This is a genomic window from Enterovibrio paralichthyis (assembly GCF_019209835.1).
GTDB lineage: Bacteria > Pseudomonadota > Gammaproteobacteria > Enterobacterales > Vibrionaceae > Enterovibrio > Enterovibrio paralichthyis.
In genome coordinates this window covers 115,344-230,686 of record NZ_JAHUTS010000004.1, presented here as the reverse complement: position 1 = coordinate 230,686, position 115,343 = coordinate 115,344, and the positions used below count along the sequence as shown (strand labels likewise).

The 115,343-nt window shown below is 50.4% G+C and carries 97 protein-coding genes, 5 tRNA genes and 1 riboswitch (2 of these 103 cut by a window edge); of the genes, 59 read left to right on the top strand and 43 right to left on the bottom strand.

Features of this window, described 5'->3' with window-relative positions:
* Nucleotides 1-894: the 3' portion of a glutaminase A gene (gene glsA, locus KU854_RS07040; RefSeq protein ID WP_218357708.1), read on the top strand. Its footprint begins 45 nt before the window's first position; 894 of the gene's 939 nt are visible here — the last part of the coding sequence; its start codon lies off the left edge, out of view; it ends in the stop codon at nt 892-894.
* Between the two features lie 59 nt (nt 895-953).
* Here glsA and KU854_RS07035 read toward each other — a convergent pair whose 3' ends face one another.
* Nucleotides 954-2,204 carry a CinA family nicotinamide mononucleotide deamidase-related protein gene (locus KU854_RS07035; RefSeq protein WP_336245232.1) on the bottom strand — a complete coding sequence of 417 codons (1,251 nt, stop codon included), beginning with the start codon at nt 2,202-2,204 and terminating at the stop codon, nt 954-956.
* A 286-nt stretch (nt 2,205-2,490) separates the two neighbouring features.
* On the opposite strand from KU854_RS07035, the gene KU854_RS07030 reads away from it, so the two are divergent.
* Complete coding sequence (locus KU854_RS07030) at nt 2,491-3,675, top strand: aromatic amino acid transport family protein (protein WP_218357707.1); 1,185 nt, start codon at nt 2,491-2,493, stop codon at nt 3,673-3,675.
* 161 nt (nt 3,676-3,836) lie between these two features.
* Complete coding sequence (locus KU854_RS07025; RefSeq protein WP_255555463.1) at nt 3,837-4,706, top strand: DUF3943 domain-containing protein; 870 nt, start codon at nt 3,837-3,839, stop codon at nt 4,704-4,706.
* Nucleotides 4,707-4,778: 72 nt separating this feature from the next.
* On the opposite strand, the gene KU854_RS07020 is transcribed toward KU854_RS07025, so the two are convergent.
* The 3 genes from KU854_RS07020 to cysB all read right to left on the bottom strand — a co-directional run bounded on the left by KU854_RS07020 (nt 4,779) and on the right by cysB (nt 7,814).
* Nucleotides 4,779-5,501, bottom strand: a complete 723-nt coding sequence (locus tag KU854_RS07020) for a sulfite exporter TauE/SafE family protein (protein ID WP_218357705.1) — start codon at nt 5,499-5,501, stop codon at nt 4,779-4,781.
* Nucleotides 5,502-6,704: a methyltransferase gene (locus KU854_RS07015; RefSeq protein ID WP_255555452.1), complete on the bottom strand. Its 1,203-nt coding sequence runs from the start codon at nt 6,702-6,704 to the stop codon at nt 5,502-5,504.
* A 135-nt stretch (nt 6,705-6,839) separates the two neighbouring features.
* Nucleotides 6,840-7,814, bottom strand: a complete 975-nt coding sequence (gene cysB / locus KU854_RS07010) for an HTH-type transcriptional regulator CysB (RefSeq protein ID WP_218357703.1) — start codon at nt 7,812-7,814, stop codon at nt 6,840-6,842.
* A gap of 320 nt (nt 7,815-8,134) precedes the next feature.
* Here cysB and KU854_RS07005 point away from each other — a divergent pair, with 320 nt between their 5' ends.
* The 6 genes from KU854_RS07005 to KU854_RS06980 all read left to right on the top strand — a co-directional run bounded on the left by KU854_RS07005 (nt 8,135) and on the right by KU854_RS06980 (nt 15,363).
* Nucleotides 8,135-8,887: a DNA repair protein gene (locus tag KU854_RS07005; RefSeq protein ID WP_218357702.1), complete on the top strand. Its 753-nt coding sequence runs from the start codon at nt 8,135-8,137 to the stop codon at nt 8,885-8,887.
* Nucleotides 8,888-9,281: 394 nt separating this feature from the next.
* Nucleotides 9,282-11,255, top strand: coding sequence for a HAMP domain-containing methyl-accepting chemotaxis protein (locus tag KU854_RS07000; protein WP_218357701.1), 1,974 nt, complete (start codon nt 9,282-9,284; stop codon nt 11,253-11,255).
* 10 nt (nt 11,256-11,265) lie between these two features.
* A complete protein-coding gene (locus KU854_RS06995; RefSeq protein ID WP_218357700.1) occupies nt 11,266-12,567 on the top strand; it encodes an ABC transporter substrate-binding protein in 1,302 nt (433 codons plus the stop codon).
* Nucleotides 12,568-12,897: 330 nt separating this feature from the next.
* Nucleotides 12,898-13,722: a DUF3100 domain-containing protein gene (locus KU854_RS06990; RefSeq protein WP_218357699.1), complete on the top strand. Its 825-nt coding sequence runs from the start codon at nt 12,898-12,900 to the stop codon at nt 13,720-13,722.
* Nucleotides 13,723-13,725: 3 nt separating this feature from the next.
* Nucleotides 13,726-14,175 carry a hypothetical protein gene (locus KU854_RS06985; RefSeq protein WP_054779842.1) on the top strand — a complete coding sequence of 150 codons (450 nt, stop codon included), beginning with the start codon at nt 13,726-13,728 and terminating at the stop codon, nt 14,173-14,175.
* Nucleotides 14,176-15,363, top strand: coding sequence for a M20 metallopeptidase family protein (locus KU854_RS06980; protein WP_218357698.1), 1,188 nt, complete (start codon nt 14,176-14,178; stop codon nt 15,361-15,363).
* 89 nt (nt 15,364-15,452) lie between these two features.
* Here KU854_RS06980 and adiA read toward each other — a convergent pair whose 3' ends face one another.
* Nucleotides 15,453-17,747: an arginine decarboxylase gene (adiA, locus tag KU854_RS06975; RefSeq protein WP_218357697.1), complete on the bottom strand. Its 2,295-nt coding sequence runs from the start codon at nt 17,745-17,747 to the stop codon at nt 15,453-15,455.
* 415 nt (nt 17,748-18,162) lie between these two features.
* On the opposite strand from adiA, the gene potE reads away from it, so the two are divergent.
* Nucleotides 18,163-19,482: a putrescine-ornithine antiporter gene (gene potE, locus KU854_RS06970; protein ID WP_218357696.1), complete on the top strand. Its 1,320-nt coding sequence runs from the start codon at nt 18,163-18,165 to the stop codon at nt 19,480-19,482.
* 10 nt (nt 19,483-19,492) lie between these two features.
* Nucleotides 19,493-19,879, top strand: coding sequence for a hypothetical protein (locus KU854_RS06965; RefSeq protein WP_218357695.1), 387 nt, complete (start codon nt 19,493-19,495; stop codon nt 19,877-19,879).
* A gap of 75 nt (nt 19,880-19,954) precedes the next feature.
* Here the strand turns inward: KU854_RS06965 and KU854_RS06960 are convergent, their stop codons facing one another.
* The 3 genes from KU854_RS06960 to KU854_RS06950 form a co-directional block, all read right to left on the bottom strand.
* Complete coding sequence (locus tag KU854_RS06960; RefSeq protein ID WP_218357694.1) at nt 19,955-20,929, bottom strand: LysR substrate-binding domain-containing protein; 975 nt, start codon at nt 20,927-20,929, stop codon at nt 19,955-19,957.
* A gap of 165 nt (nt 20,930-21,094) precedes the next feature.
* A complete protein-coding gene (locus tag KU854_RS06955) occupies nt 21,095-21,568 on the bottom strand; it encodes a low molecular weight protein-tyrosine-phosphatase (protein WP_218357693.1) in 474 nt (157 codons plus the stop codon).
* Nucleotides 21,569-21,717: 149 nt separating this feature from the next.
* Nucleotides 21,718-22,446, bottom strand: coding sequence for a dienelactone hydrolase family protein (locus KU854_RS06950; RefSeq protein ID WP_218357692.1), 729 nt, complete (start codon nt 22,444-22,446; stop codon nt 21,718-21,720).
* A gap of 211 nt (nt 22,447-22,657) precedes the next feature.
* Between KU854_RS06950 and cobO the strand changes: the two genes are divergently transcribed.
* Nucleotides 22,658-23,248, top strand: coding sequence for a cob(I)yrinic acid a,c-diamide adenosyltransferase (cobO, locus tag KU854_RS06945; RefSeq protein ID WP_054779846.1), 591 nt, complete (start codon nt 22,658-22,660; stop codon nt 23,246-23,248).
* A gap of 61 nt (nt 23,249-23,309) precedes the next feature.
* Here the strand turns inward: cobO and KU854_RS06940 are convergent, their stop codons facing one another.
* On the bottom strand, nt 23,310-24,338 hold the full coding sequence (locus KU854_RS06940) for a metal-dependent hydrolase (RefSeq protein WP_218357691.1): 1,029 nt from the start codon (nt 24,336-24,338) through the stop codon (nt 23,310-23,312).
* Nucleotides 24,339-24,707: 369 nt separating this feature from the next.
* On the opposite strand from KU854_RS06940, the gene KU854_RS06935 reads away from it, so the two are divergent.
* Nucleotides 24,708-25,151 carry a CBS domain-containing protein gene (locus KU854_RS06935; protein ID WP_218357690.1) on the top strand — a complete coding sequence of 148 codons (444 nt, stop codon included), beginning with the start codon at nt 24,708-24,710 and terminating at the stop codon, nt 25,149-25,151.
* A 90-nt stretch (nt 25,152-25,241) separates the two neighbouring features.
* Here KU854_RS06935 and KU854_RS06930 read toward each other — a convergent pair whose 3' ends face one another.
* The 4 genes from KU854_RS06930 to apbC all read right to left on the bottom strand — a co-directional run bounded on the left by KU854_RS06930 (nt 25,242) and on the right by apbC (nt 30,097).
* On the bottom strand, nt 25,242-27,383 hold the full coding sequence (locus tag KU854_RS06930) for an AsmA family protein (protein WP_218357689.1): 2,142 nt from the start codon (nt 27,381-27,383) through the stop codon (nt 25,242-25,244).
* A gap of 81 nt (nt 27,384-27,464) precedes the next feature.
* Nucleotides 27,465-28,061: a dCTP deaminase gene (gene dcd, locus KU854_RS06925; RefSeq protein ID WP_054779847.1), complete on the bottom strand. Its 597-nt coding sequence runs from the start codon at nt 28,059-28,061 to the stop codon at nt 27,465-27,467.
* 93 nt (nt 28,062-28,154) lie between these two features.
* The gene (gene udk, locus KU854_RS06920) at nt 28,155-28,796 is read right to left on the bottom strand and encodes a uridine kinase (protein ID WP_054779848.1); all 642 of its coding nucleotides are present in this window, start codon (nt 28,794-28,796) and stop codon (nt 28,155-28,157) included.
* 203 nt (nt 28,797-28,999) lie between these two features.
* Entirely contained in the window at nt 29,000-30,097 is a 1,098-nt protein-coding gene (apbC, locus tag KU854_RS06915) for an iron-sulfur cluster carrier protein ApbC (RefSeq protein ID WP_218357688.1), read from the bottom strand.
* A gap of 236 nt (nt 30,098-30,333) precedes the next feature.
* Between apbC and metG the strand changes: the two genes are divergently transcribed.
* Both metG and KU854_RS06905 read left to right on the top strand, forming a co-directional pair.
* The gene (metG, locus tag KU854_RS06910) at nt 30,334-32,370 is read left to right on the top strand and encodes a methionine--tRNA ligase (protein WP_218357687.1); all 2,037 of its coding nucleotides are present in this window, start codon (nt 30,334-30,336) and stop codon (nt 32,368-32,370) included.
* A 228-nt stretch (nt 32,371-32,598) separates the two neighbouring features.
* Nucleotides 32,599-33,411 carry a hypothetical protein gene (locus KU854_RS06905; protein ID WP_218357686.1) on the top strand — a complete coding sequence of 271 codons (813 nt, stop codon included), beginning with the start codon at nt 32,599-32,601 and terminating at the stop codon, nt 33,409-33,411.
* A 74-nt stretch (nt 33,412-33,485) separates the two neighbouring features.
* Here the strand turns inward: KU854_RS06905 and KU854_RS06900 are convergent, their stop codons facing one another.
* The 6 genes from KU854_RS06900 to lrp all read right to left on the bottom strand — a co-directional run bounded on the left by KU854_RS06900 (nt 33,486) and on the right by lrp (nt 42,319).
* Complete coding sequence (locus KU854_RS06900; protein ID WP_218357685.1) at nt 33,486-35,048, bottom strand: methyl-accepting chemotaxis protein; 1,563 nt, start codon at nt 35,046-35,048, stop codon at nt 33,486-33,488.
* Between the two features lie 336 nt (nt 35,049-35,384).
* On the bottom strand, nt 35,385-36,674 hold the full coding sequence (serS, locus tag KU854_RS06895) for a serine--tRNA ligase (RefSeq protein ID WP_218357684.1): 1,290 nt from the start codon (nt 36,672-36,674) through the stop codon (nt 35,385-35,387).
* A gap of 155 nt (nt 36,675-36,829) precedes the next feature.
* Entirely contained in the window at nt 36,830-38,164 is a 1,335-nt protein-coding gene (locus KU854_RS06890; protein WP_218357683.1) for a replication-associated recombination protein A, read from the bottom strand.
* Nucleotides 38,165-38,178: 14 nt separating this feature from the next.
* A complete protein-coding gene (lolA, locus tag KU854_RS06885; RefSeq protein WP_218357682.1) occupies nt 38,179-38,775 on the bottom strand; it encodes an outer membrane lipoprotein periplasmic chaperone LolA in 597 nt (198 codons plus the stop codon).
* Between the two features lie 11 nt (nt 38,776-38,786).
* Nucleotides 38,787-41,561, bottom strand: a complete 2,775-nt coding sequence (locus KU854_RS06880) for a DNA translocase FtsK (protein WP_218357681.1) — start codon at nt 41,559-41,561, stop codon at nt 38,787-38,789.
* Between the two features lie 263 nt (nt 41,562-41,824).
* On the bottom strand, nt 41,825-42,319 hold the full coding sequence (lrp, locus tag KU854_RS06875) for a leucine-responsive transcriptional regulator Lrp (RefSeq protein WP_054779854.1): 495 nt from the start codon (nt 42,317-42,319) through the stop codon (nt 41,825-41,827).
* A 165-nt stretch (nt 42,320-42,484) separates the two neighbouring features.
* Between lrp and ald the strand changes: the two genes are divergently transcribed.
* The 7 genes from ald (at nt 42,485) to infA (ending at nt 50,212) form a co-directional block, all read left to right on the top strand.
* On the top strand, nt 42,485-43,600 hold the full coding sequence (gene ald / locus KU854_RS06870) for an alanine dehydrogenase (protein WP_218357680.1): 1,116 nt from the start codon (nt 42,485-42,487) through the stop codon (nt 43,598-43,600).
* A gap of 121 nt (nt 43,601-43,721) precedes the next feature.
* A complete protein-coding gene (gene trxB, locus KU854_RS06865; protein ID WP_218357679.1) occupies nt 43,722-44,684 on the top strand; it encodes a thioredoxin-disulfide reductase in 963 nt (320 codons plus the stop codon).
* A 135-nt stretch (nt 44,685-44,819) separates the two neighbouring features.
* Nucleotides 44,820-46,589: a heme ABC transporter permease/ATP-binding protein CydD gene (gene cydD / locus KU854_RS06860; RefSeq protein ID WP_218357678.1), complete on the top strand. Its 1,770-nt coding sequence runs from the start codon at nt 44,820-44,822 to the stop codon at nt 46,587-46,589.
* A complete protein-coding gene (gene cydC / locus KU854_RS06855) occupies nt 46,582-48,303 on the top strand; it encodes a heme ABC transporter ATP-binding protein/permease CydC (protein ID WP_218357677.1) in 1,722 nt (573 codons plus the stop codon). The genes cydD and cydC overlap by 8 nt, the downstream gene beginning before the upstream one ends.
* Nucleotides 48,304-48,361: 58 nt before the next feature.
* Nucleotides 48,362-49,078 (top strand): leucyl/phenylalanyl-tRNA--protein transferase, encoded by a 717-nt coding sequence (aat, locus tag KU854_RS06850; RefSeq protein ID WP_218357676.1) that lies wholly within the window; start codon nt 48,362-48,364, stop codon nt 49,076-49,078.
* A complete protein-coding gene (locus tag KU854_RS06845) occupies nt 49,071-49,769 on the top strand; it encodes an arginyltransferase (RefSeq protein ID WP_218357675.1) in 699 nt (232 codons plus the stop codon). Before aat ends, KU854_RS06845 begins: the two co-directional genes overlap by 8 nt.
* Before the next feature lie 224 nt (nt 49,770-49,993).
* A complete protein-coding gene (infA, locus tag KU854_RS06840; protein WP_002539157.1) occupies nt 49,994-50,212 on the top strand; it encodes a translation initiation factor IF-1 in 219 nt (72 codons plus the stop codon).
* Between the two features lie 64 nt (nt 50,213-50,276).
* Here infA and clpA read toward each other — a convergent pair whose 3' ends face one another.
* Both clpA and clpS read right to left on the bottom strand, forming a co-directional pair.
* The gene (gene clpA / locus KU854_RS06835) at nt 50,277-52,538 is read right to left on the bottom strand and encodes an ATP-dependent Clp protease ATP-binding subunit ClpA (protein ID WP_218357674.1); all 2,262 of its coding nucleotides are present in this window, start codon (nt 52,536-52,538) and stop codon (nt 50,277-50,279) included.
* A gap of 60 nt (nt 52,539-52,598) precedes the next feature.
* Entirely contained in the window at nt 52,599-52,919 is a 321-nt protein-coding gene (gene clpS / locus KU854_RS06830) for an ATP-dependent Clp protease adapter ClpS (protein WP_054779856.1), read from the bottom strand.
* 801 nt (nt 52,920-53,720) lie between these two features.
* Here clpS and cspD point away from each other — a divergent pair.
* Together cspD and KU854_RS06820 are read left to right on the top strand one after the other, a co-directional pair.
* On the top strand, nt 53,721-53,942 hold the full coding sequence (cspD, locus tag KU854_RS06825; RefSeq protein ID WP_054779873.1) for a cold shock domain-containing protein CspD: 222 nt from the start codon (nt 53,721-53,723) through the stop codon (nt 53,940-53,942).
* A gap of 508 nt (nt 53,943-54,450) precedes the next feature.
* Entirely contained in the window at nt 54,451-55,944 is a 1,494-nt protein-coding gene (locus KU854_RS06820) for a cytochrome-c peroxidase (RefSeq protein WP_218357673.1), read from the top strand.
* Nucleotides 55,945-55,991: 47 nt separating this feature from the next.
* Here the strand turns inward: KU854_RS06820 and icd are convergent, their stop codons facing one another.
* Nucleotides 55,992-57,242 carry an NADP-dependent isocitrate dehydrogenase gene (icd, locus tag KU854_RS06815; protein ID WP_218357672.1) on the bottom strand — a complete coding sequence of 417 codons (1,251 nt, stop codon included), beginning with the start codon at nt 57,240-57,242 and terminating at the stop codon, nt 55,992-55,994.
* A gap of 270 nt (nt 57,243-57,512) precedes the next feature.
* Between icd and KU854_RS06810 the strand changes: the two genes are divergently transcribed.
* The 5 genes from KU854_RS06810 to KU854_RS06790 all read left to right on the top strand — a co-directional run bounded on the left by KU854_RS06810 (nt 57,513) and on the right by KU854_RS06790 (nt 62,638).
* Nucleotides 57,513-58,172, top strand: coding sequence for a pseudouridine synthase (locus KU854_RS06810; RefSeq protein WP_218357671.1), 660 nt, complete (start codon nt 57,513-57,515; stop codon nt 58,170-58,172).
* 93 nt (nt 58,173-58,265) lie between these two features.
* A complete protein-coding gene (gene mnmA, locus KU854_RS06805) occupies nt 58,266-59,378 on the top strand; it encodes a tRNA 2-thiouridine(34) synthase MnmA (RefSeq protein ID WP_218357670.1) in 1,113 nt (370 codons plus the stop codon).
* Between the two features lie 13 nt (nt 59,379-59,391).
* Complete coding sequence (hflD, locus tag KU854_RS06800; RefSeq protein WP_218357669.1) at nt 59,392-60,012, top strand: high frequency lysogenization protein HflD; 621 nt, start codon at nt 59,392-59,394, stop codon at nt 60,010-60,012.
* A gap of 22 nt (nt 60,013-60,034) precedes the next feature.
* Complete coding sequence (purB, locus tag KU854_RS06795) at nt 60,035-61,405, top strand: adenylosuccinate lyase (protein WP_218357668.1); 1,371 nt, start codon at nt 60,035-60,037, stop codon at nt 61,403-61,405.
* A gap of 99 nt (nt 61,406-61,504) precedes the next feature.
* Complete coding sequence (locus KU854_RS06790; RefSeq protein WP_218357667.1) at nt 61,505-62,638, top strand: ribosomal protein uL16 3-hydroxylase; 1,134 nt, start codon at nt 61,505-61,507, stop codon at nt 62,636-62,638.
* Between the two features lie 78 nt (nt 62,639-62,716).
* On the opposite strand, the gene oppF is transcribed toward KU854_RS06790, so the two are convergent.
* The 6 genes from oppF to KU854_RS06760 all read right to left on the bottom strand — a co-directional run bounded on the left by oppF (nt 62,717) and on the right by KU854_RS06760 (nt 69,011).
* Entirely contained in the window at nt 62,717-63,703 is a 987-nt protein-coding gene (oppF, locus tag KU854_RS06785; RefSeq protein ID WP_218357821.1) for a murein tripeptide/oligopeptide ABC transporter ATP binding protein OppF, read from the bottom strand.
* A gap of 8 nt (nt 63,704-63,711) precedes the next feature.
* Nucleotides 63,712-64,677 (bottom strand): ABC transporter ATP-binding protein, encoded by a 966-nt coding sequence (gene oppD / locus KU854_RS06780; protein ID WP_218357666.1) that lies wholly within the window; start codon nt 64,675-64,677, stop codon nt 63,712-63,714.
* 9 nt (nt 64,678-64,686) lie between these two features.
* Nucleotides 64,687-65,598, bottom strand: a complete 912-nt coding sequence (gene oppC / locus KU854_RS06775; protein ID WP_218357819.1) for an oligopeptide ABC transporter permease OppC — start codon at nt 65,596-65,598, stop codon at nt 64,687-64,689.
* A 13-nt stretch (nt 65,599-65,611) separates the two neighbouring features.
* On the bottom strand, nt 65,612-66,535 hold the full coding sequence (oppB, locus tag KU854_RS06770; RefSeq protein ID WP_054779860.1) for an oligopeptide ABC transporter permease OppB: 924 nt from the start codon (nt 66,533-66,535) through the stop codon (nt 65,612-65,614).
* A 72-nt stretch (nt 66,536-66,607) separates the two neighbouring features.
* A complete protein-coding gene (locus tag KU854_RS06765) occupies nt 66,608-68,248 on the bottom strand; it encodes an ABC transporter substrate-binding protein (RefSeq protein WP_218357665.1) in 1,641 nt (546 codons plus the stop codon).
* 607 nt (nt 68,249-68,855) lie between these two features.
* On the bottom strand, nt 68,856-69,011 hold the full coding sequence (locus KU854_RS06760; protein ID WP_218357664.1) for a hypothetical protein: 156 nt from the start codon (nt 69,009-69,011) through the stop codon (nt 68,856-68,858).
* An 832-nt stretch (nt 69,012-69,843) separates the two neighbouring features.
* On the opposite strand from KU854_RS06760, the gene KU854_RS06755 reads away from it, so the two are divergent.
* Entirely contained in the window at nt 69,844-72,372 is a 2,529-nt protein-coding gene (locus KU854_RS06755) for a glycosyl hydrolase family 18 protein (protein WP_218357663.1), read from the top strand.
* A gap of 64 nt (nt 72,373-72,436) precedes the next feature.
* Here the strand turns inward: KU854_RS06755 and moaE are convergent, their stop codons facing one another.
* The 5 genes from moaE to moaA all read right to left on the bottom strand — a co-directional run bounded on the left by moaE (nt 72,437) and on the right by moaA (nt 75,140).
* The gene (moaE, locus tag KU854_RS06750) at nt 72,437-72,877 is read right to left on the bottom strand and encodes a molybdopterin synthase catalytic subunit MoaE (protein ID WP_218357662.1); all 441 of its coding nucleotides are present in this window, start codon (nt 72,875-72,877) and stop codon (nt 72,437-72,439) included.
* A 2-nt stretch (nt 72,878-72,879) separates the two neighbouring features.
* On the bottom strand, nt 72,880-73,125 hold the full coding sequence (gene moaD / locus KU854_RS06745) for a molybdopterin synthase sulfur carrier subunit (protein WP_218357661.1): 246 nt from the start codon (nt 73,123-73,125) through the stop codon (nt 72,880-72,882).
* Nucleotides 73,122-73,601: a cyclic pyranopterin monophosphate synthase MoaC gene (gene moaC / locus KU854_RS06740; protein WP_218357660.1), complete on the bottom strand. Its 480-nt coding sequence runs from the start codon at nt 73,599-73,601 to the stop codon at nt 73,122-73,124. The genes moaD and moaC overlap by 4 nt, the downstream gene beginning before the upstream one ends.
* A 3-nt stretch (nt 73,602-73,604) precedes the next feature.
* Nucleotides 73,605-74,117 carry a molybdenum cofactor biosynthesis protein B gene (gene moaB, locus KU854_RS06735; protein ID WP_054779866.1) on the bottom strand — a complete coding sequence of 171 codons (513 nt, stop codon included), beginning with the start codon at nt 74,115-74,117 and terminating at the stop codon, nt 73,605-73,607.
* A 36-nt stretch (nt 74,118-74,153) separates the two neighbouring features.
* Nucleotides 74,154-75,140 carry a GTP 3',8-cyclase MoaA gene (moaA, locus tag KU854_RS06730; protein WP_218357659.1) on the bottom strand — a complete coding sequence of 329 codons (987 nt, stop codon included), beginning with the start codon at nt 75,138-75,140 and terminating at the stop codon, nt 74,154-74,156.
* Nucleotides 75,129-75,264, bottom strand: a riboswitch (molybdenum cofactor riboswitch). It overlaps the preceding gene by 12 nt.
* A 487-nt stretch (nt 75,265-75,751) precedes the next feature.
* On the opposite strand from moaA, the gene KU854_RS06725 reads away from it, so the two are divergent.
* Together KU854_RS06725 and yvcK are read left to right on the top strand one after the other, a co-directional pair.
* Nucleotides 75,752-76,318 carry an LON peptidase substrate-binding domain-containing protein gene (locus tag KU854_RS06725; protein ID WP_255555449.1) on the top strand — a complete coding sequence of 189 codons (567 nt, stop codon included), beginning with the start codon at nt 75,752-75,754 and terminating at the stop codon, nt 76,316-76,318.
* Between the two features lie 155 nt (nt 76,319-76,473).
* Nucleotides 76,474-77,367: a uridine diphosphate-N-acetylglucosamine-binding protein YvcK gene (gene yvcK, locus KU854_RS06720; RefSeq protein WP_218357658.1), complete on the top strand. Its 894-nt coding sequence runs from the start codon at nt 76,474-76,476 to the stop codon at nt 77,365-77,367.
* Here yvcK and KU854_RS06715 read toward each other — a convergent pair.
* From KU854_RS06715 to uvrB, 3 genes are all read right to left on the bottom strand, one after another.
* Complete coding sequence (locus tag KU854_RS06715) at nt 77,329-77,688, bottom strand: Hpt domain-containing protein (RefSeq protein ID WP_054779869.1); 360 nt, start codon at nt 77,686-77,688, stop codon at nt 77,329-77,331. The two genes, yvcK and KU854_RS06715, sit on opposite strands and share 39 nt — an antisense overlap.
* A gap of 3 nt (nt 77,689-77,691) precedes the next feature.
* Nucleotides 77,692-79,146 carry a quorum-sensing sigma-54 dependent transcriptional regulator LuxO gene (gene luxO / locus KU854_RS06710; RefSeq protein WP_218357657.1) on the bottom strand — a complete coding sequence of 485 codons (1,455 nt, stop codon included), beginning with the start codon at nt 79,144-79,146 and terminating at the stop codon, nt 77,692-77,694.
* Between the two features lie 300 nt (nt 79,147-79,446).
* Complete coding sequence (gene uvrB, locus KU854_RS06705) at nt 79,447-81,471, bottom strand: excinuclease ABC subunit UvrB (RefSeq protein WP_218357656.1); 2,025 nt, start codon at nt 81,469-81,471, stop codon at nt 79,447-79,449.
* A gap of 177 nt (nt 81,472-81,648) precedes the next feature.
* Between uvrB and KU854_RS06700 the strand changes: the two genes are divergently transcribed.
* The gene (locus KU854_RS06700) at nt 81,649-82,377 is read left to right on the top strand and encodes an SDR family NAD(P)-dependent oxidoreductase (RefSeq protein WP_218357655.1); all 729 of its coding nucleotides are present in this window, start codon (nt 81,649-81,651) and stop codon (nt 82,375-82,377) included.
* Nucleotides 82,377-83,225 carry an amidohydrolase family protein gene (locus KU854_RS06695; RefSeq protein WP_255555448.1) on the top strand — a complete coding sequence of 283 codons (849 nt, stop codon included), beginning with the start codon at nt 82,377-82,379 and terminating at the stop codon, nt 83,223-83,225. Before KU854_RS06700 ends, KU854_RS06695 begins: the two co-directional genes overlap by 1 nt.
* 48 nt (nt 83,226-83,273) lie before the next feature.
* Here the strand turns inward: KU854_RS06695 and KU854_RS06690 are convergent, their stop codons facing one another.
* Together KU854_RS06690 and KU854_RS06685 are read right to left on the bottom strand one after the other, a co-directional pair.
* Nucleotides 83,274-84,449 (bottom strand): mandelate racemase/muconate lactonizing enzyme family protein, encoded by a 1,176-nt coding sequence (locus KU854_RS06690; RefSeq protein ID WP_218357654.1) that lies wholly within the window; start codon nt 84,447-84,449, stop codon nt 83,274-83,276.
* Nucleotides 84,450-84,477: 28 nt separating this feature from the next.
* Nucleotides 84,478-85,245, bottom strand: coding sequence for a class II aldolase/adducin family protein (locus KU854_RS06685; protein WP_218357653.1), 768 nt, complete (start codon nt 85,243-85,245; stop codon nt 84,478-84,480).
* A 728-nt stretch (nt 85,246-85,973) separates the two neighbouring features.
* On the opposite strand from KU854_RS06685, the gene KU854_RS06680 reads away from it, so the two are divergent.
* The 14 genes from KU854_RS06680 to KU854_RS06615 all read left to right on the top strand — a co-directional run bounded on the left by KU854_RS06680 (nt 85,974) and on the right by KU854_RS06615 (nt 97,269).
* Nucleotides 85,974-86,049, top strand: a tRNA-Asn gene (locus KU854_RS06680).
* Between the two features lie 43 nt (nt 86,050-86,092).
* Nucleotides 86,093-86,168, top strand: a tRNA-Asn gene (locus KU854_RS06675).
* 41 nt (nt 86,169-86,209) lie between these two features.
* A tRNA-Asn gene (locus KU854_RS06670) sits at nt 86,210-86,297 on the top strand.
* A gap of 41 nt (nt 86,298-86,338) precedes the next feature.
* Nucleotides 86,339-86,414, top strand: a tRNA-Asn gene (locus tag KU854_RS06665).
* Nucleotides 86,415-86,455: 41 nt separating this feature from the next.
* Nucleotides 86,456-86,531: transfer RNA gene (locus KU854_RS06660), tRNA-Asn, on the top strand.
* A 559-nt stretch (nt 86,532-87,090) separates the two neighbouring features.
* Nucleotides 87,091-87,672, top strand: coding sequence for an electron transport complex subunit RsxA (gene rsxA, locus KU854_RS06655; protein ID WP_218357652.1), 582 nt, complete (start codon nt 87,091-87,093; stop codon nt 87,670-87,672).
* Entirely contained in the window at nt 87,672-88,256 is a 585-nt protein-coding gene (gene rsxB / locus KU854_RS06650; RefSeq protein WP_218357651.1) for an electron transport complex subunit RsxB, read from the top strand. Before rsxA ends, rsxB begins: the two co-directional genes overlap by 1 nt.
* Nucleotides 88,253-90,631, top strand: a complete 2,379-nt coding sequence (gene rsxC / locus KU854_RS06645; protein ID WP_218357650.1) for an electron transport complex subunit RsxC — start codon at nt 88,253-88,255, stop codon at nt 90,629-90,631. The genes rsxB and rsxC overlap by 4 nt, the downstream gene beginning before the upstream one ends.
* A 2-nt stretch (nt 90,632-90,633) precedes the next feature.
* Nucleotides 90,634-91,695 (top strand): electron transport complex subunit RsxD, encoded by a 1,062-nt coding sequence (rsxD, locus tag KU854_RS06640; RefSeq protein WP_218357649.1) that lies wholly within the window; start codon nt 90,634-90,636, stop codon nt 91,693-91,695.
* On the top strand, nt 91,692-92,324 hold the full coding sequence (gene rsxG, locus KU854_RS06635) for an electron transport complex subunit RsxG (protein WP_218357648.1): 633 nt from the start codon (nt 91,692-91,694) through the stop codon (nt 92,322-92,324). Before rsxD ends, rsxG begins: the two co-directional genes overlap by 4 nt.
* A complete protein-coding gene (locus tag KU854_RS06630; RefSeq protein WP_218357647.1) occupies nt 92,321-93,013 on the top strand; it encodes an electron transport complex subunit E in 693 nt (230 codons plus the stop codon). The genes rsxG and KU854_RS06630 overlap by 4 nt, the downstream gene beginning before the upstream one ends.
* A gap of 17 nt (nt 93,014-93,030) precedes the next feature.
* Nucleotides 93,031-93,672 (top strand): endonuclease III, encoded by a 642-nt coding sequence (gene nth / locus KU854_RS06625; RefSeq protein ID WP_218357646.1) that lies wholly within the window; start codon nt 93,031-93,033, stop codon nt 93,670-93,672.
* 120 nt (nt 93,673-93,792) lie between these two features.
* Entirely contained in the window at nt 93,793-94,209 is a 417-nt protein-coding gene (gene gloA, locus KU854_RS06620) for a lactoylglutathione lyase (RefSeq protein WP_054780689.1), read from the top strand.
* A gap of 162 nt (nt 94,210-94,371) precedes the next feature.
* Nucleotides 94,372-97,269, top strand: coding sequence for an HD domain-containing phosphohydrolase (locus tag KU854_RS06615; RefSeq protein ID WP_218357815.1), 2,898 nt, complete (start codon nt 94,372-94,374; stop codon nt 97,267-97,269).
* 41 nt (nt 97,270-97,310) lie between these two features.
* On the opposite strand, the gene motY is transcribed toward KU854_RS06615, so the two are convergent.
* Entirely contained in the window at nt 97,311-98,195 is an 885-nt protein-coding gene (motY, locus tag KU854_RS06610) for a flagellar protein MotY (protein WP_218357645.1), read from the bottom strand.
* 165 nt (nt 98,196-98,360) lie between these two features.
* Between motY and rnt the strand changes: the two genes are divergently transcribed.
* From rnt to KU854_RS06585, 6 genes are all read left to right on the top strand, one after another.
* Entirely contained in the window at nt 98,361-99,032 is a 672-nt protein-coding gene (gene rnt / locus KU854_RS06605; protein ID WP_218357644.1) for a ribonuclease T, read from the top strand.
* A 290-nt stretch (nt 99,033-99,322) separates the two neighbouring features.
* Nucleotides 99,323-100,657: an outer membrane protein transport protein gene (locus KU854_RS06600; protein ID WP_218357643.1), complete on the top strand. Its 1,335-nt coding sequence runs from the start codon at nt 99,323-99,325 to the stop codon at nt 100,655-100,657.
* A gap of 443 nt (nt 100,658-101,100) precedes the next feature.
* Nucleotides 101,101-102,348: an outer membrane protein transport protein gene (locus KU854_RS06595; protein ID WP_218357642.1), complete on the top strand. Its 1,248-nt coding sequence runs from the start codon at nt 101,101-101,103 to the stop codon at nt 102,346-102,348.
* A gap of 36 nt (nt 102,349-102,384) precedes the next feature.
* The gene (locus tag KU854_RS24810; protein WP_255555446.1) at nt 102,385-103,398 is read left to right on the top strand and encodes a hypothetical protein; all 1,014 of its coding nucleotides are present in this window, start codon (nt 102,385-102,387) and stop codon (nt 103,396-103,398) included.
* 53 nt (nt 103,399-103,451) lie between these two features.
* Nucleotides 103,452-104,828, top strand: a complete 1,377-nt coding sequence (locus tag KU854_RS24805; protein WP_255555445.1) for a hypothetical protein — start codon at nt 103,452-103,454, stop codon at nt 104,826-104,828.
* A 162-nt stretch (nt 104,829-104,990) separates the two neighbouring features.
* Nucleotides 104,991-106,313, top strand: a complete 1,323-nt coding sequence (locus tag KU854_RS06585; protein ID WP_218357641.1) for a Na+/H+ antiporter family protein — start codon at nt 104,991-104,993, stop codon at nt 106,311-106,313.
* A 58-nt stretch (nt 106,314-106,371) separates the two neighbouring features.
* On the opposite strand, the gene KU854_RS06580 is transcribed toward KU854_RS06585, so the two are convergent.
* Nucleotides 106,372-106,710, bottom strand: coding sequence for a Grx4 family monothiol glutaredoxin (locus KU854_RS06580; RefSeq protein ID WP_054778552.1), 339 nt, complete (start codon nt 106,708-106,710; stop codon nt 106,372-106,374).
* 261 nt (nt 106,711-106,971) lie between these two features.
* Between KU854_RS06580 and sodB the strand changes: the two genes are divergently transcribed.
* Nucleotides 106,972-107,556, top strand: a complete 585-nt coding sequence (sodB, locus tag KU854_RS06575) for a superoxide dismutase [Fe] (RefSeq protein ID WP_218357640.1) — start codon at nt 106,972-106,974, stop codon at nt 107,554-107,556.
* A gap of 132 nt (nt 107,557-107,688) precedes the next feature.
* On the opposite strand, the gene asd is transcribed toward sodB, so the two are convergent.
* Nucleotides 107,689-108,807, bottom strand: coding sequence for an aspartate-semialdehyde dehydrogenase (gene asd / locus KU854_RS06570; RefSeq protein ID WP_218357639.1), 1,119 nt, complete (start codon nt 108,805-108,807; stop codon nt 107,689-107,691).
* Between the two features lie 562 nt (nt 108,808-109,369).
* Here asd and nhaC point away from each other — a divergent pair.
* The 4 genes from nhaC (at nt 109,370) to KU854_RS06550 (ending at nt 113,502) form a co-directional block, all read left to right on the top strand.
* Nucleotides 109,370-110,812: a Na+/H+ antiporter NhaC gene (gene nhaC, locus KU854_RS06565; protein WP_218357638.1), complete on the top strand. Its 1,443-nt coding sequence runs from the start codon at nt 109,370-109,372 to the stop codon at nt 110,810-110,812.
* A 313-nt stretch (nt 110,813-111,125) separates the two neighbouring features.
* Nucleotides 111,126-111,854: a nucleoside recognition domain-containing protein gene (locus tag KU854_RS06560; protein ID WP_218357637.1), complete on the top strand. Its 729-nt coding sequence runs from the start codon at nt 111,126-111,128 to the stop codon at nt 111,852-111,854.
* Nucleotides 111,854-112,315: a YjiG family protein gene (locus KU854_RS06555; protein WP_218357636.1), complete on the top strand. Its 462-nt coding sequence runs from the start codon at nt 111,854-111,856 to the stop codon at nt 112,313-112,315. The genes KU854_RS06560 and KU854_RS06555 overlap by 1 nt, the downstream gene beginning before the upstream one ends.
* Nucleotides 112,316-112,377: 62 nt before the next feature.
* Nucleotides 112,378-113,502: a M20 family metallopeptidase gene (locus KU854_RS06550; protein WP_218357635.1), complete on the top strand. Its 1,125-nt coding sequence runs from the start codon at nt 112,378-112,380 to the stop codon at nt 113,500-113,502.
* Nucleotides 113,503-113,562: 60 nt separating this feature from the next.
* Here the strand turns inward: KU854_RS06550 and KU854_RS06545 are convergent, their stop codons facing one another.
* Both KU854_RS06545 and KU854_RS06540 read right to left on the bottom strand, forming a co-directional pair.
* Nucleotides 113,563-114,966: a TRAP transporter large permease gene (locus KU854_RS06545; RefSeq protein ID WP_218357634.1), complete on the bottom strand. Its 1,404-nt coding sequence runs from the start codon at nt 114,964-114,966 to the stop codon at nt 113,563-113,565.
* A protein-coding gene (locus KU854_RS06540) for a TRAP transporter small permease (protein WP_054778548.1) crosses the window boundary here: on the bottom strand, nt 114,963-115,343 show its 3' portion. It continues 177 nt past the right edge of the window; only the last 381 of its 558 coding nucleotides appear in the window; its start codon lies off the right edge, out of view; it ends in the stop codon at nt 114,963-114,965. Before KU854_RS06540 ends, KU854_RS06545 begins: the two co-directional genes overlap by 4 nt.

The following is a 115,343-nucleotide window of genomic DNA, read 5'->3' as shown; positions in this document are numbered from 1 at the left end:
GAGACGTTCCAGCAGTTTCACGGTCTGCCGGGTGGCGAGAATGCCAGCTACATTCCCTATCTGGCATCGGTGCCTGATGAATTGGCTGCACTGGTGATTGTCACTGCAAACGGTGATGTATATCAGGCTGGTGATATCGAGTACCGCTTTGCCATTGAGTCGATCTCCAAAGTCGCGACCCTGGCTCTGCTGATGGAAGATGTCGGCCCTGAAATGGTGCGGGAAAAAATCGGGGCAGAGCCGACTGGCCTGCCGTTTAACTCCGTACTGGCGCTTTGTGAACACCACGACAAACCGCTATCACCGCTGGTGAACGCAGGTGCAATGGCCAGCGTCAGTCTCTTAAAAGCAGACAGTGCTGAACAGCGCTGGCAACGCATTTTGGACGTACAGAGACGCCTGACAGCAGGCAATGTCACCCTTTCTGACGAAATCAATGAATCCGAGCAAACCACCAACTTCCATAACCGTGGAATTGCCTGGTTGCTGTATGCCGCTGGCAACTGTTTCTGCGACCCAATGGAAGCGTGTGAGGTATATACCCGCCAGTGCTCGACGTTGGTGACCTGTAAGGATTTGGCGGTGATGAGCGCGACTCTTGCCAACCACGGTAAAAACCCTATCAGCGGCGAACAAGTCGTCACCCCGGAAAATGTCGCGCCGATTTTGGCGGAAATGACGATGGAAGGATTGTACGACTATTCCGGCGACTGGGCATTTGAAGTCGGTTTACCCGGGAAGAGCGGCGTGGGCGGCGGTTTGCTGGCTGTTGTTCCGGGCAAAATGGGCATTGCTGCGTTCTCTCCGCCACTGGATGAATCAGGCAACAGCGTCCGGGCTCAGAGAATGATTGCGCAGGTCGCCAAATCACTCAATCTCAACCTGTACGGATAACAGCTTTCGCTTATCCGATGATTCGATATAAAAAATGGCCTGAATATCAGGCCATTTTCTTATGCATCCAGCTCTTCAGCCGGAATGTGCAACGATTCCAACGTGACCAGAGAGGCAATGTCACTGAACATGTCTTGCCCTTCCAGGTAGCGCCTTAATAAATCCAGCAGCATGGTAGCGGCATAACAGCGCAGGTCATTTAAACTCTGGTTGCGGCGCGGCTTCACAATAATGCCCCAATCACCGACTGCGGTAGAAAGCCCAAGGGAGACTCGTCCGGCGTCCAAATCGCCACAAGCCAAACCAATGCCAGCGCCTGAATTTTCACGGGCAGCCGTCGCCATTGCCAACACAGAAGCAAGCGGGTTGTAGTCCCCTTCTGCATTCAGCGCTGACTCACTCAGCACCCACGCTTGCAGCAGTGCATCCCGGGTGTCGTCATCTTCGCTTAGCCAGTTGGCAAGGTATCCACCGGAGAATTTTTCGGCCAATGCCAGCGTGACACCGTGATGGCGAAGCAGGCTGCCAACATTTGTCAGCATTGGGATACCATCGCCGACAATACGGTCCCCGAGAATATTGCGCACGGCATCTGTCACCAGTGAAATCTCAGAGTGTTGCTTTGGCGAAAATACTTTCAGTTCGATAAAAGGCAGTGCAGATCGGTAACCGAGCTCAAAGCCTTCAGGCAGTGACAACGACGCAAGCTTGTCGTTTAGCAGAGATTCGGAGAAACCAAATGTATAAAGACGCTGAACCTCGCGTTTTTGGCTGTTTGGGTAGCGGGACTGAAGTCTTGGCAGAATTTCATTGTCGAACATCTGCTTGAACTCTGACGGCACGCCCGGGGTAAAAAAGAACAGGCATTCGTTCAAATACGCAGCAAAGCCGCAGGCGCTACCAACCGGGTTATCGACAAGCTCGGCCCCTTCCGGCAGCATCGCTTGTTTGATGTTGCTTTTCGGCATGGTTTTACCGTTGCGTTCAAAACGGTTTTTCAGCTCTGTCAGCCAATGATTGTTGAGCTCCAGGTCAACGTCCATCGCCATCGCCATGGCTTCCGTGGTCAGATCATCGGTGGTCGGACCCAGACCCCCATTGACGATCACCACATCAGAAACCTGGCTGCACCTGACCAACTCAATCGCGATATCGTCCAGTGAGTCTCCAACCGTGATGCGACGGTGAAGGGCAAAACCTTCTTCAAAACAACGTGATGACAGCCAGGCAGCATTGGTATCGGTGATATCACCATGAAGCACTTCTTCGCCAGTGCTCAACATTGCGACGCGCAGTTTGCTTTGTTCCACCGATATCTCCTTGTTTTTCATGAACTAGCTAAAGTATACACCTTGCCACGTTCAATACAGCGATGATTATCACCACCGTATCAATAAGCGCGTGCCAGTACAAAATTTACCGGCTCACACCGAGCCACACTCTCCCCCCCGCATCCAGTAGTAAACAATAATTTACACTTGTAAATTTATGACTCCATATTCCACAGGATAACCTTTTATATATAATGCGCACTTATCCAGTGGCGCATGGAAGGAAATAGCCACTGTAAACATATAATTACAGAGATGACGATTTATGCGCAGTAAAGTGTTTGGAAGCACCCTGATTATCGCCGGAACAACCATTGGTGCCGGTATGCTGGCTCTCCCGCTCGCTTCATCGGGTATTGGCTTTATGCCATCCATTGCCTTGATGCTCGCGATGTGGATGTTGATGAGTTATACCGCGCTGCTGATGCTGGAAGTCCACCAGCATGCTCCGCAATCAGCAACACTAGGCAGCCTTGCTGATCAGTTTTTGGGTAAGAAAGGCCGTTACCTGGCGATCGCGGCTACCCTCTTTTTGCTGTACGCCCTTTGCGCGGCTTACATCGCCGGCGGCGGTAGCCAATTCCATAGCAAATTGGCATCCCTGTCTTTGCCTTCTCTGCCAACACAAACAGGTACCCTGCTGTTCACCGTGCTGGTGGCAGGTGCTGTCATGCTTGGTACCAGCAAGGTCGACGTTATTAACCGCGTGCTGTTTATCACCAAAATCGTCCTGCTTGGCCTTTCGCTGATGTTTCTCTTACCGCAAGGCGATCAGGTGAATTTACTTTCCATGCCGCTTGAGAAAGGCCTGCTGGTTTCTGCTATCCCGGTGATGTTTACCTCATTCGGTTTCCACGGCAGCATCCCTTCCGTGGTTGCCTACACCGGCCTCAATATCCGCGCGCTGCGCAAGATTATGCTGATTGGCTCGGCGCTGCCCCTCATCATATATGTCCTATGGCAAGCCGCGAGCTTTGGTATTTTGGGGCAGGATCAGCTGTCTGAAAACAATGAACTGGGCATGTTCTTAGGTGCGATTGGCGCAACAGTCAGTTCGCAAAAACTCACTCAGGCTATTTCCCTGTTTGCTGATTTGGCGCTGGCTACTTCGTTTTTGGGTGTGAGCCTTGGCTTGTTTGATTTTCTGGCCGATTTGCTCAAGCGTCCAGCCAATGCAAAAGGCCGGATCCAGACCGGGATGATCACCTTCCTCCCACCACTGGTTATTGCACTCTACTACCCTCAAGGATTTGTTGCGGCGCTCGGCTATGCGGCCATTGCACTGGTCGTCCTCGCTGTTCTGCTTCCTGTGCTGATGGCACACAAAGTGCGCAAACTGGGGTTAAATCGAGAGCGATATCAAGTTTTTGGTGGAAATATCACCCTTTCCATTGCTATTATTAGCGGCCTCGTTGTGATTGTTTCACAATTGGCACACGGTATTGGTTAAAAACCATCCGTTTCGGTGTCGCATCAAGGACGTATCTCAAGCACCGATCAACTGACGTTATCATTAATTAAAAGAATTCTTTGCCAGACCCGTCCAGATCAATCTGCGACACGGTTTGGCATTTTATTGTTTGGGAGATATTTGTGCGCTTTCGCTCAACCTTGGCTGCCGCCACTCTACTTTGCGCCCAATCTGCGGCCGCATTCGATGCTTCGACGCTGAATTTTGAACAACAGGCTTACGACTACAACAGCAGCGTAAGTTACACCCAGTTGGGATTGAGCGACGAGGCATTGGAAAACAACGACGATACGCTGGGCTTCAATGATTCGCCTGCACATCGCCTGCCACGCTACCTGACCACAGCACCCGAGAAAGACTGGGATTACCTGATGGGCCAGACCTACACCATTCTGGGTTTGAGTGTGGCAACGGTCGGTATGATGACCTTCCTGCCTGAAAGCGTGACCAACTGGACAGCAGAAGACCGTGACTTCTCCAACCTGACCAAAAAATGGTGGGATAACGTGTCTGAAGGTCCGGTTTGGGACAAGGATGACCACTATCTGAACTATGTGATGCACCCATACTTTGGCGGTGTTTACTACACAGCCGCACGTCACTCAGGTTTCAACGAATTTGAATCGTTCGTTTACTCATTCACCATGTCGACCTTCTTCTGGGAATACGGTGTTGAATCCTTTGCAGAAGTACCGTCAATCCAGGACATCATTGTGACGCCTCTGTTTGGTGCAGCCGTCGGTGAATGGATGTATCTGGCAGAAAAAGACATCGTTGCTAACGGTGGTGAAGTGCTGGGCTCGGAAACCATTGGTAATGTCAGCCTGTTCTTCCTGAACCCTGTTGGTCATATCCACCACTGGGTAACCGGTATTTGGCAAGGCGACACTGAAGTTCAGATGAGCTACGACCCTTGGTTCAACAATGCCGATGCTGCGAAATTTGCGGCCGATGCCGGTGCAAACTATGACAACCAGTTCATTGGTATGCAGGTTAGCCTGAAGTTCTGATTGCCAGACTGACACGAAAAAGCCAGCAACTATGCTGGCTTTTTTACATCTGACGTTTGGGCTCGCGGCTATTTAGCTGAAGCCTCGCAGGAAGGTTGCTGCACCAGCGAAAGTACAAAGGCCTAACAAACCAACCCTCACCCACTCTGCTTTGACGTACTGTTGCAGCCTGAATGCCACCCAGGAACAGATAATCACTGGCAACAAGGCGTACATGCTGATCTTGGCATGCCACAACGTGAAGTACCCCGCCATCCACTGTACTCCCAGTGAAATGGCGCAGCTGAAGATGAAGTATCCGGCCAGATTTGCCCGCAGCCTGACCACATCCATTTTTTGTAAAACCAACGCCATTGGGGGACCGCCGATGCTGGTCGTCGTTCCCATGACCGCGGCAGCAAAGCCTGCCCAGAACATATTTTTATTGGTCGGTTCAACGGCCAGTTTGAAGACGCTGGCGACAACCGCCAGCAAAACAGCAAGACCCATGATGATTTCAAGGGCGTTCAGGGAAAGGTAAAAAAGGAGCGCTCCGGCAACGACCGTTCCAGGAATACGGCCGACAAACGCCCAGCCGAGCCCTTTCAGGGAGAGTTGGCGTCGGTATTGCCATGTATTTACCACCGCGAGCCCCAGCGTCACCATAGTGACTGAGCCAGGCACAAGGGAAGGCTCGATCATCATGAGAAACGGCGCAGAGACAATCGCCAGTCCAAAACCAATCAAACTTTGCACGAACGCACCTGCGCTCAACGCAACAATCACCAGTAAGAGCTCTTCCCCGCTCAGTGACATTTAGCCCTTCCTTGTGGCAGAAATCAGTATATTTCTCGGCGTCAGTTCCCTTGCGCAGAAAGTGGTCACTGCAGTCTCGAATCCGTGTTGTTGTAGGTAAAGCGCCCTGTCATACACCAGCCACATTTCCAGCGGTCGTCTGAACAGGGTTCGAACGGTTTCCATCCGTTCAACCATCAAAAAGCGGGATTCCCCCAACTGCTGGAATGCAGCGAAATCGGTGGCAGGGTCCAACGTCAAACCTTTTTGTTCCGCGGCCCAAAAACAGAATGCCTCAAAGCCTTCTTTTAACAAAGATTTTTGTACATTGGGGACAGGAAGATAATGCGCACCCGGGTTAATGCTGCGCTGCAACGCATCAAACCCCAAGCGGTAGCTGACCTCGACAAAACGTTTGTTTTTTACCGTCTGCCCGGCTGTCACCGTTTCCTGCAAAGGGAGTTTCAGGTCGTGCTTGCTCAATACCAGTGACGACTGCTTGGCGAGTGACGACAAGGGTTGGTATTGCTTGTCCTGAATAAGGTGATAACAGCAAGGAGATACGGTGACACTTTCCGCCTTTGCAGCAACAAAGTGACGCAGCAAGGTCACGTGTAAATCGCCACACGCATGCAATGCCACCGCGTGGTCACACTCATCCACCAGCTTTTTGCTTTCACTGGCAAAGGCATCGCCCTGAACAAAACGCATAGGCAGCTTGTGTTTGGTCGCATACGCTTGCCCGTCAACACACAGGGCATCCTGCCATTCAAGGCTGGTCACCTCTGCCTTGCGGGTCACAGCAAGGATACACCCCAAATATCCTTTCCCGGCGCACCACTCCAGCCAACGTTTACCTGGCGAATAAGGCAGAGCGCGGTTAAAAGCAGAAATCTGCTCCCATTTGCGTCCGGGCACGCCGGTAGACCAATGCGAATCACAATCGAATTGCCCACCCTCGCTCTCAGTAACCTCGCACAAGGCCAATAATTCCCCGGCTTCCGGGAGCCATTGCGAAACCGCTTTGGCCAGCGCGACAGGTTGCGCCTTCCAGGCTTGCAGATCAGAAAGCGATTGGGCATCCAGCCAGTCACAAAGCCCAGGGGTTGAGTCCCGCCATGGCAAATCAAGACAATCAAACGGCACGCCTTGCCAGTAATCACGATACTGGGTTAACAGGGCATCCAGGGCTAGAAAATGTTCATCGTGTGAAAGAGGGGACAACAAAAACTCCACCCGCACTGTTGCGGACTGACAGCAAAAATCAGCGCAATTATACCTCGATTTCAGTGGGAGATGCTTGGAATGAAGACGCTTTCAGCCTATCAACGGAAAGCGCCTGAATGACGAGGGAGATGCTTACCTTACCGGCAGATCGAACTTTGCAAACAGCCGGTCTATTTCTTTGGCATCTTTCATCGCAAGCACTTGATCAATCACGTCCCGCGTCAGGTGCGGTGCGAAACTTTCGATAAAGTCGTACATATAATTACGCAGCACTGTCCCGCGACGAAAGCCGATACGGGTCGTACTGGCATCGAAGATATGGCTGGCATCAATCGCTACCAGATCTTTATCCAGCTCGTTGTCATACGCCATGCGCGCCATCACGCCGATACCCACCCCCAGACGGACATAGGTTTTGATCACATCAGCATCAGTCGCAGTGAAGACGATATTGGGTTTGAGCTTGGCTTCATTAAACGCGACATCCAGACTTGAGCGGCCGGTGAAGCCAAAGACATAAGTCACCAGAGGGAATCGGGCGATATCGTAGATAGTGATAGCAGAGCGCTGTGCCAGTGGATGGTCTTTCCGCACAATCAAAGAACGTGTCCAGTGATAGCAAGGCAACATAATCAGGTCTTCATAAAGGTGCGATGCCTCAGTCGCAATAGCGAAGTCCGACAAGCCTTTCAGGACGAAATCGGATATCTGGCTTGGCGCGCCCTGATGCATATGCAGCGAAACCTTCGGGTAGCGCTGGACAAACTGGGCGATCACCGTCGGCAACGCATAACGTGCCTGGGTATGGGTCGTCGCGATATTCAATTGCCCCGTTTCCGGATTGGTATACTCAAGCGCGACCGATTTAATGCTGTCGACACGGGACAGGATATCGCGGGAAATTTCGACAATTTGATGGCCTGCGGGCGTCAGTTTTGTAAGGTGTTTGCCACTTCGGCCAAAAATTTGAACGCCAAGTTCATCTTCCAGAGCGCGGATTTGCTTACTGATACCGGGTTGCGAGGTGTAAAGGCTTTCAGCAGTAGAAGAGACATTCAGATCGTGGTTGACCACTTCCACAATGTACTTTAGTTGTTGTAATTTCATAGCGTTGTAGCACGCCTCATCATATTCTTGTTCAAGTTATATCGTGCTTTTTTTGTTTGTTGTAGTACTACATACCATAACCCCTACCCAGCGCCCATTTTCATCGCGACGACGCAATGGTAGCGAATAGTTTTAGCGCTCATAATTAAATGATAACGCTACCAATAAACGTGCGTTCAAACGCACGAAGTTTTAGAAAAGGGTTACGAGACGCCAGATTTTAGCTAAGATCCAAAATAGTACTATCTAACTATAACCCTACTGGCAGATCGTGTATCTTAGTCAGTCTTCGTTTTAACAGGGAATATCGACGCTCACTTATGAATATCGCCTTAATTGCTGGCTTATGCGTCATCCTGCTCGGTTTGATTGTTGGTTACAACATCATGTCGCAGCAGCGCCAACGTGTAGAGTCAACAAAGCGCCAGGAAATGGCTAAATATATTGCAGTTATTGATGCCACCGAAGAGCTGATCGGTAACGCACATAATCTTCCGTATAGCGGAACCCTGTTGGTATGCCTGAACCAGAAAATTCTTGATGCGCTGAAAACCATGCATGAGATCGATAAATCCGATCGCTCATTGCCTCAACGCATCGCCGATGTTCAAACTCAGGTCGATCAAATCAAGCAAACTTACCAGAACAAAGAGTCCACTTCTTTCCGCGTGCCTGACAGTGACCGCGAAGCCATTTCCATGCTCAAACTGGTAAAACGTCTTCGTGCCGTCATCAAGGCTGAGCATACCAAAGGCCGTTTGCAAACCCAGGCGTTTGTGGCGGAAAACGCGCGACTTGAACAGATGCAGATGAAGATCAACATCGAAAACGTGCTTAAGCGTGTTAACGACGCAAAAATCAAAGGCCAGATGGGTACTGCGCAACAGTTGCTGAAAAAAGCCCTGGATGTGGTAAGCAGCAAAAGCGACCCTTACTGTCAGTCGGTGAAGGATAACCTCGCTACGATGCTGGACGAAGTTAACGCTATTCTGAATCAGGATAAGATGCTGAAACCGAAAAATGATGAAAATAAAGAGCTGGATGAGCTCTTTGCCCCTAAGAAAAAGTGGTAGCCCTCCCCCTTCCGAGAAAGCCCCATCAGGGGCTTTTTTATTGCCCTGTTCCTACTCAGAAACATCTTCAAGCCTCTCTATACAGTGGACTTGCAATCAATTAGATACTCACAACGCTACCGCTCTTGTGTCCAGTGGCATTGTGACAGTGGGATGAACCACCTCTATCCGTTTTGATACCTTGCTTCCAAATTAATTTCCGACTCGAATTATTTGTGCGCCAGATAACACTTTTTCGCTAAAGAAATCCGGTTGAAGTGCCGTTAAAGTCGATTAGTGTCACAATCCGCAGCCATTTCTTGGCTTTGTGAACCGATTTATTTTTATTCACGAATTTTGTGCCAAGCGTCATTTTCGTCTTCCCATCGCAAGACTGTCGTAGAGAGAAAAAACAATGAAGTTGTCTATCGTACAGAGAACAGTGGCGGGTTTTGCCTTAATGTTTCTATTAATGGCAATACTTAGCAGTGTGAGTCTTTTCAACGCCCGTGTTCTACAGGGAAAAGTGGAGCAAATTACTGAACAATCCACGCCAATGGTCGTCGCATCCGGCGATCTGATCACTCAATTGATGCGCACCAACCTGCTGGTCAGTACGTTCAACGAGGATACGGCCTCAGATACCCAGATAGAATCGCAGTTCAGACAACAAAAACAACGCTTCTTCGACACGCTGAAGAACGCGCAACAAAACGCTTCCGGAAGCACAGAGCGCCAGCAACTGGATCGTATTTACCAAGCTTCCAACCGCTACTTCGAACAGGCACAGGCTCTGCTCTCACTGAAAAAACAGGCTATCAGTCTGGTTGAAGAACAAAATGCCCTGGAACTGAAATTCCTGCGTTTGGAAGACACCTACCAGTGGGCAGCGAATCTGCTACTTCAAAAGGCTTCTGTGAAGCGTTCACTGCACAACCGTGCAGAGCTGATCACCAGCGGTATTGCCCGTGACCTGAAACTGCTGCGCCGCGCCAATGACACCACAGATCTCGGCCAGCTGCGCAACGCCCTGTCAAAAGACATCGAAATTGCATTCAAACGCCTGGAACTGATTTCGGTAGAAGATGACGTAAAAGCACGTTACTCCCGCAACCTGACAAAAGTAAAAGCACTGACACTGGATAACGGCGGTTTGCTGGATGTACTGGCGCGCCAACAAAACATTGATGCCCGCCTTGCGCAGCAAAGTCAGCAAACTGCGCGCATGATGGACGACATCCAGACGCAACTGGAAGGTTACGCAGGCTTTGCCCAGCAACTGGCACGTACCAGCCGCGATGAAGCTGAGGCCGCGGTAAGTCAGGCGTTCTTCTACGTCTTGACAATGGCATCCATTGCCGCCGCGATCAGTATCTGGGTTGGATTCAAAACCACCCGCAGCATCCAAAAGCCGCTGGCTTTGATCAATGATGTTCTGGATAAAATGACCCGTGGCGACATGCGCACACGCGCCAACTACTATGCGCAGGATGAGTTTGGTGAACTGAGCCGCTCGATTGATACCCTTGCCAATACCATGTCCCAGACACTGGCGAAATTTGGTGATGGCGCCAAACACCTGCTGGAAGAAGCAAGCCGCGCCGCGAATGTCAGTGACAGTGCTATGACGCGCGTCGAAGACCAGAAATCACGTACCGATCAGGTAGCGGCCGCCATTTCTGAAATGGAAGTGAGCGCGAAAGAGATTGCCCGCTCTACAGAGTTGACTGTCGCTGAAGTTGAGAATACCAATGATGCCGCCAACAGTGGCCGCGTCCAGGTATCGCGCAGCCGCCAGCTGACCGAACAGCTTTCCGGCAACATCGAAGAAGCGGTGAACAACACCCAGCAGTTGAACCAATACTCCAACAACATCGGCTCCATCCTGCACGTGATTCAGGATATCGCAGAGCAGACCAACCTGTTGGCGCTCAACGCAGCCATCGAAGCCGCACGCGCGGGCTCCCACGGCCGTGGCTTTGCCGTGGTTGCTGATGAAGTGCGAGCCCTTGCAACCCGTACCCAACAATCGACTGAAGAAATCCAGCAGATGATCCATAACCTGCAGGGGAATGCGTCACGCATGGCCGAAACCATGGGTATCAGCCAGAAGCAGATGGAAGAGTGCCTGAACCAGACCCGCATGACCGATGAAACGCTGCAGGATATCGTGTCGCGTATGCGCTCAATCCATGAAATGGCCGTGCATGTTGCACAGGCAACTGAAGAGCAAATCAAGGTCAGCCACGACGTTGCCGAACACATCAACGGCATCGCCCACGTGGCGTATGAAGCTGAGAAAGATGCCCGTGCCTCTGCAGCCAGCAGCGAGTCACTGGCTGATCTAGCACAAGACCAACAGAACCTGATTGCCAACTTCCGCGTGTAAGGAGCAGACCATGAAAAAAGTAACCCTCTTGCCACTGGCTGCCCTCACCCTTGCGGCATCAACGCTGGCAAACGCACAGTCAACACTGGTTATTGATTCCTGGCGCAGTGATGATGCGGTTTGGAATGAAAAAATCATCCCAGCCTTCAACAAGCACTACCCGGACATCAAAGTGGAATACCGCTCTCCACCGGACTGGGATGCTTCAAAGTGGAACGGCGAGATGGAAAACCGTTTCGACAACGGCACGGCCGGTGATCTGATCGCCTGCCGCCCATTCGACGGGTCGCTCGCACTCTACCAACGTGGTTTGCTAAAAGAAGTGACCGAAATGGAAGGCATGGAAAACTTCCCAAGCTTTGCTCTTTCCCCTTGGCAGACAGATTCCGGCGCGACGACTTTCTGTTTACCGATGGCATCGGTGATCCACGGTTTCTTCTATAACAAAGACATCTTCAAAGAAGTCGGTGTCAATGAACCGGTTACCAGTGCCGATTTCTACTGGGCGCTGGAAAAAGCCAAGCGCGCCGGTTACCTACCACTCGCAATCGGTACCCGCGACAAGTGGGAAGCAGCAACCATGGGATTCCAGAACATTGGCCCGACGCACTGGAAAGGGGAAGACGGACGCGATGACCTATTGACAGGTAAAGCACCTGTCACCAGCGAACCGTACCGCCGCACCTTTCAGGAACTGGCAAAGTGGGCCAAATACATGGGGCAGAATTTCGACCAGCGCAGCTACAGCGATTCCATCAATGCGTTTGCTGACGGCAAAGCTGCCGTCTACCCAGCAGGTTCGTGGGACATCATGACGTTCAAAGACAAGGTGAACATGGGTGTGTTCCCGCCACCGGTCGAGAAAAAAGGCGATGCCTGCTATTTCACCGACCACACCGATCTCGGCATGGGCATTTACTCCAAATCGAAGAACCCGGAAGCGGCCGAACTGTTCCTGAAATGGATGACGACCGCAGAGTTTGCCGAGTTGCTGACCAACGAGATCTCAGGCTTTTTCTCGCTGTCGAACCACTTCTTCGATGTGAAAGATCCGATTGCACAGGAAATGATGTCGTGGCGCGACAAGTGCGACTCGACCATCCGTAACTCCGCGCAGGTGCTTTCACGCGGCGAGCCAAACTTCGAACTGGAAATCTGGGAAACCAGCACCAGTGTGATGTCAGGGCAGATGACACCGGCACAGGCCACCAGCCAACTCCAGAAAGGTCTGGATGCCTGGTATCAGCCTCAGCGTGATCGCAAGGAAGTAACCGCTGAGCAGCCCTGTGACTGCACTCCCCTGCTGCAATAACCTTTCCTTTAAACCCGGCCTGATGGCCGGGTTTTCTTTATCCGCCATTTGCTTTCTGTTTTACCTATGGAGTGCGGTTGTTCTCCATTGCCCTGACTGTTATTGCGAGGGTTTTATCCGGTTAACATTGTTACGGCAACACACCAAAAACCAACAGCAAAAACACCGGTTTGTTGCCGATTTAACCCACTAATAACCCTTAATTCCATATGGGAATATCATATTTAGATTTCATCTAGATACCGCCGCGTTCTGTTGATCTCATTCACGTTTCGCCCCAAACCACTCCCTATAATCAGCGGCGAATTCCACTTTTACTGTTGATGAACTATGAACACAGAAGAAACCAAAGGCGGTCAGGCGCGCGTCGTCCTTACCAGCGTTATGACGGTATCAGCTCTCATTTTCCTATCCCAATTTGTGATTGGTACCAAAAGAATCGACCTTGGCTTTGCCACCATCTCTATCCTGCCAATGCTGTTTGCCGTGATGTTCGGTATGGCACTGTCTGTGAAAGGCACCAAAGACAAAATCAAAGCCTGGGGCAAGGTCTTCACTGAGAAAGAAGAAGGCTTCTGCGGCAAGATGGTTGGTTACTGTCTGCTGGTACTGGGTACCCAATACGCAGGTATGATCATCCCTAACCTGGAAATGATCATCGATGCCGGCGTGCCACTGCTGTTCCAAGAGCTGGGTAACCTGCTGCCAATCCTGATTGCGATTCCACTGGCGGTGAAATTCCAGTTCGGCCGTAAAGCAATCGGCGCATGTTCTTCTATCAGCCGCGAACCTTCAATTGCTGTAATCCAGGGCAAATTCGGCACTGGCAGCCCGGAGTACGTTGGCGTACTGGCTATTTACCTGTGTGGTTCTGTTATCGGTACCCTGTGGTTCTCTGTTCTGGGCAGTATCGCACCTCTGACCGGCCTTCACCCACTGGCGCTGGCCGCAGGTTCGGGCGTAGGTTCTGGCTCCATGCTGAGCGCAGCATCTGGCGCGCTGGTTTCAGGTCTGGATCCAGAAATGGCGAAACAGGTTCTGAGTATTGCTGCAGCATCTAACCTGCTTTCATCTGTTCTGGGCGCACTGTCGCTGACTTTCCTTGGCCTGCCACTGGCTGAGCTGATGTACAAAATTTGCAACAAAGGTAAATAAGCCATGAAAGCGATTATGAATGACATGAAGCTGGTATCGCTTGCGATTGTACTGGCTGGTTTTACCCAATTTCTGACCAATGGCACTGCGCCAACTGAGATGGTTCACAGCTTCATCGCAATGTCGGTGATCGTGTTCCTGTCTCTGGTAGCGAAGAAGTTTATCCCGTCTTCACTGCCAACCTTCGCTTACGCGACCATCATCGGCATTCTGATCTGTCTGCCTGAAACACCGGTTCGCACTTACTTCCTGGAATCTGTGGGCAAAATCCAGTTCCTGTCTGTGTGTGTGCCTCTGCTGGCGTTCGCAGGCCTGTCTGTTGGCGGCCAGATGGAAGAGCTGAAGAAGATGTCGTGGAAAGTGATCGTTATCTTCCTGATTGTGGCGACCAGCTGTTTCTTCGGTGCATCGATGATTGCGCAAATCGGCTTTGAGATGAAAGGAATTATCTAAATGTCTAACAAATACAATACGTTTAACCTGGACAGCAAACTGGTTGAGCTGCACGGCTTCAGCATTGAAACCCGCCGCGCTCTGCACCAGATCCCGGAAGTATCGGGCATGGAATTCAAAACCTCGGCTTACTGCCAGGCGCTGATGACTGAGATGGGTTACAGCCTGACCACTTACGAAGGTTTCACCGGTTTTATCGCAGATCTGACCGTAAACCCAGAGTGGAAACGTGTAGGTTTCCGTGCCGATATGGACGCACTGGAAATGAACGACATGACGGAGAACGACTACCGTTCCCAGCATGAAGGCCGTTCACACAACTGTGGTCATGATACCCACATGGCTATCGTACTGACCACGGCGAAATACCTGGTAGAAAACCAGGGCGAACTGAAGCACAACGTTCGCTTTATCTTCCAGATGGCGGAAGAAGACATGCGTGTACCTGGCGCAAGCAAAATGGTTGAGCTGGGTTGCATGGAAGGCGTTGCCGAAGTGTACGCCCTGCATAACGATGCAGCGCTGGAATACGGCTTCGTGAAAATCAACAACGGCATTATGTCTTCCTACGGCTCGGCGTGGACGCTGGATGTTCACGGTATTTCTGCCCATGGTTCAACGCCACAAAAAGGTCTGGATGCGATCCGCGAAGCAAGCCGCATCATCATGGACATGGACTACGTGGTTGCCAAGCGCACCAATCCGTTCAGCCCTGCGGTATTCGGCTGTGGCATGTTCAACGGCGGCAGCATTCCAAACGCGATCCCTGACTACGCTCAGGCGCGCGGCACTATCCGTGCAATGGATGCAGAAACCGATCAAATCCTGAAAGACAGCTTTGAAACTTTCGTGAAAGAAAGTGAAATCCGTGGCTTTAAAACCACCATGGTTTGTGAAGGTTACCCAGCGGTTATCAACCACCCTGAAGCGTATCAGCGTGTGGTAGATGCAGCGCGTGCAACCGTACCGGCAGACCGTCTGGATCCTAACGGTAACCCGATGACAGGTTCTGAAGATTTCAGCCTGATGGTGAACGCGGCAGAAGATCGCAAAGGTGCGATGTTCTTCCTCGGCAGCGGTAACAAAGAAGCGGGTATCTGTAACTACCTGCACTCAAATCCATACTACGTGGATGACGACTTTCTGTTGATTGGCGCGCAGATTTTTATCCGCATCGCCTGCAACTGATTGGTACTACAGGAACTGTAGTTAAGGAACTGTAAGAAAAAAGGTCTGGCTCACCACCAGACCTTTTCATTTTTCAGCGATCTACACCGTTAAACGTTCTTCACACACATTACATGGTAAATGCCGTCGTGAAGTTCGGTACCTTCCGTCTCTTTCTCGAAACCGGGGAACTCTTCATCCCACACCTCAAGGCTCTTGAGGTATTTGATTTGTGGACTGTTTTCATCACCAAAGCTTTCACCTGACATCAGCATAGGAATGCCTGGTGGGTAAGGAATTACAGCGTTGGCAGCGACACGGCCTTCCAGTTGATGCGAAGGCACCATCTCAACATTGTCTTTGACGATAGCCTGGAAAGCGGCACGAGGCGTCATGATCGCTTCCGGCAGTGTTTCGTAAGCTGCATTCAACACTTCACCCGGGTTGTGCTGTTTCAGGTAGCCAAAGATCTTGTTACCCAGATCTTTCAGACCCATGTCGCCATAGACATCCGGGAAGTCAGCCACCAGATCCGGTAATGCATCAGCAAGCGGAGTATTCGCGTCGTAGTGACGCTTGAACGCCATCAGCGTGTTAACCAGCGTTGCCCACTTACCTTTGGTGATACCCATTGAGAACAGGAACATAACCTGGAAGTCTGTGGTACGGGTTGGCACGATACCAAAGCGGCCAAGGTAAAGCGTTACCAGGGCAGCAGGCACGCCGCTGTCGAGCAAGTTGCCGTCATCGCCCATACCCGGAGCCAGGATACTGACTTTGATAGGGTCGAGCATACACCAGTCGGCTGGCATATCGTGGAAGCCGTGCCAGTTGTCACCCGGGTGCATGACCCACGCATCCTGGCTGGTGCACAGCAAGTCTGCCGGTGCATCTTCAAACGCATAAGTTTGGCCGCTTTCCGGATCTTTCACCGTTTCTGCGTTCCAAGGTTTGAAGAACCAGTCACCATTCTGGTTGTATTCGCGGTACAGGCGACCCATTGCCTGACGGAAGTCGACCGCTTCACGGATCACTTCGAGCGTCAGTGAGTGACCTCGGTTTCCATCCATCTGCGAAGCAGCGATATCGTTCGATGCGCTGATTGCATAAAGTGGCGATGTGGTCGCGTGCATCATATACGCCTGGTTAAAGCGCTCATAACTGATTGCGCCCTTACCGTTACGCACATGCAGCCAGGAGGCCTGAGACAGCGCATTCAACAGTTTGTGCGTTGAGTGAGTCGCGAATACAGTTGGCGCATCCGGATCATCAACCGGCTCGCCACGCATTGCATAATGGTCTTCGTAAATCGGGTTAAAGCGCGCGTAACCATACCAGGCTTCATCGAAGTGAATACGGTCACTGCTCTCTGCCAGAATGTCCTGAGCGCGTTTCGCGTTGTAGCAAAGGCCGTCATAGGTACAGTTGGTCAGCACCGCATAGGTGGCACGCTGGTCGGCGTAGTCTTTGGTCAGCGAGTACTCTTTCGCGCGCTGATCCAACACGGATTTTGAAAGCTGATCCGGGAAGATTGGGCCGATAATGCCGTAACGGTTACGGGTTGGCACCAGATAAACCGGACGCGCACCGGAAAGCATCAAGCCCTGCTCGATGGACTTGTGACAGTTACGGTCACAGATAACCAGATCGTCCTCGTTCATACAGGCGGACATAATGGTACGGTTCGAGCCGGATGTACCGGTTACCAGTGAATAAGATTGGTGAGCACCGAAAACTTTTGCTGCATAGCGCTCACTCTCACCGAAGTAGCCGGTGTGGTCGAGCAACGAACCCAGACTACCGCGCTCAATACCCATATCAGTGCGGAAAATACCTTCACCGTAGTAGTTGTAAAAGCGCTGGCCTGCCGGTGTTTTGGTGAAGCCCACACCACCCTGGTGACCCGGTGCGGCCCAGGAATATTCATGGATGTCGTCGTATTTCATCAGCGCAGACATCAAAGGTGGTAACAGATTTTTGCGGTAACGGTTCATTGCCGCAATGGCACGTCCTGCAATGAAGTCCGGCGTATCTTCAAGAATCCAGGCGAACTCGTCCACTTTCTCCATCATCTCGCGGGTAACGTGCAGCGTGATTTTTTTACGCTCTGCCAGCAGGAACACCGGCACGTTTTGTTGGCGACGGTTCAGCTTGTCGATCAGGACATAGAATTTTTCATTTTCTTCGCTCTGCGAGCCGCTCATGGCGGACGTCAGCATCAAACAATCCAGCGCAGTGTTGGTGAAAATAACAGAGTAGCAATCGTCAAAACTGCTTGCGACCATCACGTTGGCACCACCGTCCTCAAGCTCGGCAATGAGCCTGTCAATGGCATTTCCGACCACCCCTGCTTTTCGGGATTCTTCCAAAATCAAAACATTAAATTTCTTTCCGTAGGTTCTCATAACCAAGCTCCGGCACTATATGAGGAGAAATGTCGCTCAATCTTTATTGAGTCCATTTCAAGTTAGGATAGCCATGCTTTCTGGAGAGTCGCAAAAAAGACAAAATCCAAAAATAATTTCTTGTCACTCCCCTCCTAACCCAGAAAAACCCTATATGCGCCGCCATCTCTCATCTTTTTGCGACTGTCCGAATTTATGGCGCAAAAAGAAAAATGGGTTTGTAGCGAAGTGTCTTGTAAAAGAATCAAACAGTTCATACTCCCACATCTACTTTCAATTCGTCGGCAACAACATTTTTCATAGTCAGTGGCGCATTTTTCATTGGTGTGGCAACGAAGCTCCATCCATTGTTTAAGTACGCAACAAGACTAGGCATCCATGTTTTGCGCCCAAAATTTGAGAGTGGAGAATCAATATGGCATCAGAACAAAACAAAATGGGGCTGGTCGGTTTGACCACCATTGTGACCGTTAACATGATGGGCTCCGGCATCATCATGTTGCCGGCAAGTCTTGCCCAGACAGGGGCAATATCCCTGTTGTCCTGGTTGGTAACAGCCGTGGGTGCAATGTGTATCGCCTACGCATTCGCTAAGTGTGGGATGTACTGCACCAAAGACGGGGGTATGTCAGCTTACTCCGCCGAAGCACACGGGAAGTCCTCATTTTTTATCGCCTCTTACACCTACTACGTGTGCCTTGTGATCAGTGCCGTTGCCATTGCTGTATCAGCAGCAGGTTACCTGGTGCCTTTCTTCCCATGGATTAAAACTACCCCTATCCATACGTTTATCACTGTGTGTGCCATCCTCGTTGTCACCATGGTTGCAAACTTCGGGGGACCAAAAATTACCGGTCAAATCTCTGCAATCACCGTGTGGGGGATCATTATTCCGGTTGTGGGTTTATCTATCATTGGTTGGTTCTGGTTTAAACCAGATGTCTTCGCTGAAGCATGGAACCCACATCAAGACACCACAGTAACCGCAATTTCTTCCGGTATTGCACTCACCCTGTGGGCATTCCTCGGTATTGAGTCCGCCGGTGCCAACTCCGGAGCCGTGGAAAACCCCGAAAAGAACGTGCCGCTGGCCTGTATGCTGGCTACCAGCTTTACCGCCATTGTGTACATCGCTTCCACCGCCGTTATTCAGGGTATTATCCCGAATGCTGAGCTTGCGAAGTCAGACGCACCATTTGGTCTTGTGTATACCTACATGTTCAACGACACCGTCGGGCAAGTCATCACGGCACTGGCCGTTATCGCCTGTATCGGTTCGCTCTTAGGCTGGCAGTTCACCAACGCACAGGTGTCAAAAGCCGCTGCGGACATTCGTCTGTTCCCGAAAGTGTTCGGTGAGGTGAACAAAGCCAACGCGCCCGTTAAAGGCATGCTTATCATGCTGGCATTGGAGCTGGGTCTGGCCATCATGACCATCTCTCCAAACCTGGTCAGCCAGTTCAATATCCTGCTTAACCTGGCCGTGTTCATCAACATGGTGCCTTACATCCTTTCGCTCACTGGCTTGGAAGTTATCCTTCGCAAGAAAAATGTCAGCGCACAGGAATACAAAACCGGGGCGGTTATCGGTACGTTGGCGGTGGTTTATAGTATCTACGGCGTTTACGCCTGTGGTCAGTCCGCCGTATTCTGGGGTGCGATCCTGACCCTGTTTGGTTATATTTTCTACGGATTCATTGCCGCTCGAGACAGCAACAACGGCTCTATGGCCTAGGAGGTCCAAGATGCATGATAAATACAGATTGCGACTCACTGGTGTGACGGCACTGTTATTGGCGCTGGCTGTTTCTCCTGTCGCTCAAGCCTCTGAAGAGGTGACGGTGAATGAAAGCGAAACGGAAGCCGTAGAACTTCCAACGTCAGATCCAATGACGGCAATCGAAGTGATTATCGGAAAACGCATCACTGAAACAACGCTTGATGACGGACGTCCACCACATGTGTACCGTCCAAGAACACCGATATTTCATCAGAACCATCCGGAGAACGAATCGGTTCCACCCAAGATCACCAAGCATTTGCTGGTCGATCACCCTGAACTGAACAACAATCAGGGTCGGGTGATCAGAACGCCGCCTTCAGACACCGAATCGTCTGAAAGCAGCAACTGATCCGGGACCTCTAAAACAGAAACGCCAGCAACGAATTGCTGGCGTTTTTTTGTTTTTGTTCGGCATCCCGTCACATTAGTACACGGGCAATTCCAATCCTTCGAACAGCTTTTCTACCTTGTCACTGCCACTTTGCATCAGCACGTTTTCCATCAGGGTTTTCGTCAGATGCGGGGAGAATGAAGTCAGAAAATCATACATATAGTTTTGTAGCAGGATGTCCTTTGAAAAGCAGATCCAGGCGTTGGACGGTTCAAACAGGTGATCCAGATTGATGTAAGACAAGCCGGTATTTTCGATGTCTTTTGCCGCAAGGGTAGAAACAATGCCGATACCAAAACCTAACTGGACGTAACGCTTGATCACGTCGGCATCCATGACGGTCATAAAGTAGTTCGGGCGAATACCCAAACGGCCAAAAGCTTCGTCTTGTGTACGTCTGCCCGTCGAGCCCGGCTCGTAACTCAGGATGGGGTATTCAGCCAATTGCTGTAGCGTCGGCTTGGAAACCGTAGCCAAAGGATGATCTTCCGGTACCACCAACCCCAGCGTCCAGCGGTAGGCAGGCAGTACAATCAAATCATTGTCGCCACCGATATCGTGCGCCACGATGGAGAAATCCGAGTGGCCTTTACTGATCACACCCTTGGTTTGCAGTGGCAATGTCGGGTGGAGGTGGAAGTTAATGTTGGGGTATTTTTTGGTGAAGTAGGACACGCTGTTAGGCAACAGATATCGTGCGATGGTATGCGTGGTATAGATGTTCAGCGTACCAACGCTAGGGTCGAGATGCTCACTCGCCAGCGCTTTGATTTTTTGCTCCAACGCCAGCATCCGCTCAACCTGCTCAAGGATGCGTTCACCAATAGGCGTTACACCACTCAGGTTTTTCCCGCGGCGTTCAAAAATGCGTACCCCAAGCTCTTTTTCCAGCAGTCCCACTTGCTTACTGACACCCGGCTGGGTAGTGAACAGTGATTGCGAAGCGGCGGAAACATTCAGGTTGTTGTCCTTTATCGCTTTTAGATATTTAAGCTGCTGAAGTTTCAATCCCTTACCTCATACGACGATATCAGCGTTAGAACTTAAATTTATAAGAGCAAACATTTTTTAACAAGCGAAACGATGCAAAATGCTCGACATGCACCAAAGATTGGGACGGTAAGGGGAAGCCCAGCCGGGCAGTCACCCAGGAGAGGTTAGCGTTTTCGTGTTTTACGTCTGTTGCGCGCATTTATCAAGAATGTCGTCACTGGCTTGTTCAATTAAGTCCAATACCAGTTCAAAACCGCGGGAGCCGCCGAAGTACGGATCGGGTACTTCATCCATGTCACTGTCGCTATGACTCAGGAAAAGGGACAGTTTGTCGCGGTATTCCTCTGGGCAGCGGTCAAGCAAATCGGCGAGGTTGGCTTTGTCCGAGGCAAGGATCATATCAAAGTAGGCAAAGTCTTTATCTTCCACCTGACGTGAGCGGATACCCGAAAAATCATAGCCACGTGCTTCGCCCGCTTTCTGGGCTCTGGGGTCAGGCTTTGAGCCAGCGTGATAGCCAATGGTACCGGCAGAGTCCACTTCCACCTCTACACCGCGCGCTTTCGCTTTGGCACGCAAAATCGCTTCACCTGTCGGTGAACGGCAAATATTTCCCATGCAGACGACCAGTAGTTTCGGTTTATTGGCTGTCATTTTCTCTCCATGCATTTCTGCTGACTGACATTTTTGTAAGCGGCCATTCCCTTACTTCAAAGGAATACTGTAACGAATGACTTCTTTGAGCGCAAAAAACTAAGCCGCGCGGCAGGTTTCTACGCGCGCGGCTCCAAACAGGCATTGAATCAGAGGTTTTCGCCAAGGAAGGTGGTAAATGTCTCCCATGAGCGGTTGTCTGCGGTTTCACGGTAACGCGGGGAATCAAATACGGTAAAAGCGTGGGGCGCGCCTGAGTAAACCTCAATCAGGTAAGGCACTTTGGCGTTTTCCAATTGCACAGATAAATCCGCCACGTCTGTCATTGGGATCCCAGTATCCGCGCCGCCATGGGCAATGAATATTGGTGCGGTATTTTCCGGATAGCTCTGGTCAGCCGGTGTTTTCAGGCCGCCGTGGAAGGTCGCATACCCGTTCACCCCTTTTCCCTGCCCAGAACGCGCCAGCTCCAGCACTGCTGCGCCGCCAAAGCAATAGCCCGCGACCACAACATCTTGTGCACCCAGTTCCCTGGCTTTATCGATACCTGCCAGGATCAGGGTTCGCATTTTTTCCCGGTCGTTGTACAGTTTGCCGGTTTCTTCTTTCTTGGCGTTGGTTTCAACCGGGCGATTGCCTTTTCCATATAGGTCGACAGCAAAGGCGTTGTAACCCATCGACGACAGCATATCGACACGTCTTTCCTCGTATTCCGTCAAACCATCCCAGTCATGGATGAGAATCACTGAGCCTTTTGCTTGCCCCTGTGCAGGCGCATAGTACCCCTCCAGCGCCATGCCATTCGACGTGTAGTCAACCACTTCCCCCGCCATTGCATTGAATGATAAACCCATTGCCAGCCATCCGAGCAGTTTCATCTTTCCGTCCTCTTGTGGTGTTTTGAACAGTTTAGTTTCCCTGGTGGGGTACGTTCAGAAATACCCAAGTGGTTTAGTCGGTTTTTATTTGCTTTTGCACTTCCATCTCACTTTTGTTTTGGTATGTTGTGTTCTTTTTACTGGCGGTACACGTAGTTGCGTACCATTGCCAGACAATTTCAGAACCAGAAAACGCACTGAGGGAAAGCAAATGAGCGATGAACGCTACAAAGCCCGACAACAAAAAGTAAAAGAACAAGTAGAAGAGCGTGTAGCGGCTGCGCAGACTGAAAAGGGGCTGTTGCTGGTGATCACCGGAAACGGAAAAGGGAAATCCACCTCCGGATTTGGCATGGTTACGCGCGCGACAGGGCACGGCCAGAAATGCGGTGTGGCACAGTTTATCAAAGGCACTTGGGCTTGTGGCGAGCGCAACCTGCTAGAGAAATGCGGGGTTGAATTCCATGTCATGGCGACCGGCTTTACCTGGGACACCCAGGATAAAGCAGCGGATACCCAGGCCGCACAGGAAGTGTGGCAGGAGTGCAAACGCATGCTGGCTGACCCTTCCTACGATGTCATCCTGCTCGATGAAATGACTTATATGGTCACTTATGGCTATATCGAACTGGATGAAGTTGTCGAGGCACTGGAAAACCGTCCAAAGGATCAGTCGGTCATTATCACCGGACGCGCCGCGCACCGCACATTGACAGACATGGCGGATACCGTTTCGGAAGTGCGTAATGTTAAGCACGCTTTTGACGCCGGTATCAAAGTGCGCCAAGGCATAGACTGGTAAGACAAATTATTGAGTCTCATAAAAAAGCCCTGCAGCGCAGGGCTTTTTTGCGTTTGGGCGCTTAATCGCGGTAACAGTCGTTTTCATTACAGAGCATGGCATCGATAGACTGCAAACCCAGCAGGCGCATCCACAATGCCGGAATTTGACGCGGTAACACCGGACCAGGGTCCAGTTGTTCCGGCGACACAGATTGCCAGATCCCGTCGGCATTTTTCTCCGCCATGACAAAACTGAATGGATGGTACATGGCCATTCCAAGGCGTAAATCGGTCACCGCGAGTGCATTCCCATCACGCTGGTAACTGACAAAACCCGCGGTAAAATCCTCCAAATCCGTCAGCAGCGACGGCTTGCTCGGAAATGGCCACTGCCCTCTGTCTACTGGCAACCAGTTGATCTCTGTGTCGTTATCCAGCAAAGAGGTTAACCCTTCCCAGTATTGATCCCCGTCCAGCACTACCACACGCCAAAGCACGGTATTAACCGGTGTTGGTGTAATAAACACCGGCTGTCCTTCAAGGTGGGTGCCAGCAATATTGGCCTCTACCCTCTCTTCAACCATGCCCAACGCCACCAGCGACCACAAGAGATACGCTGAAGAAAGCGCAAGGCCGACGCCACAGAGCCATGCCGCGCGGCTGCGCCAGATAAAGGCTGCCAACACAGGTATTAAAAGCGGTATGGTATAGAGCGGGTCAATGATGAATATGCTCGAAAAGGCCACCGGCGGCACATCCATCGGCCAGAACAACTGAGTGCCGTAGGATGTAAATGAGTCCAACAGCGGGTGGGTTGTTAGCGCTGCAGTGATCAATGCAATTAACTGCCACAGCGGCCAGTTTTTGGCGAAAAGGCGGTGCCAGATAACGGCGAGCAACGCAGAAAATGGCACGAGCACGAACAATGAATGGCTAAAGCCACGGTGTTTGACCATGTTGGAGATTGGGTCACCATAATCCAGCAACACATCAAGATCGGGTAAAGTGCCGAGCGCCGCGCCAGCTAAAAGAACTTTGGGGCTACAGCGTTTTCCCGCCACCAACCCAGCAACCGCAGCACCCAGCGCGGCCTGAGAAATAGAATCCATTAACGACTTTTCCTTTCTGTTTTCAGGCGTTACCCAAGCATCGAAGTATGAGGGCAAAGCCAGTTATTTTGGTTTTTATCACGCAGAAACATGATTTTAACGTCTTGCGCTGAGAGTGAAAGCGATTATACCGAGCCAGATAAGAAATCGCGGATGCGGCAAAGCAGCTCAGGGGAGAGTCAACGCTATAGGCTGAGGCACAGCGCAGGTTTACGCTGTTCCGCGCGTAACAACCTATACACAACTTGAAACGATTAAATGTGTTTACAGGCATCAGTCCGGAAAATTCTGCGCTCTTCGTCCCAACATCCTCCCCCTGCTTTCGGTAGGTTTGAAGTTCTACGCACCCATCGAGGAGGAATTGATACGATGCCAGGAAAAGTTTCCGATTACATGACGCGAAAACTTGTCACCGTCACCCCTGATACAGGCGTACGCGAAGCCTACTTCCTGATGCGGGATAAGGATATTCGCCATCTCCCGGTTGTTGACGGCGACACCTTGGTCGGGATCATCAGCGACCGCCAGTTGCGTCGGCCGAACTGGGCAGACGAAGCACCTGACATTGCGCACCCTTACCTGCTCTCTGACGATTTAACTGTGGGTGATGTTATGGTCAAAGACGTGATTGTCAGCCATACCTATGAAACCCTCACCAAGGCCAACCAGCGCCTGCTGGACCATAACATCGGCGCCATGCCAGTGCTGGATAAAACGGAAGAGTTGGTAGGTATCCTCTCCGCTGTCGACTTGCTGACCGCGTTTCAGGACATCCTCAAACGTGAAAAATCGCTCAAAAGAGCCAAAGGCTAAGGCCTTGTCCCTTTTTAAATACCCAGAATAGCAACGGAAAAAAAGAAAGCCGCGATTGCGGCTTTCTTCGTTTTAGTGATGTTTCAGGGTTTAGTTGAACAGTCCTTTTAGCAGCTTATCTGCCGCTTCTTTCACTTTGTCATCCCCTGCCTTGTCACCCAGCAGTTTTTGCAGACCGCGCTCAGCTTCCTTGCGCACTTTATCTTCCAGCACCTTGTTGGAAGTCAGTAGCGCTTTTACATCCAGCTTGTAGCTCGGTGCCTGCCAGGTACCGCCGATATTGACCGGAATCGTGATGTCTTTCAGCTCATCGATGTCCTTGCCGCCCTGCCCTTTACTGGTACCCACAACTGAAACAAGCACTTTAAAATCCAGGTCTTCATTCACCAGGTTGGTCTGGCCTTCACTGTGTACGCGAAGTGCCGGTGCTTCCATTTTCATATTACGGGTCGAAGCTATGCCCTTACCAAGGTTGAAGGAAGCACTCAGCGCGCTGAAGTCTGTTTTACGGGTTTCTTCAACATAGGTCGCACTCTGGCCTTTCAGGGCTGCTTTCGCTTCGCGGATCATTTCCGGAATGTTGATGCCGTTAATTGAACCGTCTGCAAAGTTAATCGCCACCGTCCCGGTGATCCCGGTGCGCAGGCGTTTCTCTGACAAGCCAACACCGCTGACATTAACATCGATACTGCCGTTGCCGGACAAAATGTCCTGACCGGCCACCGCCTGAAGCAATGGCTGGACACTGACGTTGTTAATGCCTTTCTTCGCCGTGTAACGAGCAGGGCTGACGGTGGCGTCCAGTGTACCTGTGGCGTTAATCGTGCCGCCGTAGAGCTTGGCATCAAATTGGGTCACATTCACTTTACCGCGGTTTACAGCAAATGCCGTCACCACACTGCTGACTTCAACGTTGTCAGCAATAAATTCATCAATGGCAATTTTACCGGCGATATCCAGAGATTTAAGCGCAGAGAGGTCAGGTTCAACATCACTCAGCGGTTTTTTCTCCGCGGCAGGTTTCTCGCCACCCGTAGCAGGTTTGTTGGCCGGTGCTGCTGGTTTATCCTGCGGTTTGGATGGTGTACCCAACAACGCATTGAGATCGATTTTTGGGCTCATTACATCGAATCGGATGGCTGGGATATCAGCCAGTGCGACTGACGCCTTACCTTTAAATTCGGTGTCATCGACAGTGGCGTGCAGTTTTTCCAGCGACAGCTTTTGTGCTTTATTGTCAAAAGCCACATCGCCTTTCAAACCCACCTTCATCTCGGATTTAGGCAATGACGCACCAGAAAGTGTGCTCGCCAGATCCAGTCCGGAAGCGGTGATCAGCGAAATCGCTTCATTCACCAATACCGTGGTTTTGCCGCTGGCATCGAAAGCCATGTCAGCCGATTTACCCTTGGCAGAGAAATCAATGGCCATCGGCACTGCGAGACCCGCCTGATCGGCTTTCAATGTCAGGCTTTCCAGCTGCATTTGGGCGTCATTGGCACTGGCTGTTACTGAGAGTTGACGCAACTTGGACTTCATGGCGTCTTTTTCCAGCATGGCTTCCGCGCTGCCTTTCACATCAAAGCTCAAGGCGTTTTGTTTCCCCTTCACATCAAATTCAATCGGCACCCAAAGGCCGGTTTCGAGTTTGCCGATCATCAGGTTCAGCGAACTGATTTCACTGGCTGTATGTGTCTTGTCATCACGCATGGTCACGCTAGCATCCACCAGCTCAAGTCCACCAATGCTGATAGTCCAAGGCTTAGTGTCACTCGTTGGTTGCGCCGAAGTGGCCGGCTCAGAAGACTTATCCTGTGTTGCAGTGTCAGAACCTGCCTGCTCGCCAGCCAGACCATCAAGGTTACTGGTACCGTTTGGCAACGTTTGGACAAAGACATGCGCCCCCAGCAGTTTAACCACCCCGATATCCAGCGTGTCTGAAAGCAATGGGGTTACCGCAACAGACATTTCAGCCTGCTGCAGTGTCAGCATATCCGGCTCTGCAAAACCTTCAGGGTTTTTGAACGCCAGCTTTTCAACCGACAGGCCAAGGCTTGGCCAGAAGCGCCAGCTGATGTCGCCATCAATTACCAGATCACGTCCAGTGGCTTTTTTGACCTCTTCCGCAATCAGGGGCTTGAAATCATTGGGGTTGATAAACGCGACGATGGCACCCACAGCGACCACCACCAAGAGCACCAATCCAATCAGAATGTAGAGAAGCTTTTTCATGATGAATAACATTTCCTTTTGTGATGCGGGGAGATTACCCAATCAAGACAATAAATTCTGCCCTGTTTTCAACAATCTTTGCTATTTGCCTTCAACCCGGTCTTCATTTATCCGTGACGCCACCGCCCCCTGTTGGTTCTTGTATTTCGCGTTCTGGCGCTTGTGATAGGGGCGCTCAGCGGCGCTGGTCATGGTCTCAAAACTCAATGCACCAATAGGCATACCGGGGCGCAACGCGAGCGGTAAACGACCACTGTTGTAAAACTCCAGCACAATACGACCCTGCCAGCCCGGGTCTATACGGTGTGCCGTAACGTGCACCATCAGGCCTAACCTCGCCAAGGATGAACGCCCGTCCAGCCAGCCCACAATGTCATCCGGCAAAGTGACCACTTCCTGTGTGACAGCCAGTGCCAGTTGCCCGGGATGGAGAAAAAACGCCTCGCCATCAGCGATTTCAATCTCATCGCTCATCACTTTGTCGAGTTGTGCTGAGACTTCTTCCCTCGGCCCGGACAAGTCAATATAAGGTGCACCATGCTCACTAAAGACACGAAACTGGTTGCCCAAGGTCACATCCGCCGTCACGCCGGAAATCGCATCGTCACTGGGACGCGGGTCAATCACAATATGGCCACTGTCCAGGCTTTCTTTTATATGTTTGTCACTCAATCTCATTGCGTGTTCCCTCACACAAGCAAAAGGCTAACCCAATTCAGTTAGCCTATCGAATTCAAGATATAAAAAAAGCCGGATAACCGGCTCTTTTCATTAAGATTTTAGCAACCTAGCAATGTGTGCTTTCAACACGTCGATTGCGATACGGTTTTTGCCGCCGCGCGGTACGATAATGTCAGCATACTGTTTTGAAGGTTCGATGAACTGCATAAACATTGGACGAACTGTTTTCTGGTACTGTTCCAGTACAGATTCCATAGTACGGCCGCGCTCAGCTACGTCACGTTTAACACGGCGCAGCAGGCAGATGTCCAGCGGGGTATCCATAAAGATGCTCGCATGCATCAGGTCACGCAGGCGCGGATCCGTCAGCAGAAGAATACCTTCCAGGATGATCACTTTTTTCGGTGTCAGCGTGGTGGTTTCTTCCATACGGGTATGTTCTGCGTAGCTGTACTGTGGAACTTCCACTGCTTTACCTTCCATCAGTTCTTGAAGGTGCTTGCACAGCAAATCGTGGTCCAGCGCTTGAGGATGGTCGTAGTTGGTTTTAACGCGATCTTCCATGCTCAGGTGGCCTTGGTCGCGGTAGTAGCGGTCTTCCGTGATAACACCGATCTGATGATCGCCAACTTTTTCTTTGAGTTCCTGATAAATAGTGCTTGCGATCAGACTTTTACCGGATGCAGATGCGCCTGCAATACCGATAATGACACATTGGTTGTTGTCACTCATAAATGAATACCCGGGAATATGGCGAGAAATAAACCGCCTGATTATAGGGAGTTGACCTCGCGCATGCCATCTAAATATGTGATTAAAGTCTCAAATAAAAGCAATCCGCGCATTGTTTCATCACTATGCATACGGATTGCGCGCCACATATCGCTCTCAATATTCAATTTTTAAGCAATTCGCTTGCTTATCATTCACATTCGTTATTGGTCGTTTACATTCACAATCGAAATTTGTTCCGCCATAGGCTCACCACGCCAGAAAAGCTGGCTGGCAACTTTTTGCGCCAGCGCTATATACATCTCGGCATGTTCGCTTTCAGGCTTGCTGATCACAGTAGGAGCCCCGGCATCGATGTCTTCGCGGATAGCAATATGCAAAGGCACCTGCGCCAGCAACGAAAGCCCCATGTCCGCGGCCATTTTCACTGCCCCCCCCTGACCAAAGATCGCCTCGTGATGACCGCAATGACTACAAATATGGTAGCTCATGTTCTCTACCACCCCGAGCACGGGCACGTCGACTTTGCCAAACATCGCCACTCCCTTAATCGCATCCGCAAGCGCCAAATCCTGAGGCGTTGTAACAACAACCGCTGCAGTGACCGGAAATTGCTGCGCAAGGCTAAGCTGGATATCCCCCGTGCCCGGCGGCATATCAATCACCAGATAATCGATGTCCGGCCAATGGGTTTCATTTGCCAATTGGGCAAATGCTTTGGACGCCATTGGGCCGCGCCAGACCATGGCGTTTTCATCAGGTACCAAATAGCCAATGGAGTTGCTGAACAGGCCATGCGCCTCTATCGGCTCCATGGTTTTACCATCGAGCGTAGTGGGCTGTTTGCCTTTGGTTCCCAGCATGATCGGCAGCGAAGGACCATAGATATCGGCATCCAGGATCCCGACTTTCGCGCCCAATGCCTTGAGTGCCAGAGCTAGGTTCACTGAGGTTGTGGATTTACCCACGCCGCCTTTGGCTGAGCTGACAACGATGATGTTTTTCACGCCCTTAAGCGGCGACTTTTCTCCCGCCTTCAGTGGCACGACCCGCTGGCGCACCTGAATCGCGGGCAGGTTTTCACCTTCGCTTTTCTGTGCATCCAGCCATTGCGCCAATGCCTCACAGACCGGGGCTGCCGCAAACGGGAAAGTAACCGTGATTTCGCCAGCCTTGGATTGGGACAAAAGCCCAGGGCAACTTGCCCAATCATCAACCAATGCAGCATGGGAAAAATGGTTGAGGAAGGATTTGACAGCATCCATATCCGGTTTTTCATCATTCTCGCGGCCAAAAAACATGGGAAACTCTCCTCGTAGCAAAGCTGAACGGATTCGTATGGTTTCCTCTAGCCTAATGAAATTTTGGCCTTTTCACACCCTTTTGCTTGTAGGGATATTGCAAATAGTGTTCCGCCCCGCCCTGCAACGGTTTTCACAACCAACGAAGCGCATCACACCCTATGCTTTCAATGCGGTATCAGGTAAGATTTGCGGCATTCATTCGATTCAATTGTCAAAAGCGAACTATCTAAATTATGGCTGCAAACCAACGTAAAATTCTGGTTACCTGTGCCCTGCCTTACGCGAATGGCTCTATCCATTTGGGTCATATGCTCGAGCATATTCAGGCAGACGTATGGGTGCGTTATCAGCGCCTTCGTGGCAACACTGTCAACTTCATCTGTGCAGACGACGCACACGGCACGCCAATCATGCTGAAAGCCCAGCAGCTGGGTATCGAGCCTGAAGCCATGATCGCTGAAATGCAAAAAGAGCACGAAGCAGACTTCGCTGGCTTTGACATCAGCTTTGACAACTACCACAGCACGCACAGCGACGAAAACCGAGAGCTGGCGTCTTACATCTACACCCAACTGAAGAACAACGGCTTCATCAACAGCCGCACCATTTCTCAGCTGTTTGACCCTGAGAAAGAAATGTTCCTGCCAGACCGTTTCGTTAAAGGCACCTGCCCGAAATGTGGTTCTGAAGATCAGTACGGCGACAACTGCGACAACTGTGGCGAAACTTACAGCCCTACTGAGCTGGTCAATCCAAAATCAGCAGTCAGTGGCGCAACCCCTGTACTGAAAGATTCCGTTCACTTCTTCTTCGACCTGCCACAGTTTGAAGGCATGCTGCAAGCGTGGACTAAGTCCGGTGCGCTGCAAGAAGAAATGGCGAACAAGATGAACGAGTGGTTCGAGTCTGGCCTGCAGCAGTGGGATATCTCACGTGATGCGCCATACTTCGGCTTCGAAATCCCGGGTGAGCCTGGCAAATACTTCTACGTATGGCTGGACGCACCAATCGGTTACATGGGTTCTTTCAAGAACTACTGTAACAAGAACAGCGATGTAGACTTCGACGAGTACTGGAACAAAGACAGCCAAACTGAGCTGTACCACTTTATCGGTAAAGACATCGTTTACTTCCACAGTCTGTTCTGGCCTGCAATGCTGGAAGGCGCAGGCTTCCGCAAGCCAAACAACGTGTTCGTACATGGCTACGTGACTGTTAACGGCGCGAAGATGTCAAAATCGAAAGGTACTTTCATTAAGGCGAGCACTTACCTGAAGCACCTGGATCCAGAATGCCTGCGTTACTACTACGCAGCCAAACTGAACAACCGCATCGATGACCTCGACCTGAACCTGGACGATTTCGTTCAGCGTGTAAACTCTGACATCGTGAACAAAGTCGTTAACCTAGCTTCACGTAACGCGGGTTTCATCGCGAAGCGTTTCGACGGCATGCTGTCTGCTGAATGCGCAGAGCCTGCACTGTACGCTGAATTTGCATCTGCGGCAGAGCGTATTGGCGATCTGTACGAGAAGCGCGAATACAGCCGTGCAATCCGTGAAATCATGGCGCTGGCTGACAAAGCCAACCAGTACGTTGACGAGAAAGCACCTTGGGTTGTGGCGAAAGAAGAAGGCAAAGACGCTGAGCTTCAGGCTATCTGTACCATGGGTATTAACCTGTTCCGCGTTCTGATGACTTACCTCAAGCCTGTTATGCCTGAGCTGGCAGAGCGCACAGAAGCGTTCCTGAACGAGACCTTGAGCTGGGAAGGCGTTGCACAGCCTCTGACCGCGCACAAAGTGAATACTTTTAAAGCGCTGTTCAGCCGTATCGATCCGAAGAACGTTGAAGCCATGGTGGAAGCGTCTAAAGAAGATGCAGCAGCAGAGAAAGCGGCCGCTGAAAAAGCAAAAGGCCCGCTGGATGATGAGCCTATCGCACCGGAAATCGAGTTCGACGACTTTGCAAAAGTTGACCTTCGCATTGCGAAAATCATCTCTTGTGAATCGGTACCAAAAGCGGACAAGCTGCTTAAGTTCCAACTGGATCTCGGCGGCGAAACCCGTCAGGTGTTCTCTGGTATCAAATCAGCGTACAACCCTGAAGACCTGATTGGTAAATACACGGTTGTGGTTGCTAACCTGAAGCCTCGCAAGATGAAGTTCGGCATGTCTGAAGGCATGATTCTGGCGGCAGGCCCTGGTGGTAAAGACCTGTGGTTGCTTGAACCACACGAAGGTGCACAAGCGGGCATGCGCGTGATGTAGTCACCGTACCGCGTCTAAAAGGAGCCGTTAAGGCTCCTTTTTTGTATATGAAACTGAATGCGTTGGCAGGTGACTTCCATCACATTTTTGCACCAATCTGGTTCGCTAATGCATCATCTCCGCACATAAAAATTCAGCCAAAATCCTATCTATCTGATATTAAACGGGTAAATTTCTGGCACAGCCTCTGCAGTACATAATCAGGCACTCAGGAAAGAGGAAAAGATTATGGCACTGCTGACAACCATCACCCCAAACTGGTTACTCCGTCTTGCTTCTGGCATGTCCAGCACCCGGGAATCACGTTGTGCACAATACCGCAACCAAATCAGCAATATGCGCGAGCTTTTGTGGATGTTGCATGACCACAACACCCGTTATATCCGTTGCCCACAATCACCGCAGGCAAGCAAAGCCCGAGATGAAATCCGTGACTTTTGCGAAAGCATGCTGAAGCACTGCAGCAACGCGCAACGTCCGCTTTTCCGTGTGCTCAGTTCACGCATGGAGGAAGTGTTGCAGTCACTGCCTAACCAATCCCGTGCTGGCTGGTTTTCATTGCACCACAGAACTTCAGATCACTTGATTTACATTATCGATGAAGTAACCCGCTCGTATATCTCTGAGCTTAATCAGGACACGATGTACGAGGAATACCAAGCTTTCTGGCAAACCTGGATTGATACCAAAGAAGCACAGCTGCGCTTTGAACAAGCCGCAATGCGACTGATGGATGGTAAGGTTGCCGCATGGCAGTCGGTCAGCTTACAAAGCCGTATTCTGCAAAAGCGCATGTATCAGCTTTCTTTGATGGCAAGCAGCGATGCATCATTGGCTTTTGAACGTGTTGAGCAACGTTTTGATTCAGTGATCCGTGCGGACGAAGAGAGTATTCCGGCTTCTTCACTGATAAAAATCAGCCAGGATCTTAGCGTTATCTTGCTGCACCTGTTTGACCGCGAATTGGAACTCAAAACGCAGGCAGATAAAGTCATCGACGCTCACGCAGCGCCCAAGGCACTGCCAGCAAGTATTGGATAACGCGGTAACCCACAACAAAAAGGAAGGCCAGCGAATGCTGGCCTTCCTTGTTTTGATGTTCCATTTTCGGTGCGTTAACCGACACGTCGGAACTGAGCAACCAAGCGTTTTTGATCATCCAGTGCATCGTAAAGCTTTTTAGCTTCCTCCACCGACTCACGGGAGATGGACATGGTTTGCTGTGACAATTCAGCGACAGACTGGATGTTACCGTTCATCTCATTGGAAACCGCCGCTTGCTGTTGAACAGCCGCGGCCACCTGATGATTTCTGTCGTTAATGTTAGAAACCAGCTCTTGTGAACGTCTCAGCACTTCACCGGCTTGCTCTGCACTGGTCACACACTCTTCAGACAGTGAAGTACCACGAGACATGGCGTCTACCGCCTGCTGTGTACCGTTCTGGATTTGAGAAATCACATCTTGAATCTCAGAGGTTGACTCCTGGGTACGTTGCGCAAGAGCACGTACTTCATCAGCAACCACCGCAAAACCACGACCCTGCTCACCGGCACGGGCTGCCTCAATCGCGGCATTCAATGCCAGCAGGTTGGTCTGTTCTGCTATGCCCTGGATAACATCAGATACCGCGCCGATACGTTTGCCGTGCTCTTCAAGTTTAGAAATCACATTGGATGCAGAGCTAAGCTGCTTCGCCAGATTCTGGATAGCATCAACAGTCTTACCGACGGTCTCCATACCGGCAAGGGTTGCTTCCTGCGCTTCCATTGCGGCATCTGAAGCGCTTTGCGTGTTACCGGACATATCATTGGCGGTGGCAGACATTTCATTGATGGCCGCTGCAATCTGGTCGGTTTCCGCATTTTGCCTGTCGAGGTTTTCAGAGGTACGTTGACCGTTCTGTCTTGCTTTGTTAGCAGCACCAAGTACCTGATCACTCCCATCCAGGATTCGCCCGACGACAGCATTCAACTCGGCGCTGCGCATTTTAAGCGCCAGTTCAATTTCAGAAACATCATCAATTGCACCGTTGTAAATGTATTCCATCAGTGGGTTGTCATATGCGTCTCTTGCCATGGCCGTGACTTTTTCAAGACGGCGGGTAAGCGCGTAGACAGCGCCTACAGACAACACAAACTGGGCAGCCACCGCGGCGTAAAAACCAGCAAAGAAACCCACCGCGCCTGCAGCGATACCGATAGGAACAAACCACATTGCTGCACGCTGCCACAAACGGGTTCGTGGCATTTTCAGTGCGGAGGGCGTTTTACCCGCCAACAGCTGTGGGTAAATTTTGTCAGCACGATCGACGGCATCGCGATCCGGAATAGTACGTACTGATTGGTATTCAGCGATCTGACCATTGATTTTGATGGGTGAAGCAAAGGCGTTTACCCAATAGAACCCGCCATCTTTACTGCGGTTTTTAACAATCCCCATCCAAGACCTGCCGGATTTAATGAAGTCCCACATATTTTGGAATGCAGCCGGTGGCATGCTTGGATGGCGTACCAAATTATGAGGTTGCCCGATAATTTCTTCCTGGGTATATCCCGCAACCTCACAAAAATCTTTGCTTGCATACTTCACAATACCGCGCGTGTCAGTTGTAGATAGAAGGTTATAGTTCGCGGGAAACTTTACCTCTTTATCAGTCACAGGATTATTAACTCGCATACCACATTTTCCTTTCTTAGAGTTAAGACTGGCTTCTCATTAATAGTAGTTCAGTTTTTTAAAACAAAATGAGAGAGTCGCATTTTCAAAAAATGACCACTTTTCCATTTCTATTTTTTTTATTTATCAATATGTATTAGCCACTACTAATGAATGTATCAGCAAAGAAGTGTTAGATATATGAAGAAAAATATCAAAGCAACGAAGCTAAAAATGCCTATATAGCCACAATCTTTTTACGGTTATAGACTTAAGGTTTCTAAAGAATTGTAATGTTCAGGCGAAAAAAAACCGGCCTAATTAGGCCGGTTTCAAATTTTGGCTTCAGGACTTTAATTAGCCACCGATGTGGGTCAAGCCACCCATGTATGGACGCAGTACCTCTGGCACTTCGATGCGGCCATCTTCAAGCTGGTAGTTTTCCAGAATCGCTACCATGGTGCGGCCTACAGCCAGACCTGAACCGTTCAGTGTGTGCAGCAGTTCTGGCTTGCTCGCGCCTTTACGGCGGAAGCGTGCTTGCATACGACGCGCTTGGAAATCAGTCATGTTCGAGCAAGAAGAAATTTCACGGTAAGTGCCTTGCGCCGGTACCCACACTTCCAGATCGTAAGTCTTCGCAGAGCCGAAGCCCATATCGCCAGTACACAGCAGTACTTTACGGTATGGCAGGTTCAGCAGTTGCAGTACTTTTTCCGCGTGGCCGGTCAGCTCTTTAAGAACTGCCATTGAGTCTTCAGGCTTCACAATTTGTACCAGTTCAACTTTGTCGAATTGGTGCATACGGATAAGACCACGGGTATCACGGCCATAAGAACCTGCTTCTGAACGGAAACATGGCGTGTGAGCAGTCATGCGGATTGGCAGGTCTGCTTCGTCAACGATTTCATCACGAACCATGTTGGTCAGCGGTACTTCTGCAGTCGGGATCAGCGACATGCCAACACCTTCTTCAGTCGCTGGTTTGGTGTGGAACAGGTCTTCACCAAACTTAGGCAGTTGGCCGGTACCGAACAGGCTGTCTGCATTCACCAGGTAAGGCACGTACATTTCGGTGTAACCGTGCTCAGTAGTGTGCAGATCCAACATGAACTGTGCAATTGCACGGTGCAGGCGCGCCATTTGGCCTTTCATCACGATGAAACGTGAGCCAGACAGTTTTACTGCGCTCGCGAAATCAAGACCGCCAGTCAGCTCGCCCAGATCAACGTGATCTTTCACTTCGAAATCGTAAGTTTTAGGCTCGCCCCAAACAGAGATTTCAACGTTTTCCGTTTCGTCTTTACCTACAGGTACAACGTCATCCGCCAGGTTTGGAATGCCCAGAATAACGTCGTTCAGTTGATCCTGAAGCTCTGCCAGTTCAGCTTTCGCTTTGTTCAGCTCGTCACCCAGGTTCTCAACAGCAGCCAGCAGCGGCTGGATATCTTCACCTTTTGCCTTCGCCTGACCAATGGACTTGGATCGTGCATTACGCTCAGCTTGCAGCTCCTCGGTGCGTACTTGCAGCGATTTGCGCTTTTCTTCCAGGTTGCGGAGAGTGTCAACGTCAAGCTTGAAGCCACGACGTGCCAGTTTTTCAGCTGTTGCGTCCAGCTCGGTACGAAGTAGTTTTGAATCCAGCATGTTAATCCTGTGAATCGTTAAACAGTGCCTTAAAAGAAGTTGACGCTGCCACGCACTATTATGGCAACGTCAATAAGATTGGTGTCCCTTCCGGAGAGGCTTAATTTCTCACCGTGGTCAGTGGGTAAAACAATACCCAAACTGGGTTTTATTTCCTAGCGTTTTCGAGGGCTATTTGCATTCAATTGCTCAAGAAACGCCAGCTTTTCCGCAATTTTGATTTCCATTCCACGATTAACCGGGTGATAGTATTGCGTGCCTTTCATTTCCTGAGGGAAATAACTCTCCCCGGCAGCATAGGCATTCGGCTCATCGTGGGCGTATCGGTAACCTTCACCATAACCCATCTCTTTCATCAAGGTGGTAGGTGCATTACGAAGGTGATTGGGTACTTCGTAGTCCGGATGCATCTTTGCATCAGTCAGCGCCTGCTTCCAGGCGGTGTAAACCGCATTACTTTTCGCCGCACAGGCCATGTATACGGCGGCCTGTGCAATTGCACGCTCCCCTTCTGCCGGCCCAACGCGGGTAAAGCAATCCCAGGCATTGATGGCAATTTCCATCGCCCTTGGGTCTGCGTTTCCTATATCTTCTGAAGCAATCGCCAGCAGACGACGGGCAACATAAAGCGGGTCACCACCGGCGGTGATGATGCGGGCATACCAGTAGAGCGCGGCGTCCGGATCAGAGCCACGAACAGATTTGTGAAACGCCGAAATCAAGTCGTACCAAAGGTCGCCTTTGTTATCGAACCGCGCAACCTTTTCACCCGCTACTTCAGCCAGTAGCTCAACCGTGATCGTTTTCTTGCCGCTGGCGTCCGGCTCTGCCATATCAGACAACAGTTCGAGATAGTTCAGCGTCATGCGGGCATCACCGGACGTAAACTCTGCCAGTTGCTGCTTAACGCCATCAGTGAATACCAGAACCTCATTGCCTAAGCCGCGCACTTTGTCCGTTAACGCCTGCTCGATAACCTCCAGCACATCATCGGTATCCAACGATTTCAGCTTATAAACCCGGGCACGGGAAAGCAGTGCGTTGTTCAGCTCAAACGATGGGTTTTCCGTGGTCGCGCCGATAAAGGTGATGGTGCCATCTTCTATATGGGGCAAGAAGGCGTCCTGTTGGCTTTTGTTAAAGCGGTGTACCTCATCTACAAAAAGGATGGTGCGGCGACCTACCAACTGGCTTTCCTTGGCTTTATCGATAGCCAGGCGGATATCTTTTACGCCGGAAGTCACCGCCGAGACGCGCTCAATTTCCGCATTGGCATAACCTGCCGCCACTTCCGCCAGCGTAGTTTTACCGGTACCAGGAGGGCCCCATAAGATCATGGAGTGTAGTTGGCCGCTCTCTAGGGCGCGACGAAGCGGTTTGCCTTCACCTAGCAGGTGTTTCTGGCCAATGTATTCGGAGAGGTTGGTTGGCCGCATGCGTGCGGCCAAGGGGCGAAAATCGTCCGCAAAATCCAGACTGAAATTACTCACTTTAGGATCCCAGTTTACTGTCGCTGATCATCCAGCTCGACACCTTCCGGTACAGTAAAGCTGAACAGCGAAGGGCTCGGCGACACATTCTTGACATTGTCGAGTTCAAAACGGCTTTTCTGGCCATCCTGCTCAACCACCGCGAATTCGGTGATTTCGCCGTTTGGCTGCACTTTCACCACGAACTCGCCCAGATTGGACGCTTTTTTCGGTGACAGGGTAAAGGTGTCACCATTTTGCTCTACGTTGTAGTTGTCCCAGTCTTTCGGATCGTTGCGGGTCAGCAATACGAACGGCGTTTGCGACGTAGCATCTTCCAGCCACATTGCGGTGACCTGCTCGATAAACGGGCTGTAGTACCACAGGGTTTTGCCGTCTGAAATCAGGAAATTTTCATCCGGCGTCACCGTTTCCCAGTTAAACAGGTTCGGGCGCTTCATCGTAAGCTGGCCCTCACCTTCACTGATTACATCCCCTTCCGGGCTTGTCACCGTTTGCTCAAAGCTGGCGGTGAAATTGTTGAGCTTGCCCAAGCGGGTATTCAGTTCTTGCTGAGGATTTGCAAATACTGCTGGTGCCACCAGCAGCAGGGAAAACAACATCTTTTTCATTCTGTTTCCAATCAATCTCTAGGCGGTGGTGGCGGCGCCAACACCTCACGATTCGAGTTATGTCCCGGAGCGCTGACAATGCCCTGCGCTTCCAGTTGTTCCACAATGCGCGCAGCTCGGTTATAGCCAATCTTAAAGCGGCGCTGTACCCCTGAGACTGAAGCGCGGCGGGATTCAGTCACAAACTCAACCACTTGGTCGAACAGTTGATCCAGCTCGTCATCGTCTCCATTTTCCGATGCTTCACCCGGCAATAGGCCGTCACTGCCCTGATCGCCACAGGTGATGTCTGAGATATATTGTGGCTTACCACGCGCTTTCCAGTTGCTTACCACGCGGTGTACTTCGTCATCGTTAACAAACGCACCATGCACACGCGCTGGATGGTTCGAACCGTTTGGCATAAACAGCATGTCACCCATGCCCAGCAGCGATTCTGCGCCGCCCTGGTCAAGAATGGTACGTGAGTCTGTTTTGGTCGAAACCGTAAACGCCATACGGGTTGGGATGTTGGCCTTAATAAGACCAGTAATCACATCCACTGACGGACGCTGCGTTGCCAGCACCAGATGGATACCCGCCGCACGTGCTTTCTGCGCCAAACGCGCAATCAGCTCTTCAACTTTCTTGCCAACCACCATCATCAGGTCAGCAAATTCATCCACGATAACCACGATATACGGCAGTTTTTCCAACATTGGAGCGGTTTCGTCCATGCTGTCGCCCGGCTTCCACAATGGGTCTGGGATCGGGTGGTTAGCCTCAGCTGCCTCACGGATTTTCTCGTTGTAGCCACCGATATTACGCACGCCGAGCGCTGACATCAGTTTGTAACGGCGCTCCATTTCCGCCACGCTCCAGCGAAGGGCATTGGCGGCGTCTTTCATGTCTGTTACCACTTCGGTCAGAAGATGCGGAATACCTTCGTAAACCGAAAGCTCCAGCATTTTCGGGTCAATCATGATGAAACGCACATCTTCTGGGCCAGCTTTGTAAAGCATGGAAACAATCATCACGTTCACACCGACTGACTTACCAGAGCCCGTGGTACCTGCCACCAGCAGGTGCGGTGCTTTGGCAAGGTCGGTCACAATGGCCTCACCGGCAATGTCTTTACCCAAAACCACGGAAAGCGGTGACTTGGATGACTGGAAGCGCTCACTTGCGACCACTTCCGACATAAACACAGTTTCACGGCTGCTGTTTGGCAGCTCCAAGCCGATATATGGCTTACCCGGGATCACGTCCACGACACGCACTGCACTGGTTGAAAGTGAACGGGCGATGTCTTTGGAAAGGCTCATGATCCTGCTGACTTTCACGCCAGGCGCCAGTTCCAGCTCAAAGCGGGTGATAACAGGCCCAGGGAAGATACCTTTGACCGTTACCTTGATTTTGTACTCTTCCAGGCGTGTTTCAATCAGGCGCGCCTGATACTGAAGCTCTTCGTCTGTCGCGCGGGTTGCAGTGTTGCGCGGAGGATCCAGCAAATCAATCGTTGGCAATGGTTCAGTCGGCTTCGGCAGGTTCGGCTCGTCTTTCACCAGGAAAGGATGCACAGCACCCGCCGCATTTTTCTGCGCTTCACGGATAGTTTCAAGGAATGGATCCTCATCATCCGGTATAACGGATTGGGCTTGCGCACGGTCGAGTTCAGACAAACCATCGGTATTACCGATCACGATGTCTTCACGTGGTGGATGATTGTGCTGCGGCTCAACGTCTGGCTCGTCAGTCCAATCATCACGCGCTTGCGTCTCTTCAACCTCATCATCCCAAGGCAGTCGCTCGTCGGCAGCGTCTGCGTTTGGCGCAGGTGTTACAGCCACGGCCGGCGAATCAAAAGCGACCTCTTCTTCATCCACAGGGATACGGGCAGCCACTGTCGCCTCACTAACAGACGTATCGACAACGTTATCAAGCTGGATTGTCGGCTCTTTGCGTTCAATAGGTGCAGAAATTGGCGCAGGTGTTGATGCATGGATGATCGGTGCGCCCGGTTTCTCTTCAGCCACTTCTGTCGACTTCACACGCTGTACTTTATTCAGCAGTGAAACATCTGCCAGCTCCCGCTGCGCTGAAGGCGCTTCGGAGAACAGTGGATCGTCAGCGTCCAGATCAGAAGTATCGACAGTCGCTCCCACCATTTGCGGTTTATCACCACGAATACGGTTAACCAGCCAAGTCAGTCCATCCAGTGTTTTCTCACCAAGGGTATCAACGATGGTCAGCCATGAAATGCCTGTAAACAGCGTAAAACCGGCCGCCCAGACAAACATGAACACCAAGGTTGTGCCAAGGATGTTAAACATCGGCAATGCCAACTCTGTGAGGACATCCCCAACGACACCGCCGGATGAAAAGAACCAGAAGTCATCAAAATTGAGATCGGCCAGACCACAACTTGTCAGCAAAAGAAGTACAACCCCCAGGATTTTGGTGGCAAGGATGGTGTAGTTCAGTGGCTCAGAGGCAGCACGGCGACGGAAAAAGACCCAGCCACCGAGCAACAGTAAAAATGGCACCGGATATGCCAAAGTACCCAATGTAAAAAACAGGGTATCGGCGACCCATGCACCGGCATTGCCCGCGGCATTGCGGACAGGACCATCCCAGGCAGTCTGGGACCATGATGGATCGGAGGAGTCGTAACTGATTAACGACACAAAAATAAACACAGCAGACAAGAGCGCAAGGATCAGTGCACTCTCTTTTAAACGTTGGATGCCGTTTAATCGACGGGAGGTGTCGGTCTGTTTCTGCTCCTGACGCAAGAAGAACTCCATTATCACCTATCTTTCTAACTTTAAGCCCTGAAATCGTTTCATAACCTGTCAGCCGTGTTGCTGAATGGTCCGGCTTTATTTTTCATTATGATTGCCTGCGCCCATATGGCGAAAAACGCATCAATTACGGGCAAATACTGGGTTAATACCCCTACTTTTGCAAAAGTGTACACCAAACAAAAAAACAAACCGAGCAGCAAGCTGCCCGGTTTGCAGAATATAACACTCGTCAAAGCCCTCTTTGTCCGATAGCTGTGAGCATGTTAACGCGTTTTGATCACCAGATGGTTTGTCTGCTTCACTTCTTCCATCACCACGTAGGTGCGGGTGTCGTTAACGCCTGGAAGGCGCAACAGCGTCTCACCCAGAAGCTTACGATATGCAGACATATCTGATACACGTGTTTTCAGCAGGTAGTCGAAATCCCCTGATACAAGATGACATTCCTGGATATCTTCGAGTTGTTGAACGGCCTTGTTAAACTGTTCGAACACATCCGGTGCACCACGGTTCAGAGTAATTTCCACGAATACCAGCAATGAAGCGTCGAGATATTGCGGATTCAACAGCGCCGTATATCCGGAGATATAGCCCTGTCTTTCCAGTCGACGAACACGCTCTAAACATGGGGTTGGTGACAGTCCAACGCGCTTGGAGAGCTCAACGTTCGAGACGCGGCCATCCTTTTGCAATTCGTTAAGAATATTTCTGTCAATACGGTCCAATTCCTTGGAGGGTTTCTTTTTGGCGTCAACCATTTTTTATTCCACCTTTTTACTTCCTTGCAATGTTAAATGCCATTTTTCGTAACATATTTTATATATTTAGCATCAAATCCGGCTTTTTGCGAACTATACTAGCCCTAAATACAACAATACAACAGAACAACAGCCAATAACTCTACAAATAAGCGAGGAATCAGGATGATCATTGGTGTACCTAAAGAAATCAAGAACCACGAATATCGGGTTGGTATGGTTCCTGCCAGCGTCCGCGAGCTAATCTCACACGGCCACTCTGTCTACGTCCAGTCGCAGGCAGGCGCGGGGATTGGCTTTAGCGATGATGATTACATCAACGCGGGTGCTTCCATTCTTTCAACAGCAGAAGAGGTCTTCGCGACTGCTGAAATGATTGTCAAAGTTAAAGAGCCTCAGGCCGTTGAACGAGCCATGCTTCGCGAAGGGCAAATTTTGTTTACCTATTTGCACCTTGCACCAGATTTTCCACAGACACAAGACCTTATCAAGAGCAAAGCTATCTGTATAGCCTATGAAACCGTAACAGATTCTAGGGGTAGATTGCCACTATTGGCACCTATGTCAGAAGTAGCTGGCCGTATGTCGATCCAGGCCGGCGCCCAGGCGCTTGAAAAATCCCGCGGCGGCGCAGGAATGCTGTTGGGAGGTGTACCCGGTGTCGAGCCAGCCAAAATTGTGGTGCTCGGTGGTGGTGTCGTCGGTTCCAATGCCGCGCGAATGGCAGTTGGCATGCGTGCAGACGTGACTGTACTTGACCGCAACATCGATACTCTGCGCGCCTTGGACGAAGAATTCCAGGGGCGTGCAAAAGTGCTCTATTCGACGGAAGAAATTCTCGAAAAACACGTACTCGCCGCAGATTTGGTCATCGGAGCTGTGCTTATCCCAGGCGCTGCAGCACCGAAATTGGTGACCGCAGATCACATTAAGCGCATGAAGCCAGGTTCGGCCGTCGTAGATGTGGCGATTGATCAGGGGGGCTGTTTTGAAACGTCCAAAGCGACGACCCACGCTGATCCAACCTATATCGTTGATGACGTGGTTCACTACTGTGTTGCCAACATGCCAGGCGCAGTCGCGCGCACTTCGACATTTGCGCTGAACAACGCCACTTTGCCTTACATTGTGAAGCTGGCAAACCTTGGTTATCGAGAAGCGCTTCTGCAGGATAAAAACCTGCTCAACGGCCTGAATGTGATGGATGGTAAAGTGACCATCAAAGAAGTCGCAGAAGCCTTTAATCTGGAGTACGTAGATCCGAAAGCACTTCTGGCTTAAGTACTTTGTAATAGCTAATTACACTAATCGTCAGAGGGCACCGCTCGGTGCCCTTTCTTTAGCTTCCCGTTTTCCCTACAATCTGACTCATTGCATAACACAAAATCCGTCCGGAGATATAATGAGCAACGTAAAGCATTCAAGCCTTCTTATTCTGGGTTCTGGCCCTGCGGGCTACACTGCTGCGGTATATGCAGCGCGCGCTAACCTGAAGCCTGTAATGGTGACAGGCCTGCAACAGGGCGGTCAGCTAACGACCACGACTGAAGTTGAAAACTGGCCGGGCGATGCAGAAGGTCTGACAGGGCCTGCGCTGATGGAACGCATGAAAGAGCATGCGGAGAAGTTTGACACCGAAATCATTTTCGATCACATCAATGAAACTGATCTGACTCAGCGTCCATTCCGCCTGAAAGGTGACAACGCAGAATACACCTGTGACGCACTGATTATTGCTACCGGCGCATCTGCCCAATACCTGGGTATGGAATCAGAAGAAAACTTCAAAGGCCGCGGCGTATCAGCGTGTGCAACCTGTGACGGCTTCTTCTACCGCAACCAGAAAGTTGCCGTTATTGGCGGTGGTAACACGGCTGTTGAGGAAGCGCTGTACCTGTCAAACATTGCGTCTGAAGTTCACCTGATCCACCGTCGCGACAGCTTCCGTGCGGAGAAAATCCTGGTTAACCGCCTGATGGATAAAGTCGAAAACGGTAACATCGTGCTTCACACTGACCGTGTACTGGACGAAGTGCTGGGCGATGACATGGGCGTTACCGGTGTCCGCATCAAAGACACCCAGTCTGATGCAACTGAAGAACTGGAAGTCATGGGTCTGTTCGTGGCAATCGGCCACAAGCCGAACACCAGCATCTTTGAAGGCCAGCTTGAAATGCACAACGGTTACATCAAGGTGCAATCTGGCCTTGAAGGCAATGCTACCCAAACCAGCGTTGAAGGTGTATTTGCTGCTGGCGACGTTATGGATCACATCTACCGTCAGGCGATTACTTCTGCAGGCACTGGCTGTATGGCAGCGCTTGACGCAGAGCGCTATCTGGATGCGTTGGTTAAAAACGACTAATCCAAGCTATCAGGCCCGCTTTTCGCGGGCCTATGATTTTGCCATTTCAGCCTTCCAACCCTCGCGAATTTACATAAGAAAGACGCACACCGTCTCCCTGTCGCAACGGGTAATAAAAAAGACCAACGAAGTATTATGGACAAAAAGAAACAGCGCTCGCTTGCCCAATGGCTCAAGGGACAAAGTAAGCTCGGTAAATCATGGCTCATGGCCGCCATTGGTCTGGCTTTTGTCTCCGGATTATTTCTTATCGCCCAGGCCGCTCTATTGGCCCACATTCTCCACGCACTGATTATCGAAAAAGCGGATAAATCCGAACTTTGGCTCTCTTTTGTCGCGCTTGCCATTGTCGTCTGCGTCCGCGCTGCCTGCAGCTGGGGCAAAGAGCAAGCCGGTTACCGCGCCGGGGAAGCCGTCCGCCGCCATATTCGACACCTGATTCTGGATAAACTCGAACTACTTGGCCCTGCAACCATTCAAGGTAAGCCTGCCGGCACTTGGGCGAGCCTGGTGCTTGAACAGGTTGAAGAGATGCAGGACTTCTTTGCCCGCTATCTGCCGCAGATGGCTATTGCCGTGCTGATACCTTTCATCATCCTGATTGCTGTGTTTCCAATGAACTGGGCGGCTGGGCTGATTTTCCTCGTGACCGCGCCACTGGTGCCATTCTTTATGGCTTTGGTAGGCATGGGAGCTGCAGATGCCAACCGCCGCAACTTTAAAGCGTTACAGCGCCTCTCTGGACATTTCTACGATCGCCTGCGCGGTCTGTCGACCATCCGTCTGTTTGATCAGGCTGAAACAGAGAGCCAGTACCTGCGTGTTGCGTCTGATGATTTTCGCAAACGCACCATGGAAGTGCTGCGTCTTGCCTTTCTTTCGTCCGCGGTGTTGGAATTTTTTACCGCCCTCTCCATTGCCGTCACAGCCGTCTATTTCGGTTTCAGCTACATCGGTGAACTGAACTTCGGTCATTACGGCCTGAGTATCACCCTGTTTATCGGTATTTTCGTTCTGGTTCTGGCACCGGAGTTTTACCAGCCACTTCGCGATCTGGGTACCTTCTACCACGCCAAGGCACAGGCAATCGGTGCGGCGGAATCTATCGTTAATTTCCTTGATGCCAAGCCAGAACACCAAACCTCAGGTTCAGCAACTATTCCTTCTGATGTCGTCAATATCCAGGCATCCGAACTGGAAGTGTTGAGCCCTGATGGCACTGTCCTAGCGGGTCCATTGAGCTTTACGATTTCAGCCGGTCAAAAAGTGGCCATTGTTGGCCAAAGTGGTGCCGGTAAAACCAGCCTTATCAACGCGATTCTCGGTTTTCTGCCCTACCGTGGCAGCCTTAAAATCAATGGTGTTGAGCTGCGCGATGCTGAGCTGTTCAGCTGGCGCAAGCAGGTAAGTTGGGTTGGACAAAACCCGCAACTCTTCCATGGTACCCTGCGTGAAAACATCTGCTTGGCTGCGCCAATGGCAACCGAACAGCAAGTCACGTCTGCAATCCAAACCGCTTATGCTGATGAGTTTATCGGACGCTTGGAAAAAGGATTGGATCACCCTGTTGGCGACCGCGCAACCGGCCTTTCTGTCGGTCAGGCACAGCGTATCGCTGTCGCACGGGCACTGTTGCAAAACGGCCATTTCTGGCTACTTGATGAGCCGACAGCGAGTCTGGATGCATCCAGCGAGCGTTTGGTGATGGAAAGCCTTGACCATGCTACCCGTGACACGACCACCCTCCTCGTCAGCCACCGCATTGACCAGCTTGGTGGCTGTGACCACATTCTGGTGATGCAAAAAGGTCAACTGGTGCAACAGGGCACCTTTGAAGCACTGAAACAAGAAGGGGTCTTCGCAGAGATGATCCAAGCAGTAGACAGGAGCGATCTCGATGCGTGATTTGATCCCCTTCCTCAAACTATACAAAAAGCACTGGTTCGGCCTGACACTGGGCATGCTGTTGTCCTTTGGCACGCTCGCTTCCGCTATTGGCCTTCTGACACTGTCTGGTTGGTTTATTGCCGCATCTGCGGTAGCTGGCCTACTGGCAACAGCAAACTTTAACTACATGCTGCCAGCAGCCGGTGTCCGCGGTTTTTCTATTGCACGCACCGCCGGTCGCTGGGGTGAGCGCGTCGTCAGCCACAACGCGACATTCAAGCTTCTGGCCGATTTGCGTATTTTCTTTTTTGACAAGCTGACCCCGCTTATCCCGGGCAAAGCTGCTAACTTACGCGACGCTGACATCCTCAACCGCCTGGTTGCCGATGTCGATGCCATGGACCACGTTTACCTGCGCCTTGTCAGCCCGCTGATTGTCGGCGTATTGGGCATTCTTGGGATCAGTGGATTCCTGTATTGGTTTGAACCGTCACTTGGCATTACCCTAGGTGCTATCCTGCTGTCATTGATGCTGGTATTGCCGGTTGTGTTCTATCACTTGGGGAAACCTCACGGGGCAGAAATCACTCAGGCAAAATCAGATCTACGTATCGCGCTGCTGGATTGGCTGCAAGGCCATGCAGAGCTGCAAATTTTTGGTGCGGCAGACCGTTACCGCCAACATGCTGTCCATGCAGAGAAACGCCTGCTGAACGCCCAACGCCAGATGGCTGGGATCACCGGCCTTGCCAATGGTGTGTTACTGGCTGCCAACGGTTTGACGTTGGTGCTGATGCTTTGGCTGGCGGCAGATGGTATTGGTGGCGAATTACCAAACCCGTATGTTGCCATGGTTGCGTTTGCCACGATGGCAAGCTTTGAGCTGATGATGCCTGTCGCGGGTGCATTCCAGTACCTGAGCCAAACGGTAACCTCTGCCAAACGCCTGAATGAAATCATTGAGGCGGAGCCAGAAACACCCTTCGACCCGACTGGCTACAACAACACTGCGAAAGGCAATATCCAGTTCGACAATGTGAGCTTTACTTATGCCGGTGCAGAAAAAGCGGCGGTTAATTCAGTTTCACTGACCATTAACGCCGGTGAAAAGGTGGCATTGCTCGGGCGTACCGGTTGCGGTAAGTCTACCCTGCTCCAACTGCTGACCCGTTCCTGGGATCCTTCACAGGGTACGGTTAGCATTGACAGCACACCGTTGAACCAATGGCGTGAGTCGGCACTTCGCAGCTCAATTGCAGTTGTCAGCCAACGTGTCGATGTGTTTAACGGCTCGCTTCGCCACAATCTGGCAATGGCAAAAGCCGGAGCCAGTGACGAAGAGCTGACCACTGCGCTGGAACAAGTTGGCCTGCAGGCACTGCTGGAAGGCCCAGGGTTGGATGTTTGGCTGGGAGACGGCGGTCGACAGCTTTCCGGTGGCGAGCGCCGCCGTCTGGGGATTGCACGCGCCCTGCTGCGCGACGCACCAATCCTGTTGCTGGATGAGCCAACTGAAGGATTGGATGTGCAGACAGAACAGCAAATCCTGACGCTCTTGCTGGATCACGCAAAAGACAAAACGGTGCTTTTCATTACTCACCGCCTTGTGGGACTGGCTCAAATGGATTCAGTCTGCCTGATGGACGAAGGGCGCATCATTGAACATGGTACGCACAACACACTGAAAAATGCCGGTGGTCGCTACGCACAACTGCTACAGCGAATACAATAAGGTCGTTATACTGAAGGGAGCATCTGCTCCCTTTTTACTGAAATGAATAAAAGGCGCTATGACGATTTACCTTCCTCCCCTGGATGAAACAAAGCCGGAGTTTTTTCCCCCGGTTTACACCGCAATGGCAGACCCAGATGGTCTACTGGCTATTGGTGGTGATCTCTCCCCTGAGCGGCTAAAGGCTGCGTACTCACAAGGCATTTTCCCCTGGTTTGGCATTGACGAGCCGTTGCTATGGTGGTCGCCATCAGAGCGGGCAGTGATTGATCCGACCCAGTTCACCCCCAGCCGCAGTCTGAAAAAATTTGTCCGCAAGCAAGGTTACCGTGTCTCAATCAACCAAGCTTTTGAAGCTGTAATTGAACACTGTGCGCTTATCCGTGGTGAAAATCAGGTCTGGATTACTGAGGAAATGCGCGCCGCGTATACCCGACTCCACAAGCTTGGGTCTGCGCACAGCATTGAAGTCTGGCAGGGTGATGCCTTGATTGGCGGTCTATATGGGGTGGGAGTTGGCGCGCTGTTTTGCGGTGAATCCATGTTCTCCCTGAAGACCAATGCCTCCAAGACCGCGCTTTGGTATTTTTGCGAGCATTTCTCGCTCCACGGTGGAAAGCTTATCGACTGTCAGATGATGACAGAGCACCTCGCATCACTGGGCGCCAGGCCACTGGCCAGAGACGCTTTTATTTCCAGGCTGCAGACTCTTAAACAACAGGTCACCAGCCCAGCCTTGTTCCGTTCACAGTGGATTGAGCTCAACCATGACTAGCCGTCCGATCAAATTTGGCATCATGGCGCCATCAAATTGCAGTTACCTACCCGGCCAGCAAGAGTCGGTTGCTGTATTGCTTGAACCGGATATGCACTCTGAGGAAGGATATAACCTACTGATACAAAGTGGCTTCCGTCGTAGTGGCAACAATATTTACCGTCCACATTGCCTGGCCTGCACTGCTTGTCAGTCCCTGAGGATCAACGTCGCCGAATTTGCGCCTTCTAAAAGTCAGAAACGTCATATCAGCCAACTCAAGCGCCTTCATACTGTCATCAGCGATCAATTGGATGACAACTGGTTTGCCCTGTATGAGCATTATATTTCTGTCCGGCACCGTAATGGCTCTATGTACCCGGCCAACAAAAACGACTTTCTGAGCTTTGTACAGAGCCGCTGGCAACGCTCTCTCTATCTGCATCTCTACGAAAATGGCCAACTTATCGCCATCGCCGTCACGGATGTACTGGACAATGGTTTAAGCGCGATATACAGCTTTTTCGACCCAGAACACCCTTGGTCTCTCGGGTCATTATGTGTGCTGGCGCAAATCCGGTTGGCACAAGATTACCAGTTGCCCTGGCTCTATCTTGGTTTCCAGATTGATGAGTGTTCCGCGATGAACTACAAACGAAAGTTTAACCCCCATCAAAGGTATGTTGCCGGTGAGTGGTGTAACGGAGACTAAGCGGTATCTTGTTACACAAATTCAAGAACCCCAACACGCGCGAGCTCCCGATTCCGGCATTCATTCGTTGCGAAATTTAGTGTAAAGCTTAACCAATAGCCGATTTTTGCTGGTCAGTAGGGAGGCAAAGCGGTAAAATTCCGCCCCTAAACTTTACAGACTCAACCAATCAAGGCATTATCTGCCGGTCAAAAATTGGCTGATCGGTAGCCCAAGAGGATTAAATGGCAAAAGAAGACGTAATTGAAATGCAAGGTACCGTTCTGGATACCCTGCCAAACACTATGTTCCGCGTAGAACTAGAGAACGGCCACGTAGTTACTGCACACATCTCTGGTAAGATGCGCAAAAACTACATCCGTATCCTGACCGGTGACAAAGTTACCGTTGAGATGACGCCTTACGACCTGTCTAAAGGTCGCATCATCTTCCGCGCGCGCTAATCCTCACGTCTCGCGAACACAAAAAAACCCGGCTAATGCCGGGTTTTGTCGTACTATAAAAGGCTTATGCCGGTTCCATTTCATCACTGAAACTGAAAGTCAGGTTGTCGTTTTTCACGCCCACTTTCACCGTACCGCCATTCACCAAACAACCAAACAGCAGTTCGTTAGCCAGATTCTTTTTAACGTGTTCCTGCATAACACGCGCCATCGGACGGGCACCCATTGCTTTGTCGTAGCCCTTCTCTGACAGCCAGACTTTTGCTTTGTCTGTAACTTCGAGTGACACACCGCGAGCGTCAAGCTGTGCCTGCAGTTCGACAATAAACTTGTCCACGACCTGTAGGATGATGCTCTTATCGAGATGGTTGAACCAAATGATGTTGTCGAGACGGTTGCGAAACTCTGGTGAGAACACCTTCTTGATTTCCGACATCGCATCGTGGCTGTGATCCTGCTGGATCAGACCAATCGACTTGCGAACCGTTTCCGTCACACCTGCGTTGGTTGTCATCACGAGAATCACATTGCGGAAGTCCGCTTTGCGGCCGTTGTTGTCCGTCAGGGTACCGTTATCCATCACCTGCAGCAGCAAGTTAAAGACATCCGGATGCGCCTTTTCAATTTCATCCAGCAACACAACGCTGTGCGGGTGTTTGATGACCGCATCGGTCAACAGTCCGCCTTGGTCGTACCCCACATAGCCCGGAGGTGCACCAATCAGACGGCTCACCGTGTGACGCTCCATGTACTCAGACATGTCAAAGCGCTGAAGCTCGATACCCATCGCACGCGCCAATTGCACCGTCACTTCGGTTTTACCTACGCCAGTTGGGCCTGCAAACAGGAATGAACCAACTGGTTTATTCTCCGCCCCAAGACCTGCACGGCTCAACTTAATTGCTTCGCACAGTGCACTGATGGCGTCGTCCTGTCCGAATACCAGCATTTTGAGTTTCTGCTCAAGTGACTGGAGAATATCCCGATCAGTGGAAGAGACCGATTTTTCCGGAATACGCGCCATTTTGGCAATCATTGCCTCAATGTCTGGCACTCCGACAGTTTTCTTACGTTTGTTGGCTGGCGCAAGACGACAGCGCGCACCCGCTTCGTCAATCACGTCAATTGCCTTATCAGGCAGATGACGTTCATTGATGTATTTCGCCGACAACTCCACCGCTGCACGGATGGCTTTATTGGTGTAACGCACCTCGTGGTGTGCTTCGTATTTAGGTTTGAGCCCCATCAGGATCTTGGTGGTGTCATCCAGCGACGGCTCAAGGATATCGATTTTCTGGAAACGACGTGCCAGCGCGCGTTCTTTTTCAAAGATGCTGCTGTACTCCTGGTAGGTCGTTGAACCGATACAACGCAGTTTACCGCTTGAGAGCAGTGGCTTAATCAGGTTAGCCGCATCGACTTGACCACCAGACGCTGCACCTGCGCCTATGATGGTGTGGATCTCATCAATAAACAGCACTGCGTGCTCTTCTTTCTCGAGCTGTTTAAGAATCGTTTTGAAGCGTTTTTCAAAATCACCACGATATTTAGTGCCCGCCAGCAGTGAACCGATGTCCAGCGAGTAAATCACGCAGTCCTTGATGATATCCGGCACCTGACCTTCTTCAATGCACCAAGCCAGACCTTCTGCGATTGCCGTTTTACCGACGCCAGCTTCACCCACCAGCAGTGGGTTGTTTTTCCGGCGGCGACATAGCACCTGAATAGTACGTTCTAGCTCTTTGTCGCGGCCGATAAGTGGGTCAATACCACCAACACGCGCCAGTTGGTTCAGGTTGGTTGCGAAGTTCTCAAGACGTTCTTCACCGCCTTCAACCGCTGCCTCATCAGAGGACAAATCCGCCCCCGGCAGGTCTTCATCACTGCTAGCTGATTTGGTGGTGCCATGTGAGATGTAATTAACAACATCCAATCGGCTAATGTCATTTTTCTTCAGCAGGTAAGCTGCATGGGATTCCTGCTCGCTGAAAATAGCGACCAGTACGTTGGCCCCGCTCACTTCACTGCGACCCGATGACTGAACATGGAAAACAGCACGTTGAAGTACGCGTTGGAAGCTCAGTGTAGGTTGTGTTTCACGGTTGTCGTCATCGACAGGGATGAGCGGTGTGGTTTGTTCAATAAATGCTTCTAGCTCTTTTCGAAGAGCATCAAGGTCGGCGCGACAGGCGAGCAAAGCTTCGCGGGCTGCCACATTCTCCAGAAGCGCCAATAGCAGGTGCTCGACCGTCATAAATTCATGACGTTTTTCACGTGCTCTCGCAAAAGCCCCGTTGAGGCTAGCTTCAAGTTCTTTATTTAGCATAAGGCACCTCCCTCAAATACCACATTACGGTGTGCCGGAGAAAACGGTGTTTCTCCTTACCTAAGCTTTTTCCATCGTACACAACAAAGGGTGTTGATGTTCTTTCGCATAGGTCATCACCTGCGCAACTTTCATTTCGGCTACTTCCGCGGTGTATACGCCACAGATAGCTCGTCCTTCATAATGCACTGTCAGCATCAGCTGTGTCGCCCGCTCCAAATCCATGGAAAAGAACCGCTGTAATACCTCTACCACAAATTCCATTGGGGTGTAATCATCATTGTTTAACACCACTTTATACAAGGAAGGCGGCTTTACTTTTGTCTCTTCCGCTTCTTTAACGTCAGAATCCGGAACAATCCACTCGTACATTTTACTCATAACTACTTACAATCTTTAAGGTAGCTCATCTGTTCTTTACAAAACAAACATTTATGCGTCAGATTTGCAGATTGAGACTGCCAACACAAGAATGTCTACCTCTATTTAAAACGTAATGCACAGATTGTATTCCAGCAACCGCTGCAATGCTATCTTGTAGCCATCCACTTTCATAAAGTACTACCAAAAGTAGAAATTCAATTCACTAAAATTTTGAATAGGCTTTTCTGACATCTTCCGTCCATCCACCTCATCTTAAATTGTAGTGATTTTTGTACACGCAAAGAGGCATTTACATCAACTCAAAAATGAAACAACAGTCTCGAATTCTGCAAAGTTATTTCCCGCAACAAATATATAAACGCCATTCATCAGCGAGAGGAATATCTAACTCAAGCCGTATTAATGAGTTAGCACACTATTGATAAACTTTCTAAACACAGTATTGAATTCATGCAATTAACGACAATCCGAATGCTCTTCTACTTTGGAACAGCATTGTCGACAACTTATACAGTTATAAATTAGTAAGCATTATCAAGATCTTATTGGCTGAAAAAAGGTTTCATTTATGAAACTTAATTAACAAAAATGATACCCACATCATCCTTCTGCCAGAACGTTGGCTATTTTTATTAAAATGTTGTTATATGAAGCCTCGCACGCTTGACTGTCTAAATCTTTCTACTAGAGTGTGAATTGTAGTAAAAACATACAGCTTCAATTACGACTGAGTAAGAAGATAGCGCTCGTAGGTTTTACTCATAGTTATGCAATTTGAATGCAAGAGGGATGTTTCGCATGGCAACTGGTACAGTTAAATGGTTTAACAATGCTAAAGGGTTCGGATTTATCTGCCCTGACGAAGGTGAAGGCGATATATTCGCGCATTATTCAACAATTCAAATGGACGGTTATCGCACGCTCAAAGCTGGCCAGACCGTGAACTACGAAGTGCAGGAAGGTCCAAAGGGTTACCACGCCAGCCAAATTGTTCCAGTAGAAAACGAAGCCCCTAAATAAAAAGCGTTGCTATTAAATTTTTTGCTGCCGAAAGGTCGAGTTGAGAAAGAGTGAACTAAGGTTCGCTCTTTTTGTTTGTTGTTTTCCTACAAATTCTCCCTACCCTTCTTTACATTCGTTTCTTCCTATAATCCCAGAAGACGACAAAATGCCTCCTCACGTCCTTCCTTTATAGCTGATGAGTCAAGCATGGCACTTTACAGTTACACCCAAACAACCTGAAGATGCAGGATTCAGCGAGATCGACTGGCGTTGTGATCGCGGCGTTTCTTTGTCGGTGTGGTCACCTCCAAAAAAAAAGGAACAATAACGAGTACGGCGTCAGTCAACCCGCCCGAACGGAGGACATCAATGCGAGCATCTTCAAGTCGTTTGGGTACAGTCCCCGCTTTGATTTGGAGTAGTCCCAAGAGTGGAACTCATAAAATCCGTTTCGCCTGCCTACATTGAATTTACATCGCTTTGGCGTCTCATACGCAGACGTATGACGATGATTGTAGGAGGAACAATGAAGACAACTCTTTACGCATCAGGAATTATCCTTACCCAACTTTTTTCGTCCTTTTCCTATGCCAGTACTATCGACTATCGCAGTGAAAAATGGCTCGACGACAACCTCTCCAAAAAAATCTCACATTTTTCCCTGACCGGTGAACCAGCAAAACACCGTACTTTGCCTTCCATTCACTCTCCGAAAGCCCAGCTTGGAAAGTTGCTGTTTTTCAGCAAAATCCAGAGCGGAAACTTTGATACCGCTTGCGTGAGCTGCCATCACCCAACACTCGGCGGGGCCGACGCACTGTCAATCTCAATTGGCGTCGATGCAACCAACCCTGACATGTTAGGCCCCGGAAGAGAACATCGCCCAACAGCAGTGAATTACGATGGTGGCCCAACAATGCCGAGAAATGTGCCGACCTCTTTCAACCTGGGGTTTTGGGACACCCATATTTTTCATGACGGTCGGATTGAGGCTATGTTGCCAGTTCCTTACCAAAATGGCTCCGTTGGCCCGATCAGCACGCCTGATTCAGGAATTGGTGTGCCTGACCCCTCTGCGGGAGCCAACCTTTCCCATGCTCAGGCAGGCTTCCCGATCACACCGAAAGAAGAGATGCGCGGCTTTTCATTTGCTCAGAATAAGTCGAACCAGGAAATCAGGGATCTGATTGCAGCGAGACTTCGGGGCGAACTTGAGCCACTTCAGATAAACAACTGGCCGACCCTTTTCCGTCAAGCCTATAACAAACCCAATGCTCCCCTGAATGAAGTGATAAACAACCACTCCATCCGGGAAGTTTTGGGTGAGTACATGCGCTCCCAGGCTTTTGTCGAAAACCGCTGGTACAACTATATCAAAGGAGATAAATCAGCACTCAGCCTTGCAGAGAAAAGAGGAGCGCTGAAGTTTTTCTCCAAACGTCCAGATGGCGGATTCAACTGCCAGTCCTGCCACCGGGGTGACTTGATGACTGACGAGGGGTTCCACAATATCGCGGTACCTCAAATTGGTCGGGGCAAAGGGGACGGTGATTCAGGCACCAATGATTTTGGCCGATACCGAGAAACGTTTGTCTATCGTGATGCGTTTGCATTCAGGACACCGTCACTCATCAATGTAGAGATGACCTCACCCTATGGGCATGACGGTGCATTCAACACCCTAGAAGGAATCATTCGTCACCATATGGATCCATTCTATTCAGTTGCACTCTATTCCTATGATGGTCCCCAAGCCAACATCCAAATGGGAGACTGGCACTCCAATACCCGAGAAGCACTTTGGGCAATGTTTTTGCAGCAAACGATGGGGTTAAGCAAACTCAGATCGCCCTATTTCTACACTGAAACTGACATCAATGATTTGGTCGCTTTTATGCGTTCGCTGACCGACCCCTGTACGAAGAGCCGGGAGTGTCTGGCGCCTTGGTTGGTCGATGATGATCAAGACCCTGACGGCTTGCGCGTCTATGCCGTCGATGAAAATTTCAATCCTATGTAGAAACAAAAAACCCGGCCAGAGCCGGGTTTTTCTTCATCAGAACCAAATTACATTTGGTCAATCATGTCTTGCGCGAACTCAGAACACTTACGCAGTGTTGCACCGTCCATCAGACGCTCAAAGTCATAGGTCACAGTCTTATTGCTGATCGCTTTTTCCATTGAGCTGATGATGAGATCAGCCGCTTCAGTCCAACCCATGTGGCGCAGCATCATTTCAGCAGACAGGATCAGAGAACCAGGGTTCACCTTGTCCTGACCCGCATACTTAGGCGCTGTACCGTGGGTCGCTTCGAACAGTGCAACACCATCACCGATGTTTGCACCCGGTGCAATACCGATACCACCAACCTGTGCAGCCAGTGCATCAGAGATGTAGTCACCGTTCAGGTTCATGGTTGCAATCACATCGTACTCTGCAGGGCGCAGCAGGATTTGTTGCAGGAACGCATCTGCGATAACGTCTTTGATGATGATTTCTTTACCCGTATTAGGGTTCTTCAGAGACATCCATGGGCCGCCATCCAGAAGCTCAGCACCAAACTCCTCTTTGGCCACTTCGTAGCCCCAGTCTTTGAATGCACCTTCGGTAAACTTCATGATGTTACCTTTGTGCACCAGCGTCATCGACGCGCGGTCGTTGTCGATGGTGTACTGAATCGCGGCGCGAACCAGGCGCTTGGTGCCTTCTTCAGATACAGGCTTGATACCGATACCACACTGCTCTGGGAAACGGATTTTGGTCGCACCCATTTCTTCGCGCAGGAATTTAATCACTTTGTCTGCTTCAGCAGTGCCAGCTTTGAACTCAACACCCGCATAGATATCTTCCGAGTTTTCACGGTAGATAACCATGTCAGTCAATTCTGGTTGTTTCAGTGGGCTTGGTACGCCTTCAAAATAACGTACTGGGCGCGCACAGATGTAGAGATCCAGCTCCTGGCGCAGGGCTACGTTCAAAGAACGGATACCACCGCCAACAGGCGTTGTCAGAGGACCTTTAATAGAAACTTTGTATTCACGAATAAAATCCAGTGTTTCAGCCGGCAGCCACTGGTCTTCACCATAGACTTGGGTTGACTTCTCACCGGTGTAGATTTCCATCCAGGAGATCTTACGGTCACCGCCGTAAGCTTTCGCTACCGCCGCATCAACGACTTTGATCATTGCAGGACTAACGTCAACACCAATGCCATCACCTTCGATGTAAGGGATCACAGGGTTGTTAGGAACGACCAGCTTGCCGCTTTCGTCAATTGCAATTTTCTCACCAGCTGGTACGACTACTTTACTTTCCATTTAATTCTCCTAGCGTCCATTTGTTATTTTGCGCTTACCAAACAGAACAATTTGCTGTCGCACTACGACGTGTCTAACAACTCCTTGTAGCACGTCAGATTATTGTTCTGCTTGGTAGATACTTGAACGGTCTGAATTTGATTTATTTCAGATAGCTTTAGTATTACATGCGGGCAAAAGAATACTGTAAATCCCGCAACACGCCAATCACATTATTCCATGTATAATACCGAGGTCTCATTTGTTACCAGACCCGATTGACACGACTTCATGACGTTTAAAACCACCCCTAAAAAAGGCGCTAACTCGCCGACTTCAAAACAAAATTTTCGACGCGCTTCACGCCGACGCAGCGATAAACCTGCACGTCCAAAAGGCCCGACGAAAGTGATCATTTTCAACAAGCCGTTTAACACGCTGACCCAGTTTACCGGTGAGCCCGGCGACTCTACCCTTGCGGATTTTATCCCGGTTAAGGATGTTTATCCGGCAGGTCGTCTGGATAAAGATAGTGAAGGATTGTTGGTTTTGACCAATGATGGCATTTTGCAGGCACGATTAACCCAGCCATCTTCCAAGTCCGCCAAGACCTATTGGGTACAAATAGAGGGTATTCCAAGTGATGAAGCTTTGCAGGCTCTGCGCGATGGCGTGGAACTGAATGATGGCTGGACTCTGCCCGCCGGGATTGAAGTGATGGACGCTCCCGACATCTGGGATCGTAACCCGCCTATCCGCCACCGTCCTTCGGTACCAACCACCTGGTTGGCTATTACGCTGACAGAAGGTCGAAACCGTCAGGTGCGCCGAATGACAGCCGCTGTAGGCCACCCGACACTACGTTTGGTGCGCTACCAGATGGCAAACTGGACAGTAGACGGCCTCAAACCCGGCGAATGGTGCGAAGTGCCTCCACCGCCACGTGGTTAATACAGTTAAATTGTGACTCATATCCCATCTGTAACCGCGTAAAGGTTTCTGTTAAACTCTGCCCCCGATTTAATTGGAGCTAGAAATTTCGTCATGTCAGATAACAGCAGCAAAAAAGTTATTGTCGGTATGTCCGGCGGCGTCGACTCCTCAGTGTCCGCTTACCTACTGAAGCAACAGGGCTATCAGGTAGAAGGCCTGTTTATGAAAAACTGGGAAGAAGATGATAACGACGAGTACTGCTCGGCAGCGGAAGATCTGGCCGATGCACAGGCCGTTTGTGACAAGCTGGGCATTCCCCTGCACACCATTAACTTCGCAGCAGAATACTGGGACAACGTGTTCGAGCACTTCCTGACCGAGTACAAGGCAGGCCGTACACCAAACCCAGATATCCTGTGCAACAAAGAAATTAAATTCAAAGCGTTTCTCGAGTTTGCTGACGAAGTACTGGAAGCAGACTACATCGCAATGGGTCACTATGTGCGCCGCACCTTCCCAACCATGGAAGGCGAAAAGGCACAAATGCTGCGCGGCCTCGACAGCAACAAAGACCAGAGCTACTTCCTGTACACCCTGAGCCACGAACAGGTTGCACGCAGCCTGTTTCCGGTTGGCGATCTGGAAAAGCCGGAAGTACGCCGTATCGCTGAAGAGCAAGGCTTGGTGACAGCGAAGAAAAAAGACTCCACCGGCATTTGTTTTATCGGCGAGCGCAAGTTCACCGATTTTCTGTCGAAGTACCTGCCAGCACAGCCAGGCATCATTGAAACCGTTGACGGAGAGCACATCGGCGAACATCAGGGTTTGATGTACCACACACTGGGTCAGCGTAAAGGCTTGCACATTGGTGGTCAAAAAGGCGGCAACGGCCTCGAGGCGCCTTGGTATGTGGTCGATAAAGACGTTGAGCGTAACGTGCTGATTGTTGCACAAGGCCATGATCACCCGCGCCTTTTCTCTAAAGGTCTGGTTGCGGGACAACTGCATTGGGTAGATCGCGAAACGATTACCGAACCATTGAAGTGCACCGTAAAAACGCGATACCGCCAACAAGACATATCATGTACCATCGAGCCCATTGATGGTGACCAGATCAAAGTGAGCTTTGATGAACCGCAATCTGCGGTGACTCCTGGTCAGTCAGCGGTATTTTATAGCGGTGAAGTTTGCCTGGGTGGCGGCATCATCGAACAGCGCATTTAAGGAGCATTCATCTGTGGCTAATACTTTGTTTGATCGTACCATCGCGTTCGCAGGTATCTGTCAATCCGTCAAACTGGTTCAGGAAGTTGCACGCAAAGGAAGTTGTGATTACGACGCACTCAGCGCCAGCTTGAACAGTATTATCCAAACCAATCCGGGCTCCACCCTCGAGGTTTTCGGCAATGAAGAAAACCTCACCCTGGGGCTCAATACGCTTATCAATGAATTGGATAACAGCCCGGGTGGCAGTGAGCTCACCCGTTATCTGATCAACCTTCTGGCACTGGAGCGCAAACTGTCCGGTCGCCGCGACAGCCTTGCACAGCTTGGCGATCGCATCGAGACCGTCCAGCGCCAGATCCAACACTTTGACCTGCTCGATGATCAAATGATCAGCAACCTTGCCAGTATCTATCTGGATACCATCAGCCCACTCGGCCCGCGTATTCAAGTAACCGGTAACCCAGCCCAGCTTCAGCAAACCGGCGTACAACACAAAGTACGCGCCCTGCTGTTAGCGGGTATCCGCGGTGCCGTGCTCTGGCGTCAAGTAGGCGGTAAACGCCGACACCTCATTTTTGGTCGTAAACAAATGATTGAGCAGGCCAAAATCATCTTAGCCCGAAATTCGTAATATTAAATTCAGGAGAGAGCCCATGGAACTGTCAGCATTGACAGCTGTTTCACCGGTTGATGGCCGCTACGGGACGAAAACGATTGCGTTACGTTCAATCTTCAGTGAGTTTGGCCTGCTGAAGTACCGTACTATCGTAGAAATCCGTTGGCTGCAGAAACTGGCTGCAACAGATGCCATCAAGGAAGTACCGGCATTCAGCGCAGAAGCAAACGCACTGCTCGACCAAATCGCTGCCGAGTTCAGCGAAGCAGATGCAATGCGCATCAAAGAGATTGAGCGCACTACCAACCACGACGTGAAAGCGGTTGAGTATTTCCTGAAAGAGAAAGTAGCAGACAATGCCGAACTGAACGCGGTTAACGAGTTCATTCACTTTGCCTGTACCTCTGAAGACATCAACAACACCTCTCATGCCCTGATGCTGAAAGAAGCACGTGAGACAGTGATCCTGCCAGAAATCCGCAACGTGATTGATGCAATTAAAGCACTGGCAGCGGAATACCGCGAAGTACCGCTTCTGTCCCGTACCCACGGCCAGCCAGCTTCCCCATCCACCATGGGTAAAGAAATGGCAAACGTGGCGTACCGCATGGAGCGTCAGTACAAGCAAATCGAAAACGTGGAAATCCTGGCCAAGATCAACGGCGCAGTAGGTAACTACAACGCCCACCTGTCTGCGTACCCGGAAGTTAACTGGCACCAGTTCAGCGAAGCGTTCATCACTGAATCTCTGGGCGTGACCTGGAACCCGTACACCACGCAAATCGAACCACATGACTACATTGCAGAGCTGTTCGATGCGATTGCACGTTTTAACACCATCCTGATCGATTTCGACCGCGATGTTTGGGGCTACATCGCGCTGGGTCACTTTAAGCAAAAAACCATTGCCGGCGAAATCGGTTCTTCAACCATGCCGCACAAAGTGAACCCAATCGACTTCGAAAACTCAGAAGGTAACCTGGGTCTGGCGAACGCGATCTTCGGTCATCTGGCTCAGAAGCTGCCAATCTCTCGCTGGCAGCGCGACCTGACCGACTCAACCGTTCTGCGTAACCTGGGTGTGGGCGTAGGCTATGCGATCATCGCATACACCTCTACCCTGAAAGGCATCAGCAAGCTGGAAGTGAACCAGGCAGCGCTTGAAGCGGAACTGGACAAAAACTGGGAAGTACTGGCTGAACCAGTTCAAACCGTGATGCGTCGCTACGGTATTGAGAAGCCATACGAGAAGCTGAAAGAGCTAACCCGTGGTAAACGTGTTGATGGCGAAGGCATGCGTGCATTCATCGACGGTCTGGAACTGCCAGAGCACGAGAAAGCGCGTCTGAAAGAAATGACGCCAGCAAACTACATTGGTGACGCTGTTAAGCTGACTGACCAGCTGTAATCCCAAACAGCCTAAAAAGCCCGAATGCACCAGTATTCGGGCTTTTTTAATGCACCTCGTTTATACTCTCCCCCAATTTCAAGTAAACGCATTACCCCTATGTATCAGTTAAATTTCGACCTGAACGACTTTCTGACCCGCTTCTGGCATAAAGAACCCGTCGTTATCAAAAACGGCTTTGTTGATTTCGAAGACCCAATCACCCCTGACGAAGTGGCAGGTCTGGCGATGGAAGAAGAAATCGATTCCCGCTTTGTCACCAACCTTGATGGTAACTGGCAGGCGCAGCATGGCCCGTTTGAAAGCTTTGATGACTTCCCAGATACCCATTCGCAACTGATTATCCAAGCGGCTAACCACTGGCACCCAGGGCCTCGCGCACTGGCTGAACCGTTCCGTGGTCTGCCTAACTGGCTGTTTGATGATGTAATGATCTGCCTTTCAATGCCGGAAGGTGGTGTAGGCCCGCACATCGACCAATACGATGTGTTTATCTGTCAAGGAATGGGTAAGCGCCGCTGGCGTGTAGGCCCACTGGGCGAATACAAAGATGCCAACCACCACACAGGTCTTCGTCAGATTGAAGGTTTCGAGCCTATGATCGACGAAATCCTGGAGCCGGGTGACATCCTCTACATCCCGCCGGGTTACCCGCATGAAGGCAACACTATCGATGTGTCCCTGAGCTACTCTGTGGGCTACCGTTCACCGAAGAAACAAGAACTGCTGAACGGTTACGCTGACTACATCATTGCGAATGACAAAGGTGACGTGCATTACCACAACCCTGAGCTTCAAACCCGCGATGAACACGGCATGATCCCAAAAGCGGAATACAATGCGCTGAATGATATGCTGATGAAGCTTATCAATGATGAAGAAGCGAAAGCACGCTGGATGGGTGAACAGTTGAGTTCATCCCGCCACGAGCTTGATATCATGCCGGCAGATCCCCCATGGCAATCAGACGAGCTGCAGCAATTCCTGGCTGACGGTTTGTTCCTTGAGAAAGTATCAGGGCTTAAGGCGCTGTACCACGAGAACAACCCGGGCGTCGTTTTCATCAATGGTGAAACCATCGAACTACCAGAGGGCTGCGAAACATTCGGCAAAGTGCTGTGTGACTTCGAAGACTTCTCTGTCGATGAGCTGGGTCCACTGGCTAACAACCCTGCTGTTCTGGCACTGCTGCTGGATCTTTGCAACCAAGGTTTGTGGTATCCACAGGCTTAATCGCCCGCAGTGTTGCCAAACCATAGATAAAACAAAGCCTTCCAATCGGAAGGCTTTTCTGTATAGGTTAGCTTAGTTTTAAAGCTGGACCTGCAGGCAAGACACCGCGTGGAGGTCTGTCCCCTCCAATGTGGGTTTTTGCTTCGCACAGGCTTCTGTGGCAATCGGGCAGCGGGTGCGGAAAACACAGCCAGAAGGCGGGTTCATCGGAGACGGCAACTCCCCTTCCAGCAACTGGATTTGCTTGTTACGTTCTTTGACCGGATCCGGCACCGGCACGGCCGACATCAAAGCCTTGGTGTAAGGGTGTTGTGGGTTATCAAACAGTTCCTTACCTTCAGCGAGCTCTACTGCATTACCCAGATACATGACCAGAACGCGGTCAGAAATGTGTTTCACCACAGACAGGTCATGAGCAATAAAGATAAGGCTCAGACCCATCTCTTTTTGAAGCTCTTTCAGCAGGTTAACCACCTGCGCCTGAATCGACACATCCAGCGCAGATACCGGCTCATCACAAATCACCAGTTTCGGTTTCAGGATAAGTGCGCGGGCGATACCGATACGCTGACACTGCCCACCAGAGAACTCATGGGGATAGCGGTTAATCACGTTGGGTAGCAGACCGACGCGCGTCATCATTTCCTGGACGCGCTGCTTCACTTCATCCTTGGACAACTCTGGATAGAAGGTTTGCAGTGGCTCAGCAATGATATCCCCGACGGTCATACGTGGGTTCAACGAGGCCAACGGATCCTGGAAAATCATCTGGATTTCTTTGCGTTTTTCGCGCAATGCATTACCTTGCAGCTTGGTCAGATCCTGTCCCAGCCAGACAACCTGACCTTCCGTGGCCTGCACTAGGCCAATGACAGCACGGGCAAATGTAGACTTTCCACAGCCGGACTCGCCCACCACACCCAGGGTTTCACCTTCGTAAAGCTTGATGTTAACGCCATCAACGGCTTTCAATGTCGCAGGTTTCGCCCAAGGCCAGGCAGATTTGGCCGCAATATTGAAATGCACCTTTAGATCTTCAATATCCAGCAAGAGTTTTTTATCCATCACACCCATTACCAAGCCTCCTGATCAGAAAAACACGCACGTAATCGGCCATCAGCAAACGGCGTCAGAATCGGCGATTCGCTACGACAGCGATCGCCCACTCGGTGGCAGCGATCCTGATAAGGACAGCCCGGCGGTAATTTCAGCAAGTTAGGTGGGTTACCCGGAATGGTTGGCAGCACTTCACCTTCCGTATCCAGACGTGGAATGGCTTTGAGCAGGCCTTCTGTATAGGGATGACTTGGCTTGTAGAAAATCTCATCCACTTTGCCATATTCCATCGTGCGCCCTGCATACATCACCAGTACTTTGTCACAAGAACCGGCAACCACACCCAAGTCGTGGGTGATCATGATAATGGCGGTGTTGAACTCACTTTTCAGTTCATTTAAAAGCTCCATGATTTGCGCTTGAACCGTCACATCCAGTGCGGTTGTCGGTTCATCGGCAATCAGCAGTTTAGGACGACAAAGCAGCGCCATCGCAATCATCACACGCTGACGCATACCGCCTGAGAATTCGTGCGGATACATAGTGATACGTTTGCGCGCTTCCGGAATTTTCACCGCTTCCAGCATGCGCACAGATTCTTCAAATGCTTCTGCTTTGCCCATGCCTTTGTGCAGCATGAGCACTTCCATTAACTGGTCGCTGACTTTCATAAACGGATTCAATGATGTCATTGGATCCTGGAAAATCATGGCAATTTGCTCGGCACGGATTTTATTCAGTTCTTTCTCAGGCAGGTTCAGAATTTCCCTGCCCTCAAACAGGGCGCTGCCGGATACAACGCCGTTTTTCGCCAAAAGCCCCATGATAGAGAACACGGTCTGGCTTTTACCTGAACCTGACTCACCAACAATGCCGAGGGTTTCACCACGGTCCAGGGAGAAATTCAGGTCGTTTACTGCGGTCACTGACCCATCCTGGGTCTTAAATTCTACGCGCAGGTCTTTCACATCTAACAGGCTCATACTTCCTCCTTATCGATCCTTCGGATCCAACGCGTCACGCAGACCATCACCCACATAGTTAAAGCACAGCAGTGTGGTGACCATAAACAGAGTCGGGAAGGCCAGCTGCCAAATTGCCAGCTCCATGGTTTGTGAGCCTTCCTGAAGCAGTGCGCCCCAGCTTGTCATTGGCTCCTGAACGCCCAGACCAAGGAAGCTAAGGAATGACTCAATCAGGATCATGGTTGGGATAAGCAAGGTTGAGTAAACCGCCACGATACCCAGTACATTCGGCACAATATGGCGGAGAATAATGTTGCGGGTACTGACGCCACAAACATGGGCTGCTTCGATAAATTCCTTGTTGCGCAGGCTCAGGGTTTGGCCACGTACGATACGCGCCATATCCAGCCAGGCAATAGCACCGATTGCCACGAAGATAAGGAAGATGTTACGGCCAAAGAAAGTGACCAACACGATAACCAGGAACATGAACGGGATAGCGTTCAGGATTTCCAGAATACGCATCATCACGCGGTCTGTACGTCCGCCAATGTAGCCAGATGTCGCACCGTAAATGGTACCGATAACAACCGCCACCAGCGCGCCCATCAAGCCAACCATCAGTGAGATCTGGCCACCCATCAGGGTTCGGACGTAAATATCACGCCCCAGAGCATCAGTGCCGAAAATGTGCCCATCGTCAGCCAGCGATGGCGCCGCATGCATGGCATACCAATCAGTGTCATCAAACGCATAAGTGGCAAACATTGGGCCAATCAGAACCCAGGCGGTAATACACAGCAGGATAAACAGGCTGGTCATCGCCGCTTTGTTGCGCATAAAACGGATGCGCGCATCTTGCCAAAGACTGCGACCTTCAACTTCCAACTGAGCAGAGAAATTCTCGATCGCTTCGTTATTTTCTTCTCTTTTTAAAATCATAATTCAAACCTCAATAACGAATCTTCGGATCCAGCCACGCAAGCAGAATGTCTACGATGGCATTGAAGATGATAAACAGCGCACCAATCAGGATTGTGACTCCCAGAACCAGCGAGTAGTCGCGGTTGAATGCGGCGTTAACGAACAGTTTGCCGATGCCTGGCAGACCAAAGATGGTCTCGATAACCACCGAACCTGTGATAATGCCGACAAATGCAGGCCCCATGTAAGACACCACAGGCAAGAGCGCCGGACGAAGTGCATGCTTCAGGACGATGTAACGCATGCTCAAGCCTTTCGCTTTGGCGGTTCGAATGAAGTTACTGTTCAAGGTTTCAATCATGCTGCCACGGGTAATACGGGCAAACGTTGCGATATAAAGGAATGACATCGCGATAATCGGCAGCACCATGTATTCCAGTGCACCGCCATTCCAGCCACCAGCTGGAAGCCAGCCAAAGCCAATGGAGAAGATGTATATCAGTACCGGGGCGAGGACGAAGGAAGGCAAAACAACCCCGAACATGGACGTGGACATAATGAGATAGTCCACCCAACTGTTTTGCCGCAGTGCCGCGATGGTGCCGATGGTGACACCAATAATGACGGTCACAATAAAGGCATAGAAGCCCACTTTGGCAGATACCGGCAACGCTGAGGCGATCAGCTCATTCACTGTGTAGTCTTTGTACTTGAATGAAGGGCCAAAATCGCCACGCAGTACCACATTTCCGAGATACGTGGTGTATTGCTCAAACAATGGCTTATCCAAACCATATTTGGCTTCGATATTTTGCATGACCTCAGCAGGCAGTGTTTTTTCGGAAGAAAAGGGGTTTCCGGGCGCGAAACGCATCAGGAAAAATGAAATCGTAATCAATACCAACAGGGTTGGTATCGCTTCCAGTGTACGAGTAAAAATCAATCTAAACATAAAGCATCCTACTTATGTTCGAAAAAACATGCGCCCGCAGTTGGGCCACAGGCGCATGGAAAAACCCTGTAATTATTCTGCGATAATGTACATATCTTTGGTGTAGAGATTGTCTTGTGGGTTCTTCTCTGGGTAACCACCTACGTGTGTTGCAACCAGACGCGGCTGAACATACTGGTAGATTGGTGCAATTGGCATATCCTTAGCCAGTTGCGCTTCTGCGATTGCGTAGTATTGGTTACGCTCTTCGTCGGTTTTCGCCACTTTAACCGCGTCATTCATGGCTTTGTCGAAGATTTCGCTGGAGTATTTCTGGTCGTTAGAACCATTTTCGGTCATCGCGATAGCCAGGAAGGTTGACGCTTCATTGTAGTCGGCACACCAGCCTGCACGGCGAACATCAAAGTTGCCTTGCTTACTGTTGTCCAGATACGTCTTCCACTCTTGGTTTTCCAGCGTGACGTTGACAAAACCACCCAGCGATTTTTTCCACATAGACTGGATTGCTACCGCAATCTTCTTGTGGTTTTCGCTGGTGTTGTAAAGCAGGGTGAAGTCCAACGGGTTACCCGGGCCAAATCCTGCCTCTTCCAGCAGTTTCTTCGCTTCAGCAATACGCTCTTTCTGCGTCATGTTTGCATAAGCAGGTTTTTCTGGCGCAAAACCGGTAATACCGCTGTGAGTGAGAGCATAAGCGGGTTGCTGACCCTGACCCAGAATTGCTTTTGTTACGATATCGCGGTCAATAGTGTAAGACAGCGCTTTACGGACACGCACATCATTGAATGGCGCTTTCTGGTTGTTAAAGCCGTAGTAGTAAGTACACAGGTTTGGAGACACAACAACGTTGTCTGGGTACTGTTTGGACAGGCGACGGAACTGCTCATTTGGCACTTCATAAGTGATATCAATTTCGCCAGAAAGGAAGCGGTTCATTTCCGCATTTTGGTTTTCGATTGGCAGGAAAGTAACCTGATCGATAACAGTATCTTTGTTATCCCAATAGTTAGGGTTACGCGCCAAAACGATCTTCTCGTTCACGACCCAGTCAGCAAGCTGGTAAGCACCGTTACCCACAAAGTTGCCTGGCTTGGTCCACGCATCACCAAATTTCTCAACGGTTGCTTTGTGCACCGGATACATGGTGGTGTGTGCCAGCATCTTCACGAAATATGGCAGTGGAACGTCAGTCTCAATAACCAGCGTCTGGTCATCGACAGCTTTCACAGCCAGATCGCTCACAGGTTTTTTCCCTGCAATAACGTCTTTCGCATTCTTCATCTTGGTGTATTCGATATACCAAGCGTAAGGCGATGCAGTGGCCGGGTCAGCGGCACGTTTAAAGCTGTACTCGAAATCCTGCGCGGTTACCGGGTCACCGTTTGACCACTTCGCGTCTTTGCGGATTTTGAACGTGAACGTTTGGTTATCGTCCGTGCTCCAGGATTCAGCCACACCAGGAATGGTGTTACCGAGCGCATCCTGGATAACCAAGCCTTCCATCAGATCACGCAAAACATGTGACTCAGGCACGCCTTCCACTTTGTGTGGGTCCAATGACGCCACTTCAGTACCATTACCGCGAACCAATTCTTGTTTTGGTGCGAGTTTCACGCCCGCTGGTACTTCAGCTGCGGTTGAAGTGAAAGAGGTAGCCGCTACGGCCATACCCGCGCCGAGAAGCAGCGCCTGAGTGATTTTGTTCTTATACATGCAGATACTCCAATTTATCCTTCAGTTGCATCCATGACACTCTCCGCATCTACCAGAATGTGAAGCAAAAAAAGCTGCTTTTCTGCACAAAAGTAGAGGGATTTACGGAGAATTGCTTGGAACCTTACCAAGCTCCAAAGTAATTTGCCACAAAATAGGCAAAAAAAATCACATCCATCTAACATGCAAACCATAAGCAGCACAATCATCCATTTAAATGCATCAAGATGAACACTTCATTCATACCTTGGCAAATACAAAGAGGAAAATTGTACGAATAGTTACTATTGCGCCTTTTTTGAGCATTAATAACTAGTGTTATCGGTATAAATTGAGACATTATTCGAACAAACTTAGTGTCTGCAGAATTCATGGAGGCATAAAAATGCTTCCAGAACGAATAAACTTTATATCCAACAGTGGGAGCAATGCAGCGACTTGTAGGCGTAGCAGGATGATTTCAATAGGAATTATTACTTGTTTACACTTAGTAAACAGATTTTTACTGCATATAAGTGACTTATTCTTCCTCCTCAAGCGCGGTTCCAGAACACAAAAAAGCCAGCAATAAATGCTGGCTTATGCGTTAACAAACAGTAATTAAAGACTATTTCTGAGAATCCTGGAGAGGTAGAGGATCTTGGTTGCGTTTTTGCTCTTTACCTTCAACCAATGCGCCATCTTTACCCTGGCGGTAGTCATCCGGCAGCACTTCCTGAAGCATCTGCTTCATCTTTTTATTGCTGATACGTCTATGTCCCATCGTGATCCTCCTGATTGATTCATTCCACATGGCACACCAACTGCTCGTGCGCGCGGAGGTGATAGACATTACACCCCGCTGATTTCAGTGTAGCAAAACGTCACGACGCCCCCGCCCCAACTTTGACACAATGAGATCCTTCCCACATCTTAACCGCAGAAGATCCCGACAAAATCAAAGTCAGCAACCACTTGGAAATAAACCCTACTTCCTTGCAATTAGAAGGGTTTTAATAACAAGGAGGAATAAAAAAAATGCTGGTTAGAATTTATTCAAAATGGTTCCAAATGTGACACGAATCTGTTTGTGAAAGTCCTAATTTTTGCGCACTATATCTCTGTACCGATGTAAAGAAACGTTGTTTTGATCGGCACTGAGGTGCAACACAAACCCTTTACCAAACAATATTTAAAAAGAGACGATCATCAAAATGAGACCTGCCGGTTCCCATTCAAGACCTCTGTGCTCTCGCGTCCGACACGGCTTTATTCCTACTGCCAAGAAACAGGCAAACGAAGAAAAAGCAAAAGAAAGCCGCTGAAACACAGTATTAACTGCTGATTAATAACCTCTCGAAAGAGAGGTTATTTTTTGCCTGTCACTTATTTTCCTTTATACCTAAACCCTTGCAATTTTGTGACGCCCTGTTCAGAAAATAACCGCAATGTAACGGGGAGGTTAAATATTTTCCTCTCACGTCTCTAAAACATTAGCCACTGATTTTGCGTAATTTATCTTTCCCTACAACTATCGAACAAGAATCGACGGAGATCGGTTCCTGTTCGCGCGTTGGATAGTTTATTCACGCAATAAATTTTCGAGGGATATTAAGATGAACAAACAGGCTTTTCTCAAGGGGCTTTTAGCGGCCTCTATCGCAAGTGCCATATCATCACCGGCGATCGCTGCGCCGGGCGCTCCTATCATTTCCTGGATGGAAACCAATTTCGCCATCATTGAAGTCAACGATGCTGCCACTGCATACAAAGACTTGGTCAAAGTAAAACCTTACGCAGAAGTTCCAGTCACTTGGGACCGCTGGTCGGGTGAACCCGCCGATTCGTGGCGTGTGTTACTGAATGGCGAGGTTGTACACGAAGCTTCTGTCACACCGTCAGCGACGCAGAAAGAATCCACTGTGCTTCAGGTCGCCAAAGGCGGTAAATATGACATGGTGGTGGAATTATGTAGCGGAACCGGCGCAGCACAATCCTGTACCCAAAGTGCGGCCAAACCTATCGTTGTTGCAGACACAGACGGTAGCCACCTGGACCCGCTGCCAATGAATGTTGATCCGAATAACGGCAACTACACAACGCCGGACAATACCGTCGTCGGCGCTTACTTCGTTGAATGGGGTGTTTATGGGCGTAAATTCCCGGTCGACAAAATCCCTGCGCAGAATCTGACCCACATTATCTACGGCTTTGTTCCAATTTGTGGCAACAACCCTTCACTGGCCGATGGTCCCCTTGCTGCGCTTAACCGCGCCTGTGCCGGGTTGCCAGATTATGAAGTGGTTATCCATGACCCTTGGGCTGCCGTTCAGATGCCGCATCCACAATCGGGTCAAAGCTATTCTTCCTCCTACAAGGGAACCTATGGACAGATCATGGCGCTTAAACAGCGTTATCCAGATCTGAAAATCCTGCCTTCTATCGGTGGCTGGACACTGTCTGATCCTTTCTACGAGTTCGGCGACAAAGCGAAACGCGACAAGTTTGTCGCTTCCGTGAAGAAATTCCTGCAAACCTGGAAATTCTATGATGGCGTGGACATCGACTGGGAATATCCGGGCGGCCTGGGTGCCAACCCGAACCTCGGCGACCCATCTAAAGATGGCGATACCTATGCAGTGCTGATGCAAGAGCTGCGCGCTATGTTGGATGAACTGTCCGCAGAAACTGGCCGCACTTACGAGCTGACCTCTGCAGTGGGTGTCGGTTACGACAAGATTGCAAACGTTAACTATGTAGATGCCGTTCCATACATGGACTACATCTTTGCCATGACGTACGACTACTACGGTGGTTGGAACAATGTGGTGGGTCACCAGGCAGCCCTTGATTGTGGCAGCCACATGACTGCAGACGAATGTGCAGGTAAAGGCCTGGATGAAGAAGGCAAGCCGCGCAAAGGCCCGGCTTACACCACCAAAAATGGCGTGAACCTGCTGCTTGAAAAAGGCGTTCCACCTGAGAAGATGGTTATTGGTGCAGCCATGTACGGCCGTGGCTGGACGGGCGTGACAGAAGCAAGCATGTCAGACCCAACCAACCCAATGACGGGTGTGGGCAATGGTAAGGTTGCAGGCTCTTGGGAAGCGGGTGTTATCGACTACAAAGATATCGTGACCAAGTACCTCAACAAACCGAGCGTTATCAAAGGCTACGATCAGCAAGCAGAAGCCCCTTGGGTATACGATCCATCGAATGGCGATCTGATCACTTATGATGACAAGCGCTCTGTAATGGCCAAAGGCGCATATGTTCGTCAGAACAACTTCGCCGGTCTGTTTGCCTGGGAAATCGATGCCGATAACGGCGATATCCTGAATGCAATGCAGGAATCACTGGCGACTGACCCACGTCCGCCTGTGAACAAAGCACCAACAGCAAATGCCGGTTCAGATGTTACCGTTAACGCCGCTGGTACTGTCGCCCTGAGTGGTTCGCTATCATCAGACTCTGATGGCCGAATTGTCTCCTACAGCTGGAAGCAAACTGCGGGTCCTGCCGTTTCCCTGACTGGCGCAAATGCGGTTTCAGCATCGGCTGACATTCCAGCTGTTGCTGTTGACACCCGTTTTGTGTTCTCACTGACTGTGACGGACGACGACGGTGCGACAGCAACCGACACGGTTGTGGTGAATGCAAAAGCAGAGTCAGGCCCGGTTGACCCTGTAAACACCGCGCCAAAAGCCGCTATCAGCGCTCCGGCAACCGTGAAAGCAGGTCAAGTTGTACTCGTGGATGCCAGCGGCTCTACAGACGCTGAAAACGATTCACTGACATATAAGTGGTCATACCCTGCGTCGATCAATGCCACAGAAAATGGCGCAACACTGACCTTCATCGCCGGTGAGTATGATGTTGATACCGCATTTGATTTCTCGGTTGTTGTATCGGATGGGGAACTGACCGACAGCGCTGCAGTTCGTGTGACTGTTCTGAAAACCGAAGGCCCGGTTGACCCTACCTGTGACAACGCATGGAAAGAAGGTCAAGTCTATACCGGCGGCAATGTGGTTACCCACAAAGGCACGGAGTATGAAGCCAAGTGGTGGACAACCAATGAAGAGCCAGGCACTACCGGTCAATGGGGTGTATGGAAAACGCTGGGTGCGGCTAACTGCCAATAAGCACTGAAAGCGGAAATCAAAAAGGGATGCATTGCATCCCTTTTTTTTGTTTAGTGACAGACAGTTACCAGCGCTTTGCAGCGTCCTGGTCACTGTCACGGACTTCAACCCAACGCTCATCATCAACCAGACGCTCTTTCTTCCAGAATGGCGCACGGGTTTTAAGGTAATCCATGATGAACTCGCATGCTTCAAATGCTGCATTGCGGTGGGCACTGGAGACACCGACAAACACAATTTGATCGCCAATATCGAGTGCACCAACTCGGTGGATGACACGCACATAGGTTAATGGCCAACGTGATTTTGCCTGCTCGCAGATTTCGGTCAGTGACTTTTCCGTCATGCCCGGGTAGTGCTCCAGCGTCAGTCCGGTCACATTGTCACCCAGGTTCATGTCCCGCACTTTGCCAACGAATGTGACCACAGCACCGTCGCCATGGCAATCGTTCAGCCGCGCGTATTCTTCCGCAACAGAAAAGTCGTCAACCTGAACAGAAATCACGGTTAACCTCCCGTCACAGGTGGGAAAAATGCCACTTCATCACCCGGCTTTACCGGTGCAGACAGGTCTGAAATCGTCTGGTTGATTGCCACCAGCAGTTTTCCGGACTCCAACGCCAATGCCCACTTATCACCTTTTGCAGCAAGGTGTTGGCGGATCTCTTCCGCCGACGCAAAGTCACCATCGAGTGCCAGTCGACTCTCGCCCACCAACTCTTTAACCTGAGCAAAAAAGAGAACCTGGATCATGATTCCACCTTAAAATGTCCTGATTTTCCGCCGGTTTTTTCAAGCAGTCGAACCTGGCCGATCACCATGTCTTTCTGTACGGCTTTACACATGTCGTAAATGGTCAGCGCAGCGACAGACGCCGCTGTTAGGGCTTCCATCTCAACGCCGGTTTTCCCGGACAGCTTGCAAACCGATTCAATGCGTACCTGCGAGGTTTCAGGGAGCGCTTCCAAAGAGACTTCCACTTTGGTCAGCATCAGTGGGTGACACAGAGGAATCAAATCCCATGTGCGTTTGGCCGCCTGGATACCTGCGATACGTGCAGTGGCAAACACATCACCTTTGTGGTGTTTGCCCGAAACAATCAGTGCCAGTGTTTCAGGTGCCATATCCACATACGCTTCTGCACGTGCTTCGCGCACCGTTTCAGCCTTGCCCGATACATCAACCATATTTGCTTCACCAGAAGCATTAATGTGTGTAAAGCCTGTCATGGACTATTGACCCAGGTGTGGCATGAAGTTACATGGGCGGTGGCTCGCATCCAGCTGTTGCTTGATGATGCCATTCCAGCCAGTGCGGCACGCACCGGTTGAGCCCGGCATTGCAAAAATCACGGTATGGTTGGCAAAGCCTGCAATCGCTCGTGACTGGATAGTCGACGTGCCAATCTCCTGGAATGAGATCGCGCGGAACAGCTCACCAAAGCCTTCCACTTCTTTGTCGAACAGTGGTTTCAGTGCTTCCGGCGTGCTGTCGCGGGAAGTAAAGCCCGTACCACCGGTGATCATTACCGCCTGAACGTTTTCGTCCGCAATCCATTGGGAAACCACCGCGCGGATTTTGTAAACATCATCAATCACAATTTGCTTGTCAGCAAGGGTGTGACCCGCTTCTGTCAGCGCATCAACCAGGAACTTTCCTGATGTGTCATTTTCTTCAGTGCGCGTATCAGAAACCGTCAGAACAGCAATTTTTGCCGGTGAAAAAGCAGTAACAGCGTGACCCATAAAATTTGAACCTCAACGAATTGATCTGGTGCGGGGTTAACCGCCAATAGATGCCAGGTGCGGCGTCATACCCGTATGCCCCTGGTCGAGAAAATGGCTTTGTTTCTTGTTCAACAATTCACCTTGAATGCGTGCGACCAATGCCTCCTCTTGCGCGTTATCCTGAAGCAGGTCACGCAGATCGACACCGTAGTCGCCAAACAGGCACATGTGCAGTTTACCCAGCGCAGAAACGCGCAGGCGGTTGCATGAGGAACAGAAATCTTTTTTGTAGGGCATGATAAGCCCGATTTCACCCTGATAATCCGGGTGACAGAATACTTCCGCAGGGCCGTCGTTTTGGTCCCGGACTTTCATAATCCAACCATTGGCGATGAGATGGTTTCTGACCGAGACACCAGACTGATGATGTTGTTCGAAAAGGGAGTCCATATCGCCGGTCTGCATCAGCTCAATAAAACGCAGCTGTATCGGTCGGTCTTTAATCCAGTTGAGGAAAGCGGGCAATTCGCCGCTGTTCAGGTTCTTCAACAGCACAGCGTTCACTTTCACCTGCTCAAATCCCGCATCAAACGCAGCATCAATGCCACGCATAACCTGATGGAATTTGTTCTCGCCAGTGATTTGGTGAAACATGCGCGGATCAAGACTGTCCACACTGACATTGATATTGGTTAACCCTGCATCCCGCCATTGTTGGGCGTTCTTTTCAAGACGGTAACCGTTAGTGGTCATGGCCACTTTCTTGATGCCATCTTGCGCCGCAATCATGGCAACCACGTCAGTAAAATCACGGCGAAGCGTAGGCTCACCGCCAGTAATACGGACTTTGCTGGTACCACAATGCGAAAACGCAGTAACTACCCGATGCAATTCATCGAGTGTCAGGAAGCCGGAATTCTTACCTGCAGGCTTATACCCTTCCGGCAGACAATAAGTGCAGCGGAAGTTACAAACGTCAGTAATGGACAATCGCAAGTAATAAAACTTGCGATGAAAGGAATCTTCAAATTGAACAGACACTAAACACCTTTCCAAATACGGGAGACGAGCACATTTCTATGATCGCCCTGGTGACGTTATGTCACGGCCTGCATCCCCTATTCTGGCGAACTTAGCAAAGCAGGCTTCGGAGTTATTTACGCACTTCAGTGAGACTGTCACTTTCAGCACGCGTACCCTGTAATCTAGCAAAAGAACGCCTTCGCTAACAAGAATCGTCCTACACTTTTATGCAGTAGCGCCTGACTTTTAACTATTTTGTCACCGTCTCAAAACACAAACAGATCTGTGGGACAACCTTCAAGCACAATTGACCCGCAATCTTCTTGTGGGATTTCAATACAGGCAAAAATCTCTGCATTACCCGATCAGGTGTTCCAAAGACGGTGAGCAGTAAACCCGTTCTATCTTTGCAAAAACACGGACTGGATGTCGCAATTTCAAAATGCATTTTGCAACGGACGTTCTGCAAAATTCGATAAATCAAACGGTTATTTAGCAGGCATTGAAATTGCTACAACAGGGTTGTATGACAACGGTATCTAAGTAGTCCCGATAAAATAAACCAAATAAGATGGTGGCGGAAAATTGCACGGATGTATCCGGCTTCGCCACCCGGAAGGGAGCTCACCATGACAACAACATTGCCGATCCTGTTCAATAACCGACACATTCTCCCAGAGGGTCGTCTACCACTGCGCATCACACAAGGTGCGCAGCTGGAAACCGTAAAATACGCCATGAGAAATGGCCTCGACTTGGGCGTCTGTATGGATGAAACCAGCCCAATCGGTGCCGGCATTGGCACGCGTGTAACTATCGAAGATTTTCACATGTCACAAAACGAAGGTGTTCTAACCATCATTGTGTGTGGCAAGGAAAGTTTTGTCATCGACGGTATTCGAGAAAACGAAAGCGGCATCGTTGAAGCGCGCTGTCAGGCACTCCCCGCTTGGCCTCAACGCGAAGTCAGCAACGATGCGGCACCACTTGCCGAGCGCTTGCTGATTATGTTTGAGCGTTATCCAGAACTCAGTTCTCTGCACAAACAGCCTAACTTTGACAATCTCACCTGGCTTTGTCAGCGCTGGTTGGAACTGCTTCCCATTCCCGCCAGCGAAAAACAGGTGTTGATGGCAGCACACACCTGTACAGATACGGCGGAATACCTGCTCAGTCTGATGAAAGACCCGCACTGATCCCCCTCTTCCTGAAAAGACCAGCGTAAAAGCTGGTCTTTTTTTAATCTTTGCGTGATCAGAAATAAAAAACACACATCAATTTGTGATGAAACCACCTGGTTTTGCGAGTGATGCCGTATTATTGAAGCGAGTTCCCCAAATAAAGCAGCACAATGAAATCAAAAAAACAGAAACAACCAAAAATCGTCGCAATTGGTGGCGGTCATGGTTTGGGGCGAGTTCTTTCTGCGCTAAGCGATCACGGTGAACATGTCACCGGCATTGTAACCACCACAGATAACGGCGGTTCAACCGGTCGAATCCGTGCCTGTCAGGGTGGCATTGCCTGGGGTGATACCCGTAACTGCATCAATCAGCTGATCACTGAACCGTCCATTGGCTCAATGATCTTTGAATACCGCTTCAAAGGAAATGGCGAACTCGACGGTCACAACCTGGGTAACCTCATGCTGACCGCACTGGATAATCTCTCTATCCGTCCGCTGGAGGCTATAAACCTCATTCGTGACATGCTGAAAGTGCCAACCCAGATTGTACCAATGTCAGAGCACCCTGCAGATTTGGCCGCTCAAACCCGCTTTGGTGAGTTAATTTCCGGCGAAACCAATGTTGATGAACTGGATGAACCACCAGCCAGACTGCTACTGGAGCCTGTCGTGCCAGCTACCAAAGAAGCGGTATTCGCCATTCAGGAAGCCGATTTAGTGATTCTGGGACCAGGCAGCTTTCTGACCAGTATCATGCCGCCACTACTGTTGCCGGAAATCAGCCGTGCGTTGAAACAAACCCAAGCCAAAGTGATTTTTATCCGTAACCTGGATAAAGAAAATGGTCCTGCCGGTCAAATGTCATTGGAAAAGATGCTGAGCTGGTGTGAGCGTTCTATGGGGGGAAGGCGTATCGATGTGGTGCTGGGGCCAGACACGGCTGACATCGACGAAGGCTACCATCAGATGGTGACAGACTTGGCGTCTGCCAACCATCAGTGGCGCCATGACAGGGATAAGCTATCCCAGGCGATTAATCAGGTTTTGCTCACTGGCTAACGCTTTATAGTGAGAGGCTGTACCTTCCAGCATTGAGGTCAGGCGCGGCAGTTGGTCTTGCACCCATGCTTCCTGACCCAACTTTACGCGGGATTCACATTCGCGTGCCAACTCTGCCAACTCATCAGCACCAAAGCTCGCTGCACTACTCTTAATTGCGTGGCTGATATCGCGTACTTTCAGCGCTGTAGGGGCATCTGAAAGTTGATTGGAATAGCGAGCCAGTTCATCACTAAACACAACAAGTAAGGAAGACACTGTCTCTTCCCCGACCTCTGCTGCCAGCCGCCGCAACGTATCATGGTTCACCGTCGACGCCATAAACTAGTTCCTTTTTTCTTGTGATTCTTGCCAACTTTGCAGCTTGCGATAAATCGTTGAAGGGCTGACTTCTAACAAACCCGCCGCCTGAGGAATATTCCCATCACAGGCATCAATCGCGATTTGAATAGCGCGCTTTTCAACCAACCACAAGGGTTCTATGTCAGCTTTTGTCACTGCACCTTGTTTCAACATCGCAGAGGCTGCGGCAAAACTTTCTTCGCGAGGCTGCGAGAGAGAGTCTTGCGCACTACTTCTTTGTGACGCTGATGCAATTTTGACACCAGAAACTGTGTTTAAAGGTGGCGGGAGCATAAATTCTGTGACTTCCCGCCCATTGTGTAGCACGACGATATTGCGGATCACGTTTTGAAGCTGTCTGACGTTACCCGGCCAATCGTAATTCAGCAACCGGCGGGTCACTTCCTCGTCGAAGCTTCGGAAGTCTTTACCCTCTTCCATCGCGAACATCAACAACAGCGACTGTGCGATTTCTACAACGTCATCTCCGCGGTCACGGAGCGGAGGCAGACCCAAGGGGATAACGTGAAGACGATAATAAAGGTCTTCACGGAAGTTTCCTTTTTGCACTTCTTCCCAAGGATCGCGGTTGGTTGCACAAATAAAGCGAACATCCACCTGCTTCACCCTGGAAGAGCCAACTTTCTGGAACGTACCGGTCTGGATAAAACGCAGCAACTTGGACTGGAGATCCAAATCCATTTCGCAAATTTCATCCAGGAACAGGGTACCGCCATCTGCCAACTCGGCCGCACCTTCACGTTCAGAAGCCGCACCAGTGAACGCCCCTTTCATGTGACCGAACAGTTCGCTTTCAATCAAGTCCTTGGGAATAGCGGCGCAGTTAATCGCAACAAAAGGCTTTTTGGCACGGGTACTTGCAGCATGAACCGCTTCTGCGCACACCTCTTTACCGGTACCACTTTCGCCGGTAATAAACACGGTCGCCTTGCTGGGCGCTGCCGAGTCAATGACACGGTAAACCGCCTGCATCGGCACACTTTGGCCAATAAACCCGTAATAGGACCCTTCAGCAGGCTGCACCCGCAAATTGCTCTTCGGTTTAAGCGCATTGTTGACCGTTACGCGTAACAGGTCAGCTTCACAAGGCTTGATAAGGAAATCGCTCGCGCCATAACGCATGGCTTCCACCGCCGCATCAACAGAACCATGTGCTGTCATAATCACCACGGGCACATCAGGGTGATATTTCCTGAATTCGGACAACACATCGAAACCGGAGATATCCGGTAAGCGCAAATCCAGCAATACCAGCGCGAAAGTCTGGCCTGCAGCAAAACTGTTAATGGCCTCCTGCCCGGTGGTGGCGATCTCCACTTCTACATCAAGTGGATTGAGATAAGATTTGTATAGCGCCGCCACTGAAGCCGTATCCTCGACCATCAGTATGCGTTTTTTGCCCCCAGCATCTAGCATTTGACCCCCGCCATTGCTCCCTAAAAAAATACTTTTCCAAAAAATCTGCTTTAAGTATAACGCTGATTTGCAGATTTAAAGCACTATCGCCGCGTTTTGCATTGCAAAATGCAAAAGAATTTGCAAATACGATAATGCTAGTCGCCTGAATTTACTATGTTTTGTGTCAAAAAAGTTGGCATGTTATATGCATTATATTTCTCGACCCTTCTTGGGTCACCTAGCCAACTGACGTTGTTTGTGAGCACTTCGTTCACTGAAACAAGACAGCCAACCGACTAATTTCCGGTTGGCTTTTTTTTAGCTGTTCTGAATGAACAAATTCCGCAGCTCTGCAATCTCATCTCGCAGCCCCGCTGCTGTCTCGAACTCGAGGTTTTGTGCCGCTTCGTACATCTGAGCTTCCAGTTTCTGGATACGGGCTTCGATCTGCTGTGGCGACTTGGCGATATAGGCAGCATCTTCTTCAGCGACTGCCTTAAGTGATGTAGACACTTTCGGTTTATGCGGCTTACGTTTGCCACCCAACTCCATTACATCGGCAATTTTCTTGTTCAGTTTTTGCGGCACAATGCCATGCTCAGCATTGTGGGCTTCCTGTTTAGCACGGCGGCGTTCAGTTTCCTCAATCGCACGCTGCATTGATCCGGTAATCCTGTCACCGTAAAGAATAGCTTTACCATTGAGGTTTCGCGCAGCACGGCCAATGGTCTGGATCAGTGAACGGTCTGAACGCAGGAAACCCTCTTTATCTGCATCAAGAATGGCAACCAGCGAGACTTCCGGCATATCCAAACCTTCCCGCAGCAAGTTGATCCCTACCAACACGTCAAACTCTCCCAACCGCAAGTCACGGATAATCTCCACGCGCTCCACTGTATCAATATCCGAGTGCAGGTAACGGACGCGGACATCGTGTTCTTCCAGATATTCGGTTAAATCTTCCGCCATGCGTTTTGTCAGTGTCGTCACCAACACACGCTCGTTGATTGCTGTACGGATCCGTATTTCAGACAGCAAATCATCCACCTGGGTAGACACCGGACGCACTTCCACTTCCGGGTCAAGAAGACCGGTAGGACGCACGACCTGATCGGCAATTTCACCGTCTGATTTTTCCAGTTCATATTTACCCGGTGTAGCCGACACATAAATAGTCTGCGGCGCCAGCGCTTCAAACTCATCAAATTTCAACGGACGGTTATCCAGCGCCGACGGAAGACGGAAACCGTACTCCACCAGGGTTTCCTTACGCGAACGGTCGCCTTTATACATGGCGCCGATCTGTGGCACAGTCACGTGGGATTCGTCGATGATCAACAAGCCATCCGCGGGCAGATAGTCAAACAAGGTCGGTGGTGGCTCGCCGTCGTTTCGGCCACTGAGGTAACGTGAATAGTTTTCGATCCCTGAGCAGTAACCCAGCTCCTGCATCATTTCTAAATCGAACAGCGTGCGCTGGGAAATACGCTGCTCTTCAATCAGTTTGTTGTTGTCCAGCAACACCTGTTTGCGATCAACAAGCTCAACTTTGATCTGCTCAATTGCATCAAGGATTTTTTCGCGCGGTGTAACATAGTGCGTTTTGGGATAAATCGTCGCCCTGGGGAGATTGCGCTCTGAGATTGCGCCTGTCAGCGGGTCAAACACACTGATGTTTTCCACTTCTCCGTCAAAGAGTTCAACTCGAATAGCGTCACGGTCAGATTCTGCCGGGAAAACATCAATCACCTCGCCGCGAACCCGGAATGTACCGCGGGTAAATGCTTGATCGTTGCGGGTATACTGAAGCTCCGCAAGGCGGCGTAACATGTCGCGCTGGTCAATCATGTCACCGCGGCGAAGGTGCAGCATCATTTTCAGGTAAGAGTCCGGATCGCCCAGACCATAGATAGCAGACACCGACGCCACAATCACGACATCACGGCGTTCCATCAGCGCTTTGGTGGCAGACAATCGCATCTGCTCGACATGCTCGTTGATGGAGGCATCTTTCTCGATAAAGGTATCGGACGCCGGCACGTAAGCTTCTGGCTGGTAGTAGTCGTAGTAAGAAACGAAATACTCCACGGCATTTTCCGGAAAGAACTCCCGCATTTCACCGTAAAGCTGCGCCGCCAGCGTTTTGTTGGGTGCAAGGATCATGGTAGGCCGTCCCGCTTCTGCGATGACATTCGCCATGGTGTAGGTCTTGCCCGACCCCGTTACCCCCAGCAAAGTCTGGTGTGCCAGTCCGGAATCCAGGCCCTCCAGCAACTGGTTGATCGCCGTGGGTTGGTCTCCCGACGGTTTGAACGGTGAATGCAGTTTGAAAGTCTTACCCATGATGCTTCCGTGGCTCAATCGTTAAAGCACTCATTTTCCGCTCTCACTTCCCTAAGTCAACTGACAAGATACTGACAAGACTCGGAGTTGTTGACACACCCCCTCCTGACGCAGAAGATCTCCTCCATACTACAAATGGCAGACAATGGCTGTCAGAACGAAATACTGAGGATTAGGATGAAAAAAGTGGCAGTAGTAACCGGTGGCGCAGCCGGTATTGGTCTTGCCGTGGTTGAAGGTTTGATGGCAGAGAACTACACAGTGTACAGCCTTGATATCCAACAAGGGCCAACTGGCGAGTGGATCGGCTGTGATGTCACTTCGGCTGATGCGGTGAATTCGGCTATCACCCAGATCCTAGATAAAGAAGAGAGAATAGATGCTTTGGTTTGCAACGCGGGTATTCACTTCAGCTCAACCATTGAAAATACCAGTGAAGCCGATTTTGACCGCGTGATGAACATCAATGTGAAAGGCGCGTACCACGCCATCCGTGCCTGCCTGCCCACGATGAAAGACGCCAAAAACGGTAGCATTGTATTGCTAGGCTCCGATCAGTGCACAGTCGCTAAAAACAACTCTTTCGCCTACAACCTCAGCAAACATGCAATTGCTTCCATGGCGAAAACTACGGCGCTGGATTATGCCAAGTACAACATCCGTGCGAATGCTATCTGCGCTGGCACCACTGAAACCCCTCTTTATCACAAAGCAATCGACGCTTACTGCGAGCGCTCAGGAGCAGACAAAGCAGCCGTGCACGCGGAAGAAGGAAAGCTGCAGCCATTGGGTCGTATCGCCCAACCTGAAGAAATCGCGAATCTGGTGGTTTTTCTGGCAAGCGATAAAGCCAGTTTTATCACAGGCAGTCTGCACGCTGTCGATGGCGGCTATACGGCGCAATGATGATAAAAATTATCGATCCCCATCTTCACCTGTTCTCGCTCAGCGAAGGTAATTACGGTTGGCTGAAAACGGAGAATCCACCGTTTTGGCCTGACAAACCGCGTATCCAGCGCGATTTCACAGAGCGCGATGTGGTTCTGGCGCCCCCATTCTCTTTGGCTGGGTTTGTTCATGTAGAAGCCGGGTTTGATAATGACGCGCCCTGGCGGGAAATTGAATGGCTGGAACGAAGCTGTCACCAGCCGTTTCGCGCCATCGCTAGCGCGGATCTCACACTGCCGGACACTGCTTTTGAATCTCAGGTATCACGCCTATCCGGTTTTAAATCTTTCGTTGGGGTTCGCCATATTCTGGATGAGGATGCGTCGCGGCTTTTGAATGATACGCAGGTACTGCGTAATCTCGCGCATCTTGAAAAGGAAGGGCTGATTTTCGAAGCCCAGTTTGATGCGAAAGATGATGACGCCGTAAACGCCTTTGTTTCTGCAGCTGCTGACCTGCCTGCGCTGAAGATAGCCCTGAACCACGCGGGTTTCCCGCCGCTGGCGAATACCGGCAGTTGGAAAAGCAATATTGGCCGGCTGGCTGCGTTGCCCAATCTCTATGTGAAAGCGTCTGGCTGGGAAATGTGTGACCGTGCTTTTCCACCGGGTGAAATTGCCAACGTGATCCAGACCCTGATTGAAGTGTTTGGTGAAGACAGGGTGATGTTGGCGAGCAACTTTCCGCTAACGCTCTTTCGTACCCCTTACAACGTGCTCTGGCAGGATTATGCCCAGCTAAATCTAACGCCTCAGACGTTGGACAAACTGGTACATGACAACGCATTTGGTTTCTACCGCTTCTAAAAAAACAACCCGCACTCTGGCGGGTTGTTTTGCATTTACTGTAGCAAATTACTTCACGATCAAGTGCGGAGAGTGCATCACCACTTCGTCATTCAATTCAATACCGATACCCGGCGCTTCGGACACTTCAAAGAAACCATTCACAGGCTGCGGATCCTGAATACAAAGTTCACGGTTCCACGACTTAATCGCATAGGTGTGATGTTCATGGATAAGGAAGTTAGGAATGGCCGTTTCAAGGTGCAATGACGCCGCCGTTGCAACAGGCCCACCACAAACATGTGCCTGAATGCGAACATCAAAGATATCAGCGTAATCGCACACCTTTTTGGTCTCCGTAAAACCGCCGCAAAGCCCAATGTCTGGCTGCAGCACATCCACACTTTGATCTTCCAGATAAGGCCTTACACCCCAGCGGTTATAAAGACGCTCACCACCGGCAATCGGCACATTGACACGGTCAGCCACTTTCTTGTGCAGGGAATGGTTGAGATAGTTCACCGGCTCTTCGTAATACATACAGTCAAACTCTTCGGCAATCTCTCCGAGCTGGATAGCTGTCGTGGCACCCGGCAGACTGTGGCATTCAAAAATAATATCCACTTCATCACCCACCGCCTCACGAATCGCTCGCATACGGGCACGATAGAGTTTCATTTCAGCACGGGAAATGATTTTGGTGCGCTCGTAATAGGTGTTGCCGTCTTTGTCATACATGATGGGGTCAACTTTTACCGCATCATAGCCTTCTGCGATTGCTTTCAATGCCGCTTCCGCATATTGCTCAGGCAGGTGGAGCGCTTTGAACTCTTTATCCCAGTCAAATTGAAGCTGGGAGGCATAAGTGCGTAACTTGTCATTCACTTTGCCACCAAGAAGCTGATAAACCGGAAGGCCAAGCGCTTTACCTTTTATATCCCAAAGCGCAGTATCAATCGCGCTCATAGCCGCATAAACAACCGGCCCGCCACCTAAGCCCCAGAAACTCTCTCGCAACATGCGCGACCAAAGCTTTTCAGTCTGGAAAGGGTCATGGCCAATCAAAAAAGCTTCTGCCATCTCTTTGATCATGTTGGCCGCAGCGCTGTGGCCGAGGTCATAGGCCAGGCCAGCCTCACCGACGCCGCTGATCCCCTCATCGGTATGAATGCGCACAAATACCGGATTCCACGGCGGGCGCTCCGGGCAATGAATATCAAAAATTTCTACAGAGGTGACTTTCATCCTTGGTCTCCAAAATTAACGCTTTCTTTTATTCCATAAAACTTGGGTCTAAACGCCATGCCTTACGCAGTAACGAAGGCCACGCTTTCTGGCCACCGGTAGCACCGGAATGCACAATATTTGCCTGAGCAAAGATGTTGTCCTGAATAGACTGCGGCACAGCAACGTTCTCTTTTCCAGCAGACTGAAGCATCAACTGAACCTCACAAGCACGCTGCAAATCGTAAAACCGCATAAATGCATCGCCCACTGTTGGACCCAGGGTTAATCCACCATGATTGACCAACAGCATATGGTTGGTATTGCCCAAGTCATCCTGTAGCCGTTTCCGCTCAGCCGCATTCACTGCCAAACCTTCATAGGCATGGTAAGAAAGCGAAGGCATCGAAAACATAGAATATTGACTGAGCGGCAATAGTCCCTCTTTTTGTGTCGCCACCGCGATAGTTTCATTCGTGTGCAGATGGATGACACAGTGGGCATCTGGGCGCACTTCATGAATCGCACTATGGATTGTGAAGCCCGCTGGATTGATAGAAAAAGGCGTGTCATCGAGGATATTGCCGTCCAAGTCGACTTTAACCAGGTTTGACGCTGTCACTTCATCGAACGCCACGCCGAATGCATTGACCAAGTAAGTGTCGGTGTCCGGTATGCGTAAAGACAGGTGGGTGTAAATAAGATCGTCCCACCCCATGTTTGCCACAAGGCGATAGCATGCCGCCAAATCGATGCGACGCTGCCACTCTGTCTCACTCACTTTTCCTTTAAGGCTAAGCTTGGGTAATGTGTCCAATATCGTCTTCCTTTTCGTTTTGTGCTGTCCTAGCTTGTCTCATTTACTGAATTCACGCAATTAAACCACAATCACGCAACAAGAGATGTATTCAACACTCCAACATCACAAGAATCAGGTTATCACCACTTCGATAGCTGAAGTTTTGAGCAACGTTAGCTTTCCTGCCCGCTTTAGCGCATTTGTTATGCACTCAAAACAGGGGCAATCTCTGTGATTAACATAGTTATCCACAGATTTTGTGGGTAACCTCGTTGGACTCAGAACTGGAGAGCGACAACAAAAGTCAATCCATTTTTAGTAATTTCTCAGTGAAATCGACGAATCACACAGCAAAACCACCAATGAGAGCTACATCACAGTATTTCACCGCCGAAATTTTGTGCGCCAGAGCGTTATGAGACCCAAATCAGCCAAGCCAGCTCGCGACAAAGGTCACAAAGTAACCAATCTAACCGCTAGCTTGAATTTTGCGTTTCTCCCAGCGAATACCCTCCTGGTAAAGCCACAGAAAGCGCATTCCTCTTTGCAGACCGCTCTGTGTATTTCTGACGGGCTAAAAACGGAGAGATCCAAATAAAAACTCTCTCCATATATACCTGTTAGTGCAAAAAAGCACCCAACCTTGATCGCACAATAAGCAGATGATTTAAAATCACGAATTTGTGGTGTTTCGGGAGTTGACAGCCTTGGGGGCGATAGCTAAGATTCGCCCCGCTTTCAGCAATTCCCCCTTAGTTCAGTCGGTAGAACGGCGGACTGTTAATCCGTATGTCGCAAGTTCAAGTCTTGCAGGGGGAGCCACTTTCAGATACATCGCCACGGCGGTGAATCAAAAAAAATCTGTTCCCCCTTAGTTCAGTCGGTAGAACGGCGGACTGTTAATCCGTATGTCGCAAGTTCAAGTCTTGCAGGGGGAGCCACTTTCGATACATCGCCACGGCGGTGAATCACTAAAATCTGTTCCCCCTTAGTTCAGTCGGTAGAACGGCGGACTGTTAATCCGTATGTCGCAAGCCTAGGCGGCCCCGTTAAGTCTTGCAGGGGAGCCACTTTCGATACATCGCCACGGCGGTGAATCACTAAAATCTGTTCCCCCTTAGTTCAGTCGGTAGAACGGCGGACTGTTAATCCGTATGTCGCAAGTTCAAGTCTTGCAGGGGGAGCCACTTTCGATACATCGCCGCGGCGGTGAATCACAAAAATCTGTTCCCCCTTAGTTCAGTCGGTAGAACGGCGGACTGTTAATCCGTATGTCGCAAGTTCAAGTCTTGCAGGGGGAGCCACTTTTAGAATCCTAGTCTTCGGACTGGGATTTTTTTTGCCTGAAACTCACCGCTTCGCGCTGATGTCGCAAGCCTGGGCGGCCCCAACTAGGCGTCCCCGTCAACTCTCGCAGGGGGAGCCACTTTTAGAATCCTAGTCTTCGGACTGGGATTTTTTTTGCCTGAAATTCACCGCTTCGCGCTGATGTCGCAAGCCTGGGCGGCCCCAACTAGGCGTCCCCGTCAACTCTCGCAGGGGGAGCCACTTTTGAAATCCTAGTCTTCGGACTGGGATTTTTTTACCTGGATTTCACCGCTCCGCGCTTTTGAGCCATAGTGACAGAAAAGGCGTGGTAGCTGAACGCCCTCTTCAAACGTGCCTTTCCCTAGCGCCATACAACCAGCGTTCAAAATCGAGAACTGTTGCGAGCAGTTAACCGAACTGTAAATCGCTGTATTTAACGGCTCAAAGTTTGTCCATTATTTCGGTTTTGGTGAAAAACCCTTCCCACAATCTGTTGTTATAGCCGCGTCAAAGGCCGATAATACAAAGATCTCTTTAAAAAATTCGAAGATTGGCATGACTGAGTATTTACTGCTTCTCGTCGGCACCGTTTTGGTCAATAACTTTGTTCTGGTGAAGTTTCTTGGCCTTTGTCCGTTTATGGGAGTTTCCAAAAAGCTGGAGACCGCAATCGGTATGGGCTTGGCGACCACATTTGTCCTGACACTGGCTTCAGTGAGTGCGTACCTTGTAGAAACGTACATTTTGGCACCACTAGGGCTGGAATACCTGCGCACATTGGCGTTTATCCTCGTTATCGCAGTGGTCGTGCAATTCACTGAAATGGTAGTGCACAAAACCAGCCCAACGCTTTACAGGCTGCTGGGAATATTCCTGCCACTTATCACGACAAACTGTGCTGTTTTGGGTGTCGCGCTGCTGAACATCAATGAGCGTCACAACTTTATCGAATCCATAATTTATGGCTTTGGTGCAGCGGCCGGTTTTGCGCTGGTTCTGGTGTTGTTTGCAGCGATGCGTGAACGCATAGCTGCCGCAGATGTCCCACAACCGTTTCGTGGTGCGTCTATAGCAATGATCACGGCAGGTTTAATGTCTCTTGCATTCATGGGCTTTACTGGGTTGGTGAAACTGTAATGACAGGTATTCTGATCGCGGTATTAGCTATTGCCGCCCTCGCTGCCATTTTTGGTGTTTTACTCGGTTTTGCCTCTATCCGATTTAAGGTCGAAGCTGACCCAATTGTCGATCAAATCGATGCTATTTTGCCGCAAACCCAGTGCGGCCAGTGTGGTTACCCTGGTTGTCGTCCTTATGCAGAAGCGATTGCCAATGGCGATGCTATCAACAAATGTCCGCCTGGCGGCCAGCCAACCATTGAAAAGCTGGCAGATCTGATGGGTGTAGAAGCCACTGAGTCTGCCCACGATGAAGAAAAAAGCCTGAAGAAAGTTGCTTTCATCCATGAGAACGATTGTATTGGTTGCACAAAATGTATCCAGGCTTGTCCGGTTGATGCCATTGTTGGCAGCACCAAAGCAATTCACACCGTTATTAAAGAAGAATGTACTGGCTGTGACCTCTGCGTCGCACCTTGCCCGACTGACTGTATTGAAATGATCCCAGTTCAAACCACGCCTGAAACCTGGAAATGGCAACTAAACCAAATCCCGGTGGTTCAACTCCCTGCTGAAGAAGTGAAGGGAGAAAAACAAGCATGAACAGCTTAATAGAACAAATTCGCCAAGGCCGTGTCTGGGATTTTCATGGCGGGATCCATCCGCCAGAAAACAAACGCCAGTCCAGCGAAACCAATATCCTGCCAGCAGAAATTCCGGCAGAGATCGTATTACCGACCAAACAGCACATCGGTACAGCAGGACAAATCCTGGTGAGTGTTGGCGATAAAGTGCTGAAAGGCGAACCGCTGACCAAATCGGACTTTCTGCAAAGCTGCCCTATTCACGCGCCTACATCCGGTGAAGTGATCGCCATTGAGCCCCGCACCATTGCCCATGCGTCGGGATTGACTGATACCTGTATCGTGATCCGCCCGGATTTCGAGGATAAGTGGGGCGAAAAAAAACTGCTGGCTAACTACCGGGAAATGAGTGACGAAGCCGTCATCGACCATGTTCGCCTGATGGGCATAGCAGGTATGGGAGGCGCCGGTTTCCCAACAGCACGCAAGCTGCAAACCGGTCATGCCCGTACTGAAATCCTCATCATCAATGGTGCGGAATGTGAGCCTTACATTACCGCGGATGACCGTTTGATGCAGGAATACGCTGCCGACATCATTCAAGGTGTCGAGGTGCTCAACCATATCGTCAGCCCCAAGCTGACCGTTATTGCGCTTGAGGACAACAAACCGGAAGCCATTGCCGCGCTGAAACAGGCTCTGGGCTCGCGCAGCGATATTCTGGTTCAGGTCGTGCCGACCAAATATCCGTCTGGCGGTGAGAAACAGCTGATCAAACTTATCACCGGTAAAGAAGTGCCTGCCAAAGCGATTCCGGTCGCCATTGGTGTGATGATGCAAAACGTCGGCACTGTATTCGCAATCAAGCGCGCAGTGATTGATGGCGAGCCTTTGATTGAGCGTGTAGTCACCCTGACCGGCACAACCCTCAAATCCCAATGCAACCGTTGGGCATTGTTGGGCACACCGGTTCGTTTCCTGTTAGAAAAACACGGTTATCAGCCAGATAAAAAACTCGAGCGCGTGATCATTGGCGGCCCTATGATGGGCTTTACCATTCCCCACACCAATGTACCGGTCACCAAGGTCACCAACTGTGTACTGGTGCCTAGCCGCCGAGAGATCGCCCCTTCAGACGGAGAAATGGCATGTATCCGTTGTAGTGCCTGTGCAGAAGCCTGCCCTGCATCACTGCTGCCTCAACAGCTTCAGTGGTATGCCAAAGACAGCGACTACGACAAGTGCGAAGAATACAACCTGTTTGACTGCATCGAATGTGGTGCCTGTGCCTATGTGTGCCCAAGTGAAATCCCGCTGGTGCAGTATTACCGTCAGGCTAAGTCCGAAATCCGCGCCCGTGATGCAGAGCAACAGGCCGCCGAACGTGCTAAAGAGCGCTTTGAAGCCAAAAAAGCCCGCCTTGAGCGTGACAAGAAACAGCGTGAAGAACGCCATAAGCAGGCGGCAGAAAACCGGCGTAAAGCGATGGAAAAATCCGGCGATGGTGACGCCATTGCCGCAGCCATTGCCCGCGTGAAAGCAAAATCAGATCAGGGCAGCGGCGTTACAGCAATGAAACCTGCTGTCGCAGCTGCAATCGCTAAAGCGAAAGCCAAGCAGGCTGAAGCTGCCGCTCAAGGTCAGGCAGAGCCGGACAACAGCGAAATGGCAAAACTGCGCGAAGAGCGCAAGCGCCAAGCCCGTGAGCGGAAAGCGCAAAAAGCGGCAGACGCATCTGAAGCGCCGGCTAACACCGATGACAAGAAAGACGCTGTCGCTGCAGCTACCGCACGCGCCAAGGCACGCAAAGCAGCGCAACAAGCCGAGGCTGAAGCGCCTGTAGAGACCCCGGCTGCGGAGGAAGATCCGAAGAAAGCCGCCGTTGCCGCTGCCGTCGCCCGTGCCAAGGCACGTAAAGCCGCACAACAAGCCGAGGCAGAAGCGCCTTTAGAGGCACCGGCTGCGGAGGAAGATCCGAAGAAAGCCGCCGTTGCTGCTGCCGTCGCCCGTGCCAAGGCGCGTAAAGCCGCGCAACAAGCCGAGGCCGAAGCGCCTGTTGAGACACCGGCTGCAGAGGAAGATCCGAAGAAAGCTGCCGTTGCTGCTGCCGTCGCCCGTGCCAAGGCACGTAAAGCCGCGCAACAAGCCGAGGCCGAAGCGCCTGTTGAGACACCGGCTGCGGAGGAAGATCCGAAGAAAGCTGCCGTTGCTGCTGCCGTCGCCCGCGCCAAGGCGCGTAAAGCCGCGCAACAAGCTGAAGCACAAGACGAGCCGCAAGCCGTTGAACCACCACCAGCAGAAGAAGACCCAAAGAAAGCTGCTGTTGCCGCTGCGATTGCCCGTGCCAAGGCACGCAAAGCCGCGCAAGCAAAGAACAATAGTGAGGAAGAGTAACCGTGGCCTTTTTTATCGCCAGTAGCCCACACAGCCACAGCAAGAAAAGTACCAGCACCATCATGATGACCGTCATCCTGTGTTGCGTGCCGGGTATTGCTGCCCTTTGCTATTTCTTCGGTTGGGGCGTGCTCGTCCAGATCGCGCTTGCAGCACTAACGGCTGTGCTTGCAGAAGCAGCCGTTGTCAGCCTGCGCGGTCGCCCGGTCAAGCGCTACCTAAAAGACCATTCAGCAATGCTGACCGGTATCCTGATTGGTATCGCTATCCCGCCGTTTTCTCCGTGGTGGATAGCGGTGATTGGTGCATTGTTTGCCATCATCATCGCCAAGCATCTTTATGGCGGTCTGGGACAAAACCCGTTCAACCCAGCCATGATTGCCTATGTTGTCTTGCTGATATCATTCCCGGTTCAAATGACAACCTGGATACCACCGAAAGCATTGATGACACAGCCTGTGGGTCTGTTGGATGCCATCTCAGCCGTATTTACTGGCCTGACCGTCGACGGTTTCAGCGTCAACCAACTGCGCATTGCCATCGATGGCAGTACAATGGCAACCCCACTGGACACTATCAAAACCTCTCTCCTGGCGGGTAAAACTGTCTCTGAAGCTGTTGAGCTGCCCGTATTTGGCAGCTTTGCCGGGCTAGGCTGGGGTTGGGTAAATGTCGCGTTTCTTGCCGGCGGCCTGGCCATGCTCAAAATGCGCGTGATCCAGTGGCACATTCCGGTCTCCATGCTGGCGACCCTTTTAGTCTTCAGCCTTGTAGGTTATGCCATCAGTCCAGACGGCGTCGCGTCGCCGCTGATGCAGCTGTTTTCAGGTGCGACCATGCTGGGTGCGTTTTTCATAGCCACCGATCCAGTATCTGCCTCCACCACGCCAAAAGGCCGTTTGGTGTTTGGCGCTATGATTGGTGCGCTGGTGTACCTTATCCGTTCACTGGGTGGCTTCCCGGATGGTGTGGCGTTTGCCGTGCTTATCGCCAACATGTGTGTACCTTTGATTGACCATTTCACCAAGCCAACTGTTTATGGCCACAAGAAGGAAAGCCAATGATCCGCGCGATGAGAAAAAATGGTGCCATTCTGGCACTGGCGGCATTGCTTTCAACCGGTCTGGTTGCCATTACTGACAGCCTGACCAAAGAAACCATTGCCGAACAGCAGCGTATCCAACTGCTGAAAGTCTTGAACCAGGTGGTTCCCGAATCCCTGCACGACAACGAAATGGCGACAAGCTGTACACTGGTCACCAACCCGAGCCTAGGTACGCCAGAGCCTATGCCAGTTTACATTGCCACAAAAGAGGGTAAGCCAACTGCCATGGCAGTTGAAGCCATTGCACCGGATGGCTATAACGGCGCAATCAAAGTACTGGTCGGTGTTGATACCAACAATACCGTGCTTGGTGTGCGTGTGTTGAGCCACAATGAAACACCAGGACTGGGTGACAAAATCGATTTAAATGTGTCTGACTGGGTACTCTCTTTCAGCGGTAAAACGCTGGAGAGCAAAGACGACAAGCGTTGGGCGGTTTACAAAGACGGCGGTCAATTTGACCAGTTCACCGGCGCAACCATCACGCCACGTGCCGTGGTAAACGCCGCACGCAAAGCAGCGTGGTACGCCATGCAGAACAAAGAGACCATTGTTCGCCAGCCAAAGAACTGCGGAGGTGAATCATGAGCCAAAACAAAGAACTGATGAAAAATGGCCTGTGGGCCAACAACCCAGCATTGGTTCAACTGTTGGGCTTGTGCCCCCTGTTGGCCGTGTCTGCCACTGTCACCAATGCCCTTGGCCTGGGTCTGGCGACCTTACTGGTACTGGTCGGCTCGAACGTGACCGTCTCCCTGGTGCGAGAATGGGTTCCGAAAGACGTCCGCATTCCAATTTTCGTTATGATTATCGCGTCTCTGGTCACCTGTGTTCAGCTGCTGATGAACGCCTATGCTTTTGGCCTTTACCAGTCTCTGGGTATCTTCATTCCGCTGATCGTGACCAACTGCATCATCATCGGCCGCGCAGAAGCATTTGCCTCTAAAAACACGCCATTGCCTTCTGCACTGGACGGACTCTGGATGGGTTTGGGCATGACCTGCGCATTGGTTGTGCTAGGTTCTATCCGTGAAATTCTGGGTAACGGCACCCTGTTTGATGGCGCAGACCGTCTATTGGGCGACTGGGCAGCCGGACTGCGTATTGAAATATTCCATTTTGACAGTCCGTTTCTGTTGGCTATGTTGCCACCGGGTGCCTTCTTAGCTGTTGGTTTCCTGATTGCAGCTAAGAACGCCATTGACGCCAGACAAGCGAAGAAACAGCCGAAGGAAAAAGTGGTTATTGAGCGCGTGCGCGTGACCTCAACCGATTAAATTTCAATGGATGGACAATGAACAACGAAAAACGCGTTCAGATACTGGAGCGACTCCGGGCAGAAAACCCACACCCCCAGACCGAGCTGAATTGGAGCACACCTTTTGAGTTGCTGATAGCCGTGTTGCTGTCAGCACAGGCGACGGACGTAAGCGTGAACAAGGCGACAGACAAGCTCTACCCTGTCGCCAACACCCCACAGGCGCTGCTTGATTTGGGTGTGGATGGGGTCAAGGAATACATCAAAACCATCGGCCTATTTAATTCAAAGGCCGAGAATGTCATCAAGACCTGCAAAATCCTGATTGACCAGCATGGCGGTGAAGTGCCTGAAAATCGCGAAGCACTGGAAGCGTTGCCAGGCGTGGGCAGAAAAACAGCCAATGTGGTACTCAATACCGCCTTTGGTTGGCCAACCATTGCTGTCGACACGCATATCTTCCGCGTATCCAACCGTACCAAGTTCGCGGTGGGCAAAAACGTGGATGAAGTTGAACAAAAGCTGCTGAAAGTGGTGCCAAAAGAGTTCAAACTCGATGTCCACCACTGGCTTATCCTGCACGGACGTTATACCTGCGTCGCACGTAAGCCGCGCTGCGGCAGCTGCATCATTGAAGATTTATGTGAATTCAAGGATAAAGTGTATCCAGACGAGTAATACTCTTCGCGCTTATCGTTAACTGCTATATCTAAACGACCTGAAGATGCTCGCTGAATCCTGCATCTTCAGGTTGTTTAGGTATACACTGGGCGCGAAAATACATTTAAGGAGAATGTCATGAGCAACGGCCGTATTTTGCATACTATGCTCCGCGTTGGCGATTTGGATCGTTCAATTGCCTTCTACACCGACGTAATGGGCATGCAACTGCTGCGTAAAAGCGAAAACGCACAGTATGAATACACTCTGGCTTTTGTCGGTTACGGTGATGAGTCACAAGGCGCGGTTATCGAGCTGACCTACAACTGGGGAACGGACACCTACGACATGGGTACCGCATTTGGTCACATCGCTATCGGTGTGGACGACATCTATGCAACCTGTGACGCGCTGCGTGCAGCCGGTGCCAATATCACCCGCGAGCCCGGCCCGGTTAAAGGCGGCACCACTGAGATCGCGTTTGTTGAAGACCCGGATGGCTACAAAATCGAGCTTATCCAGAACAAGAGCGCGTCTGCTGGCCTCGGCAACTAAGTTCCTTTCAAACCGCGCCAACTGGCGCGGTTTTTTTCCCCCTGCATTCACCGCGATTCATAAATATCGTGAGATATTTCAAATGATCTGACGAAACACCTCGTAACTTAAAATCATTAGATACGCTTAATTCAGTGTCTAATAATTAAGATATCATTTATGGTGTTTGGTCGGCGATACACTCTTCAAATTCACATCGCGGGGATCTTCTTTGTCGTGGTATCCCTGCTTTCCGCTTTATTAATTGTGCTTAGCTATCAAAACTCTAAGGCACTGAACCAACAACTATCAGCAGAACGAACAGAAAGGAACGCTACCCAAATCAAACTCGCGTTTGAACGCCTCACCGCGCCTTTTATCACCGCTATGGATGCACTGGCCGTCTCCAAATTTAGTCAAAACCTAAATGCCGCCAATGACATCGAATGGCTATCAACAGTAAATTCAATTTTAGAGCGAAATCCTGCAGCACTGTCTATCTACGTTGGCTATCCGGACGAAAGCTCTGCCTTTATTCGCTCCACCAAACCAGAGTTTATGAAAACGCAGTTTTCGACGCCCGAAAACAGCCATATCATGGTGGATATCAACCGTGCAGACGGAAACCAGACGCGAACCTATTTCGACGAGCAACTCCAGCTGATCCGCACAGACAAAAACACCATATCCTATCGACCTACAACCCGCCCCTGGTACAAAGTCGCCCCCGGGGATAGCAGTATCCACATCACCGACCCCTACTTTTATCTCTTCATTCAACGTATGGGAGTGACTCTGTCCAGACAGCTACCAGATAAAAAAGGGGTGCTGGCAGTGGATATCACCCTGGACTCACTGAACAGGTTTTTACGCGCCCAGGTTGAATCAGGACAGGCTCAATTGATGCTAATGGATGATCACCGGCGTATTTTTGCCCATACGGGATTCCTGCCGGATATTAATTCAGGCGTCAGTCAACGGATGTACCTGGAAGCCTTGTCCAACTCTCCACTGAACAACCTCTTTATGCAGAGCAACTGGTCAGAAGGACATTTTTCAGTCGAGCACGGAGACGAAGACTGGTCACTCAGCCTGGTACGCATTACTTATGGTGGAGAGCAGGGTTTATGGCTCGCAAAGGCAGTGCCCGAAGCAATGCTTATTCAAAGCGCTCTGGCCGCCAGGAACAAACAAATCCTTATCAGTATTCTTGGGTTGTGCGCTGGTATCATCATGGTATTGATGGCTTCCAGGCGCATCGCTAATCCCCTGAAACGCCTTGTCAGTGAAACGGAAAAAATCAGGCGACTCGACTTTTCCAGCGTTAAATCGCCAAATTCAGACATTGTTGAAGTCAGGGAGCTGGCTGAGTCTATCGACACCATGTCAGAAACCATACAGCGTTTTCTATCAACGCTGCACCGGGTATCCAACAGCTCAAATTTTGACTCCCTGTTGTCAGACATCGTCCTTCACTGCCAACAAGCCGCTGAAGCCGACTGCGTCTTACTATGGACAAACGCAGCAGAAGACAGAGAGACCCTGTCGCTCACCGCCCAATATCCACTGGATAACAACTCGCCGAGAATCGATCTTCCACGCTTACTGACGCATTTAAAAGGCGAAGATTCAGGAGCTGGACAGGAATTTTACAGCTTTCAGCCAACGGACAGTGATGTGCAGGAAGGTTTAGTCTCAGACTCATTGAAACTTGTCTGGCTGGTTCCTCTACACAACCGCGATAAAGAGTGTGTCGGGTATGTGCTTATTGGCTTCAACAGCGAGCCTGAAAGTAATCAGGATGAAAAACTGCCGTTTATCCAACAGTTCCTTGGCTTTGCCTCCATCATCAAAGAGAACTGGGACAGGGTGGTTGCCCAAAAACAACTGTTCAAATCTTTCATTGAGATGATGGCCTCTGCGATAGATACCAAATCACCCTACACTGGCGGTCATTGCCAACGCGTCCCTGATCTCACCTTTATGATTGCTGAAGCCGCCAACAAGGACAAGCAGCGCTTCCCTGACTATGAACTGGATGATAAAGCCCGGGAGGCACTGTATTTTGCTGCTTGGCTGCATGATTGCGGCAAAGTCACGACACCCGAATTCGTCGTCGATAAAGCCACCAAACTGGAAACCATTTACAACCGTATCCATGAAGTGAGAACCCGTTTTGAAGTACTTAAGCGCGATGCTGAGATTACATACTGGAAGCGGAGGTTCAACGGAGAGGACACGGCGACCCTAGACAAATGGCTTGCTGATGAACATCAAACCCTAGACAGGGAATTTGCATTTGTCGCCAAATGCAACGTCGGCAGTGAGTTCATGGACGAAGCCAATATTCAGAAACTTCACAACATTGCCACCCGCACCTGGGTGAGAACTATCGATGACCTTCAAGGACTGTCGTGGGAAGAAGAGGCCAGACGCACTGCACGTGGGCACCTGACGCTACCCTGTAAGGAGCATATTCTAGCCGATACCGTTGATCAAAAAGTCCCTTGGCTGCCACAACAACTTAAAGCGTTCAATGACTGGGAATTTAATATTCCTGTTCCTGAACTGCAGTACAACCGCGGTGAAATCCACAATCTGTCAATCCAACGGGGAACGCTGACAGAGGAAGAACGGTTTATTATCAATGACCATATTATCCAAACCATCAATATGCTGAGAAAGCTACCGTATCCACCGCATCTTAGTCATGTCCCCGAAATAGCAGGTGGGCACCACGAGAAGCTGGACGGTAAAGGCTATCCCTACGGGCTGGATGAAAACGAACTCTCTCTGGACGCCAAAATTATGGCCGTGGCTGATATTTTTGAAGCTCTGACTGCCTGTGATCGGCCTTACAAGAAGGCCAAAACCCTGAGTGAAGCATTGAAGATCCTCGCTTTCATGGCCAAAGACAGACATGTCGACGAGCAGCTTTTCCGATTGTTTATCGACAAGAAAATCTATAAACACTACGCCGACATCTATTTGCCGAAAGAGCAGCAGGACGAGGTGGATGAAGCAATGCTGCTGGCTATTCTCTCACCCCAGAAAACCAGCGGGAAAAAAGCCATCGCATAAAAAAACGCCCCGCTGCATGCGGGGCTTCTCTTTTAAACCTGTCAGATAATGGTCCGCCCAAGTGAAATGACCACGCGGCGGTTTTTGTTCCGCCCGATTGGGCTTTCATTTTCTGCGATTGGACGGCGCTCACCGTAAGCCTCGACCTGAATTCGGTCTTTCGGCAAGCCGAGTGATGTGAAGTACTCTTCAAGCTTCTCTGCACGAATTTCCGACATGCGTTGGTTAGCCGCTTTGGCGCCGCGTCCATCGGTGTATGTCGCCATCAGCACCAAATCAACGTCTGGGCTGTAACGGACAAACTCCGCGATTTGTGCCAGTCTCGCCATCGATGCTTTGTTCAGCTCATCACCGTTTTCATCGTAGTGCAGCACCGTAAAGGCGATATCTTCAAACGAATACGGCAGCAATCTGGCGACACAACTGCTGAATTCATTGTAGGGCTGCTGAAATGACACTGAAGACAGTGCGATATCCACCCGCTTCCCTTTGCTCTGCCACTCTTTGAAGCTGAAGGTTGGGTAGCGGCCATTTTCCAGCTCAGACAACATACTCCACGCCGTTTGACCATCAACATAGCCGTCAAACTGCTTGAAAAAACGTAACCTGTCCAGATACTCCGCAGGTTCGCCCGCCATCCATCGTGGAGGCATAGAAACCAGCGCCACGTTTTCGGTCTTCCCCATTGGGCGGCGCATTTCGAGCTCAAAATCCAGATTGATTTTTTTGCTTGCGCGGGAAGTAAACGTGGCCAAACCGTAGTTTGGGATCATATGCTCGATCCGGCACTCAATCGGCGTATCCACCGTCACCTTCCACACCGACTCGGTTGGCTTGGCGCCATAGTGTTTACCGGCGTTGGCCGACAAAGGAGCCAGACTCGCAGCAATACACAGTGACAGCATGGAGGCGGAGACTTTGTTCATAACAAGACTGTTTCCTGTATCTGGAGTGGAAGGTGATGCTTACCGTATCGGTCTTTCAGACCATTTCTTTAGCTTTATTTTAATCGCCCACCGCCAAATCAGAAAATGAAAAAGCCCCCCACTTCTGACATAATGCACGCCTGATTTTTATACGTTACCCAAAACATGACCCAAGAAACTCACCTGAATGAATTAAAAGCACGATTTCGTGGCTACTTTCCTGTTGTTGTCGATGTCGAAACTGCAGGTTTTAACCCCAAAACCGATGCCCTGCTGGAGATATGCGCGGTAACGTTAAAGATGGATGAGGAAGGTTGGCTGTCGCCAGACAAAACCCTGCATTTTCACGTAACGCCTTTTGAAGGTGCCAACCTGGTGAAGGAAGCGTTGGAGTTTAATGGCATTCGTGACCCGTTTAGTCCACTACGCGGTGCCGTTGATGAAGAGCACGCACTGAAAGAAATCTTCAAGCTTATCCGTAAAGAACAAAAAGCCGCGGGTTGCCAACGTTCAATCATGGTCGCGCACAATGCCAACTTCGACCACAGCTTTGTCATGGCGGCATCCGAGCGTGCTAGCCTGAAACGCAATCCATTCCATCCGTTTGCGACCTTTGACACAGCAGCACTGAGTGGCCTGGCATTGGGGCAAACCGTGTTGGCAAAAGCGTGTAAAACCGCTGGCATTGCCTTCGATAACCGCGAAGCACACTCAGCACTTTATGACACAGAGCGTACTGCTGAACTATTTTGTGAAATTGTTAACAGATGGAAGAAAATGGGTGGCTGGCCGGTAATTGAACCGGCACAAGAATCCGAACAAGAAGCGGAAAGTTAACTTCTCTGCATGCCTTTAAAAACGGGCGGAATCACTTAGAAATACAGGCATTCCGTCCGCTTAACTCTCTCCTAACAGCCTGCGTTTAAAACAAAAGTATGAAAAACGCGCTGAAATGCTGTGCAACAGCGATCAGATCTCGCGCAAACTATTGATAACAAAAAACCTACATTTCAATAATTGCTACATATACTGTCTAAGATTATTTCGTTTTATGCATCTACTTACATTGGGTGCCAACAACAACGAAGATTAAAACAAAAACAGGCAGTGACAGAGAGGCAATTTAGATGAAACGTGTAACCCAACGCTCCCTACTTTCCACCGCCATTGCACTGGCCGCCTTCCAGGCGCAAGGTGCAGGCTTTCAAATCAGTGAACATTCCGCAAGTGGCCTTGGCCGAGCTTTTGCGGGCGAAGCAGCCATTGCCGACAATGCATCTGTCGCTGCCCGCAACCCTGCAGCGATGACCATGTTTGAATCTGCACAGCTTTCCGGTGGTTTGTCGTTTATCCAGCCGGATGTGAATGCAAAGGTGAACAAAGTTGGCTCAACACCAGCACAACTATTACCGGCGACCGTTTCTTACGACCATAAAGACGTCGCACCCGATGCCGTTGTTCCCTATTTTGATTACATCCGTCCTTTGAACGAAAAATCCGCAATCGGTCTGTCTGCATTTTCCAATTTTGGTCTTTCGACAGAGTATCCAACCAACTCTGCAGCGGGTGCTATCGCGGGTAAAACTGAACTGTTAACGCTAGACCTCAATGTTAATTACGCTTATCAGGTAACAGATGCCTTGAGCTTGGGGGCTGGCTTGAATGCCGTTTATGCCGATGCATCCCTGAACCGACATGCGGGTGCTGCCGTCTATGGCGCAAACAGTGCGACGCTGGCAGCCATTGGCATTACCCAACCCACAGACACCGTTGCCAACATGTCTGGGAATGGCTGGGGGTTTGGCTGGAATGTCGGTGCACTTTGGCAAATCAATGAGAAAAACCGTTTAGGTTTGGCTTATCGCTCAAAAGTCGACATTACCCTTGAAGGTGACTACAGCGGTCTTAATACCGCGTACGTCGGTAAAGTCGGAGCTTCCGTTCCCGGCGAATTGGAACTGAATTTGCCGGACATCCTGGAGTTATCTGGCTACCACGAACTCACGCCAAAATGGGCACTTCATTACAGCGCCATGATGACAGGCTGGAGCCGATTTAAAGAACTGCGTGCGACCAGCGCCAACACCAACTGCGGAAGCTCAAGTGGCGTATTTGATGGCGTCTGTCTGCAAAAAGACGAGAAATGGGAAGACAGCTGGCGTTACGCTGTGGGTGCAACCCACTACCTCAACAACGCATGGACACTACGCGCAGGTGTCGCCATTGACCAAAGCCCCGTCCCAGACAGCCATCGTACGATGAGCATTCCGGATACCGAGCGTACCTGGTACACCTTGGGGGCAACCTATAAGGCAACGGATAACCTTACCGTCGATGGTGGCTTCGCGTATTTGAACGGAGATAGCGTTACAGGCAGCGAAACAGAAGGCGGCTCTACCTTCGAATTCGAAGCAGGTGGCGATGCTTATATTTTCGCACTGGGCGCAAACTATACCTTCTAACTCATTGTTTCATAAATAAGAAAAGCCGACTTTTTGCAGTCGGCTTATTTGTTTCTTGTCACAAAAGTGAAATTTAGATTTTGCTCCGCCATAAACAACGCATCACCTATCCTCAAGTTTTTCAAACAGACTCTAATTGCATCCCTTCATTATGTTGACTGACAAATCAGTAATAACAGGCAGTTCAATGGGTAAATTAATAATTAGTGCTTTTACTTAAAACACCAGTTTACAAACTGGATATAAAACACTGTAAATTCAGACAATCCAAGTCAATTTAACACCTCTTTAACAAACGACCTCATCGTGACATATTAGCCCGACAAAAAGATCCGACCAGCTGGAATTACTGATTGCTATAAGCTGCAACACAATTCCAAACAATTGAATTACAAGGATATTGGTTAGCAAATAACCAATCACTCATTCGGACGAGAGGCTGTATGACAAAAAAATTGACCCAAAGCGCCATTGGCGTCGCGCTTGCTCTCACTGCGACAAGCGTATGGAGTGCAGGCTATCAGGTAGCGGAGCATTCTGCGACAGGTCTGGGACGTGCATTTGCAGGTGAAGCGGCAGTTGCAGATAACGCATCTGTACTTTCCCGTAACCCAGCTGCTATGACAATGTTCGAGAACACCAGTGTATCGGGTGCTCTCACCTTGATCGATCCCAATGTTGATGTGAGCCATGTGGGACCTTCACGCTATCAGCAAGCCAAAGACGTTGCCCCTTATGCATTCGTACCCGCAACCTATGTCATCTCACCTTTAAACGACGAATGGTCTTGGGGATTGGCGATGTTCAGTACCTATGGCGTAGCAACCGACTATCCAGATGATTTCAGTTTGGGTCGTTCAGCGGGTGACACCTCACTGATCAGCATCACGTTCAACCCCAACATTGCCTGGAAAGCCAATAAACATTTGAGCATAGGCGCTGGCGTTAGCGCTGTTTATGGCGTTGCCGAGCTCAACCGCCACAAAGGCTTGCTGGCTCTCGCTCTGGGCGGAGAAGCGTCAGATAAACTCATCACCATGGAAGGCGACACTTTCGGCTATGGCTGGAACCTTGGTGCACTTTATGAAATCGACGAGAAAAACCGCTACGGTATCGCTTACCGCTCACAAGTGACACTGGATTTCACCGGTGACTTTACCGATCACACAGGTGTCGCTGCTGGCTTAACCCCTGGCACAACCATTAAAGGTGACTTGGAAGTTATTTTGCCTGCCACGTTTGAGTTATCCGGCTTTAACCAGTTCAACGACGCCTGGGCAGTTCACTACAGCTTACTCTGGACAGAATGGAGCAAGTTTAAGGAGCTCCGTGCCACCAACTCTCAATGTACCTCGAGTGACGGTGCAGGTGTTTGCTTCCTGAAAGATGAAGACTACAGCAACACGTTGCGCTGGTCTGTTGGCGTAACCCACACCCTCAATGATCAATGGTTACTACGCGCAGGCTTCGCCTTCGATGAACAGGCGGGCAAAGCGACACTGAGCATTCCAGATACCGACCGTTATTGGTATTCGGCAGGTGCGACTTACCAATATAGCGACGCATTGACCTTCGATGCAGGCTTCACCTTCATCAACAGTAAATCAGGCAGCTTCGTTGAAGACGGCGAAACGTTCGACAGCAAAGGTAACGCACTGATATATGCCCTGCAGGCTAACTACCAGTTTTAGTTCTCAGCGGATGATTAAGCAGTTAAGAGGCATATTATGAAAACCAAATTACTCACCTTATTAATATCAACCGCATTGCTATCAGCATGTAACGATTCAGGTCTATCTGGTGATCCAACTGTCGATCCGGGTTTGAGCGACAGCTTAAACGCAGCGACAAAAGTCAATTTCGATTTGCTTGCCGATGACAAGCAGGTGGTTCGCCCAAGCTTTATTGCAATGGATGCAACGGATGCAACTATTGCATCTGACGGTACTGTGGGCGCAAGCGATTACTCACAAAATATCGCTTCACCATCGGTCGCTGTAGGCAAGACTGATGGCTGGGGAACTTCAGCCCCGATCTTTGTCGAATTCACCGGAAATGATCTAGACAAGACAACAGCAAATCAAGGCTTCAAGCTGATTGAAAGCAGTGACCCTACGGCCACTCGATCAGCCAATGCGGCCAGTGCTCCCAAAGAGTTGGTCGCTGGTAAGGATTTCACGGCAACGACGTCTGGCAAGACCTTGGTTGTCTATCTGACCAAGCCACTTAACCCTGCGTCCAACTACATGTTTGCCATTACCGATGATCTCAAAGACATCAATGGCGATAGTGTCGGTACGACAACTTCCTACGCTGTATTGAAAGATTCAGCAACACCACCCTCAACAGCGTTGGTGAAAGCACAAAGCATTACCCATGCAGTAGAAAGTCAGTTTGCGCAAATCGGTGTTGATTCTGACAACATCATCTTCTCTACCTGGTTTACCACAGCTTCAGTTGGCGATGTACTGTATGGGGCAAAACTTGCTACCGCCAAAGTACTTGAAGCTCAAAGCCTTGGGGGAAGCGCCTCAGACGTCTGGCAAGGTACTGCTGTCAATCCTTCACTTTCTGTCAGTGACATTGATTCAGTCTTGAGCATCACATCTAGTGGTACTTCACCAAGCGCAACGGCTCAAGGAAACCTGATTTTCTCTCTCAACGTAAAACTACCGTATTACCTGAGCAATGACCCGGCAGCTTTTGCTAGTACGCCGTGGAAAAGCGGTATGCCAGCCTAGCTGTGCTCCTCAATACACTGAGCTCTGGCTCGGATACAGACAAAGCATCCTTGTTGCAACAACTCACTGCGCTCGGCATTTCCCAGCAGGATCTGGCTGTCGTCGCCACCGATAAAGCAACCCAGGCTGATGTAATCGCTAAGCTGTTTGGTCAGAAACTTACCCGCGCAGATGGCTCGCAGTTAGATGCAGAACGTTTGGTCACGCGCTATAGCCCTGTACCGAAGTTACAATCAGTCGAAGAAGTACCTGTGACTCTGATATTGCCACAAGCTACAACCTGCTCACCCGGCACTATAAGAACCACCATTTTCCAACACGGCATTACGTCTTCAAAAGATGTACTAACCAATAATAATGGTGCGCTTGCAGACGGAATCATCGACGGTAATTGTGTTGCTATTTTCGCTATCGATCACCCAATCCATGGCGATCGCGCACTGGCTGGAGGTTTGATCACAGCGACGGTCGATGACACCGATCCCAATGATGCCGGGAATGTGGGCTATTACCTCAACCTTGCCGCGTTGCCTGTTGCCCGTGACAATTTGCGTCAGAGTGTGATTGATGTAGTGAACCTGCGCGCTGCCATCGGTCGCGTTTTCTACTCTATTGCTACCGGTTCTAATCCTGGTTATCCGTTGGGGTACCTGAATCCACAACAAGGCGTTGCATTTGTAGGCCACTCTCTCGGCGCGATTACCGGTGTAGATGTTGGCAACATTGCTAACCGCAGTGTTGACCCTCAGTTGGATGGGTTGTTCTTCAACGTGAATACCTTAGCCCTCGCCAACCCAGGGGCAGGGATCCCTTACCTGCTGCTGAACTCAGGTGCGTTTGGTAACTTTGTAAAAGGCAATTTAGTAGCTGGCAGTGATGCAACGTTCAAAGCAACCTGCGACAACGTATTTGGCGGAAATGTTGAAACCTGTTTCGGTGCAGTACAACAACAACTGATCAATGACGGTTCCGCAAAAGGTCTCGCTGACTTAGGTAAGATGTACGCAAACTTTAACCAGTATGCCTATGCCGCCCAGACAATCCTGGACACTGTTGACCCCATCAACCATGCAGGGTTCATTGAGGCCGATGTACCTGTCTATTTGGCTTCAGTTGCAGGTGACCAGACAATTCCGAACAAACTCGCACCTACACCGGTAGCAGGTTCAATTATGGAACCTTACTCGCCGTTCGGTGGAACCTTACCGCTGTTACCAGCCTTGGGATTGCAAGCAACTGTTGCATCCCAATCGGGAAGCGTAGTGAAAAGTGCCCTTCTGTTTACAGAAGGCGATCACAGCTCTTTGAACGGTACACCAGCCAGCCCAGCAACCACCACAGAGATGCGCAAAGAGATTGCGTCATTGATAGCGGGGGATGGTACGGACCTGGATGTGAGTGATAACACCGTGTTATCCACCAGCCAATAACGCCACAAAAGCCCCTCCAAAGGCCAGTGCTCACTGGCCTTTTTACTTTTTTCGCATTCCGTACAATTTCCCCTCGACAACAACAAAAATATCCGCAAACTGTGAACTCCGTCTTTTTGGGATAATTTTGCTCCACTTGAGCATATGTAGGGATAAGAAGTAATGAATCCAGTTGTTATTGCGGTTTGCGTGATGCTGGCGTTGGCGCTGATGCGCGTAAACGTCGTGGTTGCGCTGACTTTTAGCGCCGTATTAGGCGGCGTGGTCGGCGGTATGTCGCTGACAGATACCATTTCTGCGTTTGAAGGTGGCTTGGGTGGCGGTGCTACTATCGCGCTGAGCTATGCCATGCTGGGTACCTTTGCTGTCGCAATCAGCCGCTCGGGCATTACCGACCTGCTGGCACAGTCGATGATTAAAAAGCTCAATGGCAAAGAAAATGAAACGGCTTCCAGTGCACTGAAATATGCAGTGCTTGTTGCTCTGGGCTTGATGGCTATTTCTTCCCAGAACGTTATCCCGGTTCACATCGCATTCATTCCTATTGCCATTCCACCTTTACTGCATGTGTTCGCCAAATTGAAGCTAGATCGCCGACTGGTTGCCTGTGTGCTGACTTTTGGTCTTATCACCCCTTACATGGTATTGCCTGTAGGTTTTGGCGGCATCTTCCTGAACAACATCCTGCTGAAAAACCTGCATGACAACGGGCTGGATGTAGTCGCAAGCCAGGTACCACAAGCTATGCTGCTGCCTGCTGCGGGTATGTTGTTCGGTGTATTGGTTGCAACCTTTATCAGCTACCGCAAACCCCGCCATTACTCAGAAGAACTCATCCTAGCCGCCGAGCCGGAAAAAGCCGAGTTCAAGCCGAGAAACATTGCTGTAGCAGTGCTAGCAATTGCCGCCACATTGAGCGTACAACTTTACACCGGCTCGATGATCGTGGGTGGTCTGGCGGGCTTTATGGTGTTCACATTTGGCGGCGTTATTAAGTGGAAAGAAACCCACGATGTGTTTACCCGTGGCGTTCATATGATGGCAATGATTGGCTTTATCATGATCTCCGCAGCGGGTTTTGCCGCGGTCATGAAAGCAACCGGTGGCGTTGAAACACTGGTCTCGTCACTGGCTTCTTCGATTGGTGATAACAAACCACTGGCAGCATTGCTCATGCTGGTTGTCGGCCTTCTGGTCACCATGGGAATTGGCTCTTCTTTCTCGACTATTCCTATTATTGCCACCATTTACGTGCCGCTGTCTCTGGCGTTTGGCTTTTCGCCAATGGCCACCATTGCGCTTGTTGGTACCGCAGCCGCACTGGGTGATGCAGGTTCACCGGCATCGGATTCAACTTTAGGTCCAACGTCCGGACTGAATGCTGACGGCCAGCACGAACACATTTGGGATACGGTTGTGCCGACCTTTATCCACTATAACCTGCCACTCATTGCTTTTGGCTGGATTGCCGCCATGGTGCTGTAACAAACAGATACAAAATAGCCGCTGAATTCAGCGGCTATTTTTTTGGCAAAAATCCAGATTACTGGTTTTCTGCTGCATCGCGACGTGATGCTGCGTTTTTGATCAATGGCTGCAGTTCACCTTTCTGGAACATCTCCAGAATGATGTCACAACCACCGATCAGCTCGCCTTCAATCCACAGTTGTGGGAAAGTCGGCCACTCTGCATAGATTGGTAGCTCAGCACGGATATCCGGGTTTTGCAGGATATCTACGTAAGCGAACTTTTCACCACACGCCATCAGCGCTTGGCTAGCCTGAGAAGAGAAGCCACAGCTAGGCAGCTTCGGCGAGCCTTTCATGTATAGCAGGATTGGGTTTTCAGCAATCTGCTGCTTAATTTTATCAATTGTTTCCATTACTTCCTCGAACACCAAGTGTGATGATGACACCGATTCTAACTGTGTTAGTCACGGAAAAAAACGCCTAAAATCAGTAGGGTTAAAATCCGGCGCTTTTTTAAAAATTATGCTTTTAATAAAGTAAAAACTTGCTAAACTGTTTCGCAGTCGGTCTATAAGTAGATGCGTACACTTGCAGTTTGTACCTAAAGTGTACGACAAATCTACAGGAAGCAATAATGTCAGGGGGCGACCCCGCCTATCATGGAGAATCGAGTAATGGCATTTCAACTACCAGCTCTTCCTTACGAAAAAAACGCACTTGAGCCACACATCTCTCAAGAGACGCTGGAATACCACCACGGTAAACACCACAACACTTACGTTGTAAAGCTGAATGGCCTGGTTGAAGGTACTGAGCTTGAGAACAAATCTCTGGAAGAGATCATCAAGACTTCTACCGGTGGCGTATTCAACAACGCAGCACAAATCTGGAACCACACTTTCTACTGGCACTGCCTGAGCCCAAATGGCGGCGGCGAGCCAACGGGTGACGTTGCAGACGCAATCGCAAAATCTTTCGGTTCTTTCGAAGAATTCAAAGCGAAATTCACTGACTCAGCGATCAACAACTTCGGTTCTTCTTGGACTTGGTTGGTGAAAAAAGCTGACGGTTCTCTGGATATCGTAAACACGTCTAACGCAGGCACGCCACTGACTGAAGAAGGTGTAACACCGCTTCTGACTGTTGACCTGTGGGAACACGCTTACTACATCGACTTCCGCAACCTACGTCCAGACTACATGAACGCATTCTGGGCACTGGTTAACTGGGAATTCGTAGCACAGAACCTGGCTGCATAATTCCGGTTAAACGCCACGAATTGATAAGTACCCTGTTTCGACAGGGTATTTTTTTGCCTATAGAAAGTTACGTTAAGGCAAAAAAAACCGCTGACTGGCAGCGGCTTAGATTCTTGAAAGAAGCAGTTACCGTTACGCCACTTCAGACAGGATGATACGCAATGTGCGGCGCAGCGGCTCAGCAGCACCCCACAACAGCTGGTCACCGACGGTGAAAGCATTCAGGAAGTCGTTACCCATCGCCATCTTACGCAGACGTCCTACTGGCACTGACAATGTGCCCGTGACTTTGGTCGGGGAAAGCTCCTGAACAGTAATGTCACGCTCATTCGGGATCACCTTCACCCAGTCATTGTGCGACGCAATGATGCTCTCGATTTCGTCCATCGGTACGTCTTTCTTCAGCTTCAGCGTTAACGCCTGACTATGGCAACGCATAGCACCGATACGCACACACGTGCCATCGATTGGCACAGGGCTGTCAGAAATACCGAGAATCTTGTTGGTTTCAACCGTACCTTTCCACTCTTCTTTGCTCTGGCCATTTTCGCGTTTCACATCAATCCAAGGAATGAGTGAACCTGCCAATGGTGCGCCAAATTCAGAGGTTGGGAAATCAGAGGAGCGCATGGTGTTCGCTACCTGACGGTCAATATCCAGAATAGAGGTAGCTGGATTTGCCAGATCCATGCTGACAGCATCGTTGATAGTGCCCATCTGAGAGATAAGCTCGCGCATGTTTTTTGCGCCCGCACCGGATGCAGCCTGATAAGTTTGTGCCGTCATCCACTCAACCAGACCTTCCTGGTACAAACCACCCACCGCCATCAACATCAGACTGACCGTACAGTTACCGCCAATGTAGGCTTTGGTGCCTTTGTGAATGCCTTCCTGGATTTGTTTGAAGTTCACCGGATCCAATGTGATGATCGCATCGTCTTTCATGCGCAGCGTTGATGCGGCGTCAATCCAGAAACCTTTCCAGCCCGCTTCAAGCAGTTTTGGATACACAGCTTCGGTGTAGCTGCCGCCCTGACAGGTAATGATGATGTCCAGGGTTTTCAGGCTATCAATATCGAAAGCATCCTGCAGAAGACCTGCGTCTTTACCGTAGTTCGGCGCAGGGATGCCAATTTGAGAGGTACTGTAGAATACAGGTTCGATCACATCGAAATCACCTTCTTCTACCATGCGCTGCATCAGCACTGAGCCGACCATACCACGACAACCTACTAAACCTACTCTTTTCATTCGCACTCACACTCCTTGTAATTAAAGCTTTGCCCTATCTTGAAAATTAACGACTCAAATAACAAGCAAAAACTGTAACTTTTTAACCATCAGCGCAAAAGACAGCAATCTATTCAGACATAGTTTTCACAATTCGTTTTTATTCAATCAGTTAGTAACAGGTTTGTTGCAGGCCGATTGAAACCAGCGGCATTTGGAACAGAAAATGTCTTACAGCAATACTGAACGCTGCCTTTTCTCCAAATTGAAGATATAAATACCACCATTTAAGGTTAAGGGCGATATTTATCGGAATTAATTTACAATTATTAACACATTAACAAAACATCCACCCAACACGCAAACACACAGCCAGCAAACCACCCAGCAACCCATGAGATACAACTCATCACCAAATTTAACGCAAACTGTTCGAAAGTCTCATTCCACGAAATACTTGTTCACCTACTCTCGCCGGATTCGATAAAGTAGGCGCCGCCAACGGAAGGCCGCAGTGAAAGCCCAGCAGGGAAATTGCCAGCAATGTATTGCGCAGGGCGAAAAACAAAATAAGGTTAAAACTATGCAAAGACGCTCGGTGCGACTTCCTTCTTTATTCCAAGTTTTCGCTGCGCTCGGTTCTTTCTTGCTACTGGCGTTTTCATTTACTGCCAAGCTTGATTTACCGATCCAACTCGCTCTCTATATTGGCTGGTTTATCGTTATCGGTCTGGGGATCAGACTCGGTCACACATATAAAGACCTGGAGCAGGCTGCCACACATGGTATCGCCAATGGTCTCGGTGCCGTCCTCATTCTCCTGGCAGTGGGTGCACTTGTTGGCACCTGGATTGCCGGTGGCATTGTGCCAACCATCATTTATTACGGCTTGAAGGCAATTCATCCTTCTATCTTCCTCGCCGCCACAATGATCATCTGTTCGTTGACTGCTCTGGCAACCGGAACTTCTTGGGGTGCTGCGGGTACAGCGGGTATCGCCATGATGGGTATTGGTCAGGGACTTGGCGTTCCAGCGCCTATCACTGCGGGTGCGGTTCTATCCGGTTGCTACTTTGGTGACAAGCTTTCACCACTGTCTGATTCCGTGATCCTCGCCTCTTCGATGTCTGGTGTAGAAATCGTTGAGCACATCAAAGGCATGTTGCCGATCGCCCTTATCAGCTACATCATTACAGGCATCCTGTTTACCGCTGTTGGCCTTCACTATGCAGGCAACGTGGATATGGCACAGGTAAACGATGTGATCCTGGCGATGGAGAACCAGTTTGTGATCAGCCCATTGAGCTTTGCGCCAGTGGCGATCGTGCTTATTCTTTTGGCTATGCGCCTGCCTTCATTCCCGGTTATTTCCTTCGGCTCTGTACTCGGTATCCTATGGGCGATTGTGGTTCAGGACATGGCGCCATTAGCTGCGATTAAGACAGCCTGGGCACCTTATTCGATTGAATCCGGCGTCTCATTTATAGATGCAATCCTCAACCGAGGTGGCATGGAATCAATGCTCGGTTCAGTGGCAGTTATTGTATTCGGCCTGGGTTTTGGTGGCCTGCTGGATAAAGTCGGCGTGCTGGAAACCATCGCCAACCTGTTTGAGAACAAGGTGAAGTCTGCAGGCAGCCTGGCGACGTCGACGATCAGTACGGCTTTCCTGGGTAACGTGTTTGGTTCGGCCATGTATGTATCACTGATCCTGACGCCAAAGATTTGCGCCAAAAACTACGACCGCCTGGGTTACCAGCGCAAGAACCTGTCACGTAACGCTGAATTCGGTGGCACCCTGACATCCGGTATGGTTCCTTGGAGCGACAACGGCATTTACATGGCAAGCATTCTGGGTGTAGCAACACTCTCTTACGCACCATTTATGTGGCTGAGCTTTGTCTGTATCGCGGTTACGATATTCACCTCTTATATGGGCTGGTTTGTCGATCGCTGCGAACCTTGTGAAACAGCCGCTGAACCTGTCACAGCTGAAATTACGGGCATTCAGGTACAGAAAGCCTGACAAACAAACCTGTTCATCCGAAAAAGCGCCTTCCCGTAAGGCGCTTTTTTAATAAATATCGACCAGCCTAAAGCACAGCATTTTCACCGAATATCATCTGGCCGGTAAATGTTTTACCAAAACAGAAAACTACCATTAACCTACACAGAACATCACAGCAAAACAAAACTCTGATCAAGATCTCACTTCACTGCAAAAACAGTCCGTTAGCGTATTTTATGTAGCACGGATTGATACCAATCAACTTTCCCCTTTCCCGCTTGAGCAAAATCAAATCCGTTCTTTTTTCTATTTCACTTTTTGGGGAAACACCATGTCCACACCTGCGCAGCAGGCGCGCAAAGTTACCGTTGGCAGTTATATTGCCCTCGCCTTTGCGGTTGTCTTTTTCTCGGGCCTACTTCAGTCAAACCAGTGGTACGGCATTTTCGACTTCACTACCCTGAATGGCTCATTCGGTAGCGTTGTTTACTCTGTTAACGAAACTGCAGATGGCGTACAGACTGCTACGACTTCCCTACGCGGTAAAGGCGGTAGCGGAGCACGTGACGGTTTCCTGTTCGCACTGACCCTGATCCCAACCGTTATGTTCGCACTGGGCATGATCAACGTGCTGGAGCATTACGGTGCGCTGGACGCAGCACGTAAGCTACTGACACCATTGCTGCGCCCACTGATGAACATTCCGGGTAACACTGGCCTTGCTCTAATTGCATCGCTGCAAAGTACCGACGCCGGTGCGGCAATGACCCGTCAGCTAAAAGACGAAGGTCACCTGACCAAGCGTGAAACTGATATTTTCACCATGTTCCAGTTCTCCGCGGGTGCAACTATCGTTAACTTCTTCTCTTCTGGTGCCGTACTGTTCACCCTGACCCTGGCAGACGGCTCACTGGCAGTGACCTCTTCTATCGGCTTGGCAGTAGGCGTGATGTTTATCTTCAAGATCGTGGGTGCGAACCTGTTCCGCATCTACCTGAACGTAACTGAAGGCAAAGAAGATAAAGCAGAAAACGTGTCGCTGACCGAGGAGAAAGCATAATGAGCGTTGCAAAGAAGCCAATGGTGACAGACATCTTCGTTGAAGGTGCGAAGAAAGGCTGGAACATCGCGACCATGTCGACAGTACCAAACGTACTGATGGCATTTGTGATCATCAAAGCACTGCAAATCACCGGCGCACTGGATGCAATGGGCACCATCTTCTCTCCAATCATGGCGATTTTCGGCCTGCCAGGTGAAGCGGCAGCGGTACTTATCGGCGCATGGATGTCGATGGGCGGCGCAGTGGGTGTTGTTATCACCCTATTTGACCAAGGCATCCTGAATGGTCAGCACATTGCGATTCTGGCGCCTGCTATTTACCTGATGGGTTCTCAGGTTCAGTACCTGGGCCGTATCCTGGGTCCTATCGGCACCGAAGGCCGCTACATCCCTATCATGGTTTTGATCTCTGTGATCAACGCATTCGGCGCCATGTTTGTGATGAACATTCTGGTTTAATCATCATTTAAAGGCACAGCATTCGCTGTGCCTTTTTTCCATTAAGGAAAGCAGGAGTTTTTATGAGTTTTGATTTGAACGCCTACCTGGAAGAGCTTCGTCCGCTGATCAACCTGGATTGCGGCACGCTGACCGTAGAAGGTATTGAACAAGTAGCGAATACCATGGCTGCAAAATATGAAGTCATGGGTGGCTGGGACATTAAACGCGTAGATTGTGGCAAAGCCGGCACCGGTCTTGAAATCCGCAACAAGCCGGAAAGCGACGTCATTGATGTGATGATGATTGGTCACATGGACACCGTTTTCCCAGTAGGTACTGCTGCGAAACGCCCAATGAGCACAGACGAAAAACGTGCTTACGGCCCAGGCGTGTCTGACATGAAATCAGGCCTGCTGAACATTGTTTACGCCCTGCGCGGCATGGACAAAGACGTGCTGGATTCAATGTCTCTTTGCATCTGCATGAACCCAGACGAAGAAATCGGTTCTCTGCATTCAGAAGAATGGCTGAAGTCTGTCGCGAAATCTGCACGCCACGTACTGGTAGCCGAATCTGCACGTGCTGACGGCTCACTGGTAAAAGCACGCAAAGGCGTGGCACGTTACAAACTGACCTTCAAAGGTAAAGCTGCTCACGCTGGTAACGAGCCGCAGAAAGGCCGTAGCGCGATTTCTGAAATGGCGCACTGGATCCTGGCTATCAATACCCTGACCAACTTCGACACCGGCACTACCCTGAACGTGGGCGTTGTAAGCGGTGGTGAAGGCTCAAACATTGTTCCAGCCGATGCTGAAGCCATCGTCGACGTGCGTTTTTGGGACAACGACGAATACGCGCTGGTAGATGAGAAAATCCGCGCCATGGCTGAACTGCCGTTTATCGATGGTGTATCTGTAGTACTGGAGCGCGAAGCTTACAAGCCAGCGATGACCCCAAGCGAGAAAACTGAAGCCCTGATGGCAACCATCGAAGAGATCGGCAAAGACATCGGCATCAATGTCACTTGGCAAGCTGCAGGCGGTGGTTCAGACGCAAACCTGACAGCAGTGCTGGGCGTACCGACACTAGACGGCTTTGGCCCAATCGGTGGCGGTTTCCACAGTGATGAGGAGTATCTGGAGCTGGACTCTATTGCACCACGCATCGAAATGCTGAAGCGCGTACTGACCACGCTGGCGAAGTAATCTGATTTACCGCCATAAAAAAGGGAGCATCGCTGCTCCCTTTTGCTTATCTGTGCCTTGCTACGAATTATATCCCCGCAATGAATCTAGGTAATCCGGCAGGAACAGTGATATTTCCGGAATGTAAGTGATTAGCATCAGGAATATCAGCAACAGGCTCAGCCAGGGCAGTGCCGCCTTGATTGCCCAGCCCATGCTTTCACCCGTAATACCGGCCGTCACAAACAGGTTTAACCCCACTGGCGGCGTCAGCATGCCGATCTCCATGTTCACCACCATAATGATACCGAGATGGATAGGGTCGATGCCCAACTGGGTAGCAATGGGGAACAGGATTGGCGCCATGATCAACAGGATGGCTGAGGGCTCCATAAAGTTACCGGCAATCAACAACAGAATGTTGACCACAATCAGGAAGCCCCAGGCAGGTAAACCCCATGCGACAATTGCTTCGGCAATGGTGTGAGGGATACGCTCTGTCGTCAGCACATGGGCAAACAGCATGGCGTTGGCGATGATAAACAGCAGCATAATGCTGACCTTCGCTGCATCACGCACAACATGGTTTACTTCCTTGTCGGTAATCGACTTGATCATGACCACAGATAGCGCCGTGAAGTTACGCACCAGCATCGCGCCGGTACCTTCGCCTTCTTTGCGCCACGGCGTGTTTTTGAGTGGACCAATATCGCGGTAACCCCAAACACTGACCAGCCATGCATAAACAGCGGCGACTGATGCTGCTTCAGTCGGGCTGGCAACACCACCGTAAATCGAACCCAACACGATGATGATGAGCATCAAGCCACCAAGTGCGTGCAGTCCTGAGCGTGTCAGCGCACCTACACCGGGGAATGGCTGAGAAGGTAAGCCTTTGATACGGGCAACAACGTATATCGCCAACATCAAAATGCCGCCCATCATCAGGCCCGGTATAAAGCCCGCCATAAACATGCGAGAGGCCGACACTTCCGTCGCCGCTGCATAAACCAGCATAACGATAGAAGGCGGGATCAAAATCCCCAGCGTCCCCGCATTGGCAATCACCCCTGCCGCAAAGGCTTTCGGGTAACCGGCTTTAACCATACCCACAATAACAATGGAGCCAATCGCGGCTACCGTTGCCGGAGAGCTGCCTGACACCGCCGCAAACAGCATACAGGCCATAACCGACGCCATTGCCAGACCACCACGGATATGACCAACACAATCAATCGCGAAGTTAATGAGCCTCCTTGCCACACCACCGGTGGAAAGGAATGCCGATGACAAGATAAAAAATGGGATAGCTAAAAGGGTGTAGTGCTCACTGGTTGCTTCAAACAGCTTAAGGGCAATAGAAGCCAGTGAATCATTGGAAAACATCAGGATGGTTGCCACGCTCGATAAACCTAAGGCTATCGCGATGGGCATCCCCATGAACATACACAGGAAAAGCAAACCGAATAATACTGCAATGGTCATTTGTTTTGCTCCTCCTTGCTCTCCATCTCGCGCGTCACTTCTTCGGCAAGATGCATACTTTCCTTGGCTTCATCCACCAGCCCAAAACCTGTACGTTTTCCTGTAGCCACTTCATAGCCAATGGTAAGAACGCGAAGCGTGAGCAGCCCAAAGCCAAGCAAAAGACAGGACATGGCTTTCCATTTTTCAATCGGCAAATCTTCCATTTCAATGCCGATAAGCTTCATTTTGCTGAGGTAAACCCACGAACCATAGATAAACAGCCCGCAATAGACCAGGCAGAGTGCCAGCGCCAACAGAGTGACCAGTTTCTGGCCTTGAGGTGAAAGGTGCTTAACCGCGGCGTCAACACCGATATGCGCCCCTTCTCGAAGCCC

What these genes read in the sequence shown, in the direction of transcription:
- KU854_RS07030 (WP_218357707.1), top strand. Translation starts at nt 2,491, where the DNA reads ATGCGCAGTAAAGTGTTTGGAAGCACCCTGATTATCGCCGGAACAACC.
- KU854_RS07020 (WP_218357705.1), bottom strand. Translation starts at nt 5,501, where the DNA reads ATGTCACTGAGCGGGGAAGAGCTCTTACTGGTGATTGTTGCGTTGAGC.
- cysB (WP_218357703.1), bottom strand. Translation starts at nt 7,814, where the DNA reads ATGAAATTACAACAACTAAAGTACATTGTGGAAGTGGTCAACCACGAT.
- KU854_RS07005 (WP_218357702.1), top strand. Translation starts at nt 8,135, where the DNA reads ATGAATATCGCCTTAATTGCTGGCTTATGCGTCATCCTGCTCGGTTTG.
- KU854_RS07000 (WP_218357701.1), top strand. Translation starts at nt 9,282, where the DNA reads ATGAAGTTGTCTATCGTACAGAGAACAGTGGCGGGTTTTGCCTTAATG.
- KU854_RS06995 (WP_218357700.1), top strand. Translation starts at nt 11,266, where the DNA reads ATGAAAAAAGTAACCCTCTTGCCACTGGCTGCCCTCACCCTTGCGGCA.
- KU854_RS06990 (WP_218357699.1), top strand. Translation starts at nt 12,898, where the DNA reads ATGAACACAGAAGAAACCAAAGGCGGTCAGGCGCGCGTCGTCCTTACC.
- KU854_RS06985 (WP_054779842.1), top strand. Translation starts at nt 13,726, where the DNA reads ATGAAAGCGATTATGAATGACATGAAGCTGGTATCGCTTGCGATTGTA.
- KU854_RS06980 (WP_218357698.1), top strand. Translation starts at nt 14,176, where the DNA reads ATGTCTAACAAATACAATACGTTTAACCTGGACAGCAAACTGGTTGAG.
- adiA (WP_218357697.1), bottom strand. Translation starts at nt 17,747, where the DNA reads ATGAGAACCTACGGAAAGAAATTTAATGTTTTGATTTTGGAAGAATCC.
- potE (WP_218357696.1), top strand. Translation starts at nt 18,163, where the DNA reads ATGGCATCAGAACAAAACAAAATGGGGCTGGTCGGTTTGACCACCATT.
- KU854_RS06965 (WP_218357695.1), top strand. Translation starts at nt 19,493, where the DNA reads ATGCATGATAAATACAGATTGCGACTCACTGGTGTGACGGCACTGTTA.
- KU854_RS06955 (WP_218357693.1), bottom strand. Translation starts at nt 21,568, where the DNA reads ATGACAGCCAATAAACCGAAACTACTGGTCGTCTGCATGGGAAATATT.
- KU854_RS06950 (WP_218357692.1), bottom strand. Translation starts at nt 22,446, where the DNA reads ATGAAACTGCTCGGATGGCTGGCAATGGGTTTATCATTCAATGCAATG.
- cobO (WP_054779846.1), top strand. Translation starts at nt 22,658, where the DNA reads ATGAGCGATGAACGCTACAAAGCCCGACAACAAAAAGTAAAAGAACAA.
- KU854_RS06940 (WP_218357691.1), bottom strand. Translation starts at nt 24,338, where the DNA reads ATGGATTCTATTTCTCAGGCCGCGCTGGGTGCTGCGGTTGCTGGGTTG.
- KU854_RS06935 (WP_218357690.1), top strand. Translation starts at nt 24,708, where the DNA reads ATGCCAGGAAAAGTTTCCGATTACATGACGCGAAAACTTGTCACCGTC.
- KU854_RS06930 (WP_218357689.1), bottom strand. Translation starts at nt 27,383, where the DNA reads ATGAAAAAGCTTCTCTACATTCTGATTGGATTGGTGCTCTTGGTGGTG.
- dcd (WP_054779847.1), bottom strand. Translation starts at nt 28,061, where the DNA reads ATGAGATTGAGTGACAAACATATAAAAGAAAGCCTGGACAGTGGCCAT.
- udk (WP_054779848.1), bottom strand. Translation starts at nt 28,796, where the DNA reads ATGAGTGACAACAACCAATGTGTCATTATCGGTATTGCAGGCGCATCT.
- apbC (WP_218357688.1), bottom strand. Translation starts at nt 30,097, where the DNA reads ATGTTTTTTGGCCGCGAGAATGATGAAAAACCGGATATGGATGCTGTC.
- metG (WP_218357687.1), top strand. Translation starts at nt 30,334, where the DNA reads ATGGCTGCAAACCAACGTAAAATTCTGGTTACCTGTGCCCTGCCTTAC.
- KU854_RS06905 (WP_218357686.1), top strand. Translation starts at nt 32,599, where the DNA reads ATGGCACTGCTGACAACCATCACCCCAAACTGGTTACTCCGTCTTGCT.
- KU854_RS06900 (WP_218357685.1), bottom strand. Translation starts at nt 35,048, where the DNA reads ATGCGAGTTAATAATCCTGTGACTGATAAAGAGGTAAAGTTTCCCGCG.
- serS (WP_218357684.1), bottom strand. Translation starts at nt 36,674, where the DNA reads ATGCTGGATTCAAAACTACTTCGTACCGAGCTGGACGCAACAGCTGAA.
- lolA (WP_218357682.1), bottom strand. Translation starts at nt 38,775, where the DNA reads ATGAAAAAGATGTTGTTTTCCCTGCTGCTGGTGGCACCAGCAGTATTT.
- KU854_RS06880 (WP_218357681.1), bottom strand. Translation starts at nt 41,561, where the DNA reads ATGGAGTTCTTCTTGCGTCAGGAGCAGAAACAGACCGACACCTCCCGT.
- lrp (WP_054779854.1), bottom strand. Translation starts at nt 42,319, where the DNA reads ATGGTTGACGCCAAAAAGAAACCCTCCAAGGAATTGGACCGTATTGAC.
- ald (WP_218357680.1), top strand. Translation starts at nt 42,485, where the DNA reads ATGATCATTGGTGTACCTAAAGAAATCAAGAACCACGAATATCGGGTT.
- trxB (WP_218357679.1), top strand. Translation starts at nt 43,722, where the DNA reads ATGAGCAACGTAAAGCATTCAAGCCTTCTTATTCTGGGTTCTGGCCCT.
- cydD (WP_218357678.1), top strand. Translation starts at nt 44,820, where the DNA reads ATGGACAAAAAGAAACAGCGCTCGCTTGCCCAATGGCTCAAGGGACAA.
- cydC (WP_218357677.1), top strand. Translation starts at nt 46,582, where the DNA reads ATGCGTGATTTGATCCCCTTCCTCAAACTATACAAAAAGCACTGGTTC.
- aat (WP_218357676.1), top strand. Translation starts at nt 48,362, where the DNA reads ATGACGATTTACCTTCCTCCCCTGGATGAAACAAAGCCGGAGTTTTTT.
- KU854_RS06845 (WP_218357675.1), top strand. Translation starts at nt 49,071, where the DNA reads ATGACTAGCCGTCCGATCAAATTTGGCATCATGGCGCCATCAAATTGC.
- infA (WP_002539157.1), top strand. Translation starts at nt 49,994, where the DNA reads ATGGCAAAAGAAGACGTAATTGAAATGCAAGGTACCGTTCTGGATACC.
- clpA (WP_218357674.1), bottom strand. Translation starts at nt 52,538, where the DNA reads ATGCTAAATAAAGAACTTGAAGCTAGCCTCAACGGGGCTTTTGCGAGA.
- clpS (WP_054779856.1), bottom strand. Translation starts at nt 52,919, where the DNA reads ATGAGTAAAATGTACGAGTGGATTGTTCCGGATTCTGACGTTAAAGAA.
- cspD (WP_054779873.1), top strand. Translation starts at nt 53,721, where the DNA reads ATGGCAACTGGTACAGTTAAATGGTTTAACAATGCTAAAGGGTTCGGA.
- KU854_RS06820 (WP_218357673.1), top strand. Translation starts at nt 54,451, where the DNA reads ATGAAGACAACTCTTTACGCATCAGGAATTATCCTTACCCAACTTTTT.
- icd (WP_218357672.1), bottom strand. Translation starts at nt 57,242, where the DNA reads ATGGAAAGTAAAGTAGTCGTACCAGCTGGTGAGAAAATTGCAATTGAC.
- KU854_RS06810 (WP_218357671.1), top strand. Translation starts at nt 57,513, where the DNA reads ATGACGTTTAAAACCACCCCTAAAAAAGGCGCTAACTCGCCGACTTCA.
- mnmA (WP_218357670.1), top strand. Translation starts at nt 58,266, where the DNA reads ATGTCAGATAACAGCAGCAAAAAAGTTATTGTCGGTATGTCCGGCGGC.
- purB (WP_218357668.1), top strand. Translation starts at nt 60,035, where the DNA reads ATGGAACTGTCAGCATTGACAGCTGTTTCACCGGTTGATGGCCGCTAC.
- KU854_RS06790 (WP_218357667.1), top strand. Translation starts at nt 61,505, where the DNA reads ATGTATCAGTTAAATTTCGACCTGAACGACTTTCTGACCCGCTTCTGG.
- oppF (WP_218357821.1), bottom strand. Translation starts at nt 63,703, where the DNA reads ATGGATAAAAAACTCTTGCTGGATATTGAAGATCTAAAGGTGCATTTC.
- oppD (WP_218357666.1), bottom strand. Translation starts at nt 64,677, where the DNA reads ATGAGCCTGTTAGATGTGAAAGACCTGCGCGTAGAATTTAAGACCCAG.
- oppB (WP_054779860.1), bottom strand. Translation starts at nt 66,535, where the DNA reads ATGTTTAGATTGATTTTTACTCGTACACTGGAAGCGATACCAACCCTG.
- KU854_RS06765 (WP_218357665.1), bottom strand. Translation starts at nt 68,248, where the DNA reads ATGTATAAGAACAAAATCACTCAGGCGCTGCTTCTCGGCGCGGGTATG.
- KU854_RS06760 (WP_218357664.1), bottom strand. Translation starts at nt 69,011, where the DNA reads ATGGGACATAGACGTATCAGCAATAAAAAGATGAAGCAGATGCTTCAG.
- KU854_RS06755 (WP_218357663.1), top strand. Translation starts at nt 69,844, where the DNA reads ATGAACAAACAGGCTTTTCTCAAGGGGCTTTTAGCGGCCTCTATCGCA.
- moaD (WP_218357661.1), bottom strand. Translation starts at nt 73,125, where the DNA reads ATGATCCAGGTTCTCTTTTTTGCTCAGGTTAAAGAGTTGGTGGGCGAG.
- moaC (WP_218357660.1), bottom strand. Translation starts at nt 73,601, where the DNA reads ATGACAGGCTTTACACACATTAATGCTTCTGGTGAAGCAAATATGGTT.
- moaB (WP_054779866.1), bottom strand. Translation starts at nt 74,117, where the DNA reads ATGGGTCACGCTGTTACTGCTTTTTCACCGGCAAAAATTGCTGTTCTG.
- KU854_RS06725 (WP_255555449.1), top strand. Translation starts at nt 75,752, where the DNA reads ATGACAACAACATTGCCGATCCTGTTCAATAACCGACACATTCTCCCA.
- yvcK (WP_218357658.1), top strand. Translation starts at nt 76,474, where the DNA reads ATGAAATCAAAAAAACAGAAACAACCAAAAATCGTCGCAATTGGTGGC.
- KU854_RS06715 (WP_054779869.1), bottom strand. Translation starts at nt 77,688, where the DNA reads ATGGCGTCGACGGTGAACCATGATACGTTGCGGCGGCTGGCAGCAGAG.
- luxO (WP_218357657.1), bottom strand. Translation starts at nt 79,146, where the DNA reads ATGCTAGATGCTGGGGGCAAAAAACGCATACTGATGGTCGAGGATACG.
- uvrB (WP_218357656.1), bottom strand. Translation starts at nt 81,471, where the DNA reads ATGGGTAAGACTTTCAAACTGCATTCACCGTTCAAACCGTCGGGAGAC.
- KU854_RS06700 (WP_218357655.1), top strand. Translation starts at nt 81,649, where the DNA reads ATGAAAAAAGTGGCAGTAGTAACCGGTGGCGCAGCCGGTATTGGTCTT.
- KU854_RS06695 (WP_255555448.1), top strand. Translation starts at nt 82,377, where the DNA reads ATGATAAAAATTATCGATCCCCATCTTCACCTGTTCTCGCTCAGCGAA.
- KU854_RS06690 (WP_218357654.1), bottom strand. Translation starts at nt 84,449, where the DNA reads ATGAAAGTCACCTCTGTAGAAATTTTTGATATTCATTGCCCGGAGCGC.
- rsxA (WP_218357652.1), top strand. Translation starts at nt 87,091, where the DNA reads ATGACTGAGTATTTACTGCTTCTCGTCGGCACCGTTTTGGTCAATAAC.
- rsxB (WP_218357651.1), top strand. Translation starts at nt 87,672, where the DNA reads ATGACAGGTATTCTGATCGCGGTATTAGCTATTGCCGCCCTCGCTGCC.
- rsxC (WP_218357650.1), top strand. Translation starts at nt 88,253, where the DNA reads ATGAACAGCTTAATAGAACAAATTCGCCAAGGCCGTGTCTGGGATTTT.
- rsxG (WP_218357648.1), top strand. Translation starts at nt 91,692, where the DNA reads ATGATCCGCGCGATGAGAAAAAATGGTGCCATTCTGGCACTGGCGGCA.
- KU854_RS06630 (WP_218357647.1), top strand. Translation starts at nt 92,321, where the DNA reads ATGAGCCAAAACAAAGAACTGATGAAAAATGGCCTGTGGGCCAACAAC.
- nth (WP_218357646.1), top strand. Translation starts at nt 93,031, where the DNA reads ATGAACAACGAAAAACGCGTTCAGATACTGGAGCGACTCCGGGCAGAA.
- gloA (WP_054780689.1), top strand. Translation starts at nt 93,793, where the DNA reads ATGAGCAACGGCCGTATTTTGCATACTATGCTCCGCGTTGGCGATTTG.
- motY (WP_218357645.1), bottom strand. Translation starts at nt 98,195, where the DNA reads ATGAACAAAGTCTCCGCCTCCATGCTGTCACTGTGTATTGCTGCGAGT.
- rnt (WP_218357644.1), top strand. Translation starts at nt 98,361, where the DNA reads ATGACCCAAGAAACTCACCTGAATGAATTAAAAGCACGATTTCGTGGC.
- KU854_RS06600 (WP_218357643.1), top strand. Translation starts at nt 99,323, where the DNA reads ATGAAACGTGTAACCCAACGCTCCCTACTTTCCACCGCCATTGCACTG.
- KU854_RS06595 (WP_218357642.1), top strand. Translation starts at nt 101,101, where the DNA reads ATGACAAAAAAATTGACCCAAAGCGCCATTGGCGTCGCGCTTGCTCTC.
- KU854_RS24810 (WP_255555446.1), top strand. Translation starts at nt 102,385, where the DNA reads ATGAAAACCAAATTACTCACCTTATTAATATCAACCGCATTGCTATCA.
- KU854_RS06585 (WP_218357641.1), top strand. Translation starts at nt 104,991, where the DNA reads ATGAATCCAGTTGTTATTGCGGTTTGCGTGATGCTGGCGTTGGCGCTG.
- KU854_RS06580 (WP_054778552.1), bottom strand. Translation starts at nt 106,710, where the DNA reads ATGGAAACAATTGATAAAATTAAGCAGCAGATTGCTGAAAACCCAATC.
- sodB (WP_218357640.1), top strand. Translation starts at nt 106,972, where the DNA reads ATGGCATTTCAACTACCAGCTCTTCCTTACGAAAAAAACGCACTTGAG.
- asd (WP_218357639.1), bottom strand. Translation starts at nt 108,807, where the DNA reads ATGAAAAGAGTAGGTTTAGTAGGTTGTCGTGGTATGGTCGGCTCAGTG.
- nhaC (WP_218357638.1), top strand. Translation starts at nt 109,370, where the DNA reads ATGCAAAGACGCTCGGTGCGACTTCCTTCTTTATTCCAAGTTTTCGCT.
- KU854_RS06560 (WP_218357637.1), top strand. Translation starts at nt 111,126, where the DNA reads ATGTCCACACCTGCGCAGCAGGCGCGCAAAGTTACCGTTGGCAGTTAT.
- KU854_RS06555 (WP_218357636.1), top strand. Translation starts at nt 111,854, where the DNA reads ATGAGCGTTGCAAAGAAGCCAATGGTGACAGACATCTTCGTTGAAGGT.
- KU854_RS06550 (WP_218357635.1), top strand. Translation starts at nt 112,378, where the DNA reads ATGAGTTTTGATTTGAACGCCTACCTGGAAGAGCTTCGTCCGCTGATC.
- KU854_RS06545 (WP_218357634.1), bottom strand. Translation starts at nt 114,966, where the DNA reads ATGACCATTGCAGTATTATTCGGTTTGCTTTTCCTGTGTATGTTCATG.